We start from the raw sequence: 112014 nt of genomic DNA, 5'->3' as shown, positions 1-112014 counted from the left end.
GATACGCATCAGCGGGGCCGAACGGTTCCTTGGTCGCACGATCCTTGACCAGTTCGACCGCCAGCATCAACCCTTTGCCTCGCACATCGCCGATGGCCCGGTGTTTCTCTTTCAGCGTCAGCAGCTTCTGCAGGAAATAGTCGCCAACCACTCGCGCGTTTTCTGCGAGATTTTCATCCAGCACAATATCGATCGCAGCGAGCGCTGCAGCGCATGAAACGGGGTGTCCGGAGTAGGTGTAGCCATGCATGTAAACCGAGGTAAAACCGGCATCTCGCTCCCAGGCACGGGCGACACGTGAATTGACCAGAGTTGCGCTCAGCGGCACGTAACCGCTGCTGATGCCTTTGGCCAGGCACATGATGTCCGGCTTGACGCCCCAACCACGGGAGCCGAACAACGAACCGCTGCGACCAAGGCCGGTAATCACCTCGTCAGCGATCAGCAGAATGTCGTACTTGTCGCAAATCTGGCGCAAGCGCGGCCAATAGGACGCAGGGGGCACGATGACGCCGCCGGCACCCTGGACCGGTTCGGCGATCAACGCGGCAATGGTGCCGGGGGCCTGCATTTCGATTTGCCGTTCGAGTATCTGCGCGCAGATCTCAGCAAGCTCTTCTGGATCGTTGGTGAAGGGGTTGCGGTACAGGTGCGGTGATTCAACCTGAAAAAAACCCGGCATCAAGGGTTCGTAGCTGCTTTTCCAGGCATTGCCGCCACACGCAGACATGCCGCCAAAATTAAGGCCGTGATAGCCGTTGTACAGCGAGATGAATTTGACCTTGTCGGGTTGTCCTTCGAGTTTCCAGTACTGTCGCGCGATCTTCAGTGCGCTTTCCACTGCATCGGAGCCACCCAGGCCAAACGATGCCTTGACCATGCCTTCCTCGGCGGCCACTTCCGTCAACTTCTGCGACAGTGCAATGGCCGGTGCGTTGGTGCTGCCCGGGAACAACGAATAGTAGGCCAGCTCCTCCATCTGCCTGGTCACTGCGTCAATGATTTCGCGACGACCATACCCGGCATTGACGCACCACAACCCACCCTGACAGTCGATGAAACGGCGCCCGTCGATGTCGGTAATGTGTACGCCCTTACCGGACTGGATAATCAACGGCCGGTTTTTATGCAGTGCTTTCGGATCTTGCATCGGGTGCATCAAGTGCACGGTGTTGTGTTCTTTGAGCCAGGCATTGTTGTTACTGTTCATGCTGCCACTCCAGGTCATTCATTTGGGAGAGGACACACAGCCGTGTGTGTTCCTTGAGCCTGAATCTAGGGTCTGATGCCTTCTGTGTATCTACCCTCAAGGGGTGAGCCATCAGCCAAAAAAGCTCTGTTTCAGACGCCAAGCGCATGGCAATCCTGCAGGTGCCAGCCGATCCTCACGCGGTGACCCGGCAAGGTGGGAACCAGCCCTTGAACATTGGGAATCTTGATGATGAAGTCATCGTGCCCACAGAACCTGACGCGGGTACGCAGATGGTCACCGTGGTAGATCACTTCGCAAACGTCTGCCTCAAAGTTGTTGCTCAGTTCAATCCCCGGCTCGAGAAAGCTGACCCGCTCTGGACGCAGCGCCAGGCAACAACGCTGCCCGGTCTTCAGTCCGGGTGAGCTCATGGCGTTGATCTGTTGACCGGTATCCATGGCAATGACGCAGCGCTCGCCCTGCATGCTCTGAACGATGCCCTTGAGTTGATTGTTCTCGCCGATGAACTGCGCAACGAAGGCGTTCGCGGGGCGTTCGTAAAGATCGCCCGGACTGGCCAGTTGCTGGATCACACCATCGTTAAAGACCGCTACTCGATCAGACATGGTCAATGCCTCGCCCTGATCGTGTGTGACATAGACCATGGTGATACCCAGTTGGCTGTGCAAACGCTTGATCTCATACTGCATCTGTTCGCGCAGTTGTTTGTCCAACGCCCCCAGCGGCTCGTCCATCAGCACCAGCTTGGGCTCGAAGATCAATGCACGTGCCACTGCCACTCGCTGTTGCTGACCACCGGAGAGTTGAGCCGGCTTACGTGTCGCCAGGTGCTGCAGGTGCACCATCTCCAGGGCACGCCCTACCCGGCTGCGAATTTCGGCCTTATCCAGACGCTGGACCTGCAAGGGAAACGCCAGGTTGTCGGCGATGCTCATGTGCGGGAACAAGGCATAGTTCTGGAACACCATGCCGATGTTGCGTTTATGCGTCGCTATACGGCTGATCGGTTGACCGTCCAGATAGATCTCCCCTTCGCTGGCGGTTTCAAAACCGGCGAGCATCATCAGGCAGGTGGTTTTACCTGAACCTGAGGGGCCGAGCAGCGTCATGAACTCGCCTTCGCGGATATTCAGATTGAGATTCTTGACCACCAGGTTTTGGCCGTCATAGCTTTTTTTCACGCCAGCGAACCTGACGTAGGCATCATTATTCTTCGACATGAGATCACACGCTCTCGGGTGAATTGCAGGGTGGCCGCGAACCTGTCGCAACCAGAATCAAGCCTTGGAAACCGCACTGTCCCCCGCCATGCGCACGGCATAGCGTTGCAACCAGCCAAGGGTCAGCAGAAAGAGGGTCGACAACAGCGTGAGCAGGAACGCCACGGCGGTGATAGATGGGCTGAGGTTTTCGCGCACGCCGGAAAACATCTCTCGGGGCAAAGTGCGCTGCTCCGGTCCCGACAGCAGCAATGACACCACCACCTCATCGAACGAAGTGGCAAAGGCGAACACCGCACCGCTGGCCACGCCTGGAAGAATCAGCGGCAAGGTGATTCGGTAAAACGTACGGATCGGACCGGCGCCGAGGCTCGCTGCCGCCCGCAGCAAACCTCGATCAAGCCCTTGCAGCGTGGCGTTGACCGCGATCAGTACGAAAGGCGTCGCCAAGGCGGTATGCGCCAGCACCATACCGAGGTAAGTGCTGGCCAATCCGAGCGTGGAGAACAGAAAGTAGATGCCGACGGCCGTGATCACCGTGGGCACGATCATTGGCGACAACAGCACCGCCATCAACAGGGCCTTCATGCGAAAGTCCGCAAGATTGAGTCCCAGCGCAGCCAGCGTACCGAGCACCGTTGCCAGGCCCATACTGGCGACCCCGATCATCAAACTGTTCTTGAGTGCAAACAGCCATTGAGGCGAGTCAAACACCTGCTGATACCAGCGCAATGACAAGCCATCCAATGGATAGCTGAGAAAGCTGCCACCGTTGAAAGACAACGGAATGATCACCAGGATGGGCGCCATCAGAAACACCAGCACCACCCACGCTGCGCAGCGGTTGAAATAGCGCCAAAACAGAGTGCTTTGCATACGTTCTCCTAACGACCGATTCGCTGTACGCCAACCAGGCCGACATAAACCCGATAAAGCACCAGCGTTGCGATGAGCAGGACCATGCCCAACCCCGCCGCCAAGCCCCAATTGATGGTGCCGCTGGTGTAAAAGGCGATGTAGTAACTGATCAATTGATCATTCGGACCGCCAATCAACACAGGTGTGATGTAGTAGCCAAGGGCAAGAATGAACACCAGCAACGAACCCGCTGCGATACCCGGCAGCAATTGCGGCAAGTACACCCTGCGATAAGCCATGACCGGGCCGGCGCCGAGCGACACTGCCGCGCGCATTTGTGCAGCTGGGACCGCGCGCATGGCGCCATACAGTGGCAGGATCATGTAGGGCAACAAGACATGACTGAGCGCCACCAGCACGCCGGTGCGGTTGTAAAGCATGTGCAGCGGATTCTCGATCACACCCAGGGTTTGCAGAAGATTGTTGATCAGGCCATTGCCCTGCAGCACAACCACCCACGCCATGGTTCGGACCAGTACCGAGGTCCAGAAAGGCAGGAGCACCAGCAACATGATGATCGCGCCCATGCGCGGTGGTGCAGAGGCCATGTATTGCGCCACCGGGAACGCCAGCAACAACGTGATCAAGGTCACGGATAACGAAATACCGAACGTGCGCGCGAGAATGTCCAGATAGTTCGATTGCTCCGCGTCAACCCGGGCAATCTGGCCTTGCGTGTCGCGCTTAAGGTCCAGTGCCGTCAGTAAATAAAGGCTGGTGACCGGCCCACGGGCACGCTCGATGGCAGTCCAGGGCTCCAATTGGCTCCATTGCGGATCGGCCGCCAGCAAACGCTGCTGGCCGTTGCCGCTGCCCGCCTGGACAGTCGACAACTTGCGCGCGCTATTGCTGATCAGGTTTCGCAACCCCGGCGTGTCATAGTTGAGACGCCGCGCGATAGTGCCGACCGTTTTGTCCTCCTGGGCCTGACGCAAATCGGCCACCAGCGCTTCATACGCTGCGTCAGAGGGCAAAGACCGCTGGTCCCACGCCTGCAAGGCTGACAATGTGCGCGGCAGCAACGTGGCGGTTTCCCGGTCATCCACCGCCAGTTTGAGCATGCCGCTCAACGGCAGGATGAAAGTGCCCAACAGGAACAGGAACAACGGGGCGATCAGCAGCAATGCCATGCACTGGCGTCGGCGCAATTGAGGGCAGCTTTTGCGCAACGCCCAGGCGCCCGATTCGGCAGCGCCAGCCATCACCCCGGAGGTGGCATTGCGCGAGTTCACGACCGTCATTTCGCCGACCATGCAGAGAATCGCTCGGTCAGTGAGTCAATGTTTTCCAGCCAATACTCGGCATTGAAGGGAACAGACTTGGCCAGGGTCTCGGGCGAGCTCGGCAACTGGGCCTGAATATCGGCTGGAATCAACTGATTGGCGTCTTTATTCGCCACCCCATAGCGTATTTTCAGCGGGAATCGCGCCTGATTCTGGGCATCACCGAAATATTTGAGGAAGCGGTAAGCATCGTCCTGGTTCTTGCTGCCTTTGAGCAGTACCCAGGAATCGACCATAAATATCCCGCCATTCCAGACCACTTTGAAGTTGCGCTTGTCTGACTCATTGGCGGCAAATACACGGCCGTTGTAAGTCGTGGTCATGACCACTTCGCCGGAGCCGAGCAGTTGCATCGGCTGGTTGCCAGCCGACCACCAGATCACGTTCGGCTTGAGCTGCTCAAGCTTGGTAAAGGCACGATCGACACCTTGTGGAGTACTTAGCACGGAGTAGACCTGATCAGGTGCTACGCCATCGGCCAACAGTGCGAATTCCAGGTTCATTTTTGGCCCCTGACGCAGTGCCCGCTTGCCAGGAAATTTCTTCACGTCCCAAAAGTCAGCCCAGGATTGAGGACCGTCCTTCAGCACGTTGCCATCGTAGGCAATCACGATGCTGTATACGTTGGCGCCCAAGCCGCATTCGCTCGCGGCCCCAGGGATAAATTGCGAAGGTTTGGCTATACGGGAAAAATCCAGCGGCTGATACAGCCCCTCTTCACAGCCCAGCACCATCTCTTCGGGCTCGACCTGGACCAAATCCCATCCGGAGTCGCCGGCCATGATCTTTGAACGCAAGATACCGATGCCCCCATCCCAACTGTCTTCATGAATTTTCAACCCTTCGGCCCGCAGGGGATCGAAGAACACTTCACGCTGCGCATCCTGAAAGATGCCCCCCCAGGACACCAGGGTGACCTGAGCCGAAGCATTGCTGGCCAGTACAACCCCGGCCAATAAACCGCAGACACTCAAAGAAAACTTGTGGTTCATGGACGTAACCTCAGTGCAGGCAGTCGGAAATATCGGAATGTTGTTTTCACCGACTCGCTAGAACTGAAAACTACGCTCACGCGGCTCATCTAACGTCACCTTGAAGGGTGACGCTCAGCGCTTCAAATTCGCCTGCTGTGCAAAAAGGTTCTTCACGCAATCCTGGGAAACATGGAAACAAGAACACCGATCCTGTTGGAGCGAGCATGCTCGCGATGGTCTTCAACGATAACGCTGGGGACCTGACACCCCGCGGCGCTCTCGGGTTCTTCGCGAGCCTGCTCGCTCCTACAGAGGAAAAAGCCCCCCCAAAAAAAAGGGCGCCTATTGAGGCGCCCGTCGGGTTGGCTATCAAAAAATCAGCGTTGCCAACTGATGCTCAGAAGCTCCTCACCGGCCATCCGTTGCAGGTGATCAGCCACCACCGGCTCCAGTTCATCCAGTTGCGTAACGTCAGGGGCATGAAGGGTGATAAGCAGGCCATCGTCATTGATCTCCAGCAGGCAACGAGACGGGTCAAAAAAAATATCGCCCCGTGTCTCATCGAAACTGACGATGAACTTATGACTCCAGTGGCGGCAAAGACGGGTCAGGCAGCGGGTTGCCAAGGGCGTGCTGACTTGGGCGCGGGACATCAACATGGAAAAACTCCTCAATGAGCAAAGCCCCTTGCGCACAATGGCTGAAGGGGCCTGCCAATCTTACAAAAGTGCCATGGGTTTGAGACTAGCGGCTGTAACCGTGAGTCGCGCCGAAAATGAGCTCTCGTTCGGACCAGTTATGACGCCCGTCCCAATGCATCAATATCGCCTGGGCCTCACGTTCGTATGCCTCATCCATTTCCGGGGTCGAGGTGTGTACTCCCAGCTCTAGGCGATGCCCCGAAGGGTCAAAAAAGTAGATCGAAAGCAGAAAGTCATCATGACTGACCGGACCCAACACATTGACGCCCTTGGACTCCAGATCAATCTTGGCCTGCAGCAAGGTTTCGACATCCTTGACCCGAAAAGCGAAATGCTGGACCCAGCCCGGCGTTTCGGGATCACGCCCGGAAAGCGCCCCAGGGTCGTTGGGAAGTTCAAAAAAGGCGATGCAGCTGCCGTCTTCCATCTGGAAAAAAATATGGATGTGCGGGCTGTAGGCGCCCGTTGACGGGACATGGTCTTCGCCCATCGCGTGAATGAATTTCAGTCCGAGAACGTTTGTGTAGAACTCGACAGTTTCCCGGGCATCTTTACAACGGAAGGCGGCGTGATGAAGACTTTTACAGAGCATGCGGAGCTCCCTATTCAGTATTTAGATGTCTGGATCAGTTGATTTTGCGCTGTGCAACAACCTGATCGATGGGCCCGAAAACCGATTGCCCGTGGCGGTCAAAGTGCTCGATCCTGACCCGCTCGCCGAACTTCAACAGCGAGGTCGAGGCTTGCCCTGTCTTGATGGTTTCCAGCGCTCGCCACTCACCGATACAACCGCAGCCGACACTGTCATCTTCATTGGAAACCGTGCCCAGCCCGACCAGAGTGCCGGGCTCGAAGTCCCGGGTTTGAGCCACATGAGCAATCATGTGGCCGTAGTGGAAAGGCGTGTCGATACCGGTTTCGATATCACCGAAAAGCGCTCCGCGAACCCAGCACTTCATTTTCCCGGACACCAGTTTGCCGTCCCACAACTCCCCTAATTCATCGGGAGTCACAGCGATTGGCCCCAGGGTGGACGCCGATTTGCTGGTAACAAAACCGAAGGTGCGTTTGAGTTCGGCGGGAATCAGGGCACGCAACGAAACGTCATTGAGCAGCACAAACAAGCGAATGTAGCTCGTCGCATTCTCTGGCGAGACGCCCATGGGTACATCGCCGGTGACAGCGGCAATCTCCGCTTCAAAGTCAATGCCCATACCATCGTCTGGCAAGCGGATAGGATCATTCCAGGCCATGAAGCCGTGGGAAATACCCTGATAGACGAGCGGTTTTTCCAGCAGGTCTGCGGGCAAGGTCTCGCCACGCGCGGCGCGATTGCGCTGAATATGGCTGAGGTAACAGGCTCCATCCAGATACTGATAACTGCGTGGCAGTGGCGCGCCCAACACCGTCATATCAAGGGCAAAAGCCCCTTCGACCTGACCGTTATTCAACCCGTCATACAACTCGCGCAACGGCGCTTCCAGTGAGTCCCAGTGGTCCAGTGCGAACTGTAGAGTGGGCGCTCTCGCACCCACGATGACTGCCAGCTTCAGGTCGCGACTAACCACTAACAGTTGGCCATCGCGCCCGGATTTCAGTGACGCAAGCTTCATGATTCTAACTCCAGACATTGAAAAGGCAGCCCTTCCCGATTCACTCGGGGCAGGCAGAGTTCAACCGCGCACTCTCACCTCAGGGATGCTCGAACAGCGCGTGCAAATTGTTTGAGTTGAAGAACGAACCTGGATGAAACAGCCCCACTTCCATCGACAACGCCAGAAAGCGACGCGCCTGCAGATCAGCAAAATGCGCCTCAAGCGTGGCGAAAATGCGTTGCCCGATCTCCTCACGCACAGCCTGCGGGCGGGTGGCACTGAGCTTGAGTTCGACATGAACTCCGGCGTAATCGCCCAAGCCATCGGCAAAGCAATAATGCTCGATGCGCCTTGCCCGACTGCGGATACCGCCGGTGGGAAACTGTTGCATGGCGATCAGTTGGCGATGAACGTTGGCGAACAACCTATCGAGGTCCAGTTCGTGCTCCAGATTGGCGCTGTACTCGACAATGAAATGCGGCATAGGCAAACCTCCGACAGAGCCCGGACTGATCAGGAAACCCGAACCAGTACGGTTTTGCTCTCCAGATAGCCATCAAGGCCTTCTCGGCCAAGATCACGGCCAAATCCGGATTGCTTGGTCCCGCCTTCCGGCAGCGCCGGATAAGGGAAGCCTTCGGTATTGACCGATACCTTGCCGCACTTGAGCAAAGGAATAAGCCGATGAACGCGACTCAAGTCGCGACTCCAGACACTGGCTGCCAAACCGTACGCCGTGTCATTGGCAAGCACCGCCGCTTCTTCGAGATCATCGAATGGCAATACAGCGAGGACCGGGCCGAAAATTTCTTGCTGCACCAGGTCATCCCCTTGCTTGATACCCGCGAGAACCGCAGGCGCCGCAAAGAAGCCCGCGCCTTGTGGGTCGCGCCCTTGTGTCACCAGGCTAGCGCCGCCCTGCACTGCCCGTTGTACGTAGCCTTGCACTCTTTCGAGTTGACGAGCGTTGATCAATGGCCCCATCTGGCTGCCCGCATTGAGACCAGCGCCGAGCTGCAGGCTGTCGGCCTGTCGAGCGACACCCTCCAAGACCTGTTCATACACTCGTCGTTGCACGTACAAACGCGCACCAGCCACACAGATCTGCCCGGAGTTGGTGAAAATCGCATTGGCAGCGCCACTGATGGCCTGCGCAAGATCCGCGTCATCGAACACAATCGTTGGCGATTTTCCACCCAGCTCGAGGGTGACTTTCTTCAAGCTGTCAGTGGCCAGACGATTGATGTACTTGCCAGTCTCGGTGGATCCGGTGAAGGAGATCTTCGCCACCAAGGGATGCCGTACCAGCGCTTCACCGGCCTCGACGCCATAGCCTGTCACGATATTGACCACGCCGTTGGGAAAGCCGGCTTGCTGAATCAGATCGGCCAGAATCAATGCCGTCAGTGAGGCATCTTCAGCCGGTTTCAGTACCACCGTACAACCCGCCGCCAGCGCTGGCGCAAGCTTCCAGATCGCCATCATCAACGGTACGTTCCACGGCACGATGGCACCGACCACCCCCACCGCTTCACGGGCGGTGAAGGCGAAAAACTGACTACCGGGAAACGGCATCTTCACATCGACCGTATCGCCGACAATCTTTGAAGGCCAGCCGGCCATATAGCGCAGAACACCCGCGGCGCCGCCCACGTTGATTTCGGCAAACCCCAACGGCATGCCGTTATCGACGCTTTCGACCTGAGCCAGAAGTGCCATGTTGGCTTCGATCAAATCGGCAAGGCGCAAGATCAGGCGTTCACGATCCAGTGCTGCAAGTCCGCGCCAGGAAGGATGATTGAAGGCGCGATGAGCAGCCTGCACGGCGCCGTCTATATCTGCGGCACTTCCTGCGCCAATGGCGCTGATCTGTTGACCACTGGAAGGATCGAGCACTGCAATGCTGGCGGCGGGCGACTGCCATTGCCCATCGATGAAGTGACCATGTGTACGCTCGAGAAATACGCGAGCTTCGGGGCTCAGGCGTGAAAAATCGTTGCTGTCGATCGCCATGACTCAGGCTTCCTGTTACCCCAGGGGGCATTGAACATGACCCCATAGTAGGAAGCAGTGGAAGATCGGCCTATACCCGTCCAAGGTGACCCCGGCGCCAGCTCGCCAGTGAGTTCGTGTACATGACGCACGTCGACGAATCGACAGCTAAAGGCTTCGTCCTTCAAAACTCGCCTTTGAACCCCAGATTCCATGACGCACGCAACGCGGCTTTTTTCAACGCCCGAACCTGCTCAGGATCCAGTTCACGGGAAATATTCTGCACGGTCGCCACCAGCGCCACCGTGCCGATAAATTCCTCGTTGATGCCTAATATCGGTGCAGCGATAGCGGAAATGCCCAGGGTTTCTTCCTCGGTGGCAGATGCCCACCCTTGAGACCTGGCTTCGGCGACCTGACGCGCCAGGACGGCGCGGTCGGTCACCGTATTGACCGTGATGGCGGGCAACTCGCCCGGCAGTTGATCCATGCTCAATTGCTTGGCGAAAGCCAAAGCCACCTTGCCCTGAGCATTGCAATGCAGTTGCAGTTCAGTGCCGATACGCACACCGATTTCAAGCGTGGATTTGCCCAACAGCGTTTCCACCACCATTAAACGGCGCGCTTGCAGCACCGACAGGACCACCGTCAATCCCAACTCGTCGCGCAGATCTCGAATGGCGTCAGCGGAGGCACTCAACAGGTCGATCCCGCTGGCCGCCACCTGCCCGAGTACATAGGCCTGGATGCCCAGTCGATACTTTGAGGTCTGCGGGTTTTGACTCAAGTAACCGCGTTCTACCAGGGTCTTCAGGTGCCTGAATACCGAGCCTTTAGTCGTTCCCAGCTGTACGGCCAGCTCGCTGACCCCGACCTCCTCCCCCGCGCTTGCCACCCGCTCAAGCACGTCAAGGGCGAGCTGCACCGATCTGACCCCACCTTTCCCTGCATCGTCGCTCATGTTTGATTCCGTCCACCCAATTCATCGAAGCCAGAGTCGAGCTGGCAGGCTTTGTGCTGTAAATCAAAAAAGCACCGTGTTCGCGTAGGCGAAACGATACAACTCTATATGTCCCAGCAACAACCCTGAGCCCATGAATATTCGTCGCACTGGGTATACCCGCGCTCCGTTCAACACAATCGCAACATAAGCCACTGATTTACATATAAATGCCATTTCCCTTAACAAAAACAGTTCAATTGTTTTTCTCTCAGCGAAATAGTATTGCTAACAGCGACACACAAAACATTTGACGACTAACGCCAATAGTCGTAAAAATGAAACCACGTACCGCATACGCATACGCTTGAACACTGATTGAAGAGGATGACGTCATGACCGCTCGTGATTCGGCCCTGGCCAAGCGAGATATCGCCCACCACCTTCACCCGCAGACCAATCTGCGGTTGCACGAACAGCTGGGCCCACTGCTGATCGAGCGTGGCGAAGGCATTTATGTTTTCGATGAGCAAGGCCGACGCTATATCGAAGGTATGTCTGGCCTGTGGTGCGCAACGCTGGGCTTCAGCCAGCCGCGCTTGGCTGAAGCGGCGTATGCGCAGATGTTGAAGCTGCCCTACCAACAGACATTCGCCCACCGTAGCCATGGACCGGCAGCCGACCTGGCAGCCGAACTGATTGCTCACGCGCCAGCGGGCTTAGGCAAAGTGGTGTTCCAGAGTTCAGGATCGGAAGCGATCGATACCGCAATCAAGTTCGTGCGCTACTACCACATTGCGTTGGGAAAGCCGGGCAAGACACGCCTGATTGCCCGCCAACGCAGTTACCACGGCACCACCTTGGCCGCCGCCAGCCTCACCGGTTTACCCAACATGCATAAAGGTTGGGGCGAGCCTCTGGCCGATGTCATCCATGTGCGTTGCCCACACCTCTATCGCCAAGGCCTGCCAGAGGAAACCGAAGAAGCGTTCTCCACCCGCCTCGCCGAAGAACTGGAGCAAGCCATTCTCGACGCGGGCCCTGAAACCATTGGCGCATTCTTTGCAGAACCGGTAATGGGCACCGGCGGCGTGATCGTGCCGCCAGCCGGCTACTTCGCCAAGGTCCAGGCGGTACTGCGCAAGTACGACATTCTGATGGTGGCCGACGAAGTGATTTGTGGCTTCGGCCGTACCGGTTATTACTGGGGTTGTCAGGCTATGGGCATCCAGCCGGACATGCTGACCTGTGCCAAAGGTTTGTCCGCCGCGTTCCAGCCGATCTCGGCGTTATTGCTCAGCGACCAGATCTATCAGGTCATCGCCGATCAGAGCAACACGCTCGGCGGCCTCGGTCACGGTTACACCTATGGCGGGCATCCGGTGGCCGCCGCTGTGGCGCTGGAAACACTGCGCATGTATGACGAACTGGATATCGTCGAGCACGTTTGCGAGGTTGCCCCGGCGTTTCAGGCGGGCATCAAAGCCTTTGCCGATCACCCGCTGGTAGGTGAGGCACGCGGCATCGGGCTGATGGCGGCATTGGAGTTCGTCGCCGATAAGCAGACCCGTGCGCCCTTCCCCGCCGAGCTCAAAGTGGCCAGTAAAGTCAGCGACGTGCTGCAACGCAACGGCATCTTGTTGCGTGCCCTGGGCGACACCTTGGTGTTGGCGCCGCCGCTGATCGTCGATGGCGATCAGATCCAGACTATTCTCAAGGCAGTGGCCCAGGCACTCGATGAAGTCCTCGCGGGTATCCGGCCATGACCGCACACTCCAGCCGCGCATTAACCAGGGTGCCTATGCCATTGCCCGACGACATCGCAGCAGCCGAAGCGCAACGTCCGGTACTGGTTCGGTTCGAAGGTGTACACAAGACCTATGACGAACGCAGTTGGGTCGTCGACAACCTCGACTTGAACATCCGCCAGGGCGAATTTCTGTCCTTGCTCGGCCCCAGCGGTTCGGGCAAGACCACCACTCTGATGATGCTTGCCGGTTTTGACGCGCCAGACCGTGGCCGGATCCTCATGGACGGCAACGACATCAGCAAACTGCCGGCCTACAAGCGCGACATGGGCGTGGTTTTCCAGAGCTATGCCCTGTTCCCGCACATGAGCGTGGCCGAGAACGTCGCCTTCCCCCTCAACCTGCGCAAAATACCGGCCGCCGAAGCCAGGGTTCGGGTCAAGGAGGCGTTGGCACTGGCGCGCCTGGAAGGCTTCGAGGACCGCAACCCGGCGCAGTTGTCCGGCGGCCAGCAACAACGTGTCGCACTCGCCCGGGCGCTGGTGTATCGCCCACGCATCCTGCTGATGGACGAGCCGTTGGGCGCCCTCGACAAAGGCTTGCGTGAGCACATGCAGCTGGAACTCAAAGGCATCCACAAACAGCTGGGCATTACGTTTGTCTACGTCACCCACGATCAAGACGAAGCCATGACCATGTCTGATCGCGTGGCCGTGTTCAACGAAGGCAAGATCGCCCAGATCGACCGGCCGGAAACCATTTACAACCGACCCGCCACTCGCTTCGTGGCCAATTTTCTGGGTGAGACCAATGTGCTGGAGGGTGTTCTGGTCAGTGTCTCGGACAATCTCGCCCGGATCCGGCTGACCGAAACGGGCACGGTCCACGAGGCCTTTTGCGCCGATCCCGAGCTGACCGCAGGCAGCCCGGCAGCGCTGGCGATTCGCCCCGAGAACTTGCGACTGGCCGCACCCGGCGAAGCCGCGATTCAGGCCTGTGTCGTCGACAGCATCTTCCATGGCGCCCATTGCAAGCTGCGCCTGGTGATGATCAATGGCTGCGAACTGTCGATGACTTACAACCCGGGAAGCCTGGGCCAGGCGCCGCCTCTGCCCGGTGAAAGCGTAAGGCTGGCGTTGCCCGCTGCACAGGCAATGGTTTTGCGCTGAGCGCTCCCCCAAAAAAACAACACCGCGTCGATCTGTTACGTCACCACTGCCGACCACAACTAAATCAAAAGTCTGGGAGTCACATCATGTTCAATCCATGCTCCGTTCGCAGTCTCACCTTCGTTTTGTGCGGGCTCGCCCTGCTCCAGGGAACCGCTCAGGCCAGAGACCTGACCGTGGCCTCCTGGGGTGGCGCGTATCAGGATGTGCAGCGCAAGATCTTCTTCGAACCGTACAGCCAGGCCAGCGGCAACAAAGTCATCGATGACAGTTGGGAAGGCGGTATCGGCTTGTTGAGAACTCACGCCGAAGGCGCTGACAGTGGTTGGGACGTGGTTCAAGTCGAGGCCGAAGACCTTCAGCTGGGTTGCGGTGAAGGGCTTTTCGTCGCGATGGACTTCAAACATATTGGCGGCAAAGACAACTACATCCCCAGCGCGGTCAGCGAATGCGGTGTGGGCAGCGCGGTCTACAACTTCGTGCTGAGCTACGACACCAGCAAGGCCAGCCGTGCGCCCAAAGGTTGGAGCGACTTTTTCGATACCAAGACTTTCCCTGGCAAACGCGCATTGCGCCAGGGTCCCAAGGGCAATCTGGAAATCGCCCTCATGGCCGACGGTGTTGCACCGGCCGACGTTTACAAAATCCTCAACTCGGCGGGCGGCGTAGAACGCGCTTTCAAAAAACTCGACACGATCAAAAGCCAGCTGCTGTTCTGGAAAGCGGGCGGCCAACCGATGCAATTGCTCGCGTCTGGTGAAGTGAGCATGACCACGTCCTATAACGGGCGGGTGACCAACGCTATCCACCAGGATCACAAACCGTTCGGGTTGGTGTGGAATCAGTCGCTGCAAACCATGGACAGCTGGGTGATCCTCGCCAACTCGCCGAACGTCGACAAAGCCTACGGCCTGCTGGATGTGATGGGAAAAGCTGAAAACCAGAAGAAATGGCCAAGCCTGCAGCCGACCGGGATCACTTCCGTCAAAGGCATCGCTGAAACTGACCCGGCGGCGCTCGCTGACTCCCCAAGCGCACCGCAGAACAGCGCCAACGTGCTGGTGCTCAACGACAAGTTCTGGGTTGACCGTATCGACGAACTAAATGCCAAGTGGACCGCCTGGTCGGCCCAGTGATCCGGATCGAGTAAATAGACATGAGTGCAATCGTAATCAATGCCTCATCACCGGTGGTCGCCCGCAAGGATCGCGGCGCCCTCTGGCGCGCCTACGGCCTGCTGGCACCCTTGGTGGTGTTTCTCGTCCTGACCTTCGTCGGTCCGATCGGCACACTATTGTGGCGCGCTGTCGCTGACAGCGAGCTGCCTCAAGCCATGCCTGCGACGGCCACTGCCGTTGCAAACTGGGATGGCATCTCTGCCCCGGACGAGCGCTTATTCAAGCCTTTGGTACAGGACCTAAAGGCCGTGTCGCCCCGTGACCTGGCAGCGGCGGCCCGGCGCCTGGCCTACGAGGCACCGGAACTGCGTGGTTTGCTGATGACCGCCAAACGCGAGGCCGCCGATCTGGACGGCAGCAGTGCAGGCATGCAAAAGCTCGATCCGCGCTGGCTGGAAAATGCCACCTGGCAAACCTTCAAGCGTGCCTCAGGACCCGTCGGCACTTACCACCTGCTGTCCGCCGTGGACATAAAACACGACTACCAGCAGGGCCTGGTCGCCAAGGATGAAGCCGGTCTGTATCGCTCGATCCTCGGACGCACCTTTGGCATCGCCGCCATCACGACGCTGGTCTGTGTGCTGTTGGCATTCCCGCTGTGCGTGTTTCTCGATCGTCGAACGCCAAAGACCCGCAACGCGCTGTTGCTACTGATCCTGCTGCCGTTCTGGACGTCGATCCTGGTTCGCACGACCGCCTGGATGGTGCTGTTGCAGGATCAGGGGATCGTCAACGCCATGCTATTGAAGCTGGGATGGATCAACAGTCCGTTGCACCTGTTGTACAACCGCTTCGGGGTGATTCTGGCTCTGGTTCACGTGATGCTGCCGTTCATGGTGTTCCCGCTTCTTGCGGCCATGTCCAGTTGCAATCGCCTGCTGGTACAGGCGGCCTATTCGATGGGGGCTCGCCCGTTGCGGGTGTTTTTCCAGGTGTACCTACCACAGGTTCTACCTGGGCTGGCAGCCGGGGCATTGATGGTCTTCATCGTCACGCTGGGCTTCTACATCACGCCCGCATTGCTCGGTGGACCGGCCGATCAAATGATCAGTTTCTACATTGCCCAATTCACCACCGGCACACTGAACTGGGGGCTGGCGTCGGCGTTGGGGTTGGTGCTGTTGGTAGCAACCACCCTGCTCTACCTTATTCAGGCGCATCTTGCCCGTCGCAGCACAGGAGCGAAGTGATGATCCGCAATCCCAATAGTGGGCCGATGGCCTGGTTCGGCAACCTCGGCGTGTCACTCAGTGGCTGTCTGGTACTGGCCTTTCTGCTGCTGCCTATTCTCATCGTATTGCCGCTGTCGTTCAGCGATAGCCGCTACATGTCACTGCCACTGGGGCACTTTACGCTGCGCTGGTATGAGGACTTCTTCTCCTCGTCACAATGGCTGAGTGCATTGTTCAACAGCTTTGCGGTGGCTCTGGCGAGTACCGCCCTTGCTGTAGTCCTGGGTGGACTGGCGGCGCTGGGTCTGCGACACCCGGCCATGCCTGGCAAACGCTTCATCGAAGTGCTGTTGATCGCCCCCATGATCGTGCCGGCGGTCATCGTCGGCGTGGGTATGTACTTTGTATTCTCCAATGCGGGGCTGACGCGAACTTACCTGGGGTTGATTCTGGCGCATACCACCCTGGCCGTGCCTTTTGTGGTGGTCAACGTCGGCTCCGCGCTGGGCGGTCTGAATCAACGCCTGTTGTGGGCAGCAGCAAGCATGGGTGCGACACCCTGGGTGACGCTGCGCAAAGTGACATTGCCACTGATTTCACCTGGCTTGGTGTCCGGGGGTTTGTTCGCCTTTGCCACCTCTCTGGATGAAGTGGTGGTGACGCTGTTTCTCGCTGGCCCTGATCAGCGGACCCTGCCTCGCGAGATGTTCACTACCGCTCGAGAAGCCTTGAGCCCGGTGTTGCTTTCAGCGGCAACCGTCATGGTGCTGTTTGCCACTCTGCTGTTGCTGCTGTCACGCGCAGCAACCCGGCGTTCATAACCTCAGACCCGCAAGACAGCAATAAAAAAACAGGCCTGCATTACAGGCCTGTTTTTTATTGGGCTTTTCCTGACCCGCGCTTGATCACAAACGCTGGTAGGTCCCTGCATGCAAACGCTCGCTGATCTCGGCCGCTGCCGATTGCAACTCGCGCAGCATCGCGGCCGGTGGTGGCGAAGGAATCGCCGCGCTCGGACCCACGATCCCAATCGTGCCGACAATCACATCGTTCTCGCGAAAGATCGGACAGCACAGCGCATTGATACCCATGGTCACTTCACCGTCGGCATCGTCATAAAGCCGTTGGCGAATCAGTTCCAGACGCTGGGTGAGCGACTCGGGATCGTGCAGGGTGCGTTCGGTGAGAGCCGGCATCTTGCGGCGCATGACCCGTTGCTGGCTGGCGGCATCGGCGAAAGCGAGCACGGTGCGCCCCTGTGCCGAGCAATAGGGCAGCACGCGGTTACCAGGCTTGACCGAAATGCACACATTGGCTTTGGACTCGACACACGACACCACCAGCGCAGTGTCATGAGTGGCGACCGCCAGCAGTGCCGTTTGCCCCGTGGCGTCGCGAATACGTGTCAGGTAAGGATCAGCAATGGCCCGCAGGTCAAACTGCTCACCTGCCGCCTCACCGTAGGCGACCAGGCGAGCCCCAAGCAGGTATTTCTCGCTGACGGGATCTTGTTCGAGGATGCCCAGCTGACGCATCGAGGCCAGATGCCGGTAGGTTCTCGGTTTGGCGGTTTGCAGCAGATGAGCCAGTTCAGTCACCCCCAAAGGGCGGCGTGCAGCGGTCAGCTCATCGAGCAGACGGAACACCATTTCCACCGATTCCAGCAGTACGGGGCCGGTGGTGGGCTTTTCGTCATCCTGTTCCAAGAGGTCACCTCGAGTCGATAACTGGAAAAGCCCGATTGTATCTCCTGCCGAAACACTTGTGTTGTTCTGCGATATCAGATGTTCGAGAGTTCAGGCAATTCTTTAACGGCCACAGCGCCTGGAGGCTTGATTGAAAACATCACCAGCGCCCCGATCAACGTCATGCCGGCCAGCGCATACAGGCCATATTCGAGATGCCCGCTGCTCTGCTTGACCCAACCCATCATGAACGGACTGGCATAGCCGCCCAGGTTACCGACGGTGGCAATCAGAGCAATACCTGCCGCCGCCGCGGTCCCGGTGAGCAGTACACCGGGCAGCGCCCACAACACACAGAAACCCGCCAGGCCGCCAGACATGGCCAGACTCAGCCCTGCCAGCGACAACACCGGCTGATCATGGAAGTACGCCGCAATTGCAAGCCCGAAGGCAGAAGCCAGATTGCACAGCGTACCGTGCCAACGTCGCTCACGTTGTTTATCCGAGTGGCGGCTGACCAATACCATGACGACCGACGCCACCGCGAAAGGAATAGCTGCGATCAACCCGGTATGAAACAGGCTTTTCACCCCAAGACCCTGAACGATCTGCGGCAGCCAGAATGACACCCCATAGGTGCCGCACAGCAATGCGAAGTTCACGTAGATCAGGCACCACAAATCTTTGCTGACGAATGCCGCCCGGAAGTTGTGGCCAGCCCCCGCCGCTTCATGCTGCTGGCGCTGAGCCGCCAGTTGCTGCACCACACGAGTGTTCTGTTCAGGGCTGAGCCAGTGCACCTTGCCAGGTCGATCGTCCAGGTAAAAGAACACCGTGATACCCAGCAGTACCGCTGGAATTCCCTCCAGCAAGAACAACCATTGCCAGCCCGCCATGCCCGCTACGCCGGCAAATGTCTGCATGATCCAGCCGGACAGCGGACTGCCCAGAACACCGGCCATCGCAATGCCCAGATTGAACCAGGCCATGCCCTGGGAGCGCGCATAGGAAGGAAACCAGTAGGTCATGTACAGCACGACCCCTGGATAGAACCCGGCCTCTGCCATGCCCAACAGAAAGCGCAGGATATAAAAGGCCGTTGGCGTTTTGACGAACATCATGCAGATCGACAGCACCCCCCAGGTGATCATGATCCGGGTGATCCAGAACCTCGCCCCGACACGCTGCAGGATCATATTGCTGGGTATCTCGCACAGACAGTAGCCGACGAAGAAAACCCCGGCGCCGAAACCGAACGCAAGATCGCTCAAACCGATGTCGGCCGACATCTGCAGCTTGGCAAATCCAACGTTCACGCGATCCAGAAAGGCGACCACATACAAGACGAAAAGGAACGGCAACAGGCGCCACGCGATACGGTTGTAGAGCAGGCTGTCCTGGTCATTGTCGAAGGTGCTGCGGGATATGAGGTTCATCGCTGTACTCTTGTAATTGTTGTGCATGCGAAGAGGTGTTGGGGTTGGACTGACTACGCGGCATTCCCCAAAATGAAATCGGCACACCGCTCACCGATCATGATGCAGGGAGCATTAGTATTGCCGCTGACGATAGTCGGCATGATCGACGCATCGGCGACGCGCAGCCCCTGCACGCCATGCACCCGAAGATCGGGCCCGACGACTGCGTTGGCATCCATCCCCATGCGACAGGTTCCCGCAGGATGGAAAACGGTTTTTGCAACACTGCGCACGTAGTCCTCCAGCACATGATCTGCAATGTCGTCGTGATCAGGTAGCAACAGCATTTTTTCCACGACGCTGGCCAGCGCTGGTGCACGCAGGATTCGGCGGGCAAATTTGACGCCTGCGACCATGGTCCGAAGGTCGTGCTCATCACTCAGGTAATTGGCCTTCAGCGAAACCTCTTGCATTGGGTCGGCACTTTTCAGGCGCAGTTGGCCACGCGAGCGAGGCCGCAAGGCGCAGGGGTTGATCGAGATACCGTGGCCACTGGGTGGCAACCGGTCGATATCGCCGACCAGCGCCGGCACCACATGAAATTGCACGTCCGGCCGACCGCAACCGGTGGCATCGACGAAAGCACCGCTCTCCACCACGTTGGAGCTAAGCAGACCCGAACGGTTGGCCAGGTACTTGAGACCGTGCCCCAACGCACGCAAGCCCCGGTCATGCCCGAGCAAGCTGACAGGTTCACGTGTTTGCGCATACACCGAAGCGCTGAGGTGATCCTGAAAGTTCTCACCCACGCCCGGCGAGTGCACGCGCATTGCAATGCCCATTTCATTCAGATGAGCCTGCGGCCCAATCCCCGACAGCATCAGAAGTTTGGGTGAAGCAATCGCTCCGGCACTGACAATGACTTCTGCACGAGCGGTAAACCTGATCGCAACGCCTTCACGATCCATGGCCCGAACTCCCGTGACCCGAGCGCCATCGAACAGCAGTTCGGTGACATGGGTCTCGGTGAGCACTTTCAGGTTTATGTTGTTGCGCAAAGGCTTTATGTAAGCCACCGCCGAACTGGCGCGCCGACCGTGAGACGTGGTGGTTTGATAGAAGCCGGCGCCCTCTTGTCTTGCGCCGTTAAAGTCATCCGTCGCCGGCACCCCCGCTTCAACCGCGGCCCTCACAAAAGCGCGGCTCAAGGCATGCCGGTGACCAGCGTCACTGACGTTCAGCGGGCCATTCTGGCCGTGCAAGGCGCCACCTAACCGGACGTTGGTTTCGCAGCGCCGAAACACCGGCAGAACGTCCTGCCACCCCCACCCCGGACAACCACTAGCTTGCCAATCGTCATAGTCTTGTGCCTGGCCGCGTATATAAATCATAGCGTTAACCGAACTACCACCTCCCAGCGTGCGGCCTTGTGGAATGTAGACCTGGCGCTGATTGACGAAAGGCTCGGGTTCGGTGCGATACATCCAGGTACGCCGGGAGCCGTGAACCCGAATGAAGGTGCCGGGAATGTGAATGTACGGATGGTTGTCGGCCGGTCCGGCTTCAAGCAACAGCACCTGCTTGCCAGCACTCGCCAGCCGTGCGCTCAAGGCACAGCCAGCGGAACCGGCCCCGACCACGATGTAATCGAAGGTTTGCATGGGCATTGTTCTCGGTGGTGGGCGTTCTTGTTCAGCCGATCTGGCTGACGAATTTAGTGGTGAAGTACGCGTCCAGCCCTTCACTGCCGCCCTCGCTGCCGTAACCGCTGTCCTTGACGCCACCGAACGGCGTTTCCGGTGCAGCCAGGCCGAAGTGGTTGATGGAAACCATGCCCGACTCCAGCTCATCAGCCAGCAACGTTGCGCGCTGGATCGACCGGGTGAACGCGAAAGCTGCCAGCCCAAAAGACAAGCCGTTGGCCTTCTCGATTACTTCCTCGACAGTGTCGAAGCGAACAATGGAGGCAATCGGGCCGAACGGTTCTTCGTTCATCACCCGTGCGTTTTCAGGCACATCAGTCAGCACCGTCGCGGGATAGAAAAAGCCTGCGCCTTCGGCGGTTTTGCCACCCAACACCAGTTGTGCGCCGACGGCCAATGCGTCATCGACATATTCCTGTACGGCGGCCACCCGGCGTGGATTGGCTAACGGGCCCAGTTGCGTCGAGGCATCGTGGCCATCACCGATCTTGATTGCGGCACCCGCCGCGCAGAACGCATCGACAAACTGCTCATACACCGCCGATTGCACATAGAAGCGCGTTGGCGAGGCGCAGATCTGGCCGCCATTGCGGAACTTCAGCCCTGCACCCAGCGCCGCCACGGCCTTGACGTCGACGTCATCGCAGACAATGAACGGTGCATGCCCACCCAGTTCCAGTGTGCAGCGCTTGAGGTACTGCCCCGCCAGCGCACCCAGTGCCCGTCCAACAGGGACCGAGCCGGTGAACGACACCTTGCGGATGACCTCGGAACGAATCAGGTAATCGGACACTTCGGCCGGCACGCCAAACACCAGGTTCAGGACACCGTCAGGCACGCCGGCATCCTGAAACGCACGGCACAACTCGATGCAGGATGAAGGGGTTTCCTCCGGGCCTTTGGCAATGATCGAACAACCGGCCGCCAGTGCACCGGCAATCTTGCGCACCAGTTGGCTGACCGGGAAGTTCCAGGGACTGAAAGCCGCTACCGGCCCCACAGGCTCGCGCAATACGGTCTGCCGGACTCCTCGGGCGCGCGGTGGAATCACTCGACCGTAAGCGCGGCGCCCCTCTTCGGCGTACCAATCGATGTGATCGCCAGCGCCGAAGGCTTCAAGTTTGGCTTCCGCCAGCGGCTTGCCTTGTTCCAGGGTAATCAGCGCCGCAATTTCATCCGAACGTTGACGCACCAGATCCGCTGCCCGACGCAGGATTTTCGAACGCTCGTAGGCCGAAGTCTTGCGCCACAGCTGAAAGCCACGTTGTGCCGCCGCCAGCGCGCGATCCAGATCGCCGGTCGTGGCCAGGCTCAGTTTGGCGATCAATTCGCCGGAGGCCGGGTTGAACACGTCGGCCTGGCGCTCGTGGGCGCCGGCAGACCATTGACCGTCAATCAGCAGGGATTCGATAACTCGCATGTAGAAAGCACCTTTGGCAAATTGAAAAATGTGGTTTCACTGAAAGAAATTATGTTTCTCTGTGTAGCGCAATCCTAGAAGTCTAAAAGCGTGGGTGTCAAGGCGAAAAAGTCGCTTGACCGTTTAATATTGGACGCGCTAGCGTTATCTCACAGCGAAATACTATTCCTACAAAAGAAACAAAGGTGCGATCTGATGAGTATTGCCAATGCACTGCTTCATAACTGGGATGACCTGCCTCGCGAAACCGTCCGCAAGGGCGTCGAGCGCGTAGCGTTCCGTGGTGATGACACGCTATGCGTGATGAACTGGCTAACCCCGGGCATGGATGTTTTTCCTCACAGCCACACCTTCGAACAACTAGTGATCATCGTGCAGGGACGCGTGCGCTTTCACTTGGGTGACGACGTCGTCGAAGGTGGCCCGGGCAGCATGATCCGCATACCGCCCCATGTGGTGCACTACGCCGAACCGATCGGTGACGAAGTGGTGATGAACCTCGACGTGTTCTCGCCGATCCGTGACGACTACCGGCACCTGATCGAATACCAGGCCAGCGAATTCGCCAACGCCGGGCAAAAACAGCCATGAACTTCTCGTCCCGACTGCGTGCCGGCCAGTCACTGATCAGCACCTTCATCAAGACGCCGAGTCATGCGGTGGTAGAGATCGCCGGTGACTGCGTGCTCGATGCGGTGGTGCTGGATGCCGAACACGCGCCCTTCGATCAAGCCAGCCTTGATCGTGGCCTGTTGGCCTGTCGCGCCGCGAAAGTGGCCGGCCTGGTGCGCGTCGCTGACGACCGCCCCGCCACGCTGTTGCAGGCGCTGGACCTGGGCGCCGACGGCCTGGTGTTGCCGCATATCGTCGATGCGGCCCAGGCACGCCTGGTATTGCAGGCAACCCGCTATCGCAACGGTAGCCGGGGCTTCTCCAACTCGCCCAGGGCCGGCCGCTATGGCCGCGCGAGCCTTGCCGAACACATGGCCGACGAAGATGGACGCCACGCGATCATTGCCCAGATCGAGGACCGCGCGGCACTGGACAACCTGGCGGCAATCGCCAGCGTCGAACAGATCGACTGCCTGCTGGTCGGGCGGGCTGACCTTGCCGTCTCGCTCGGCGTCAGCTCGCTGGATGATCCACGCGTCGAGTCCGCCGTCAGCCGCGTGATCGAGGCCGCACGGCAAGCCGGCAAGTCCGCCGGGATTTTTGTCTCCAACAGCGAAGACCTGGAGCGCTTCAGCAACCAGGGGATACGCTTTTTCATTCTGGGCTCGGATCAGGCAGTGCTGCGAACTGGCTGGACTCAACAGGTGCGTCATTTTCACAGCTTGATTCGCTGAGCCGCCTGCATAACTACAAGAGGTAATTCCATGAACGCTATCGTCAATACACCCGTCAACGAAGAGCGCCAGGCGCACATCGACAGCCTCATGCGCGGCGCCATCGACCTGCACTGCCACAGCGGCCCCTCGGTCATGCCGCGCTACTGCGACCATGTTGAAGCCATGCGCGAAGCAAGCGAAGCCGGTTTAAAGGCAGTGCTGCTCAAGGACCACTATTACAGCTGTACACCCGTGACGACCCTGCTGAACAAACACTTCAGCGAGCTTGATGTTCATATGCTGTCAGGCGTGCCGCTGAACAACTCGGTCGGCGGACTCAACGTGCATGCGGTCGAGCACGGCTTGAAGCTGGGTGCGAAGCTGGTCTGGATGCCAACATTTTCTTCCGCCAACCACATCGCCCATCACCATCAGGACGAGAAGTTCACCGAAAAATTTCCACAAACCACCCAACGCATGCTGCAACCGATCCCTTTGACCGTCCTCGATGACGATGGCCGCCTGAAGGAAGAAGTCAAAGCGATCCTCGACTTGATTGCCGCAGAAGATGTGGTGCTGTCGGCCGGCCACCTCAACATCAAGGAGATCTGGCCGCTGTTTGAAGAAGCCCGCAAACGCGGCGTCAAACGACTGCTGGTCAATCATCCGACCTACGTGGTCGATGCCACGCTTGATGACATGCGCCAACTGGCCGGCGAAGGCGTCTATATGGAGCATTCCATGTGCATGTGGGTACCCGGGTCGAAATTCAAATTCTACGACGATCAATTCCTCAGAGAAGTGATCGAAGCGGGCACCGTGGACCTGACCATTCTCGGTTCCGACCTGGGTCAGCAAGGCAATCCAAGCATCGCCGAGGGTTTTCGCAATGTGATTGGCCAACTGCTGGATCTGAATTACAGCGACGAGGATATTCGCAAGATGACCTCCGGCAACGCTTCCCGCTTGATGAACCTGTGAGTGCCCGGTCATGACGCGACTAATCACCCAGATCGGGCCACTGTCCTTTAAGAATCCGGTGTTCTGCGGAGCGGGCGAGCAGACCATGACTCGCGATGCCATCCGCGCGGCCCTGGCCACTGGCGCAGGCGCGGTGGTCGCCAAATCAACCAACGAATCGCAAGCAGCCAAACACCAACTGGACAAGACGGACTATGCGCTGCTGGATTCGAGCTGGAATCGTTTGCCGTGGGACTTTTCCCCGCCATCCGACGCAAGCCTGTTCGGTCGCTCAGGCCTGGTGCAACGCGGGTTCGCCGAATGGCTCGAAGAATTGGTCAAGCTGGACTTGGAGGCTCGACAGCAAGATGCATACGTTATTCCCAGCCTGATCCTCAGCGACCTTGAACAATGTGCGGAGTACGCCCGGCAGATTGAACAGGCTGGCCTAAGAGTGCTGGAGCTGAACATTGGCGCACCTCACGGTGAAGAAGCAGCCAAGGGTGCCATCGTCCTTGAGCGGGGTGCGGCACGCATAGAAGCCATTGTCTCGCGTATCCGCCGGGCGACGACATTACCGCTGTGGATCAAGCTCACCGGGCAGAGCGAGGACGTCGTCGGTCTGGCTCAGGCCGCACGCAGAGGTGGAGCCGACAGTGTCGTGATGATGGGACGCTTCATGGGCTTTCTGCCGGACCTGGAAACCGGCCTGCCCCTGCTCGGAACCAGTGCCGCAATAGGTGGCGGGTGGGCGCTGCCACTGACCGCGCGCTGGCTGATGATGACCCGCAAAGCCATGGGCGATGATTACCCACTGATCGCCACCAATGGCGCTCGCACCGGGCTCGACGTCGCGCGCTTTTTGCTTTCCGGGGCCTGTGCCACAGAGATGACCTCGGCGGTGTTCACTGGCGGCTATGACGTATTGTCTCGCGCTGTACGCGAACTGGATGAATATGTCGTCAAACGAGGTCTCAGCGTCGAGCAACTACTGGGCAGCGCGGCTGATCAGGTGCAGACCTATCAGCAACAACCTGACAGACCTGAGTGGTGGAAAGGCTTTGCCCCGGAGTGCCCAGGGTCTCCAGACTGAAGCGGCTTGGTCGGGAGATCACTGACAGTTGGCGGTTGATGTTGCCGTGAAGAAATTGCCCAAACAGAATATGTGAGAACACACTGATGAAAGCCTTAGCAAACACCCAGACTTGTTCGGGGGGTTGCTTTGAGTTGGCAGCAGACAAAAAAGCTCTTTTGGCCCCTCAGTGGGGCAAAAAGTGGGGCAAAAACCAGTTCCGCGAAAAAACGATGAGCCATAAAAAAATCCAGTCACCGCTAAGTGACTGGATTTATTAAAGAATAAATGGTCGGGACGGAGTGATTCGAACACTCGACCCCTAGCACCCCATGCTAATCAAAATCATAACTAATTGATTTGTAAAGGATTTTTTAGATAAACGCATCCACTCAATTAAAGTGGAATGAAGCCCATCCATGTCACCGCTCAAGCGAAATACTCCAATCTACTGCCGCCGTGATAACCCGATATTCATCGTCCAATTACGGGGGACGCAACAGCGACTTGGGTCAGTGCAAGATCGGCCCACGGATCAACTTGCGATCATCGGTGGCAGTCCAAGACGATGAATCCGCGGACTCGACAGCCTGCCCGGCTGCCCACATGCACAGCCTCTGCTGGATGCCGTACAAAACCTGGAAAACCTCAGCCTCTGGCTGCAAGACCGGGCCGCCGAAGACCCCAACTCAGTCGGCAGTGCCTGCTTCTTGTATTTACAGCTGTTCGGTTACGTGGCGTACGCCTACATGTGGCCGCGCATGGCCCGGGTTGCGCAGGCCAGGCTTGAAGCAGATGAAGATTTCCACAGCGCCAAACTGGCCAGCGCGGCATTTTATTTCAATCGGCTGTTGCCACGGATTGCCGGGCCTCAAGCCAGCATCCGGGCGAGCAGTGAGTCGCTGTATCGCCTGCGTGCGGAGCAATCCTGAAGCGGCGAGCAGATTGGCAGCCTGGTGACTACACCAGGCTCAAGCAAGCAATGCGTGCTTACACCGAATCAGTAGTTGTCTGGTAATGCTCCGACAGCTCGCACTGCATCGATGTCCTTGACCAGTGCTGCGTTCATCAACTGCCGGTGTTCATGGGGCACCTCACGTTCGAAGCTCGCGGCGTAGTGCATCGACAGGAAGCGATAGCGCGCTGTTTGATCCCACAGTGACGCACACCGGCGCAGCAGAGTCGGCCAATTATCCCCTACATTTTCACAGTCGATGCAGCTTCACCATTTTCACTGACATTACAACCGAAGCAGATTCATCTGTTCAAATTTCGATCAGCTTTCTTTCGTCATTCACCTAAAGATTTTCAGAGTTTTACCCACAGAGATGTCCACAGTTTCTGTGGGTAACAGTCTTTTTTTCAAAACTGTATAGACGAGCGATTCGATTCCATTCCCAGTCAATACGGATTCGAAGCTAAAGCCCGCGGATACGAAGCGCGGCTGTCCGGCCTGTTGGCCGAACCCGGTGCCTGGCGGAAGACGCCGTCACCCGCCAGCGCCTCAACGTGCAATTCCAAGAAGCCCGCGCCTCACGCTCGGAGATCGCCAGATGTTGGTGCCCGTACCGAATTGACCCAGTTGTCAAGATACCACTGACCCCGTCTGCTTCTCGCGAACCGTTGCCTTTGCTGGATTTATGCTGATTTGGAGATGGGTCAGTCTTGCATCAGCACGCGGGTCAATTCGGAATAGGCGCCAATAGGCCAAGGGCGCATTGGGTAAGGTAGTAATCAAATTCTCGTAGGATCAAGAAAGGACTGGCTCATCCGGCAGTTGAATACCGACTCCAATAACTGAAGTCGATGGCGGTGATCGAAGGGTTCCAGCGCAGAAGCCCTAGATAGTCGAGCAAAAAGCCGCCGGACAGGTCAAGTACTTAAGGCGCAATATGCGTTTGGAAAATCTTGCTAACCACGGTCCACTTACCTTCGACTTTCAGCAGATGGAAGAAGTCAGTGAAAGAGATGCCTGACATGTCGTTAGCGTCGATGCGAGCGCTAGCCGCGGTACCGACGATTTCGATGCGGACTATAGCGGCCTGTGCGTCAGGAGATGGACGGAAACCCTTGTCGATCCCATCGAACAGGATTGGAATCGCACCACCTGCCAGCTTGCCATCGGTGCCGACGCTGTACATCGTCGCATGTTCGTTGAAGGCGGGCTTCATGATACTGCTCTTGGCCTGCTTGCAACCCTCAATATACTTGTTAAGCACCTCAGTGATAGCTTGGTACTCTTCTACGTAGGTAGGTTTGCTCACTGTTTTACTACTGTCTTGTTGGTCACTCGGTAGGTTATCTGCTTGAGCAATCGCGCCCAAGCTCGAAATTAGGGCGACAAAAAACAAACTCTTGATAGAAGTACTTTTCATTTATTCACTCTTAATTTAATAAATATTGCGATTATTGATTTATGCTCAACTCTGCAAAAAGCACAGCAGGTGTTCCGAAAACTTTGGTGCTGCTGTAGCTTCGTAATGAAATTAACGATGTATTTTCAATAAAGGACTCTTTCAGTTTCACCGTGACCTGCGGATTCTTTGTTTTTGAAACTACTTGCTCAGGCTGGTCTTGAGTTCTTGAGATGCCTGCTCGATCGCGGTGCGAGGCGCCGGCAGATGGCTGAATGCGTTCGACAGCCCAAAATCGTGAATCATGCCGTTGTAGCGTACCGACTTCACAGGTACACCCGCAGCGTCGAGCTTGCGGCCGTAAGCTTCAGCTTCATCGCGCAGGACATCGAATTCGGCAGTTTGGATCAGCGTCGGCGGCAAGCCCTTCAACTGCTCGGTTGTCGCCTGCAGCGGCGAAGCGTAAATCTGCTTGCGTGCTTCGGCGTCGAGTGTGTAATTGTCCCAGAACCACACCATCAAGTCCTTCGTCAGGAAGTAGCCGTTGGCAAACTCCTTGTAGGACGGCGTGTCAAAGTTTGCATCCGTCACCGGGCACAGCAACACTTGCGAACGCAGTGCTGGTGCGCCCTTCTCGTTCGCCATCAAGGCAACCACGGCTGCAATGTTCCCACCAGCGCTATTGCCAGCTACGGCCAGGCGTTTGCCGTCTACGTTGATCTCCTTGCCATGTTCGGCCACCCACTTTGTCGCAGCATAGGCTTGCTCGATGGCGACGCCGTATCCCGCCTCGGGCGAGAGGGTGTAGTTGACGAAGACCGCCACCGCGCCCGAGCCCATCACTAGGTCACGCACCAGCCGCTCGTGGGTCGGGAAGTCGCCCAATACCCAGCCGCCGCCGTGGAAGTACATGAACGCGGGTAGGACTTTCTGATCGCTGCCGACCGGGCGCACGATAGTTAGCTTAAGGTCGCGGCCATTGACGCGGATCGTCATCTCGCTGACATCAGCTGCCGGCAAGGCCACCTGAGGGGCAGCCTGGGCGGACATCAGCGCGGCGCGGGCCTCGACTGGCGTCATGGAGTCCAGCGTCTTTATGCCTTCAAGGGATTTCAAAAATTCTGCTACATGGTGTTCAACGCCGGGCTGGTCGGCTGCAAGTGCATTACCAAGCGACAGCGTCACGACGGAAAGGGCGAAAGCGGAAGTGAGGGTCTTCATGATTTTCCTATGTCTAGCCTGAATGTCTGCATCATCAAATAGTGAGCAACGTTGTGATCTATTGCGGCTTCAATCCGGCGGTCGAAGGCAACCTCCTCAAGGCTGCGTGCCGGACGTACAATTCCGCCGACGCCCGGCAGCAAAAGAAAACACAGTAGGCATGCAGTGCAGCCTCGTCGCCGCGCGGTCGAGGAAGATAGAGCCTCAAGGGGAGACGTGGGTGTGGAAGATCTTGCTGATTACCGTCCACTGGCCATCGACTTTTAGCAGATGGAAGAAGTCGGTGAAGGAAATGCCAGACATGTCGTTAGCGTCAATTCGAGCGCTAGCCGCTGTACCGACGATCTCAATGCGGACGATGGCCGCCGGTGCGTCAGGAGATGGGCGGAAACCCTTGTCGATCCCATCGAACAGGATTGGAATCGCGCCGCCGGCCAGCTTACCGTCGCCATCGACGCTAAACATCGTTGCTTGCTCACTGAAAGCTGGCTTCATGATGCTGCTTTTGGCCTGCTTGCAGCCCTGAATGTACTTGTTCAGTACCTCGGTGATGGCTTGATATTCTTGAACGTAAGTCGGTTTGCTCATGTGATTACCCTGCTTCATTGGATTGCTATTGATTACTGATTTGATTTACGCAGAAAAGCTTCAGGCTTTGGTATCAAGCCAGACAGATCCATAGCGTGTGTAGGCCTCAGGAATCTCTATGATTTCCCTCAGATCATCTGCTGCGGTGCGCACCCAGAATGGATCGCGAAGCATTTGCCGCCCTATAAACACCAGATCAGCTCGGCCGTTTTGCAAAATTTCTTCGGCTTGGCGCCCGCTCTGGATCACACCCACAGCCCCCGTGGCAATGTGCAGCTCCTTACGCAGTAATTCCGCCGCAGGTACTTGGTAACCTGGGTAGGTCTGCACCTTTACCATCTTGATTCCACCGGAACTGCAGTCGATTAGGTCGACACCCTGCTCTTTCATCCAACGACCATATTCAAGGAACGATTCAGGCGTGTTTCCACCTTCGGCGTAATCAGAGCTAGATATCCGAACGAATAGAGGACGATCTCCCCAATGCTTTTTGACTTCCTCCAAGACTTCGCGCAGGAAGCGATAGCGACGTTTGGCATCACCGCCATACTCGTCGTCGCGCGTATTGGCCAATGGTGAAAGAAACTCACTCAGCAAGTAACCGTGCGCGGCATGGATCTCGAGTACATCGAATCCGGCATTTTTGGCGCGGCGGGCAGCATCGCCATAGAGCTTCACCAAACCCGGAATTTCATCAGCCGCGAGTTCGCGGGGAACAGAACTGGTTTCCGTGAACGGAATCGCCGATGGCGCGATGTGAATGAGATTGGGCAGGTCAGCATTGCGTCCCGCATGGCCAATCTGAGCACCGGCTTTTGCACCGAAGCTGTGAAGCAGTTCAGTCAGCGCCTTCAAGCCAGTAACGTGCTCATCACTCCAGATGCCGAGGTCACCGGGCCCGATGCGACCATCAGCGTGGACAGCCATCGTTTCGGGAAAAATCAGCCCCGCCTGACCTAAAGCGCGAGCACCATAATGAACTCGGTGCCAATCAGTGATAAAGCCGTCATCGGCAGCCATGTGCATGCACATGGGCGACATGACAACCCGGTTTTTCAGTTTGAGGCCTTTAATTTCGTAGGGGGATAACAGCAAGCTCATCTAGAACATTCCATAGTGATCGATACGGAATGATGCTAACGTACACAGCACATATGCGTAAGTACGCACAATTTTGTGCTGTAGGCACACTTTGTATACCATGGAGATTAAAGTGAAAAAATGTATCCCTCAGGGTGAAATTGAGGCGTTCGCTTGTCCCGTCGCATTTACCGTCGATGTCATTGGTGGAAAATGGAAATCGCTTATATTGTTCCACCTGATGTCCGGAACGAAGCGCTTCAACGAGCTGCGACGCCTAATACCAGATATCACTCAGAGGATGCTGACACTCCAGCTGAGAGAGTTGGAGACTGATGGGGTTATTCATCGCGAAATCTATCGCGAGGTGCCGCCCAAGGTGGAGTATTCGCTCACAGAATTAGGTAACTCTCTCGCGCCTTTGGTGAGTGCTATGCGAGAGTGGGGAGCTGTGCACGAGCACACGATCTTGGAACTCAGGCGCTCTGCGATCGATGACGACCAGTTTGAATCTCTGGCTTGATTCTGTGTCGCAGTGCGACGCTGGCAATCGAAGCGCCGGGCTGGACACACTATTGAACGACCTGGGCCGTGAAGGATTTCGAGCAGGAACAGCGTTATGGCTGCATCAAACACCCGCTTAAAAGACTAGAACGGGTCCCCACTTAAATTTATGTGCCCACCATGTCTTGACTTCGCAGAGCTGGGTAGATAACTAGGCCGGACGAATATGCCTCTCCAAGAGTTTTACAAACTTCAGAAGTAAAGCCAGACAAAGCCTTCCACCGGCACCCGCTTGCTTGTGAGCGTGTTCTCTACCTTGGTGTTATCTGCATATCCCAAGCTCATGAAGCACACCATCTTCTGATCGCTCGGCAAATTCAGATGCTTGAATATCAGTCGATGGTATTTGTTGAATGCGGCTTGCGGGCAGGTATCTAGATCGAACGTTCGGGCCATCAGCATCACATTTTGTAGAAACATGCCGAAGGCGAGCCAAGAGCCCTGCTCCATGGATCGATCGGTGGTAAATACAATGCCCACTGGCGCGTCAAAAAACTTAAAGTTATCGTCATGTTTTTCTCCTCGTACACGCAGTGCACGGTCCAGCAGCCCGGAGTCTGATAGTGTCCGACGATTTTTTCTGCACGGTAAATCGCCTACAGACTACACCTAAAAAAAGACCGCACATGGGCTCAACCGCCGGGATCAATGTGTTTTTCGTAAACAACGCCCTACTCCACCTCGGAGTACTACCAATCAACCCAAGCGCGTTAAAAAATGCCTTGAGATTTGAGAGTCTTACTTTTTCACACTTGATAACGTCATTCGCCACAGGCAGTTTCTGCTAATGCTTGGTAGGCACCATGCTTGTTTGCCTTTAAACCCAATATTGCGATTCAACAATCTATAGCGACGATCCCTCGCTCACCATCCTGGCAATGCTCCAATCGAACACTCAGCTCCTGACTGCCAACTAGGAGTACCAAATTGCTTCACTGTCCCGACGAAGACGCGCTACGTGCGATGCTGGAATCGCAAGTCCAAGAGAAACTGCAGCACGACCTAGACGCAGTGATCACCTATGCCGCCAAACCTGTACCTGAACGAAAGCCATACATCAGCAAACTCACAATTCAGGACAAAGCATTTCACAGAGAACTCGAGCAAATGCGTGCAGGTGCATAAACGAGGGGTTTAATTTATTTATGAAGTCGAAATCTGTAAACGGGCTTTACTGAGTTTTATCAAGTCCGAAAACGTCGTACCAAGCTGTCCAACTCACTGGAGAGTCCAGCCAAACCATCGGAGTTAAGTCGCGCAGATTCCGCTAATTCGGCCACCCGCTGTGCATCTTCATGAATCTGACTAATGTGCATGTTGATACCTTCGGCTACCTGATGCTGCTCTTCGGCAGCAGTGGCGATTTGAGTGTTCATGTCCCTAATCACGTCCACAGAATCCCGGATCTGTCCGAAGCTGGTCCGCGCCACGCCGATACGATTAACCGACTGTTGCGAAACCTCCAGGCTGGCGCGCATTTGGTGGGTGACAACACCAGTGCGTTTGGCCAGGTTGCCTAGCAAACCGTCGATCTCTGCAGTAGAGTCGGCAGTGCGCTTGGCCAGCGCACGGACTTCATCAGCGACCACGGCAAATCCACGCCCCTGCTCGCCAGCACGGGCCGCCTCGATGGCGGCGTTGAGCGCCAGCAGGTTGGTCTGCTCGGCGATCGAACGAATCGTCCCGAGGATCGACTGGATGTCATTGCTGTCAAGCTCCAGTTGCTGCATCGACTGAGCGGACTTTCCGATTTCCAGGCTCAGTTGATCGACGCTGCTGACCGCTGCATCAATCTGTTGCTGCCCCTCGCGGGCCTTTAGCCAACCGCTGTCGGCTGAGTCGGCGGCTTGGCTACAGGAACGCGCAATTTCATTCGCGGTGGCGACCATTTCATGGAACGCAGTCGAGACCATGTCCACTGCCTCACGTTGACGCCCGGCGGCTTCAGCCATGTCGCTGGAGACCTGGGTCGAACTACGTGAAGTAGCGAGGATATTTTTCGCAGCCTGGCCGATGCTGTGGATCAGGCCGCGGATGGCGGCCAGGAACTGGTTAAACCAGCTAGCCAACTGCGCGGTTTCGTCGTTCCCGCGCACTTGCAGGTTCTGCGTTAGATCCCCCTCACCTTGGGCGATGCCCTGCAAACCGCTGGCGACGCTGCGAATCGGTCGAACAATCAAGCCAGCAAAGCTGGCCCCGACCAGGGCAAACACAAGCGCCAGCACCCCAGCAATCAAGGCGATCAACCAGGCAAGTTGGGTCGCGGAGCTCATGACCTCCTCGTGCTTGATCAGGCCGACGAAGCTCCAGCCCAATCGCTCGGAAGGCCAAACATTGGCCATGTAATGCTCGCCATTCAGTTCGACTTCAACCACGCCTTTGCCGGCCTTAGCCAACTGTTCGTACCCCTCGCCGATTTCCGCTAGATTCTTGAAGTTGTTCCCTGGCTGTTGGGGGTCTACCAATACCTTGCCATCGCGCTCGACGAGCATCAGATAGCCGCTTTCACCGAGTTTGATTTGTTTGATTATTTCAGTGAGCTGCTGGAGCGACACGTCGATACTGATCACGCCGCTGTTGCTACCCAGTTGGGTATCAATACTACGAACGACACTGACATAGACGGCATCTTTAGGGGCGAAGTAGTACGCGTCGGTGCGCACGGTCTTGCCAGGATTACTCTGCGCGGACTTGTACCAAGGGCGCTCACGAGGATCGTAACTGGCACGCTTCGGATTGTCCGGCCAGGAAACGAAGCCTCCGGCACTGTTGCCGAAAATAATATTGGAGTACGCCGGGTGGCTACTGGCCAAGTGCGCATAGAACGCAAAGACGTGCTTATCTAGCGCGCCTTGCGGGATATCAGCGGCGTTCGCGCCGGTATAGTTTTTAAGGCTGCCGTCAGTGTCTTTCAGTAGCGGTTGGGAGGCGAGATACTCGACGTTCTGGCCGATACCTTCAAAGTACAACTGCATGGCATTGTCGACCTGACGGATTTCACGGTTACTGCCATCTATAAAACTGTCGATTGCTTCAGTGCGCAGATTCATGACAACGAGCGTCGCGACCACGCAGATGGGAAGGCAGGCGATGACAACAAACGCCCAGGTCAATTTCTGTTTGACGCTCATCTACACTCCAGAATTTTATTAAGTCTTTTTTGCAAGAGCATTGCGTAGAGGGATGCGGCGCTGGCGGTGGTAGCAGCTTATTTACGCGAAGGTGGAACCTTACCGAGCACTAACAAATAAAAAAAACAATAATTATTTATAATCTACACAAATATAAGTTATCAATTCTTGCCTGCTGAAATCGATCACTACCGACAGTCTTTTGTCAGGCAACCCGATATTTGTCGCGTTTTCATTTTATCTAATTTAACAGCAAGGTCGCGGATCGCGGCATCTACTCGCGAGTTGATCGGCAAGGATTGTTTCAACGGTGTCGAGAGCTTGACCGCCGCGACGCAATCAGAATTCTTGACACTATATGTAGTGATCGCTATAGAATATTAGCGTTATAGGTAGCTATCGCTTCACATAGGGTTCGGCCTTGCGCATCCGTTTAACGGTTGGTAGAGCCCCCTGCATCATCGTGAGAGACCAAGTCGGCGTGCAAACGCAGACCTAGGGGCCGATTTGGGGATTCGGCTCTGGCTAGGCCGTGCTCGCCGACGCGAGCCAATCCGACTCACCTCAGGGACAGGGTACGCTGCAATGGGGTGGTATCTATGGACACACTTGGCACCTCAACCCCGTGACCAAGTTAACCGTAGTTGCCCTGACCAACACATCTTTCGTAGTCATGTCTGGAGCGTTTCCACTGGCGGTTCGTTATACCGTCTATGGGCATACCGAACCCCAAAAAGTTATGACACGCAGCCCATCAGGATGAGGGTTATGAGAAACGTATTTGTTTCAGGTTGCGCAGAATCGACCTCCGCATGAACTCACCCTGCCCCGGTCCAGCGATGGGATCGGGGCATTGATTTAGGAATTGAAATGGACGAACACATTGCCGCCGTGCCTCTGGAAAAGGCATACAGGCTCATCAATCACGGCCCGACCATACTTGTATCCGCTCAAAATGAGGGTATGAAGAACGTCATGACCGCCGCGTGGGCCTGCGCACTCGACTTTTCACCGCCAAAAGTGACCGTGGTTTTGGACAAGATGACCAAAACCCGTGAGCTGGTAGAGCGCAGTGGCGTATTCGTTGTCCAGGTCCCGACCGTGGCACAGCTCAAACTGACGAGCGACGTCGGCAGCTCAAGCCTGTTCAATGATCCCGACAAGCTTGCTCATTGCGGTGCAGAGATGTTCGACATCAATAGTTTTAACGTGCCATTCGTTGCAGGCTGCTCCGCTTGGCTTGCATGCAAGCTGTTACCCGAGCCACACAACCAGACGACTTATGATTTGTTTATCGGCGAGGTCGTTGGTGCCTGGGCAGACACACGTGTCTTCAAGGACGGGCACTGGCACTATGAAACCGCCAACCCGGATTTTCGTAGCCTGCACTACATTGCAGGAGGGCACTTTTACGCAATCGGTGAAGCGGTGAATATCGACGGGAAGTAAATTCCCGAGCAAGCGCCCGCCCCTGTCGGATCACCGCACTAATAGGGTGAATGAGCGCAACGCCCGAGTGGCGCTGCGCTTAAACATCGTTACAGCCTAGTGCAGCTTCAACCGCGGCTCAGTCCCTCGACCAATCCGATTGCCCAACATCAGCAACAGGGTCGGGAACAGGCCATACAAAGCGGCCTGGTGCATGCGGTACAACGACGCATAAAACACCCGCGCCAACCATCCTTCGAGCATTACGCTGCCGGTCAAATTACCCATCAGGTTACCCACCGCCGAGAAGCGAGATAGAGAAACCAATGAGCCGTAGTCCTTGTACTCGTAGGTCGGCATTGGCTTACCTTGTAGCCGGGCTTTCAGGCTCTTGGAGAGCATCGACGCCTGTTGGTGAGCGGCTTGAGCCCGGGGCGGTACGTTTTGCTCACTGCCAGGCTGTGGGCACGCCGCACAGTCACCGAAAGCGAAGATATTGTCGTCAAGTGTGGTCTGCAAGGTCGGGCGTACCAGCAGTTGGTTGATGCGATTGGTCTCCAGGCCGTCGATATTCTTGAGGAAGGACGGCGCCCGAATGCCAGCAGCCCAAACCTTCAGGCCGGCCTCAATCACATCGCCGTTACGGGTCTTGAGATGCTCGGCGGTGACTTCACTGACTGTAGCGTTCGTCATCACCCTCACGCCGAGTTTTTCAAGGGTTTGGTGCACTGGCGTACTGATGCGATTCGGCAGCGCCGGGAGCACTCGCGATCCGGCCTCGATCAAGGTGATGCGCATGTCCTGCGGCTTAATGCGATCTAAACCATAAGCAGCCAACTCATGAGCAGCGTTGTGCAGTTCGGCAGCCAATTCCACACCGGTTGCACCCGCACCGACAATAGCCACGCTGATGTTCTCGTTTTCACTCCCCGCGTGGGCGCGCAGATAATGGTTGAGCAACTGCTGATGGAAGCGCTCGGCCTGTTCACGCGAGTCAAGGAACAGGCAGTGCTGCGCAGCACCCACGGTGCCGAAGTCGTTGGTGTTGCTGCCCACGGCGATGACCAGAGTGTCGTAGTTCAGGGAACGTTCCGGCACCAGCTCATGCCCGGCTTCGTCGAGGGTAGCCGATAGCTGGATTTGCTTGGCGGTACGGTCGAGCCCGCTCATGCGGCCAAGTTGGAACTGGAAGTGATTCCACTTGGCCTGGGCCACGTAGTTCAGCTCGTCGTCGTGAGCGTTCAGTGAACCGGCGGCCACTTCATGCAACAGAGGCTTCCAAATATGGGTCAGGTTGGCGTCGACAAGGGTGATGTGAACAGCGCCACGCTTGCCCAGGGTCTTGCCCAGGCGCGTCGCAAGCTCCAGACCGCCAGCGCCACCGCCGACAATCAAAATACGGTGTGTCATTGAAAGGTCTCATTGTTTTTACGGGGGGAGACAGGAAAGATCCTGTAGCACCCGGACACCGTGCATCGCGTGTCCGGGCTTGGTAGGTGTTGCTGGGTTCTGCTTACCAATCCTGGCGGCTAGGCGAAATGATCACCTCGTTGACGGTGACGTTTGCAGGCTGGTCCAGGGCATAAACCACCGCTTTACCAATATCGTCAGGTGCGATGGCAATCTTGTTCAGCTCTTGGGCAGCCTTGCGCCCTGCTGGATCGGTAACTTTGTCTGCCCAACCGGTATTGGTCACACCCGGGCTAACGGTGTTAACCCGAATTCCGTGGTGGACACCCAGTTCCTTGCGCATCGACTCAGTCATTGCCTGAACGAAGAATTTGGTCGCGCTGTATACGCCAGCCGAAGGACCCACTTGGTGGCCCGCTACGGAATCCATGTTCAGGATCTGACCAGACTTCTGTTTCAGCATGAACGGCAGCACAGCCGCGACGCCATTCAGGTAACCCTTGATGTTCACGTTGATCATCTTTTCCCAATCATCGACGGCCAGGTCCACCCAAGTGGAAAACAGCATCAGGCCGGCATTGTTGATCAGGATGTCTACCGAACCGAAGGAGTCTTGAGCGAACTGAGCCAACGCCTTCATATCTTCCAGACTGGTGACGTCGCTGACACGACCCACCGCCTCACCACCGTTCGCTTTCAGCTCGCTCACAATGGCATCCAGACCTTCTTGATCCAACGCAGCTGCGACAACTCGAACGCCTTTCGCGGACAGGGCGCGAGCCGAAGCAGCACCCAGACCTGAAGATGCGCCAGTGATGATGGCTGTCTTGTTTTGCAAATAGTTCATGGGAGTTCCTCTCGATAGTGACTGCCCGCACGTGTCGGGCAGTGGGTTGGGGTATCGCGGGTGTCGGTTATTAATCAGTAGTTGCCGACAGGCCAGTCGGTGTAGCCCTTGGCTCCACCGCCGTAGAACGACTCACGCGGTGCAATGGTGAGCTCGGCACCACGACGCAGGCGTTCGACCAGGTCAGGGTTGGAAATGAACAGACGGCCGAAGGCAACCGCGTCGATCGTGCCCTGCGCTCGACGCTCGATCGCCATTTCCAGGTCGTAGTTGTTGTTGCCAATGAATGGACCCGTGAACTGTGCGCTCAGAGCGTCCATATCCACGCCCGCTGGCACCTCACGGGAAGTCGCGGTAGCACCCTCGACGAAGTGCAGGTAAGCGAGGTCGAATTTGTTCAATTGCTGAATGAGGTAGCCATACATCGCCATCACGTTGCTGTCTGGCGGCGTGTTGCCGGCATCGGGCGTGACGGGCGACAAGCGAATGCCCACGCGTTCATTGCCCCAGATTTTGACGATCTCTTCGGTCACTTCCAGGGTGAGGCGCGCGCGGTTCTCGATCGACCCGCCATATTGATCGGTGCGGTGATTAGTCGAATCACGCAGGAATTGATCCAGCAAATAACTGTTGGCTGAGTGAACCTCTACGCCATCAAAACCAGCGCGTTTGGCATTTTCGGCGGCACGCTTGTACTGCCCAATGATTCCCGGGATTTCATCGGCTTCGAGAGCCCGAGGCGTCGACACAGGAACAAAACCATTCACGGTATAGGTATCGCCTTCGGCCTTGATCGCGGAAGGAGCGACCGGCGCGGCGCCATATGGCTGCAACTCCACGCTGGAAAACCGGCCCACATGCCAAAGCTGGCTGACGATCTTGCCGCCCGCGGCGTGCACTGCGTCAGTCACTTTTTTCCAACCAGCGACCTGCTCATCGCTCCAGATACCTGGTGTCGCAGCGTAGCCGCGTCCCTGAGCGGAAATATTGGTTGCTTCAGCCACGATCAAGCCTGCACTGGCCCGTTGGGCGTAGTACTCGGCGTGCAATTCATTGGGAATGCCATCTTCGGCATAGCGGCTGCGTGTGACGGGCGCCATTACGATGCGGTTGGCAAGTTCCATCGCCCCAATGGTGACGGGAGAGAACAAGTCAGTGCGGTTACTGTTATCTGTCATGGTGAACCTCAAATAAATAGACCAGTCGACTAGTAAACTGATAAATAAAGTGACTACGACAAGAGTCGCTTTGCCATGGCTAGAGAGTTTTCAAAAGCACTGCTGCGTTTGCCAATCTTCATCATCAAAGAGGCACCGAGCCAAATCTGATAGAGCGACTGCGCAAGCGTCGAGTTAGGAATGGCGGACGTGATCGAGCCATCTGCGTGACCCTGCTCGATGCAGCGCTCCAGCCGCATGTGAACCGCTTGCGTCCCTTTGTCGAGCACCAGGCGCATACCTTCGGAAAGGTCACACACCTCAGCGCCTAATTTGACCACCAGGCATTTGTCAGTCGGTAAATCTGAACATTGGGTTTGCGCCCAGTAATGGAAATAACCAAGCAACCGATCAGCTGCCGGGGTGGTGCCGGCCAGCAGCGAATCGACTACCGCGAGGTAGTCGGCAAAATACTGTTCAAGCAGCGCTTGGCCGAATTCATCCTTGGATTTGAAGTAGTGGTAGAACGAGCCTTTCGGTACTTGTGCTGTAGCCACCACTTCGGCCAAGCCGACACCGGTATAGCCTTTATGGGTCATCAACGTCCTGGCGATATCCAGGATGTGTTGGCGTGTTTCGGAATGACGTTTTTTCATAATGGCGCCACTCTAATAACAAACAGACCAGTCGTCTAGTAGCTATTTCAACGATCACATCCACGCCCGACCAACGGAGCCGATATGCCGGGAAGCGTCAGCTCGAGTGAACTGGTATGCAACTACTCCTGCATTTTTTGCATTATATAAATGCTAATTCCATAAATTATCTCTCTTTGTGCACCTGTTAGCCTTGATTACACGCGTCACCCCGTTATCAAGGACTCACATGAAAACTTTTCTAAGCATCGGTACTGGCCCAGGAATCGGATTTTCGACAGCCGAACGTTTCGCCCGTGAAGGCTATCGTGTGGTGCTCAGTGCTCGAAATATGGATAGGACGCTCGCACTCGCCGAACGTTTGATATCCCAGGGCTATGAAGCCCACACCCGCCAAGTTGATGCCGGTAATGCACAGGATGTAACGGCGCTGGTGACCCAGGTCGAAGCGCAATTTGGCGCATTGGATGTGCTGCACTACAACGCCGCGATCATTCGGCAGGCAACTGTCGCTGAACAACCGGTCGATACCTTCAACAGCGATCTGGCTGTGAACATTGGTGGAGCACTAGTCGCCACTCAGACGGCCCTGCGCTCGATGTACAGTCGCAACGCCGGGACCCTGCTGCTGACCGGTGGTTTTTTCGGGACCACTCCAAATCCTGACTTTCTTTCTCTGAGCCTGGGTAAAGCCGTATCCGATCGCTGGCGCTCGGCCTGTTTGAACCGGCCAAAACCCAAGGCATCCATGTCGCAACCGTGACGGTCGCCGCATTCGTCAAACCGGAGTCCGAGGAAGCCCTTGGCGTCGCTGAAGCATTCTGGACATTGCACAGCCAGCCAAAAGAAAACTGGACCGCGGAAGTCACCTTCTCTCGCTGATTGCCCCCAAGGATAGCGTACCAACGCATCCCATGAATTCACGTTTGGTGCCGCCCAACGCGGCGCCGTACCGTTTTTGACGCATCAGGAATTCGCTATGCAATACAAAGCTTATGCAGCGCAATCGCCCACGACGCCCTTGGCCCCGACCAACATCCCTCGACGCCAAACCGGTGAAAGGGATGTGGCGATCGAGATTCTCTACTGCGGCGTTTGCCATTCCGATCTGCACGCCGCGCGTGGTGAGTGGCCTGGAATGCGCTACCCACTAGTTCCGGGACACGAGATCATCGGTCGAGTGTCTGCCATCGGCGCATCAGTCTCGAACCACCAAGTGGGAGACATCGTGGGCGTTGGATGCATGGTGGGCAGCTGCCGCCATTGCCAATCTTGCGACGACGGTCTGGAACAGTATTGCGAAGGTCCCCATGGTTGGCAGCAGACATACAACGGCTGGCTTGACGGCAGTGGCGAAAATACTTACGGCGGTTACGCCGATGGCATCACCGTTGACGAACACTTCGTGCTGAAGATTACGCACCCTGAATCGAAATTGGCGGAGGTAGCGCCGCTTCTTTGCGCAGGCATCACAACCTGGTCTCCACTTCGCCACTGGAAGGCGGGGCCCGGCAAGAAAATCGGCATCGTCGGTATCGGTGGTCTCGGCCACATGGGCATAAAACTGGCTCATGCGATGGGCGCCCATGTCGTAGCGTTTACAACCTCCCCCTCCAAAATCCAGGACGCGCGCGACCTTGGCGCCGATGAGGTCGTTGTCTCACGCAATCCTGAAGAAATGGCAGCCCATACCAAAAGCTTCGACTTCATCCTAAACACCGTCGCCGCACCTCACGACCTCGACGCATTCATGAGTCTGCTCAAACGCGACGCAACCATGACCATGGTCGGGGTGCCCGACAGCCCTCACCCATCGCCTGGTGTAGCCAATCTGATTTTCCAGCGCCGTCAGCTGGCCGGGTCGCTGATTGGGGGCATTCCTGAAACTCAGGAAATGCTCGATTTCTGCGCAGAGCACGGCATCACTTCACATGTCGAAATGATCGAAGTGAAGGACATCGAATTGGCGTTCCAACGCATGCAAAAGAGCGATGTGAAGTACCGCTTTGTCATCGACATGGCAACCATTTGATTCGCCCGGGGCGGATCGGAATCCCTGGATCTGGTGCCAACCGCCCCGGGACAGCCAGGACTCACGCCATGTACAAAGGAAACAGGATGGTCGACAAAGTCTCCAGCGAGACAGCAACCTCTTCGTTCAACGCCGGATATCTCTCACAATTCAACCTCAATTGTCTGGTGATATTTGCCACTCTTTACCGAGAAAAAAGCGTTACCCGAACGTCGGAGCTTTTGAAAATAGGGCAACCCGCTGTCAGCAATAGCTTGTCCAAGCTAAGGCTGGCGTTTCAAGATCAACTGTTCCATCGAAAAGAGGGGGCAATGGCTCCCACTCAGGTCGCCGACAATATGGCGAAGCTTCTGATACCGCTTTTGAGCGGTATTCAGTGCGTGCTGGAACAACATACGGATAACGATCGGGGGCGCGGGCCTGCTGTGTTGAAACGGTGAGATTAAAAGCGTGCTGCAAAAGCTGAGTACGAAACGATCACAAGCCCCAATACCCAGTCAACTCTGATCAGGTAAAGCCCTCGCCGGAAATGCTTGCCCATTCAGCTTTTCCATAACCATTGCAATGAACGCGGATACCGCCAACGGCAAATGTTGCCGACTGGGGTAACGCACACGTAAGCCGTCACCCGCGCTGTGGTCATTCGGTAGCACAGAGTGATAAACCCAATCGACTGTCTGCTATGAAGTGGCTAGCAAGGCCGGTATCCATGCCTTTTGTGTATCATTCGATTCTACAGACCATAACTGAGCAGTTTCTTCAGCTGATTGGCCCTGCATCATCGAGGCAACGCACGAATGACCGACCCCATACCCACGCTGGCCGTGCGCCCTAAAAAAGGACGTCCACGCGCCTTTGATCGCGAGCAAGCCCTGTTTAATGCGCTCGAAGTGTTCTGGAAACGCGGATACGAACCGGCCTCCGTGGCGGAATTATGCACGGCCATGGGCATCAACCCGCCAAGCCTCTATGCCGCCTTTGGCAATAAATCAAAGCTCTTCCTCGAAGCGGTCAATTATTACGAGGCCAGATTCTGGGATGCTACCTGGGAACGCATGGATAGCGAGCCGGACCTGTACCGTGCCATCACCGATTTTTTCCATTCCGCTGCTGCGATCGTCACTGAGCCCGAGGCACCATGCGGCTGTATGGTCGTATTGGCGGGTGTCAATGTGTCAGAGAGCGCTCAAGAGATCACCAACGCCCTCAAGGCACTTCGCCAGGAAGGTCGGGACTATCTGCAGCAGCGCCTCGACCGCGCCGTGGAAGATGGGCAACTGGCGGCTGATGTTGACACCCTAATCCTTGCCGCCGCGCTGAATACACTGTTGGAAGGCATGTCGTTGCAGGCGCACGATGGACTTTCACGACAAACCCTGGAAGGTATCGCGGCAACGGCCATCGGCATGCTGCCATTACCTGCAATTCGCTAACCCAAGGAATACTCGTAGCGCTTGCTCTTTCGACAACGGCAACCTCTCGGCCTCAGCGCTAGCCTCGGTATCATCCGGAAAGCAGATCAGACGAGCTTGTCACAAGCCTGGCGTATCCGCGAACAAGCGTGTTCAAGCACTGCTGTGGAGGTAGCAAAGGAAATTCGGAAGTACCCCTCCAAACCAAATGCACTCCCCGGCACGACCGCCACCCTGGCCGCCTCCAGCAAATAGCGACTGACCTCAACATCATTGGTGAGCTCGACACCCGCAGGCGTCTTGCGCCCGATAAGGCCGGCACAAGAAGGAAACAGATAGAACGCCCCTTCGGGACGGCGACACATCAAGCCGGGAGTATCGTTGAAGGCATCCAGGCACAGATCTCTGCGCTGGCGGAACACTTCGTTGCGTTCGGCCAGGAAGTCAATCGGGCCATCCAGAGCGGCAACCGCGGCGGCTTGGGATATCGCGCAGGGATTGCTGGTGGTTTGGGATTGGATAGTTGCCATGGCCGCTATCAAATCCTTTGGCCCGCCGGCGTAACCGATGCGCCAGCCGGTCATCGAGTAGGCTTTGGACACCCCATTTACTGTCAGAACACGATCGCGTAACGCCGGCACCTGCGAAGCCATGGTGGAAAACATCCAGCCGTCGTAACTGAGGTGCTCATACATGTCATCCGTCAGCACATAGACCTGCGGATGGCCGAGAAGCACGGCGCCCAATTCCTTCAGTTCAGTCGAGCTGTAGCCGGCCCCGGTTGGATTGCTCGGGGAGTTCAGGATCACCCACTTGGTTCGCGCAGTAATGGCCTTCTGGAGCTGAACTGCCGTGATTTTGAAATGTTGATCCGCCGGGCAACTCACCTCCACCGGGGTCCCCCCCGCCAAGCGGACCATGTCCGGGTATGACACCCAATAAGGTGCGGGAATGATGACCTCATCTCCCGGATTGAGAGTGGCCAGCAAAGCGTTGATCAGGACTTGCTTGCCACCGGTCCCTACGCTGATTTCACTGGTGTCATAGGTCACGCCGTTTTCGCGCTGAAACTTGCGCACGATCGCCGCCTTGAGCTCCGGGGTGCCATCGACATCGGTGTAACGGGTTTGTCCTGCATCAATCGCAGCCTTTGCCGCTGCATTGATGTGGTCGGGTGTCGGAAAGTCGGGCTCTCCGGCCGACAGACTAATCACATCAACACCTCGGCGGCGCAATTCAGCCGCCTGCCGTGTGATCGCCAGCGTTGGTGATGGTTTGACCGCGTGCAGCAGATGTCCCAGCAATTGCATGAAGCCACCCTTCAGTTGTTGTTGATTGCTGAAGGGATCCTAACGGGCTTAAAACAGCAATAAAAACAATATATTTCTGTGTATTACATCATATTTATTTGCTTATTGTCCCCTGCGTACTGCCCCGCTCTCCCGTCCATCCAGGCGTTTTGTCAAAGAACGATGCAGCGAAGCGATCAAACGCCTTGACACTATCTGTAGTGATCACTATAGAATAAAACCTAATATATAGCGCTCACTACAAATAAATTTTATATCAACGCCGTTCGGATGCGGTCGGAGCACCCAATGCTGCAATGTGCCATGTCATTCACCGTAGACCTATGGGTGTGCGCGGAGTCGATGGTGTGATCGAAGTGATCATGCAGTCAGCCACCCAATGGGTTGAGGCTTTGCGCTCAATGGGCGGAACAGGCAGCGCCTTATATGCACTGGTCTTCCTGCTGGCAACAGTGGCCTTCGTGCCCGCCTCGCCCCTTACGGCCATTGCCGGATTTTTATACGGACCGGTAGGGGGGACTCTGCTTGTGTCGCCTGTCGGTATGGCGTCGGCACTGATCGCATTCGTCATGGGGCGCACTTTTTTGCGCCCATTTGTACTGAGACGACTGGCAACTCGTCCTCGGCAAGCCGCGATTGACAGAGCGCTCGCCCGAGATGGCTTTCGAATTGTCTTGCTTCTGCGCCTGGCTTCCATCGTGCCCTTCGCCCCTCTGAGTTACGCCCTCGGCGCAAGCCGTATCAGTGCTCGGGACTTTCTACTGGCGTCCTGGCTCGGGCTGCTGCCAGGCACTTTTTTGTACGTTTATCTGGGGTCACTGGTTTCCAGCATCAGCGACATCCTCAGTGGCGAAGCCACTGCCGGCAATGCAACCCACGTGCTGACTGGAATGGGTTTGGCGGCAGCGGTACTGGCATTGCTAAGCATCGCTCATTGCGCACGCAAGGCCGCCAACCAATCCATCGAGAAAGCGTTGAAGCATGAATGAACGGTTGAAACCGGCCCCCTCAATTCAGGTTTCGGCGTGGACCGAGCCTTGTCACTCCCCCCTCAAATCAGGAGAAACACCATGACCAAGCCGACCTACGTGCAGGAATACAACGCCATCGTTGATGTGCTGAACCAGTACAACGAAGGTGGTAAACAGGCCAAGAGCAACATCATGAAACCGGCCTTCAGCGAGCAGGCGACCATCTTTGGAGTCGATGCCGATCACAAATTGGCGGGCGGCCCCATCCAGGGCTTGTTCGACATCATCGACAGCGCGTTTCGTCCATCGCCTGAAGCCCAGGGCGTCATTGTCAATATCGATATCGTCGGCACTGCCGCCAGTGCTCGCATCGACACCAACGATATCTCCGGCTTCTGCTTCACCGATTTTTTCAACCTGCTGAAAGTTGAAGGCAAGTGGACCGTGGTGAGCAAGATCTACCACACCCACGTTGCCCCTTAACCTTAGCGCCCTTAGCGCAAGCCAAGCGGGCGCCGCGGGCGCCCGGCCCAAGAAGGATATTGACGATGAGCAAGAACATCAAAGCGGTACCTACCCAGGAATACAACGCCGTTATCGCCGTCGCCCAGCAGTATGCCGACAGCCTCAAAGTAGGCAGTGCAGACGGTTTGGCTGAAGCCTTTCACAACGATGCGGTCATGTACGGCTTCACCAACGGCAAGCTTTTGGGCGGCTCGATCACCAACCTGTTCGACTTCGTCCGTAGCAACGGCAAGGCACCGGACATCACCACTCGCCTCGACATCCTGGCCATCACGCCTACGACCGCGGTGGTGCGTGTGGACATGGAAAATGATGCAATTGGCGCCGACTACAACGACTACCTGACGTTGATCAAAATCGACGATAGCTGGAAAGTCATCGCCAAGGTCTACCACCAGTTCGAAGGCTGATCAGTCTGTATCGGCCCGCCGTAGCGGGCCGGTCTGTGCCGCGTCGCTCGATCAGGAGGAACCATGAACACAGTTTTTATCGTCGGTGGTGCGGGCAAAGTCGCCCGACGCCTTGCCCAGCAACTGGTGGCACGCGGTCACGAACCTCGCTCGCTCTACCGTCATTCGGAACAAGCCGAGGAGCTCAAAGCACTGGGCGCCACACCGATCGCCGGCAGTTTGCTTGAACTCGATGCGAAGGGTCTGGCTGGACTCATGACCGGCAGCGACATCGTGGTATTCGCGGCCGGTGCTGGCGGCAAGGGCGGATCGCAAATGACCAACGCCATTGATGGCCGCGGACTTGAAGTGGCCGTGGCGGCCGCCCGGCGTGCGAACATCAAGCGCTTCATTCTGGTATCTGCCTTTCCGGAAGCCTCACGTGGCGAAACTGTCTCCGAGACCTTCGAAAACTACATGAAGGTCAAGAAACTCGCGGATATCCATCTGGCCGAGACTGATCTTGACTGGGTCATCGTGCGTCCTGGCACGCTACGGGATGCACCCGGCACCGGCAGAATCCGTGCAGGCCTCGCAATCCCCTACGGCGATGTGCCCCGCGACGATGTAGCGGCGACCTTGCTACAGATTATCGAAAGGCCCGCCGTGAACCGAATCATCATCGAACTGACCCAGGGCGATACACCGGTCGGTGAGGCGATTGAGCGACTCACTCACGATTGGAGCCAACAGTGAAATTGCTGCTCATCGGTGCGAGCGGATTCGTCGGACGCCATGTTCTGGAACTGGCACTGTCGGATCCACGCGTCAGCGTCGTATACGCTCCGACACGCCGTGCATTACCTCAAGACCCGAAGCTCATCGCTCCTGACATAGATTTCGACCGCCTCGACCAGCAAGCCCCTTGGTTGCATGTCGATGCGGTGATCTGCACGCTGGGCACGACCCTCAAAACGGCTGGGTCCAAAGCGGCATTCAAGCAAGTCGACCATGATTATCCGCTGGCCATTGCCCAACTGGCACGAGCGCATGGCACTCCCACTTATGTGCTCAATTCCGCCATCGGCGCAAATGCCCAATCCCCTTTCTTTTACAACCAGGTCAAAGGTCATCTGGAAAAGGATCTGGCGGACTTGGGCTTTGAATCGCTGACGTATGTGCGGCCAGGGGTCATTGGTGGAAAGCGTGAGGAAGTTCGTAATGGAGAACGCGCGCTGGTGTTCTTCCTCAAGGCGGCATCTGCACTCTTACCTGCACGTTGGCGGCTCAATCCGCCTTCTGCCATCGCTCATGCATTGCTGGAGGCGGCCATTGATCCTGCCTCTGGCGTTCATGTGGTGCCGTCTGACCGTCTGGTCCAGATCGGCAAGCAATAACGAATTCACATTTGCAACATAACGACAGACAGAGGTTTTAAACCATGGCAAAAGTTGAGTATTGCGCCCTCATTGACGGCGAAGCCAGTCGTGTCTGGGATGTGCTGAAGCAATTCGGCCAGATCAGCAAGTGGCACCCTGCGATTCCTGAAAGCATTATCGAGGATGGCCAACCTGACGGACTGGTTGGCTGTATTCGCCGACTGACCTTGCAAGACGGAGCGGTTCTGCGCGAGAAGTTGCTGGCGGTTGACGAAACCAACCTGCTGTTCTCCTACCGCTTCGAAGAGGCGCCGCTGCCGGTGGACAACTATGTGGCCATCGTGAAGCTGCTGCCACTGACAGGACAAAACAAGACTGTTGCCCTGTGGTCGGCAAGTTTTGATACCCGCGATCCCGATCCAAAGGGCGAGCAGACTGCTGTTATTCAGTCACTGATTGTCGGTGGGCACGAAAGCCTTCAGCGCTATCTGAACGAGACGGCGTAAGCAAAATGCCCCGGACAAACCTGCGGTTGCCGGGGCATTTGACTCAGGTCTACGACAGAAGACGTCGACTCATCTCAAGCGCACCATCAAACGGTTGCGGGGTTCTGCCAACCTTGACGAGCAACGAGGCGCCTAACCACATCTGGTAAAGTCCTTCTGCCAGCGTCGGTGCGTCAGCGGTTGCCACGATGGACCCGTCCGCCTTCCCCTGCTCAACGCAACGTGTAATCCGCTGAATGATCAGCGCGGTGCCTTTTTCGAGAACTGCGCGCATGTTTTCGGACAGATCACAAACCTCTGCACCTAATTTGACCACCAGGCATTTCTGGTCGGTGTGATCGAATGCCTGCGTCTCAGCCCAATATCGCAGATAGCTTAGCAGCCGCTCAGCCCCTGTACCCTCCCCGGCCAGCAGCAAATCGACCCGCGCGATGTACTCCTGAAAGTACTCATCAAGCAGGGCCTGGCCAAACTCGTCCTTGGAGCGGAAGTAGTGATAGAAGGAGCCTTTGGGCACCCCAGCCGCAGCGAGGATTTCGGTCAGGCCGACGGCCGTGTAGCCCTTATGGGTCATGAGCGCTCTGGCAACATCAATGATGTGCTGACGCATGTCGTGGAGGGGTTTTTTCATAATGCGCCGCATGCTATCAAAAAATCGATCAATCGTCTGGTGCCTGGGGACGCAGTTGTTTGTTCGAACTTTCACATGGGTGCATGTTAATGCGCAAAAAACTGCCCGCTTGAAAAGCGGGCAGCGTGCAAGCTGGCGGTCAATCAGTCCTGAAACTGGTGATACACCTTGGCGATCACCTTCCAGGCGCCATCAATGCGGATCAACGTCAGGTAATCGTTATAGTCAGCGCCGATGGCGTCCTGCTCCATGTCCACGCGCACTACGGCAGTGCTTGGCGTGATGGCCAGAACGTCCAGTCGGGTTGCGATGTTCGGCGCTTTACCATTGTCGCGAACGAACTGGTACAAGTTGCTGATCGAACCGCCCAGCAACTCTCCATTGGTGAAGCCATACATCACCGCTTCCTGATGAAACGCCTCCTCCAGGCGCTCAGGACTGCCAAGACGCAAGCCATCGACATATTTCTCGGCAACAGCAATGACCGCGTTATATTCACTTGTTGCGACCGCTTTAATATTTTTGCTCATGGATGCTCTCCGTCTTTAACGATAGGTATAAAAACTTTCAGCCTACTTGTTTTAATAAAGCGAACCGTGCAGGACTCATGACTTTCATCAGCAACGCTGCGATACACCCGACGACAAAGGAAACCATGACAATCATTTCCATGATGGATGCTGCAACTGCTGCATTGTCGCCCCCGATCAAAGCAGGCAAATTCTGAACCGCAACGATTAAACAAGCGACCAATCCGATAAGGCCGCCTATGGGTGCTACGACAGTATTCAAGACAGGGTGGAATTCAGCGCGCCTTCTAAAAAATACCAGTACAGACACGCAAGTCAGGGAGAGAATCACCATATAGCCGAGGGTTCCTGCTGTAGCACCCCAAGCGTAAATCTGTGTGACTGGATCCATTCCAATAATTGCGCATAGGGCGACCGCGAGTAAGGACAACGTCGTTTGCAATACAGAGGAGACAAAAGGCGAACCATGTTTCTCATGAACACTACCAAGCTTCGAATGCAACACCCCAAAGCGTCCCAACACGTACTGGTAACGAACTACGATATTATGCAGAGACAGCACGCACGCAAACAGACTGGTCACCAACAGCACCTGCATAACATCAACAAAAGCTTTGTTGGTATACCTTTCCACCATGGTCAAGTACATATCACCAGGATGTTCAGTCGCCTGCTGCACGACCTGTGACAGGCCAATACCGTTTACCTGGCACCACATGGATACAGCGTAAAACACGCCAATCAGGAACACCGCAATATAGGTTGCCTTGGGGATCGTCACATTGGGGTTTTTCGCTTCCTCCCTGTAGACCACCGTCGATTCAAAACCGGTAAAACAATAAATCGCAAACATGATCCCCAGACCCGGCGAACCTGAAAGAATGGTCGCCGATGAAAAAGGTTGCAGGGCATCCGAACCAATGGCCCCACTGCCTATAATCGCCGCATCGACCACCAGCACAATCACGATCTCGAGCACCAGCGCCACGCCCAAAAATTTGCTGCTCAATTCAATTTTCTGGTAGCCCAGAACACCGACAACGGCCGTAATCACTAGCGCAAGCAGCCACCACGAGATATTAATTCCCAAGGTAGTCAATAGAAGCTGAGACAGTGCGTAGCCGATATAAGCCTCCAGCGCGACCAGTATCATAAAATATGAAATCACTGCCATCGTCGCCGAGCCCAGCCCTATGGATCGACCCAGCCCTTTCTGGATATATGAGTAGAACGCTCCTGCATTGGTGATATACCTCGACATGTAGATAAATCCTACACTGAAGAGAAACATGATCACCGTTGCAACCATTGCATCAAACGGTGCCGCCGCCCCGTTACCCATCGAGATAATCAACGGGGTATTGGCCACCATGACCGTCAGAGGTGCGGCCGTTGCGACGACCATCAGCACTATCGAAGTGACACCCAAGGATCCGGACAGCCCCGGTTTATTATTAATAGTTTCAGGTTCTGAAGTGTGCATATTCGCCCCTATGGATATCTTTTCCATACAAATAGATCACTGAATATTCCAGACTTCCCTGCCCTGGCGGCGAGTTGGATTTTGTGGAGCGAGCAAACGGATTCAGCGCTCTTTAAACGTATCAAATCGCCGCTTCAGTAAGTCTGCATATGTCTCTATAGCGATGAGGCATCTGAGCCAGGCGCTGTGGGCTACCTGAAACTTTAGTTGTTTGCCTATCATCCACTTAGACTAAGTGCATTGCGTTCATTCTTACGCCTGGGGCGAAGGGTCCGCTATCAAATATCGGCGCGTCTTGATGCTCCGTGCCGCCCTTTTTCAAAGTGCACTAAAATGACACTTCAGCCGCGCCATTGCGGGGCATCCATGGAGCAGTGTCTATGTTTTAAATGCATGGAATGACTCCAGGTTGGAACGAAGATTGCTGCATGACAAGCAGTCCTCGGAGATTGCAAAATGCAGCAAAGTCCAAATACGACCTATTCGTCCTCGATCCCTGCGAGAGTGGCGTGCGTAAGGTCAAATGATCCGTTTCTACAATCGAGAATTCTTCCTGACTGGGAGCAGGATTACACCCAACTCTCATGTGGCAACTTCGAGGGAGGTGTCGCACGTGCCTCTCTCGGACGAGTCCAGGTATTCCGCGAATGGATCAATCAGGCCATTGACCAACGATCGGTTGCCGACACCGATATTCTGATGATTGGAGTCACCCTGCATCAAGGCACGTGTTCCTGGCAGAATCGAGAGATGGAAGCTGATTCGTTATTCATCATGCGCCTGGGGGAGGAAGCGCGCTTTCGTGCGACCGCTGAATCGGACATCCTCGCTGCGACCATCGACGCCTCGTTTCTCGAAACGCTTTCTCAAGGCCTCTACGGGGTTGGCACAAGCCGCCTGATCAACGGCGCGTGCATGCTCAAGGGGGATGCTCAAGGGATATCTCGATATAAATCCCTTCTGCTGTCGGCACTCGGCTCAGCAGTGCAGCACCCGGAATCGATGGACAGTGAGTCCGCACGACTACAGCTGTCCGAGGATGTGGCCGTAGCAGCGCTTCAAGCAATGGGGAGTCTGTCGGTAAACACAACACACTCACCCAGGGACCATCGAGTTCATCGAGCGATGGTGGACCGGGCGCGGTTGTTTATTTTGAGTCATCAGACAGGCAGCCCGTCGGTAGAGGATCTGTGTGAACACTTGCACATGAGCAGGCGCGGACTGCACAGCGCATTTATGCAAGTGGTTGGGGTAAATCCTTGCACCTACATTCGCCAGATCCGCCTTCACGAAGCCAGAAAAGACATCATTAATGGCGCGCCCTCGGTATCCGAAGCAGCCATGCGATGGGGGTTTTGGCACTTCGGAATGTTCTCTCAGTATTACAAAACCCAATTTGGGGAGTTACCTTCCGAAACGCATCGCAACCCTCCAGGCGTTGCAATGGGAACTTGGCCCCCATTGTCCTGACGCCTCACCAAACCCCAAAAAAAATAAATGTATTTCAGCCAAAAACACAATTAATATTTGCCAATGATTAAAGAACTGAAAACATTCATCGCCGTGGCGAGAGAAGGCACTTTTGCTGCTGCCGGTAGCAAAATAGGGCTTACACAAGCGGCAGTCAGCGCACAAATGCAACGCCTCGAGGCCGAGCTAGGGATCGAGCTGTTCGATCGCAAAGGACGCTCGGCTCATCTGAACCGAATGGGGCATCAGGTTTTACTGCAGGGGCAGGAACTGGTTCGTCAGTTCAGTAATCTGGGCACTACGACGGTAGGTCTCCCCGCCAGCGTTTTGGTCACTGTCGGTGCCATTGCCTCCGTGCAGCGCTCTTTTTTGCCAGACGCCCTCGCTCATTTTCATCAGCAATGTCCCGAATGCCGAACTCGCGTCATTCCTGGCTTGTCCATGGAATTGGTCAACCAGGTCGATTCTGGCGAGATCGATATGGCTGCAATCATCCGCCCTCCGTTCTCACTTCACAGCGATTTGCGCTGGACCACATTGGCACGTGAACCCTACCGCCTGATTGTCCCGGTCGACATGCCGGGCGATGACTGGTCCGAACTGGTTTCCAGCCAGCCTTTCATTCGCTATGACCGATCTTCTTTTGGTGGTCGGCAGGTCGATCGATTCTTGCGACAAACACATGTGTCTTTACGAGAGGTGTGCGAGCTCGATGAGCTGGACGCGATAATCAAACTGGTTGCCAATGGGGTCGGTGTAGCATTGGTCCCAGAAACAGCGACACATCAAGGATGGCCAGCAGATGTACGCGCTGTAGACTTGAAACAACGCACTTTCCACCGAGATATAGGCCTCGTACACCGCGCACGCAGAAGCCTGACGGAACCGGTGAAGGTGCTTGTTCAATTGATTACCGAACAGGTCCAGAAAAATCAATAAACACCGCCACGGCTAACTTGCGGTTTTTGGACTGGCAGGCATGACCGTCAAAAGTAATTCACTACTCATCAACGTTCATGAACTCTTTGGCCCACACCTGGAAACGCTCAGGTCGCGTATAGGTGTGGGTCAATTCTGTAGCGCTCAGGTCAGATGTGCTGCGAGTGACATTACGCTGTTCACGCAAACAGTCATATGTCGCTTTGATCGAAGCAAAATAGGCGGAATGGCCGGCAACAACAATCCGTACACCCAGCGAACCTAGACGTTCGCTGTCGCAAAGTTCAGGATTTCCATAAGTCACCAGCATCAGAGGGAGCGTCATGCCTTCGGCAATCTGCTCCAAATGCTCAAAATCCTTCACACCTACGAGGCAAATGGCATCTGCACCGGCATCTGTGTAGGCCTGAATACGGCTCGTCACTTGTGCGACGGATAACGAGCTTGCATTGGTACGGGCAATGATAGCGAGCTGCGAATCAACTCGAGATTCAACGGCCGCTTTGATTTTTCCGCTGCCCTCCTCAATGGATATGAGATCCGTTGATTTACGGCCAAACTGTGCCGGCAAGAGCGTATCTTCGATAGTCAGTGCGGCGACTCCAGAACGCTCCAGCTCAGCGACTGTACGCATGACATTCAGTGCATTGCCATAACCATGATCGGCATCGGCAATGATCGGCAGTTGTGCGACTCGTCCAATCCGCGTCGCCTGCTCTGCAAATTCACTCAGCGTAATGAGGGCGAAGTCGGGCGCAGCCAATACCTGCAGTGAAGCGACTGATCCGCCGAGAATGCCGACTTCAAATCCCAGGTCAGCAGCAATTCTTGCGGACATAGGGTCGAACACAGATGCAGTGTGATAACAGGCACATGATACGAGCAGCTTACGAAATTCGCACCGCAGCTCGTGATGGGAAACTCTGGACATAATCGCTCCTACTGATGACACACTACAGTTCTGAAACGATGTAAAGACTTCAGCGCTGACTGAAAAATCACTGTGACCGTACTTAAGGCATAAACCGGAGTATCGACGCGGTATATAGAAAAGTTACGTAATTACTCATTTTACGTAATGAAAAATCTATTAAAAAGCTGATATTTTTTTCTCTGATCATCAATTTTATCGATGAGTCAGTTCTGTGATTTGCGACCCGACTAGGCCTGTCGTGGCGAGATGGCGAGACACTGAGCCGGGGGCTGATCGTATACCGAGCAGGCCCACCATTTGCGGGGGGGGTCAAGTGGAACGCGAAGCGAGAGGGGCAAGGCGCCAACTGATCTTGACACCGCCCCTCACGGCTCCTTATCAGATTTGATTACGGATATGAGGAAGGCGTGCATATACCGCAACCATGGGTACGATTAGCAATCCAATCACTGCCTGCTGGCCTGCATAAGTCATCCCCATGCCAACCAGCAATGAACTCAGAACAGTGAGTACCAGTACACCCAAAACTGTGGCACCGTATCCCCCCGCGCCGCCCAGAAGTGACGTACCGCCGATGACCACTGCGGCAACGGTGCTGAATAGGTATGGATCTCCTACACCGACATAACCGCCCCCGGAAAATCCCAGCAGCAGCACCCCCGTCAGCGCTGACATCACACCGGCGATACCGTGCACCGCTGTCCACGTGCGTATTTCCGATATCTGCAGGCGTGATGCTGCAGTACGACTTCCACCGAGGGCATAGATACCCCGGCCAAACCAGGTGTTTTTCATAACCCAGATTATGGTAAGGCTAATAACTAACCAAATAATCACTACAGGTGGAATTGGCAGGCCAAAAAACTTTCCATTAAAAGCCGAGAAGTTAGTGAGCCACGCCGGAACCGGCGCGAAACTATTCCCTCCGAATGCAGAGCCAAGCGCTGTATAGATCTCGGTTGCTCCAACTACCGCGAAGCCCACACCCAATGACATGATCAGTGCCTGGCCTTGCAATCGATAGCTAAGCAAGCCATTGATACAACCAACCACCATCCCTAGCGCCAGAATGATGATGATCGCTGCGGCAGGCGGTATTCCGTTATTAAGCAGTCTAGGCAAAAGAATATTGGCGGCGCCGATCACAAATGGAATGGAAAGATCCAATCCACCCAACAGCGAAACCATTGTCTGCCCGATCGACGCCAAGCCCAAGAACGCAGCGAGCAACAGAATCGATCTAGCATTTTGCAAAGAAAGAAATCCACTTACCGTCAATGCACCGCACACTACAAGCATAATCAACAGCGCAGTACCGATGGCGATGACTCGATTCTCGCGCAGGCTATCGTGCAGTCGGCTCGCGGGGGCTAGCTTCAACTGCGAAAAAAGTCGGAACACAGTCATATGAGACTCCTATCGGGCTGGCACCCGGCTGACCGCCAGTACATTTACCAAGAGGGAAATAATCAGAATCAGCCCGAATGCGAGCTTGGTCGCTGACCCCGAAATAGTCCCAAAGTTGAATGTCGCCAGTAGGTTGGCAATCAGGAACATATTCAAAGCGCCAAGGATCGACCCTATTGCCCCACCACGTCCTCCCGCCAAACTTGCGCCCCCGAGAACCAAAGCCGTCACCGCCTGAAGCGTGTAGGTGCTGCCCTGGGTCGGATCTCCAGAAGAAATTAATGCGGTGTAACTCACTGCCGCCAACCCTACAAAAACTCCACTCAAGATATGAGCACCAATACGTACGGTCTCAATCTTGACTCCCGCGGTATAGGCCATTCTTTCATCGGCCCCAGTCAAGCGCAGATGGGTGTGAAAGGCCGATCTCCAAAAAAGGAACCATAGGGCAATAGCCCCTAACAGCACAAAACTGACCGGGGACAGAAGACTGATACCGGCTCCCCAGCTCATCATCCAATCAGGCGCCAAACCGCCAGCCCGTTGCATGATCAGTAGATTGACGCCTGTTAATATGAGGTAGCTGGACAACGTAACGATGATCGGTGCGACGCGGACATGGATAATGATTAAGGCTTGTCCTATTTGCCACAAGACCCCTACCAACATGGCCCAGCCAAAAATTGCAATTGGATGAGTGACTCCGTTCTTTGTGAGCCAGGCTATCAACGTAACGTTGATGAATCCCATTAACGGGCCCACTGACAGGTCTACGGTTCCTCGCCCTGCCATCACTGTTGGAGTAAGCGCCAGGGTGCAAAGGATCAGAGGGGTCGCCACCAGTACCGCACCCGCCAGACCACTGAACGAAAATAAGTTGGGCGTGCGCAACAACGCCAGCACCGCCAAGGCAAAAAACAGTGCGCAAGGCACCGCAAGGTAGCGATACTGCGCCAGCAATCGTTGTGAATGACTCATGCGCTTACGCCCTCCCGACGGTCAGATAGCTGATGCTCGCAGGATTCCTGCCCAAACATCGCTGCCAACATTTCATCCTCATTAATAGAGTTGCCACTCAGGGATCGGAAGACCGTGTTTTTTACAAACACTTCAACCCGGTCTACGAACCCCAGGAACTCCTCCATTTCAGAAGACATGTAAATGACCGCGCCACCTGCATCGGCGAAGCGTCGTAACTCTGCGTAGAGGTCACGTTTCGTACCCAAATCGACGCCGCGGGCGGGATCGTTCAAAACGATCACCCTCGGGTTGCGCGCAAACGCACGACCAATCAACACTTTCTGTTGATTGCCCCCTGACAGCGACGTGATTTTATTCGACGCCAGGCCGATCTTGATGTGCAGACGACTCACCTCGGCCTGGTAGATCTCGTTGATACCAGACCGTCGAATGACTCCAAGCGGGCCAAGGCAACTGCGGTATATTCCGATAGACAAGTTTTCGAAGATGCTTTGATCGGGAAAAATTCCTTCGCGTTTTCGATCGCCCGATACATAGGCGACACCCAACCGCTCGGCGTCCGCGAGGCTAGACAGTCGGGAGGTACCGTCCTCAGCGTGAACCTCAAGCACACCGCTGTTAGCCACCTCGATTCCGGCGACTACACGCAAGAATGCATCTTGCCCCTGCCCATCCAAACCGGTCACACCGATAATCTGTCCTTGCAGGAGTGAAAAGTTGAACGGTTCGGCACCCGCTGATAACTGCAGATCATTGACCGCCATGATTTGCGGACCCTCGATCCTCCGCGCGGTACCCGCCACGTGGCACGCCGAAATCACCTTGCGCTCGTGCGGCGTCATCATCGCCAGCAGATTCTCTTCAGTGATTTGTGACTTTTCAAGAACGCCGATGCTTTCGCCGTCACGCAAAATAGTTGCACGATCAGCAATGCGTACAAGTTCAGCTATTCGATGCGTCACGATCAAAATTGTGGCGCCGTCAGACCGCAAACGGTCTATTTCCGTGTGCAATCGCGAAGTTGCATCAAGATCCAGCGCTGCGGAAGATTCATCAAGAATCAGAACCTTGGGACAACGCAAAATCGCGCGGGCAATAACAATCCACTGCTTCACACTGAGAGGCAACGTGCCAACCAGTGCATTTATGTCCACGGGTTGACCGACTAGACGCGCCATCAATTCAGCCGCTGCGCTCTCACGTTCTGCGCGAGTAGAGACTGTTCGAAACAGCTTGTCGTGACCGACATAAAGATTGTCAAGAACGCTTGCCTCTTGAGCGACGAGAACCTCCTGAAAAATCGTCGCCAGGCCCGCGTCACGTGCCTCAATCGGTGAACGAGGGCTTCGACCCAGGATGGTGACCTGCCCCAGGTCCGGCAAAAGTACGCCGGACATGATTTTTGCCAGCGTGCTTTTTCCTGATCCATTCTCACCCACTATTGCATGTACCTCACCGGCACGAGCCTCCAGATCCACTCCTTTGAGTGCTCGTGTTTCTCCGAAGGACTTGGCAACGCCTTTTAGGCGCACAGTGGTAATACCGACAATCTGTTCAGAACTCATAGCAGGTCCCTTCTTCCAGGCTGGCTAGTTGAGCGTTAAGCGAATTGGCTTTTGAATTAAGGCTTGGGACGCCAAGTGAGCGGATCTTCAGGGCGCAGGAAGTAACCTGCTGCCACTTCCTTTGGCCACCAACCATCATTCGCCGGCTCTAACCATGCCGTAGAGTTGGGATCACAGTTTTGCCCAAGGGCGGCGTTCACTTCATCAATGCTGTAAGTGATAACCGGGCGCGGAATAGATTGAACCTTGGGACCCTGCCCCTCCAAGGTGCGCATCATTACGTCCCAGACCATGCGAGCTTCGGCGCGAGGGGGCCAGAAATGAAAGCTTTGATCAATGAATCCCGGATTGTTGCGCCAGAAACAGGCCGCTGATGCCTCGCCACCCAGCACGACAGGCATCAGGTCGCGACCCGACTGCCGCACAGCATTCAACACACCATTTTCCGAGGCTGACTGCACGATAATGCCATCCACCTTGCCCGGGTTTGTGGCCAGGAATTTTTGCACCTCGACCTGAGCCACCTGATCGGTCCAATTACCCGGGACATTGCCTACAAGTTTAATCTCGGGGAATTCAGCCAATACGCCCTTCGCGCCTGCATCAAAGCTGTCTGAGGATGCAAAACCCGGAATGCCCGACACCAACAGTACATTACCTTTACCACCGATCTTCTCGGCCAACCATTTACCCGCAGCGTAACCGCCTTGGGTGTTATTTTCGGTAACGTTGATGGCATACGGCGATGTGACGTAACCCGAAAAAGAAAACACCGGGACGCCTTTCGAATGGGCATATTCGATCGTCTGATTGATGGCCGTAACATTTGAGCAGCAGATGATGATTGCATCAACACCGCTATCAACCATTTGCCGCATTTGTTGGATTTGGACTGCGTCTTTCAAGTCGGACTGAGTGACGACCAATTCCGATATAAGCCCTGCTTTTTGATAGGCAGGCAGAATAACATCGGTCATCTCATCCTGAATGGAGGCTCGCCAAGTGTTACCCGCATAGGTAGAGGCATAGCCGATCTTCCAAGGTGGCTGTTTTTTCGCAACAAAATCGCGAAATGCGCTGGGCCCCAAAGGCAGCTGGGGATCAACTCGTTGATAAAGGGCCTGTTGATCTGCGGGTAGTTCATCGACCCCCTTCGCACTAACAGCACTCGCCAGCAAAAAAATTACGGGAATTGCCGCATAAGCAAATCGCTTCATTTCATTGTCCGCCTAATATTATTGTATTTATTATTGACGCCTGACTTTAATATAATCAGCAAACTACTGCATCATTCCCTTTTATTGAAAAGGACTCGAATGCGCGCGAGCAAATGTGAGCCACAATTACCACACCTACAACGCTAATATTTTTGACGTGTTATTCATAAAGGGTGTTTGCGATCTGCAAACACCCTTCGATAACTTTACTGTCGCAGACCCGCCTGCTTAAGCAAAGGCATGACCCGCTCATTAAAGAAAGGAAGCTCTTCATTATAATCGACCATCGTCAACAGCGTTCCGTCGACACCCGTCTTCTTCAGATCGATCAACCCTTGAGCGACTTGCTCAGGCGAACCTACAATTGGGAAGCCCCCCCAACCCGCGATAAAACGTTCCTTGAACTTCTGATACATTTCCGGAGAGTGATTTTGCGACTGTACTTGCAAGACCTCAGCGAGGTTATCGCACGCCACTGTGTCGCCCTTCTCTTTCACGTAATAATCATAATATTCACGTGCTTCCTTTTCTGTTTCGCGAACGATGACCGGGCACGAGGTAAACGTTCCCAACTCTCGGCCAAACTTTGAGCGAGCCAGTTCTTTAACATGCTTGACCCAGGCAGCGCCCTTTTCCATGTCTTGCATGAAACCAAAGTTAAAGTCACAGTGTTTCGCTGTAAAATCCAGTCCCTTGCCAGACGAGCCCGCGCAAATCATTACCGGGCGACCGGCCTTGTTATAAGGCTTCGGTTCCATCACGGCGTCTTTGGTCTTATGGAAGTCGCCATTGTAGTCGACACCATTGCGTTCCCAGAGAGCCGCCACGATATCCATCCACTCGTCAGCGTATTCATAACGCTGATCGTGCTCCATCATTTCACGGCCAAACATTTCCATTTCCGGCGTAAACCACCCGGTGACCAGGTTGAGGCCGAAACGCCCCTTGGAAATATGGTCAATCGTGGTCGCCATTTTTGCGGCAACGATCGGGTGAATGGTCGGTACGTGAGTGGTGGAGAAAAATTGTAGTTTGGTGGTCACTGCGGCCATGGCGGCTGCCCACGTGAATGTTTCCATGTTGCTGCCGTTGAAGTTTGTCTCGCCGCCAAATCCACGCCAGCGAGCGATGGGCACCATACACTCCCAGCCTGCCGCCTCAAGCTGCTTGGCGATTTTGACGTTGTGTTCAAATGTGGGCTCAAACGTTGACTCGGCAGTCGTAATAGCACAGGCATTTGAACAGTTGGTTCCGAAAACGCCCAATTTAAGCGCGTTATCGTTGAACATCGGGTTACCCGTTTCGTGAAAACGTTCCTGCATGTCCATTTTGCATTCCTCTTTTTATTTTTTTAAACGTTGAAGTGCCGTTGGATTAAACGCCCATATCGTCGAAAACTTCCTGTGCCAATCGGAAGCCATCAATAGAAGCTGGCACACCACAGTAAATAGCCACTTGAAGGAGCACCTCGCGGATTTCTTCTTTGCTCAAACCGTTATTAATAGCGCCGCGCACATGCAACTTCAATTCATGCGGACGATTCAGTGCGGAAATCATCCCCAGGTTCAAGAATGAACGCGTGCGACGATCCAGCCCCGGACGATTCCAGATAGCATCCCAGCAGTATTCAGTTACCAGTTCCTGAACCGGCCAGTTAAAATCGGTCGCCTTTGCGATAGAGCTATCGACATAGGCCTCACCCAAAACTTCACGACGGGTTCTAAGGCCTTCGTGGAATCGCTCGGAAAGTTGGCTTCCGTCGGGTGAAGTGATCTTGGCTTGACTGTTCATTCTATCTTCCTCGAGGTGAGTTATAACCTTCGTAACCCTACGGCCACGTAAGTAGCCATCGTGCTAGAGGTTTTACGGTTTAAAAATCATGTAGGTTTATGCAACCAGACTAGGTCTTACATATTGAAACTGAAGAGATTTCCTGCCTTTCCATGCAATCAGGTCGGCAATCGAAATAATGATGAGTCCGTTATCACGCGCGAAGATTTCCAGGTCCGCACGACGCGCCATGCTGCCGTCGTCCTTCAGGATCTCGCAGATGATGCCCACCGGCGAAAGACCTGCCAGTTCAGCCAGATCTACAGCAGCCTCGGTGTGGCCGGCCCGCTCCTCAACGCCGCCTTCGCGAGCAATGAGCGGGAAAATATGCCCAGGCCGGGCAAGCGACTCAGCCTTGGTTTCTGGTGCGGCGAGTGCTCGGAGTGTCAACGCGCGTTCGGCAGCCGAAACGCCGGTGGTAATCCCCGCGATGAGATCAACCGACACGGTAAATGCCGTTTTCATGGAGTCGGTATTTCGTTCCACCATCAAAGGCAATTCGAGGCGGCGTGCGACAGGCTCTGGCATAGGCGCACACACAATGCCTCGGCACCGAATCACCATGAATGTCAGCGCTTCTGTCGTCGCGAACTCTGCAGCCATGACGACATCACCTTCATTCTCACGCCCCTCATCATCGACTACGATGACCATCCCGCCCGAGGCAATCACTTTTAACGCGTTTTCAATCGTTGCAAAGACCATAACAACCTCTACTGAACGCTAACGGCATGCCGCTCAAGAGATGACACCAAAGCGCCAGACAACAGCATCATTTGATGGCCGCGGATCTTGCGAAGCCGCCGTTTTCGTAAAGCAGCGGGGAGATATCCAGGCGCGTATCGACCCACAGCACTCTGCCAAAAATCACGTCGTGCGAGCCGATGGTTGTGACCGAACTGACCTCGCACACCAGCGATGCTTGGGCACCCACCAGCACAGGTACACCGTGCTCTTCGATCCATTGACCGTGCTCGAAACGCTCCTCGCCCTTGAGCTGGCCGCTGAAAATCGGAACGAGATCGACGTGGGAGTGATGGAGCATATTGACCGCGAACCGTCCGCTCTCCTCCAACGCGGCGCTGATGGACGCCGAGCGGTTAACACAGACCAGAATGGTTGCAGGATCAGTCGTCACTGATTGCACAGCGGTGGCAGCCATTCCGAAAGGCTGCCCGAGATGGCGGGTGGTGATCAGCGAAATCGTCGAGGTCAATCGACGCATCGCTTGCTTGAAGTCGTTAACCAGTTCTATTTCTTGTTCTTGTTTTTTCATGTCTGCCTCGTCCAAGGAGTCGCATGGGTCAGGTGAAACCAAACGTACAGATCGTCAGACAATCTGTCAAAACTATTTTGGCTGATTGACAGATTGTCTGACGATACCTATAAAGAATCTCGAATTTCATTCCACAAAGGACACAGACATGCCACGCACGCTGTTTGGCCACATGAAATCCAGCAATGTCATGAAAGTCGTCTGGCTTATGGACGAGCTGGGCCTTGACTACGAGCGGGTCGATATCGGGAACGTCTTCGGCGGGCTCGAAGAAGACGACTATCGGAGCAAAAACCCGACCAGCCTCGTTCCTACACTGGTCGATGGTGATTTCACGCTCTGGGAAAGCAATGCTGTGCTGCGCTATTTGTGCAATGCCTATGCCCCAGACAGCTCGCTCTACCCCGCCGACCCGAAAAGACGCGGAGTGGTCGACCAATGGCTGGACTGCCAGCAAACTCAGTTAACCCGACCGCAAACAGTGGTGTTTTTTCAGTTGATTCGCACACCACTGGAGAAGCGCGACACACAAGCGCTGGAAACAGCCATTCGCGAAGCCGGTAGAGTGTGGAACTGGATAGAAGCCCGACTCGGCGCGCACGATTACATCTGTGGCAGCGAGATGACCATCGCTGATATTGCCTGGGCCGTGCATGGGCACCGCTGGCTGAACATGGACTTTGCGCGGGCTGACCTGCCCAACGTGAAGGCATGGTATGCGCGAATGCTGACGCACAATTCCTTCCGCCAGAAATGGGCCGGACCGGTGACTTGATCAGGGGATGACGACAATGGAATTAGAAAACAAGGTATGCATCGTGACTGGCGCAGCCAGTGGCATTGGCAAAGCCATCGCGACAATATTTGCGAAGAATGGCGCTTCGGTCATCGTGGCCGATGTGAACGTCGAGGCCGCACAGGCGACCGCGGATGAGATTGGAGCCACCGCTATTGGCTGCAATGTGGCGATCAATGCAGAGGTACAAGCGTTAGTCGAAACGACGGTTGCCCGCTTCGGCCGTATCGATGTGCTGGTCAACAACGCCGGCTTCGGTCTAACCGGGAACGTTGTAACCATTGAAGAGCAGGATTGGGACCGACTGATGTCGGTCAACCTCAAGGGCATGTTCCTGTGCGCCAAGCATGTCATACCGGTCATGGCCCGGCAGAAGTCCGGCTCGATCATCAATACCACGTCATACACGGCCACCAGCGCCATTGCTAACCGCACGGCCTATGTTGCCTCCAAAGGCGGCGTTTCAGCGCTGACGCGAGCGATGGCGCTGGATCATGCAGCGGATGGCATACGCGTGAACGCCGTAGCGCCCGGCACCATCGACAGCCCTTATTTCGACCGGATCTTCGCTCAATCTGAAACACCGCAAGCGTTGCGGGCCGCTTTGGAGGCTCGGGCGGTGATGAATCGAATGGGCAAACCCGAGGAGATTGCAGAAGCCTTCCTGTTCCTCGCTTCTGACCGCTCTCGCTTTGCCACCGGAAGTATCCTGACCGTGGACGGCGGTTCTTCAATTGGCAACCACTTGGTCGACTGACCCTGTACCTGTGACCTTTGGCCCGGTGAGTAACCGGGCTTTTTTTCGTCTGCCGAGCCCTCAATAGAAAGCTGACCCGCCCGAGGGCTTAAGGTCAGCTTTCCTGCCGATATTCAGGCCCCCTTCAACTCCGTCTTGCTTACGACATGCTCGAGCCCCTGCATCAGGTACGGTCGGAAGTTATCCGGGTGCTCCGTCATGGGAAAGTGCCCCAACCCCTCCATAACCAGGTGCAAGGCCCCGGGAATCAGATGGGCCAGTCTGGCGCCATCCGCAGGGGTTGCGGAATAATCGTAATTACCTGAGAGCAGCGCGACTGGTGTGCGCGCGGCATCGATCCGCGGCGCGGTTTCGGCACCATCGAACTCATCACTGTAAAATGCCAGATCGCCTGGGTAGATACCCGGTCCTCCCTGCGAATAAATCCAACTGGCGCGACGGCGATCCTCAATGGGACTGGTCGGACTCATCAGGCCTCGAACATAAGCGCCGTTGTGCAGCCCCCCATGTACTTGCACATGGTTCTGATAGGGATTTCGGCGGCCGCGGGACTGAAAAGGAGGCTCCAGCGCTACAACACCGATCAGGTGTTCAGGGTGCTCCGCTGCCAGCACCAAGGACATTGCGGCACCCATCGATCCACCGACGACGATGGCAGGGGCGCCTATCACCTGCTCAATAAACGCCGTACACCATTGCTGGTAGCATTCGCTTGTCAGCAAATAAGGGGCACCGTCCCAGTCGCGGGGAGGCATCGATTTACCATGAAATGGAAGGTCGATCGCATACATGCGAAATTGCCGAGCCATTTCGATATCGGCCATTTGTCCAAAATACTGGCGGCCGTCTGCACCGGCAGTGTGGAGGAACAAGATGGGCACGCCCTCCCCGGCTACTTCGTAGTAAATTTCATATTTCTGCCCCAGTACGCTGACAGCAGCATACTGCCCTTGAATTTGCGAAATTGATCGCTGCACGGACAATGCCGGAGCCGCAGGAGTCAGGGTAATCAGTTCGAATAAGCGTTCAAGAAACGGCCGCGCCTGGGCGATCAGTTGTGCATCGCCGCTCACTTCAAATGCAGGATTGGCAATCTGTAAAGCGGTGAAACTATGGTAGGTCGCGACAGGCGGTACGCACAGCACATGCTCCCATTGCTCTTCGGCGGCCTCGATACGGATGGCTGGCTGGCCGGAAAAGCCTTTGAACAGATAACCATCGACAACACTGAGCCCAGTGCTTTGCGATCCGACGCTGAACTCAACGGTTATTGAGAGGCCCGGGGCGAGCCGGCGCAGTTCGAGGTCGGGGTAGGCGTTAACCAGCCTCTCTTTCAAACTGATGAATGCAGTCATTATTTTTCTCCTGCGTCACTCTTGCAGTGACGAGTCATCACGTCAGTGTCTTACAGCCCAAATGGGGCCGTACCGATTTCTACCGGTCACGCGTTCTTCCGTTACCTGTCCCGAAAGCGGCACACGGAGCACCGGATTACGGGCAATCGGGCAGCAGAAAAACGACGCAACCACGCCGTGATGAATATCCAGATTTGCAGACAATCTGTCAATCAGACATAGCAGTGTCTTCCTGCTCGACGCTTTCCAAGTAATTGATGGCCACCCTGGCTGACAACTCGATGTGTGCTCGGCAAGCTTCTGCCGCCTTGGCACCATCCCTCGACTTGATCGCTGTCACGATCTCTTTGATTTCCTTGACTGAGTGCTGGAGACGACCGGGCTGGGTCATGGAGGTGGCGCGCAACAATGTGATCCGGTTGTGTAACGTGGTCAGCATCTGGACGATGAAAATATTATTGCTGCCTTCCATCAAGCAGACGTAAAACTGGGTCTTGGCTTCAATCAACGCATCACGCGCAGCCCTCAAACTATCGAGGTCCCGGTCAGGGTATTGCCAATATTGCTGAGCCCGAAACTCGAATACCGCAGCAGCTTCCTCAAGGCGACGGATCTGCGCATCCGTACCCACCAAGGCGAATTCCTGTCCGGAGAAGCTTTCCAGAAGTCCGCGTACCGCATACAGCTGGCGCGTTTCCTCCAAGGAGATTTTATTCACAGAAGGCCCCTTGTGGGGGTTGCAGGTAATCAGACCTTCCGCCTCAAGCTGTCGTAGCGCTTCTCGAATGGATGTGCGGCCGACTCCAGTCATCTCGCAAAGCTCACGCTCGACCAGTCGCTGGCCGGGCCGAAGCACACCTGAGGAGATTGCTTCTCGTATCTTGTCTTCTACTAACAAGCGCAGCGTCGCGCCGCGCTTGGGGATTTGGAGGCTTGATTCACTCATCTACGCACTCTCCCTCATATGGTCTTAATTAGGCTATTCACAAAAATGACAATTCAAACTCGGTTTGACGCAACTATCGGGGGACGTTGGTGCGCTGCTCAGAATCATACATTTCGCCGAACAGATTGTCTGATTGTATGTGAAGAATCCAGTGCGCTGCCACAAAGTCGAATTTCGAGCACTGCTGCAGGCATCGCGCGTGACAGAAAGAAGGGAGTATCAGGGGGCGGACGACTTGAGTGACGGGGGATATGGCGGAACACATAAATGAGGGAGCCAGGTGAGAAAAAGCACCCAAGCGTTATAGCGGTGAAATGAGGAAGCCTGCACAGCAAAGGTGCAGGCTAGGAGCCGGCGATGCGACAGCGGGCTGCCGCATGCTTCAAACGATTACTTCGCCAGCAACGTCACGCCCCTCCCCCTCGGGTCTGCAACGGGCGCAGGGACTCGACCCTCGACCTTGATCGCCTGGACATCACCGTTAAAACCCTGATCAGCCAGGTTATAGCCCTTAGCTTCAAGGTCGGTTGCTAACTGCCCAGAGATAGGAGCATAAGGCTCCCAGAAAATGGTGTTCGCCGGCAGCAACTGGTGATGGAAGCGCATCGTTGCAACTGCATCCTTCAATGGAAGCTGGAAGTCATAGGTGTTGCTGACCACCTGAAAGATCGAGGTGAAAATCCGCGAGCCGCCTGGTGTGCCAATGACCAGAGCAACTTTTCCGTCCTTCAGGAAAATTGTCGGTGTCATCGAAGACAACGGACGCTTTCCAGGTTCAATCGCGTTGGTGTCATTGCCCACAACTCCCATCTGATTCGGCACACCCGCAAGGGCGGAGAAGTCATCCATTTCGTCGTTGAGCAAAATGCCGGTCTTGCTGGCGACCACACCAGAGCCGAAGAATCCGTTGAGCGTATAAGTGTTAGAGACCGCATTCCCCCATTTGTCTACGATTGAAAAGTGAGTGGTTTGCGGCTTTTCCGGGGAGGCGATGTTCAGACCTGCGACTACTTTACCAGTGTCCGAGGGCACTGAAACATTGACCTGCTCTGCACGGCTGGCCAAATACTTTTCATCCAGCAACTGCTCCACCGGCACTTTGTAGAAATCAGGATCACCCAAGTATTGAGCGCGATCCGCAAACACACGCTTCTCGATTTCAGCGACCAGGTGCATGTAGCTGACGGAATTAAGCGGGACGCCCTGGAAATCCTTTTGGCGCGCTTCCTTCATCTTCAAAAGCTGCACCAGAGCAATACCACCAGAGCTGGGAGGCGGCGCCGTGACGATATGAAAGCCATTCCAGTTCGCCTGTATCGGCTCTCGCCAGACCGCCTTATAGCCCTTGAGATCCGCTGCACTGATCAAACCACCATGAGCGCCCATATCACTGACGATCAGTTCGGCGGTCTCGCCGCTGTAAAAGCCATCCGGCCCTTGTGCGGCGATTCGCTTCAGCACCGCCTCCAACTCAGGTTGCTTGAATGTTGACCCCGCGTGCAATTTACCGAAGTACTCGGCGAAATTGGTTTTCCCGGAGAATCGCTTTTCATTTTCGGTCGCTGCCAGATTGGCTAACGTGTCATCGACGGCAAAACCCTCATGCGCATAGTGAATCGCTGGCGCGATCAGATCCGCCCACTTGAGTTTGCCAAAACGCTGATGAGCTTCCCACATGCCGGATACCGTGCCAGGCACGCCCACTGCGCGGTGGCCAATGACACTTCCGTCAAGATTATCAGCCGCAATCACTTGGCCTTTGCTGTCGACAAACATGTCTCGCGTCGCCTTGAGCGGCGCACGCTCGCGGTAATCCAGGAAGTACGGTTTGCCCTCGTGATAAACCGTCATGAACCCGCCACCACCGATATTTCCAGCCTCGGGGTAGGTCACCGCCAGCGAAAACGCAATGGCGACTGCCGCATCGATGGCGTTACCGCCTTTGGCGAAGATGGCATTGGCCGTGTCCGCGGCCAAGCGGTCTGGTACAGCCACTGCAGAAGCGTCCAACTGGGAAAGAGGGCTTGCTGACGCCAGCTGAGGAACGCTAGCGGTAAGGAACGACGCACACACCACGCTCAATAAAGCACACCGACGTGCCAAGTCGAGCAAAGAGTTTTTGCACATAAACCACCTGTTTTATATTAATAATTGGCAGCAACGTTTGGCGAATTCGAGTGTGCGATTGAGCTATTACAACCGCACAACTCGGCGCCTGAAGAGCAGCAAAAGCAGACTACTTATTATCTGTACTGCGCGAACAAAAAGAGCCCTCGGCATGGATCACGCCGAAGACTCTCTTAAAGGGAAGTTACGCTTGCTCCCCTACTCGCTCGACACGTGAAGGTTCGAGATTGGCCTTCTCCCACTTGGCGATAACCAAGGGGGCGATTGCATTGCCCAGCACGTTCAACGTTGTCGTCCCGCTGTCGATAATTCTGAAGATACCAGCGATCAATGCGACCCCTTCCAAAGGAAGCCCGGCAGATGCCAAGGTGGCAGACAGAATAATGATGGCAAAGCCAGGCACTCCAGCGGCTCCCTTCGACGTCAATACCATCGTGACCACCAGCAGAATCTGCTGAGTCAGCGACAGGTCGATGCCGTACAACTGAGCGATAAAGATCGTCGCAACGCCGAGAAAGATGGACGCGCCATCCAGGTTGAACGCATATCCCACAGGGACCACAAAGCTGACGATTCGTTGAGGTACGCCATAGTTCTCCAACTTTTTCATCAGTTGCGGCATGACCGCCGCGGACGCCGCACTGGAGAACGCCAGAATCAGCTCGTCCCTAAAGTATTTGATCAACTTGAAGACGTTTTCGCCAATCAGGTAGCAAATGCCGCCAAGGAAAATCAAGGCAAAAGCAATTAGCGCGAGGTAAACCACACCAATCAACTTGAGCAATGGTAACAACGAGGCAAAGCCAAAGGTCGCGACGGTCGCACCGATCATGCCGAATACGCCGATCGGCGCATAAGCCATGACAAACGAGACCACCTTGAACATTGCATCTGACAAACCTTGAACAACAGCAATGACCGGTGCGCTTTTCGCTTTTGGCAGAGTATTCAATGCCATTCCCAGGAGAACGGCAAAAAACAGTACTGACAGCAACTTCCCTTCCGACATCGCCACAATCACGTTATCGGGAACGATGTTCTGCAAAATAATCAGCGCGCCTTTCGAGGGCTCCATGTTAACCGTAGATGTACTGTGCGAGATGCCAGCAATTTCGGTGCCTTGACCAGGCTCGAAGAAATTGGCGAAGCACAGGCCGAGGACAATGGCCAGGCTGGTAATCGCGAAGAAGTAAATCAGCGATTTGGCGCCCATGCGTCCGAACGACTTGTTATCGCCGCCACCGGCAATACCGAGGATCATGCAGCAGAAAACAATGGGAACAACAACCATCTTCATCATTTTGATGAAAATGTCGCCAAGGGGTTTAAGAATTTCGGTACTGACCCAGACCTGATTTTGTGGATGGGTATTGAAGTACCAACCGACAAGCACGCCGAGCGAAAGCCCAGCAACAATTCGCCAAACCAATGGGATACGTTTCATGTCTAGCCTTCTTGTTGGAATGAAAGGACTGCTTGAGGGCAGTAGCTAGATTCATGAGCTTCCAGCTCATTAAGGTTTCCTGGCGCCATATTCGTGCGCCAGGTTATTTATTACTTAGCGAAGAGCTGGCTCATATCTTTGAATGCTTTGAACTCAAGCGCGTTACCACATGGGTCGAACAAGAACATCGTGGCTTGCTCGCCAACTTGCCCTTTGAATCGAATGTAGGGTTCGATAACAAATTTAGTACCGAAGGACTTCAGGCGCTCGGCCAGTGCTTCCCATTGCGCCCATTCCAGAATAATGCCGAAGTGGGGAACCGGTACGTCGTGGCCGTCAACCGGGTTGCTGTGAACGCTTTCTTGAGAAGCGGTCTTAGGATGCTCGTGGATGACCAGTTGGTGACCATAAAAATCAAAATCGACCCATTGAGTGCTGGAACGCCCCTCGGAAAGCCCAAACACTTCGCCGTAAAAAGTACGGGTAGCGGCCAGGTCGTAAACAGGAATTGCCAGGTGGAAAGGAGAAAGACTCATCAGGACTCCGAATGCAGTTTTTATAGGTTTATGAAGTCGGACAGCACGCTTTCTGTCCGACAGCTTCTTTGAAGATGGATTTATGCTAAAGCGGCTCCACCGTAAATAAAATCAATATATATTTTTCATAAACACAAATTATTTTTATCAATTATTCAACGCAAAATACACCGCTCGTTATGGCGTATCGGAGTACTTATGCCCGGTTTAGAAGGCTCCCGATTTTCCTACTGGTCCCAACCTGCCTGAATAGCGCGGGTGATTTCGTCGACGAATACGCGTGTTTTGGTTGGAACGAGTCGCCCCGGCGGCATCAACGCGTAAATCCCGCCACTCTCCGAGCCCTGCCATTGCGGCAGGACAGGCACAAGTTCACCAGTGCGAACCGAGGGCCCCGCTAGCCAATCCGGAGTAAGGATGATGCCGACGCCTTTAGCAGCCGCTTGAAGCAGTGACTCTGAATTGTCCGAAATCAACGGGCCAGTTGGCCGTACCGTCCGGTGCTGACTGCCGTTTTTCAGTACCCAGTCTGGCCAGCTTGAGTGACTACTGAATCCCAGGCAGGCATGTTCAGCCAACGCTTCAGGCGTCTGAGGTTGACCGTGCAAAGAGATATAGCTTGGGGATGCATAAAGCAGGTTGCGAAATGGCGCGATCTGCTTGGCGACGAGCGTGCTATCGCGCAACACCCCTACGCGGATAGCCACGTCAAACCCCTCCGCCACTACGTCGACGTAGCGATCGGCAAAACGTGCATCCACTCGGATTTTTGGATGCTGTGCGAGGAACGCGGGCAGTAATGGCGCCACCCATCTGCGTCCGAAAGTGACGGGGATCGACACCCTGAGCAATCCCTGAGGACTGGTCGCGAAGTTACTCGCCTCTTGGCCAGCGCTGTCCAGTTCATCCAACAGTGCCCGTACACGTTGATAGTAAAGCGTTCCAACTTCAGTCAGAGAGACGCGCCGCGTGGTGCGGGACAACAGTCGAATTCCGAGTCGCTCTTCCAGTTGCCCAATTCTTCGCGAGATGATCGTGGCGTCCCGTCCTATGACCTTGGCCGCATCTGTGAAGCTGAGGGCTTCCACTACCGCCACGAAGGCCGATAGCTCGTCCAGTGTCACGCGACCTAACAACTCCTGCATATTATTCATGACGGTTATTCATTCAGACCTGACTTCCCAACATTGTGCGTCTATTAAAAGTTTCCGGAAATCAGCCGATCGAAGAGGACACTCTCATGAAACGTTGAAAGAGCATTGGCGGCGCCCCATGTTTCGTATTCGTTACCACCCGGCGATTTGCTCGAGACCGTATTCGCTTCTCGCCAAGTCAAAAATCACCAGAGGGGAACTAGGTAGCTCAAGATGATTCGATTCTCATCCAAGTCGTTGCCAAACGTTAACCGAACAGTCGCATTGCTCCATTTCATGCCGACATTCTTGAGCGGACCACGTTGGTGATCAGCATGGAAATGTTGGAGAAAATTTAGCGATGTCTTACTAGTACGGGCGACTCGCCACGATTCTGAGCTAAGCCCTTCAGGTCGCCAACGCCGCACAGGGCGACGCAAAAACTATCTTCGCCTCCCTAGCTGAGGCGGGATGGCCTGAAAATCCTTCCCCCCTGAGCAAGCAAGATGGCATGGTCAGCCTTGGTGCGGCGTGCCGCAGACGGATGCCGGCTTCAGCGCTTTCTTTGCGGGGTTGAAGTCCTGCGAAGCTGTCAGGGCGCGAAGCGCAACCGTGACGCGAATGTGCTGTGGTGCAATTCCAGTCTCTCTATTTGCATGGATTAGAGTTGCCAGGCAGCACGGCGCTCTGATCGCCTATGATCGTCATGAGAAAGACTAGTGACTATTGGGCAGAATGTTCCAGGGACGCTCACTGAACCCAGCCTCCAAAATATGGGCTAGGGGCATGGACTAGCTCACAAAAAAACCTTATAAATCAAGGTATTAATGAGAGTTATTGGCGGAAGCGTAGAGCTTTATACCAATTAGGAAAACACTTCCCCCTCCAACAATAGCGATAACGTGAATCGCAACCTGACGCGCCGCTAATACGTCCACCACCCGGCTAAAACCTCAGTGGGGCAAAAAGTGGGGCAAAAATTATCTTCGCGAAAAAACGATAAGCCATAAAAAATCCAGTCACCGCTAAGTGACTGGATTTCTTAATAAATAAATGGTCGGGACGGAGTGATTCGAACACTCGACCCCTAGCACCCCATGCACGCAGGACCCATGCAAGCCCCTTTGTAATGGCCGTTTTTACTGGCGCTCGCTGCAACCGACTGCCTACAAGAGTTTATAAGTGCGTGAGAAAGTCACGCAAAAGTCACGTACGCCTTTTTGGCGCCCTCCCCGGCGTCCTGCCGACCGAACACCCAACCCCCTCATGCCCAATTTCCCGATGCTACGCTGACCTCATAACCGAGGAATCGCGATGCCAAATTCAGACCTGCTCCCTTCCCTGCTGTTCAAGTTCAATGAAAACCAGCTCGCCCTGGAAGCCGCCATCATGGAGCTTTCAAATTGGGTGGAGCAGCGCGGCGCGGCCGACGTTGCTGATAACGTCCGAGGCGCCCTGGCCACGATTGATCGCAATGAAGAATTCATCAAGTTGACGCTCGCCGTATTAATGACGGTGGACTAACCCAACCCGCTTGGGTGTTTGAGTTACCGCCTAAAAATCGTTGGCACTCTAAAGTGACGGCTATCAGCCGTTCACTCAAGAAGTCCGACAGCACCTTGAAATCGCAACTAAGCTTATCATTCAATGCCAAAATAGAATTGAAAACGATGTGGTGGGGATATGGGTGGAAAAGATAAAGACATGAACATGAGAATCATTAGCCCCTCTCAGACCGCAACTTCAAACGAGCGATAAGCATCATAAACGCCCAAGACTACTCCTGCTCTGAAGACAGCTTATTTGCTTGCAACAATTCTCTCAAACCAGTATCGACTCGAGCGTATGAATGCCCCCTAGTTTTAATGAACGAAGCCTTGTGCGTTCCGGTTGCATTTATAATCTGAGGTTTAGGTACTGCTTTTGAGCAGTGCCCGAAAATAGCCTGCCCTTGAATTTCATCATCAACCTCTAGCATTGACTGTTCGCAAACCAGCTCGATACCTTCCTCAATGGTTTTGACGATTGTAACCTTTCCAAAAATACTAATCTTGAATGGATACACCGTTTTTTTAAGTTTCTCATGCCTAAATGGAATAAGCTGAAAATACTTCCGGCATTGCACAGCGATAGACTCACCTTCAACGGATGCGCCGATAGAGGCCGACTTCATTCAAAACCTCCCTCACTCCAAATCCGTAGCGAATTACTTTCCAAACTCAAACACTCCATCGCAATATCGATACTTTCTTGCGCACAGTTAAACATATTAGAATAATCCGACGACGAATACTCTATTCCTGTCAAACTGTGCACCCTATCAATATTGTAAATCAAATCTTCCCTTGGCACATCAACCTGGAAACTTACAAAACTTTCTGCAACTCGCTCAAACTCCTCCTCATCAATCTGCTCTAAAAGCAGGGCCGCATAGCTTGCATTGAAATCAATTAGCTTATGCTGCCACCGCACAACACCCTTCAGCAGGCTAAGGTCTTTTTCTTTTTCTAAAAAATACTGCGACCATTTACCTACAAAAGCATCAGTGGGCACTAAAAAAACTTGAGCAGTTCTAGACTCAGTACTCCCCGATATACGAGCCATATAGTCGAAATGGTTATCAGGGATAAGAGACTGAACATTTGAGCTTGTCACTTCGCTCGCTTCAATAAGTTCCAGGCTTTTCATTTAGGAGTATTCCCTGAAGCATCAAATTTAATCCACTCTTGAAATTTACCACCTATAAACTGCTTAATTTCAGAAGTGACCGCCACTAACTCACTGCGAGCATCCATCCCATTCGTCAATCTTGGCTTGTTATTTACATCAATCTTGAAAGAGTAACCCATCTCATGTACAGGAATCGCTGAAACATCAAGCGCCTTAGGTTGAAGCCCCGGCTCAAAAATCGCTTTTCGGAGTTCATAAACGTCAATTTCAAAATTCAGATATAAATCTTCTTTAGTTTTAAATCCAACTTTTAACGCAACACTAGCAGTATCATAAAGCCGCTCCAACTTTACAAACCGACTAAATACATTTTCACTTAAGGCATCACGCCCTAATTCCGATGGAACATTTACAACAAAAATTACACCAACCTCTCCAGTCAAGCCGCCAGGCTGAAACTTCTGAGCCCTCACATGGATATCTGCAATATTTTTAAAAATTATATCCATTTGTTGGTCAAGTGCTTTTTCGGAGTTTTCAAAACCCAAAACCAGCTGAACCAGTGACTGACTGAGCATTAATTGTCTTTGCCCATTCTGAAAGATAAGCCGTGGAGCGGACGGTTCAAAGTCATCGGGAACATTGGTTTGCTGGGACTGCGTATGAAAGGCCGCCCCAAAAACAGATTCCGCCTCTTCCTGGCGATATCTAACACGCTTATCTAAAGCGTGGTTGAGAATACAAATTGCCTGAGCAATATAGGCCTTTTGAAGGTCGACCATAACTATTCCAGTTCCTGTATAATCTTTGAAACAAGTAGGGACGGTAGAACGATTCCCTCAACATTTGAAGGTATAAGCTTAATCATTTTCCGCTCCAAAGCTAAAAATCCCAGCATTCTACATCTCTAATGCAACCCATTGCACTGCAAAACACATGTTTTTTGAGCCATCCATGGCGCCTCCATTTCCCGTATTGGCGACCGAATTTCTAAGAAAATCTCCAACAAATTCAATTCGCTAAAGCAGGAAAAACTCAACGATCCCACTGATTTTGAGTAAAGAGTAGCTGGAAAACTCTCCCCTATCCATGCTGCACACTCGTGCCATTGCTGGCGATGTAGTGTGGGCCATCTGCTCCCATGCTATATAGGGAAGAATCCGCAACCAGTCGGCTTCATGGCACATCCTTGAAGAAGACGTGGCCGCCGAGCTTGAGGGTCTGCTTCGCCTTCACAGCCCAGGCCGGAGGCGTCCTCATGCTGGTCGCGTAATAGTGCGTAGCACCGCCGGTGGGATCCGGCACCTTTCCATCGATCACTTGGTCAGCGGCAATCCGCGCCTGTGCGAGCTCGCGGAAAGGAATCTGCTTCGCGCCAGTCAGGTAGGCGAAGTTCGGGTCGTTCCTGTTCCAGCAGCTGAACTGGTAGGGCTTCTGGCAAACACCGGCATAGCCCTCCCCCCACCATGACTTGGCCTTGCCATCGTTCACCCGGTTGCGGATCGTCCAGGCCACCGCGATCTGGCCAGCCAGGCTTTCGCCACGGGCCTCACCCCACAGCGTACGTGCAAGGATGTCGCGGTCTCTTTCTGTTGCAGTCATCACTTTTCTCCAGCCGAAAAAAAGCCCGCATTCGGCGGGCATGGTTCATCCATTAATCGGCACTGCCGGACGAACTTCCGTCCGTCTCTCGCGCCAGATCAGAGATTGGTAGTCATCTTGATGACGCTGTCCACGTTCCAGGTTTCTCCGGGATGAGTGGTGTGCGTTATGCCGCCCATGGTGCTGACCGCGCTGCCAGCAACGCTGTAATAAATCTTGTTGTAGAACGGCGCATTGGCCACGAAGAAGCCGCAGTCGTCAAAGCCTGGGTGCTTCAGTACCTCGACACTCGCGGAGATTCCGGTAGGCCCCCAGAGCTGGGACGCCGGCAGCGACCCTAAAGTGGCCACCTGAGCAAAGCCTGTCGTGGACACATCCTCGGTCGAGGCATAAGGCGCACGCATGGCAGTATTGGTGATGACGTCCCCGCTCGTGTCTGCCAGCAGCCGTTTGATCGGCAGCATGGTCATCATCGCTGCCTTGAGTACCAAGGCCTGCGACCACACCACTTGCTGCGACAGCTCGATCCGCATGCCGCCTTCGGCATGGCTAATGGTTACGCGCTTAGAGTGGGTGGCCACTTCCGTCTGGGTATTGCACCTGAACAGCTTCGAGTACTGTACAAGCTGCAGCTTCTTGCCGACGTACGTGGCGACCGTATTGAACGGGATCTGCACACCATCCAGAAATAGAGCGGCATGGGTTTTGATCTCGTCGCCATGGTAACCCCCGATGTAATCCGGGGCGCCTTCCTCCAACCACGCGCCCGCGATCTCACCACCATTGAGCAACGCCAGGCCCGCCCGGGCCCGGGTAAAGCTCATGGCCTCCGCGAGCAGATCGCACTCATAGCCATGTTTAAGCCGCCAGAGGTCGGAGTTGCCGAAAGCATCCACACCCGTTGGGTCGAACGGCTTGTTTTCATAGCCGATGGTTTGCTCCAGGTACTTGCTCGATCCGGACTTGGCGCCCTTCACGAAAGTGCTGAGAGTGTTTACCCCCACCTTCACCACCACATCATCATTCGCCAGCGTGGAAACCACCGTCGCGCCCGGCGCGGAGGCACGCGGAAAACCACAGAGCGACCCGAAGTCGTTAATGCCGTTCCAGTAGAACATCGGCAGTTGATTGGGCAGGCCTCGAAAGCGGTCAGGGCTAGGAGATTCGTAATAGACCCCGCCCTTCACTGCCGTAGCCGGAGTGTCGCCGGTCGTTACCGTGGCCGATAGGTCAAGGTAGGCAACATTGAAGCCGGTGCTGGTGAAAGAAAACGAGCCTGGGGCGATCTTGATGCGCCCCTGCCCACTATTAGTGGGCAGGATCAAAAAGTTGTCCCAGGCCAGCGTTCGGGTAGTCGGGTCAAAGGTGATATTGATCGGCGCCTGTTTCAGCCAGACTTCGCCCAAATACGTGTTTAGCGGCCTTCGATTGGCCAGCGCACCGCCATACCCGAAAGCGCGCCGAGGTAGTAATTCATGCGCCGCATAGCTCGCGTCCAACAACGCAAACGACAAACCTGGCTCGCATTGCCGGCCAGCGGTATAGATGAGGTAAGCCATGGCAGTCGCGCAGAAAGAACGATCGGCAAAGACTGCGGCGAGGCGAAAGACTCGCGGCGAGGAAGAATTGCGAATGCATGCCATGGCCGGCACCCGGCAAGCGCTGGCTGACTTGATGGCCTGGCACGGCATCGAGGAACAGGGCGAGGCGATGACGTTGATGGTTCATCACTTGCACAGTCTCGGTCCGGAAGGATCTGCGCAGTTTCTTGCAGCGCCGCGACACGAATACGTGATCCCCGAAAACGTGTCGCACAAACTTGAGCTCGCTTACCACCGCGAAGCCCTGCGCATTTGTCACGAGGAATGATTGCTCTCTTTGGTTTTTACCCAAAGAAGAGCTCCACCACGGTTGTACTTCCTGCTCCACTCGTCGCTGCAAACCTTGCACTTGAGAAGTAGCTCCTGATCCACGGCGTCACGGCCTCCGAGTATTTCGAAGCTGCCGAGGTCGTCATCTTGCTCGTACGAGTGCATTGATTTTTCACAGCAGTCGTTTGGAAACATCGCTCACTCCTTGACCCGGCCCCATGCCGGTTACCCGTAATACCTTATCGCAACCCAAAACTCCATCGCACCGCGTACTCTCTGCCTCCGGCTGATTCGGTGGGAGTCTTCTCAGACAATATGCACGGGAAACAAATCTGTACGCATTTTTTGAATGGACTGCCTGCAAGCCTCAACGCTGGAGTCTAAGTTTATTTGATTAAGGCCTGCATTGTATTCACCGGCAGCAACGATCTGCTCCCACAACCCTTTAACTATCGACGCATTGAATCTGATGTCTACGAATGCGGATGTGTGTTCCTGTGACTCAAATCGAAGCACATCAACCGATGCAAGCATAAGCTGACAGTCGGACAAAGTGGCTATTGCTCTTGGGAGCAGCTCACGCGGGTCATACATGCCACCGCCAGAATGTGCCAATCGACTTATACGCTCGATTAAGCCAACACAAACCTCGGCAACCCCATAGGCTTTGATCACGTACTCATTTTTTTCTTTTTTTTCGTCTTCAATTTTCTGACGTCGTTGCTCCCCAGCAATGTATGTGGCCCCGATAATGGCTGCAATAGATCCGATTGCCTGAACCCAACTCGCCCATTCACTACTACTCAGCCCGACTTGAGTTATCACAAGAGCCGCAATAAAAAGCGCCGACAAGCCAAGAACAACATTTTGAACTGATACCAACGGTTTAAAAAGACTCTTCCCGTAATCGTTCAACATTCCTACACCACTCCCCGATTTTAACCGCCAAATATACCCGACGAGGACCCCCTATGTCCGCACAACAACCGCGAATCGTTTGCCAATTCAGCTGCGGTGCCGCCTCGGCGGTGGCTACTAAGTTGGCCTTGGCACAGTACGGCACGACACACGATGTTCAGATCATCAATTCGTTCCTGGCCAACGAGCACGAGGACAACCGCCGATTCCTGATGGACTGCCAGGAGTGGTTCGGGCAGGAAGTTGTACAGTTGCGGGATGAAAAGTACGGCGCCGACATCATCCAGGTGTTCCGACGTGAGCGATTCATGAAGGGACGCAACGGAGCGCCATGTACAAAATTACTGAAGCGCCGTTTACTCGATACCTGGAAAGAGCCTGGAGACGTAATGGTTTTCGGGTACACCGCTGAGGAAACTGACAGATTGGAGGACTTCCGCGAGCGAAACCCCAATCGCCCAGTGATTGCTCCATTGATCGAGCGCGGCCTGGGCAAAGAGGATTGCAAGGCGATGATCCAGCGCGCGGGCATTGAACTGCCGTTGATGTACCGCATGGGCTACGAAAATGCAAACTGCATCGGTTGCGTGAAAGGCGGCGAAGGTTACTTCCGGGCGATCCGCGAAGACTTCCCGAAGCAGTTCGAAGCCCTATGCCTAATCCAGGATGAATTGGGCGAAGGCTCCTATCTGTTTCGGAACCGAACCACAAATATCCGCTTCTCACTGCGAGAGCTGAGCGAGGGACCAGTGCGCCGTAACGAGAAGATCCCGGCCTGCTCATTCTTCTGCGAGATGGCGGAGGCTGACTATCACGCCACTGCCTCCGATACAGGCACGCCTTGATTCTGGCTATCTACTGCCGAATGAATTAGTCGCAACTTCAGCCTGTGATGCACTATGCGGTGACAGTTTGCACATAGACAACGCAGTTGGTCGAGGGTGGTCTTGTGCTCATCGCCCATATCGGCGACCTGGACGGCTTCATGATGGACTTCGATACAGGCCGTACCAAAATCACCGTAGGCCTCGATAGGATCTGTTCCGCACTCTTCGCAGAATAGCCGGCCATGTTTTTTGATGAATGAAGCCTTCTTGGCTTTAGATAAGCCTGGTGAGCGTTCGCGCTTGAGGTGAGACACCAATTTGACCTGGCCCTCTGCCCACACTCGCTCCTCAGTGTCAGTGGGTATTTCGACCGACTCAACATGCTCATCTTTTTGAACAATCTTGTAGCCTGCCGCCTCCAGCAGTTCAAAGCAGACGGTACCCACACCACCGGTGAAGTGGACTGGCTTAATGTCCTTTCCCAGCGCAGCTGTTGCTGCAAGGCCAAACACTTGCTTTGGCGCTAACCTCACACCGTCATCGGCCAACAAGTCATAGTCCGTCGATGGTCTATATCCATCAGCATGAGTACCTTGAAGTAGGATTTGCACCGCTTCCCAAATGTACTCGGGCGTGACTTTTCGCAATTGTTCCGCCGGTAATCGGCTTATGTCTTTCTCTAGCTCTATCCCACCTGCGGAAGCTGTGACCTGCGTTGCGGGCAACGCTTTTAAATCGCGTGCAGCTACTAGTTCGAGAATTACATTACCTAAAGCCGGCGAAATACTTGCGAGGAAACAACCTTCATTTCCATTGCCATTTTTCTTTATAGGAGAGTATTTCTCCGGCAGCAGCTCGGCTATAACTCCAATGTGTGATTTTGGCGAAATAGGATGATCCAACTTTCTCCATTCAATAGGCACCATCCAGCCAAGCTCCTGCCAATACTCGGCAGCCTGCCAATGACTTTCGGGAATAGGCTCTTCATGATGCAAACCCGACGCTACTCCTATGGCCTTTATGGAGCCATCTGCGTACGAAACGACAATATCACCTGGGCTCACAAGTGTAAGGTTCAAATACGTCTGGTTGGCAGCACCATTACGCTTTTTTTTGGGGGACCAGATATACCCGCCAGCATATTCATCTAGATGGGTTTTTTTGTGGTTTACCCACCAAAAATTCTTCATCTGAATTTTGGTCGGCACGATCAAATCAACTACGTCTGATGAGTTAAGCGAACGATTGTTGGCCTGGCCGTCCGGTAGGAGGCATCGAATGGAGTGACCTAGCTGAGCATGCGTTATCAATTCCTGCTCGGAGGTTACATCGATATCCGTGGTTTTCTCATTCCCACCATCGATGTGAACCCTATAGGAGCGCTGCCCGGTAGTTTTATCGGCCTGAAAGATGGGGTGAATTCGATCTCCATCCTGATTCAAGAAATAAACGCTCCCTGAAACCATCCGTGATCGCCCTACCAGCACTGCACCCGACTCATCCATAATCAAATCTCGACGAATATTTTTTGCATCTTAACACTAGGGTTGAGGCCGGCTATGCGCCCGAAGTTGTCTGCGAGCGTTCACCAAGACCCAGCAGGTGCACATGTGCGGTTCCAGTGTCAGCCCACCGCCAATAGCTGCTCTGGCCCTGGCCAATGACCCATGGCGGGTGGGTAAGCTTCAGCTTGAAGCCGCATAGCAGGCAATAACCAGTGATCCTCCTAGATTTTGCAGGGGCTATGGCCAGAGGCTTTCGTCCCTGTTCCTCACTATTTTGTATGACTTAAATGCAGTACGCACTTTAAAGCATTCGACAGTTTCGTACCGCTCACCCAACGTTTTCTTTAGTTTCTCTCGACTCACTTCTGAGTTGCAACCCACTATGACTTGGCGCAACTCACCGACTTGAGAAAATGATTTGAAGTAATACATGCCTTCCTTGGCCGCGGCGTTTAACAAAAAAACCTGACGTACTTCCTTCTCATATTTCCACTGAGAGTGCTTTACACGAAGTTGTTTTTTCATTAATTCAAACCGATCTACTTTAGGCAAAGCTAAATACTGATCAACGTCAAACTCAATTCGGCCGGCGCGATATTCAACAACGTGCAATCGGTCAGTAGGCACATCAAACGCCAAGCACACCCCTTTGTGCTTATCACCATAATGCCCCCACTGCACAGGACTTAGAAGCGATCGACTAAAGCAGAGCATTCCAAACGTACCGGCAATATCTTTCTTAAGTTTTACAAGATGCCTTCTAACTTCTTTATCAGGAGATGAATAACACATCATCTCAAATGGATCATTAAGATCCATTATCGTCGCAACCTTCAGCCTCGAATTTTGAAGGTTTTTCAGCCCAAACTCTTCGTTGCAGAAGTGGTAAACACGCGTCACGCCGGCATCAGTCATGTCTTCCTTCACCTGACAAAAGATCGAAAACCCCAATATACCGATAGAGGTATCCCCATGCCCACAGAAAACAAACCGGCGCGCACGTTCATCGTGCTGAGCCTGAAGCACACCTACCGCCGCCATAAAGCAATCACGCTTTGGCGGTCAGATGACAGTGGCTACTGCTGGATGCTGAGCAGCGCCGGCCACTACGAAGAAGCTCGAGTGCTCGAGCACCTTGGCTACTACAACAGCGGCTGCTCAAACATCGCGGTTCCTGCTGACCTGGTGGAACGGCTTTCCTGTGAGGTTGAGTACGACACCAAGGAGTTTGGGATTTGCCTGCCAAACAACGCCGACACCTGGGCCCAACTGCTGGCCTGCGTGATCCGCCCCACCGATTACGAGCCAAAACCGGAGTATCGGGGCTGCCGCTATTCGGAAAACAGCATGTGGATGAAGCGCAAACGCGTCGAGCACGTCAACCAGGCAATCCGAATCATTGGCGCCCACGGCCGGCGATTCTTCTTCAATCAAGTCGCGGATCGTTACGCCAGCATGGAGGTGGATCAACGGGGCAAAGTCTGGTTCATCGACGATTACAGCGCTCGGCGTATCTTCACGCACAAAACGAACTGGGGTGGCCGGTGGCGAGGGTTCAGTCACGGCGGCACCCTGCGCAGCCTGGTCGAAGGCTTTCGCGAATACATCCGCACCGGTGAGCCGCTGCACCGGGGCTATCTCGGCCCTGAACGATTCAACGACAGCAACATCTGGGGTTACGACGAGGAAGGCATGCGCGCAGTGCGAGAGCAGGCCGGCGCCCTTCCCGTCTTCCGGCAGCATGGGCAGACGACTGCGAATGCCCATGATCTGGTGTCGATGGAGATTGCAGGGTGAGCAAATTACTCTGCGTCTAAGTCCGCCCGTACGCGAGCAGCGATAGACGGCGCCCAATCCTGGCCGGTAATTTGATACGTCGAACGCTTCTTGCTGACGATTCGAATCGAGTAACTATCTGCGGATGGCGAGACAGGAGTGACAAACAAACCGATTACCTCCCCCCAAGTGGCCATTCCGGCGGGTGCTTCGGATTTAATGACGCCAGCGCTTTTGTTTACTTCAACAATGGCCAAACCTGAGCTCATAGCACTCACCGAAGACTTCCACACCTCGTTGTAAGTTTTATTTCGCACTTCAACGGTCACCCCACTATCAGTGGGTTGAAGCCCATCAATAGTAGAACAAGCAGCAGCACCAAGGCACAACGCACCAACAGCTAAAACCTTCGATACGGTTTTGATCATAAAGACACCCCTCATCCATTAGATTGGAAACTCAAGAAGCTTCGTAATATTCAATTCTTGTAAACGGTTTGACCTGATGCTGGCAACGAGCCAGAGCTTCGCATAATCCCCACAAAAGAACACCCCTCCCCCTTCAAAGTCAGCCGCCATAGCGGCAAGGACGAAGTCATGCCCGAAGAAAAAGTTCTAATTCAGCCGCTGCCGGTCGAACGCGACACCGACGGCTGGTGGTCACACCCGGATTACCTCTCAGAGTACGACGACGAAATCACCGAAGCACAGTTCCAGGAGTGGTGCCTGCGCCACCAGGTGGAAACGAAGATCACCTACATGGAAAGCGACGTTTCCTTCGACGTGTTCGATGCCTACATGGATGACGGCCAGTGCGATTGCTCGGCTTGGGAAATCCAGCATCCAGTCGAACCGGGCTGGTTCATCCTGTCGATCCATGGCGCCGAAGATGGTCCGATCTGCGTCTGGGGTCGCCGAGCAGTGCCGGTGCCGAAGCTGCCGGGCGCAAAGGTGACGCCATGATCTTCGCCCCGCTCTACATGCTCTGGCTCATCTACAAGGGGCCGCGTCGGTAAGGGTTCACCCCGCCAGTCACCTCAGGGGAGAAAGCATGTACGCAACTGGCGAGATGAACGAATAAACCGTAGCTCACCTTCAAAGCGTGCCTCACGCCCTTCATCAGAATTCCAAAATACCCACCCTCTGCCGCCGCGCGCGGCATGGAGCATTTATGTCAGCAGAACTGGCGCACGCGCCATCCCGGCCCAGGCGCGAAAGCATCCTCCCCCGTTTCATCCGTGCCGGCGCCGCCCCCCTCTACCTGGGCATGTGCCGCGCCGAGTTCGACAAAACCGTGCGCCCTTATGTCAGCGAGTTTCCGATCGGCGAGCGCGGTGTCGGCTTCGACCGGCAGGAGCTTGATGACTGGGCAACGGCGTACGTCGAGGCCAAAGCAATTGATAAAAAACGCGCCCCGGAGCAACAATTGCCCCGCAGCGAGCGCCTGAAAGGAGATAAATCATGGCGCGAAAATCGATCACAGGCCTCTCCGAGAGGAAAGGCATCTGGCATATCGACAAGAAAATCAACGGAGAACGACTTTACGAAAGCACTGGAACTGGTGACCGGGAAGAAGCGGAACGCTACCTGATCTACCGGCTTGAGCAGATTCGCCAGCAGAAGGTGTACGGCGTAAAGAAGGTGAGGATCTGGCGGGAAGCGGCGACTCGCTTCCTACTGGAGTTCAAAGACCAGCCTTCAATCAAGCTTTCAGCACACCACCTTTCCCAGCTGGACCCGTTCATTGGCGACATGCCGCTGACCCACATTGATGACAAGGCTCTGGTGCCGTTCATCAAGGACAGGTTGGCGACCAAGAAGCTCGAGGACGGCAAGGTAAAGAAGGGTGTGAGCAACAGAACGGTGAATATCTCGATCGAGCGTGTGGTTCGGGTTTTATCGTTGTGTGCCAGGAAGTGGCGAGACGATGAGCGCAGGCCGTGGCTAGATAGCGTGCCGATGCTCACGAAGCTGGAAGAGAAGAAGTCGAGCCGCAAGCCGTACCCGATGTCCTGGCAGGAGCAGTCGATTCTATTTTCGGAATTGCCGGCCCACCTGCAAACGATGGCGCTGTTCAAGGTGAACACCGGCACGCGGGAGCAGGAAGTCTGCAAGCTGAGATGGGATTGGGAGATTTCGGTACCGGAACTCGGCACCAGCGTTTTTCTGATTCCAGCTGATTTCGGGGGTAGGCACGAACGGTCTGGAGTGAAAAACGGTGATGAGCGACTGGTCGTGCTCAACAACGTGGCGAAGTCGATCATCGAACAGCAGCGCGGACTGAGCAAGGACTGGGTTTTCCCTTACAACGGCAGCGCGATGCACCGGATGAACGACTCGGCCTGGAAGAAGGCGCGGGTGAGAGCGGCGAAACTCTGGCAGGAGGAAAACCTTCGCCCCGCTCACCCAGGTTATGCATCCATCAGGATTCATGACCTCAAACACACATTTGGCCGTCGGCTACGCGCAGCAGGCGTCACCGAGGAAGACCGCAAGGCACTCCTGGGCCACAAGAACGGCAGTATCACCAGTCACTACTCGGGCGCTGAGCTCGGGCATCTGATTGAAGCTGCGAACATGGTATCAGCAACCGATTCGCGTGGACCGGTGCTGACGATATTGAAGAGGAAGCAAGCGTGAAAAATCGAGAAGTCACGCAAAAGTCACGCACATGAAAAAGGCCAATGCTGCGAACATTGGCCTAAGTCATTGAAAAATATGGTCGGGACGGAGTGATTCGAACACTCGACCCCTAGCACCCCATGCTAGTGCGCTACCGGACTGCGCTACGCCCCGACTAGGCGTGAAACCTGTTCCTCTTCTCGAGGAACGCTCAAGAATATATCGCAAGCTTTTGAAAACTGGAAGTATTTAAAAGCAGGAATTTATTTCTTGAGTACCACCAGAACATCTTCGAGCTCGGCGATCATCTGGCGGATCATTTGCTTGTATTGGGTGGTGTCGTCTTTGGCTTCATCACCGGACAAACGCAGGCGCGCTCCGCCGATGGTGAACCCCTGATCATAAAGGAGCGCGCGGATCTGCCGGATCATCAGCACGTCCTGGCGCTGATAATACCGGCGGTTTCCGCGGCGTTTGACAGGGTTGAGTTGAGGAAACTCCTGCTCCCAATAGCGCAGCACGTGTGGTTTAACCGCACACAGCTCGCTGACTTCACCAATGGTGAAGTAGCGTTTGCCCGGGATGACGGGGAGCTCGTCGTTATGACTTGGTTCCAGCATAAGCCTCAACTCGGGCCTTCAACTTCTGCCCTGGACGAAAGGTGACCACACGGCGAGCCGTGATCGGGATTTCTTCCCCCGTTTTCGGATTGCGGCCAGGCCGCTGGCGTTTGTCCCGAAGGTCGAAATTGCCGAAACCGGACAATTTGACTTGTTCGTTGTCTTCGAGCGCATGCCTGATTTCTTCAAAAAACAGTTCGACCAATTCCTTGGCCTCCCGTTTGTTCAGGCCCAGCTCTTCATACAGACGTTCCGCCATCTCAGCTTTCGTCAGAGCCCCCATACGTCACTTCCTTAACGTGGCGTTCAACCTTTGTTCGAGCGAGGTGAGGATGTTTTGCGTTGCGGTATTCACCTCATCGTCATTAAGAGTGCGCGATGGATGCTGCCAGGTCAAGCCGACTGCGAGGCTTTTTCTATCAGGATCAATGCCTTTACCCTGATACACGTCAAATAGCCTGAGGTCTGTCAGCCATTCGCCTGCATTTTCACGGATTACGTCCAGTACAGCCGTGGCTGCAACGTCTTTGTGCGCAATCAGTGCAAGGTCACGACGCACTTCAGGAAAGCGCGATAACTCGTGGAATTTCGGCATTTTGCCCGACGCCACTTCCGCCAGAACCAGTTCGAAGACGAAGACCGGACGGTCGAGACCGAGGGTTTTCGACAATTCGGGGTGGATCGCGCCAATGAAGCCGACCAGACGACCATCACGTTCGATGCGCGCGGTTTGACCCGGGTGCAGCGCCGGGTGCTTGCCCGGTACGAAAGTGAATGCATCCAGGGCACCGGCGAAGCCGAGCACCGCTTCCACGTCAGCCTTGACGTCGAAGAAGTCGACGGTGTCGCGGCCTTGCGCCCAGCCTTCCGGCAGACGGCTGCCACAAACCACGCCGGCCAGCATCGGTTCTTGCTTCAGGCCTTCGAGTTGACCCACGAAACGCAGGCCACTTTCGAACAGGCGCACGCGATCCTGCTGGCGGTTCAGGTTGTGCTGAAGCGACTTGACCAGACCTGGCCACAAGGACGAACGCATGGCGGCCATGTCGTTGGAAATCGGATTGGCCAGCAATAACGGCTCCACACCCGGATTAAACAGTTCGAACTGTTTCGGATCGATGAAGCTGTAGGTAATGGCTTCCTGGTAACCACGGGCAACCAGCAGGCGGCGCAGTTCTGGCAGGTCGCTACGCGCCTCTGCCTTGGCTTGCGGCGCCAGGCGCGCTTGCGGATAACGAACCGGCAAACGGTTGTAGCCGTACAGGCGTGCCAGCTCTTCGATCAGGTCGACTTCCAGGCTGATATCGAAGCGATGGCTTGGCACTTCTACACGCCACTGCCCTGCTCCGTCGGCAGTAATGGTCAGGCCCAAAGCGTTGAGCAGACGCTCCACTTCAGCCGAATCCATTTCCATGCCCAGCATCTGGGTAATGCGCTGGGCACGCAGGGTGACCGGAGCAATTTTCGGCAGGTGCTGTTCGCTGACGGTCTCGATGATCGGACCTGCTTCACCACCGGTGATGTCCAGCAGCAAGCCAGTCGCGCGCTCCATGGCCTCGCGGGCCAGTTGCCAGTCCACGCCACGCTCATAGCGATGCGATGCATCGGTGTGCAGGCCATAGGAACGGGCCTTGCCGGCTACGGCGATCTGGTCGAAGAAGGCGCTTTCCAGGAACACATCGCGTGTGGTCGCGGAGACACCGCTGTGCTCGCCACCCATGACGCCGGCAATTGCCAGTGCGCGGGAATGATCGGCAATCACCAGCGTATCGCTACGCAGGGTGACTTCCTGGCCGTCGAGCAGCACCAGCTTCTCGCCCTCTTCGGCCATGCGCACACGGATGCCTCCGTTGATTTCGGCGAGGTCGAAGGCGTGCAGTGGCTGACCCAGCTCAAGCATCACGTAGTTGGTGATGTCGACGGCAGCGTCGATGCTGCGCACATCCGCGCGACGCAGACGCTCTACCATCCACAGCGGCGTAGGCTTGGACAGGTCAACGTTACGAATCACACGACCGAGGTAGCGCGGGCACGCGGCCGGCGCCAGCACTTCTACCGAACGTACTTCGTCGTGCGCGGCAGGCACCGCAGCCACCACCGGACGGACCACCGGAGCGGCGTACAGCGCGCCGACCTCACGAGCCAGACCGGCGAGGGACAGGCAGTCACCACGGTTCGGGGTCAGGTCGACCTCGATGCTGGCGTCTTCCAGGTCCAGGTAAACGCGGAAGTCTTCGCCCACCGGCGCATCGGCCGGCAGCTCCATCAGGCCGTCATTGCCTTCACCGACCTGCAGCTCGGATTGCGAGCACAGCATGCCGTTGGACTCAACGCCACGCAGCTTGGCTTTCTTGATCTTGAAGTCGCCTGGCAGCTCGGCACCGATCATGGCGAAAGGAATCTTCAGGCCCGGGCGCACGTTGGGCGCACCGCAAACCACCTGGAAGGTTTCCGAACCGTTGCTGACCTGGCACACGCGCAGCTTGTCGGCGTCCGGGTGCTGCTCGGTGCTCAGCACCTCGCCAACGACCACGCCACTGAAAACACCGGCGGCCGGCGTAACGCTATCGACCTCAAGACCGGCCATCGACAGACGAGCAACCAGCTCGTCGCGACTTACCTGCGGGCTAACCCAGCCACGCAGCCATTGTTCACTGAATTTCATCCTGCTCTCCTAAGAATTCGTTACGACTAGCGAAATTGCGCGAGGAACCGCAAGTCGTTGTCGAAGAACAGACGCAAGTCGTTCACGCCGTAACGCAGCATGGCCAGACGCTCAACGCCCATGCCGAAGGCAAAGCCCGAGAACTCTTCCGGGTCGATCCCGGACATGCGCAGCACGTTCGGGTGAACCATGCCGCAGCCCATCACTTCCAGCCAACCGGTCTGCTTGCAGACGCGGCAGCCTTTACCGCTGCACATCACGCATTCCATGTCGACTTCAGCGGATGGCTCGGTGAACGGGAAGTACGAAGGACGGAAACGCACGGCCAGTTCTTTTTCGAAGAACACCCGCAGGAACTCTTCGATGGTGCCCTTGAGGTCGGCGAAATTGATGTCGCGATCGACCAGCAGGCCTTCGACCTGGTGGAACATCGGCGAGTGGGTGATATCGGAGTCGCTGCGGTATACGCGGCCTGGGCAGACGATGCGGATCGGCGGCTGCTTGGACTCCATGGTGCGGACCTGTACCGGCGAGGTATGGGTGCGCAACAGCATGTTCGCATTGAAATAGAAGGTGTCATGCATCGACCGGGCCGGGTGATGGCCTGGGATGTTGAGTGCTTCGAAGTTGTGATAGTCGTCTTCGACCTCGGGGCCTTCGGCGATGCCGTAGCCGATACGGGTGAAGAACTGTTCGACGCGTTCCAGAGTGCGGGTAACCGGATGCAGACCACCGGAGGTCTGACCACGGCCAGGCAGGGTCACGTCAATGGACTCGGCGGAGAGTTTGGCAGCCAGATCGGCTTCTTCAAACAACGCCTTGCGCGCATTGAGAACCTCTGTGACACGCTCCTTGGCAACGTTGATCAGCGCACCGACTTGCGGACGCTCTTCTGCCGGCAAATTCCCCAGGGTCTTCATCACCTGAGTCAATTCACCCTTCTTGCCAAGGTAGTGAACCCGGATTTGCTCCAGGGCATTGATATCTTCAGCGCTTTGCACAGCCTCTAGAGCTTGCGAGACGAGCGCATCCAGGTTTTCCATGTACAGACTCCAGATACAAAATAGGGGAAGAGCTTGAAGGCTCTTCCCCTATTTATGACGTTTAACACCTGGCCCCACAGATGCGAGGCCGGGTGACTGTCGGGGGTACTTAAGCCAAGGTGGCTTTAGCTTTCTCGACAATCGCAGCAAACGCCGCTTTTTCGTTCACTGCCAGATCAGCCAGAACCTTACGGTCGATCTCGATGGACGCTTTTTTCAGGCCGGCGATGAAACGGCTGTAGGACAGACCGTTGATACGAGCACCAGCGTTGATACGAGCGATCCACAGAGCGCGGAACTGACGTTTTTTCTGACGACGGTCACGGTAGGCGTATTGGCCTGCCTTGATTACCGCTTGCTTGGCAACACGGAATACGCGGGAGCGTGCGCCGTAGTAACCTTTAGCAAGTTTCAGAATTTTTTTGTGACGCTTACGGGCAATGACGCCACGCTTTACACGAGCCATGAGTTACTTCCTCTATTCTTGACTAAAATTAACGAAGGCGCAGCATGCGCTCGACTTTTGCCACGTCAGACGGATGCAGCAAGCTGCTACCGCGCAGTTGACGCTTACGCTTGGTCGACATTTTGGTCAGGATGTGGCTCTTGAAAGCGTGCTTGTGCTTGATACCGTTAGCAGTTTTCAGAAACCGCTTAGCAGCACCACTTTTGGTCTTCATTTTTGGCATGTTCGGATACTCCGCATTCAGTTGATAAACATAATCAGAAGGCCTGCCGTGCCCTGTTGATTACTTCTTCTTTTTCGGGGCGATGACCATGATCAGCTGGCGTCCTTCCATCTTAGGATGCTGTTCGACCGAACCGTACTCGAGCAAGTCACCTTCAACTCGCTTGAGGAGTTCCATCCCCAGCTCCTGGTGGGCCATCTCACGGCCGCGGAATCGCAAGGATACCTTGGCCCTGTCCCCGTCACTCAGGAAACGTACCAGGTTGCGCAGTTTTACCTGGTAATCCCCTTCCTCCGTCCCTGGACGAAACTTGATTTCTTTAACCTGAATCTGCTTCTGGTTTTTCTTGGCCGCAGCAATCTGCTTCTTCTTTTCGAAGATCGATTTGCCGTAGTCCATCAGTTTGCAAACAGGTGGTACTGCATCGGCGGAAATCTCCACCAGATCCAGCTTGGCCTCTTCAGCCTTAAGAAGCGCGTCTTCAATTGACACAATCCCAAGCTGTTCACCTTCAGCACCAATTAACCGAACCTCGCGGGCCGAGATATTCTCGTTGATCGGGGCTTTCGGTGCAGCTCGTTTATCTTGTCTCATTTCACGCTTAATAATAATTACTCCGAATCTGGGCGACCACGCCGGGAAACCGCTTGCGCGAGAAACTCAGCGAACTGGGCGACGGGCATCGAGCCCAGGTCAGCACCTTCACGAGTACGCACAGCGACAGTCTGCATCTCGACTTCCCGATCTCCGATAACCAAGAGATAAGGAACCTTGAGCAAAGTATGCTCGCGGATTTTAAAGCCGATTTTTTCATTTCTCAAGTCAGACTTGGCACGGAATCCGCTTTCGTTGAGGGTTTTTTCAACCTCGGCGGCGAAATCCGCTTGTTTGTCGGTGATATTCATCACCACTGCCTGGGTCGGAGCAAGCCACGCCGGGAATGCACCCTCGTAGTGCTCGATCAGGATTCCGACGAAACGTTCGAAGGACCCGAGGATCGCCCGGTGCAACATCACCGGGTGCTTGCGACTGTTGTCTTCGGAGACGTATTCGGCTCCCAGACGCACTGGCAGGTTAAAATCGAGCTGCAGGGTACCACACTGCCAGACCCGACCAAGACAATCTTTCAGCGAGAATTCGATCTTCGGACCGTAGAAGGCCCCCTCACCCGGCTGCAGATCGTACGGCAAGCCAGCACTATCAAGGGCTGCAGCCAATGCCGCTTCGGCGCGATCCCACAGTTCGTCGGAACCGACGCGTTTTTCCGGACGAGTGGACAGCTTCATCTCGACGTCTTTAAAGCCGAAATCGGCGTAGACGTCCATGGTCAGCTTGATAAACGCAGCGGACTCGGCCTGCATCTGCTCTTCGGTGCAGAAGATGTGGGCGTCGTCTTGAGTAAACGCACGCACGCGCATGATGCCGTGCAAGGCACCCGATGGCTCGTTACGGTGGCAGGCACCGAACTCGGCCAGGCGCATCGGCAACTCGCGGTAGCTTTTCAGGCCCTGGTTGAACACCTGCACGTGGCAAGGGCAGTTCATTGGCTTGATCGCGTAGTCGCGGTTTTCCGACTGGGTGGTGAACATGTTGTCGGCGTAGTTGGCCCAGTGCCCGGATTTCTCCCACAGGCTGCGGTCAACGACTTGCGGCGTCTTGATTTCGAGATAGCCGTTGTCGCGCTGAACCTTGCGCATGTACTGCTCGAGCACCTGGTACAAAGTCCAGCCGTTCGGGTGCCAGAACACCATGCCCGGCGACTCTTCCTGGGTGTGGAACAGGCCCAGGCGCTTGCCGATCTTGCGGTGGTCGCGTTTTTCGGCTTCTTCAATGCGCTGGATGTAAGCAGCCAGTTGCTTCTTGTCCGCCCATGCGGTGCCGTAGACGCGCTGCAATTGCTCGTTCTTGGCATCGCCACGCCAGTAGGCGCCGGACAGCTTGGTCAGCTTGAAGGATTTCAGGAAGCGCGTGTTCGGCACGTGCGGACCGCGGCACATGTCGACGTATTCTTCGTGATAGTAAAGGCCCATGGCCTGTTCGTTCGGCATGTCCTCGACCAGGCGCAACTTGTAGTCTTCGCCACGGGCCTTGAACACTTCGATCACTTCGGCGCGCGGAGTGACTTTCTTGATCACGTCGTAATCTTTTTCGATCAGCTGCTGCATGCGCTGTTCGATGGCGGCCAGGTCGTCCGGAGTGAAAGGACGTTCGAAGGCGATGTCGTAATAGAAACCTTCGTCGATGACCGGGCCGATGACCATCTTGGCGGTCGGGTACAGCTGCTTGACCGCGTGGCCAACCAGGTGGGCGCAAGAGTGGCGAATGATCTCCAGCCCCTCTTCATCCTTTGGCGTGATGATTTGCAGCGACGCGTCGCTGTCGATGATGTCGCTGGCGTCGACCAGCTTGCCATTGACCTTGCCAGCAACGGTGGCCTTGGCCAGGCCTGCACCGATGGATGCGGCGACCTCGGCTACGGAAACCGGGTGATCGAATGAACGTTGACTGCCGTCGGGAAGAGTAATAGTTGGCATGGCGCCTCCTCTCCTAGTGGTGACCCCTACCAAAGGTCACGTGGGTTGGGATGAGCCAGTACAAGATCCGGTCCAGGCCATTCAATGACGAACGCCTGCCTTACAGCGGCAGGAGCCTTGCGGCCAACCGGAAAACCGAACCAGAGTGACTGGGATTCAAATCAGGGTTAATCGCGCATCTGCCGCTACCGGGACTGAAGGTCCGTCGGAGCCTGCAAACGCCCGAGCGGGGCATGCTAGCACAGATGAACGGTGGTAGCTGCGCAGAGGCTTTCCAACGCGGCAAATCAGGCGTTTTTATGCCAGAGTGATGAACTTGAGCCGCGCGTTAGCGCTCAGATAACAAGACATTGACCTCAAAGGAGCATCTTGGCATGCATCTGAATCGTTTATTCGCTGTTGTCGCACCAATCGTTCTGCTGCTGCCGCTGGCCGCCCACGCCGAATGGCCAAAAGGTGAACGCGAGAAGTACATGTCTCAGTGTGTTCCTGCGGCTGCGGAACAAATCGGTCCAGCTGCGGCCAAGGCCCACTGCGCTTGTGGTGCCGATGCGATCAAGTCGTTCCCGGCCAGCGACATCCAGGCATTGATGGATAACAAAGCCAGTGACGCCCTGAAACAGAAAGCGTTTAGCCAAATTGCAGCCTGCAAGGCTGAGAACAAAGCCAAAAATTAAGCACAGACCTGCGTTCTCAAACCCTGTTTTACTGGCAAAAAGTCCCCAAAACAGCCCATTCCGTACATTTTATGCAGGTTTTACAGCTTTTTTTATCACCTTTACTTTCGGCCAGAGGCCTTATAAAACGGGGCCTCCAGCCATTTAAAGATATAAAAAAACCACGACTGATCGGCAAACAGCTCGCCCGGGGGGGTCCCAAACCGAACATTTCGACTATGATACCCGGGTGTGCCCAGTTGGCCTGAGCAGCACAGTACTACTGAAAATATATGTTTCTTGGAGATACACCATGTCTAATCGCCAAACCGGCACCGTTAAATGGTTCAACGATGAAAAAGGCTTCGGCTTCATCACTCCTCAAGGTGGCGGTGACGACCTGTTCGTACACTTCAAAGCTATCGAAAGCGACGGTTTCAAAAGCCTGAAAGAAGGCCAGACTGTTTCCTTCGTGGCTGAGAAAGGCCAAAAGGGTATGCAAGCTGCTCAAGTTCGCCCAGAGTAATTTCCAGGCGCACTAAAAAAACCCCGTCCATGTGACGGGGTTTTTTATGGCCGGAACAAAAACGAACGATCAGCCGCAGTTGACGCGGGTCACTATCCGGCTGGCATCGGTGTTCAGGTTCAGGCGATCGGAACGGTACTCCAGCGTCACCATATCGGTTGGCAGCAGGAACCGTGCGCTTTGCGCTCCTGCGCGGGTACGCGCCTGCTCAAGCAGTTGCGGCGATGCCTGTTTGCCGATAGTGAACTCGGCAGCCTTTGCCTCACAGCGACTGTGACCCGTGTCAGTCGTCGCAACATCAGCGGTTGCCGACTCCGTAGAGGTAGTGCTGCAACCGGCCAGCGTGGCAACGGCCAGCAAAGTACCCAATGACGCGAGCTTCCAAGGCATGAAGCCTCCTTATTCAATGATTAAGCTGAGATCGTGCGACAACCAGACTGGCGTTTGGTTTCACCGGCAGCGCTAGCACCCTGCCCGCAATCCGGACGAACCGCGATTTTGCCTGAGCAGCACCCTCCCCTTAATCACTGAATCGTGACTGAATATGAACGACGCTCAATAGACGTCGATATAGTCGTAAGGCGGATTGGGCCAGTTCTCTTTCAAGGCATTGAAGATCTGCATGACCCAGACCTCATCGCTGGCCGCGACCCGCCCGACATAACCGGAGCCCTTGGCCCAGGTTTCCAGGCGAAACAACAAGCCGTCGATATCGGTACCACCCACGACACCCGAGGAAATATAGGCAATGCCTCCTCGGGTGACCCGCAATTGGGTGTGCTCATCATCACTGGCGCCGGCCAGCAACTGACGCACGGCCTCAAGGGTCAGGTCATCTGGAGAGTTCAAATCGATCTGCACGGCGCATTCCCTGAATATTCGTCAAAGACCAAGTGTCGCATAGCCCACCTTTGCCGCCTAAGTCGGCGTGTCAAAAGCCCCGCAAAATGGTTAACTCGGCACTCAGACTTCCCCGACCTCACGAGTGCCACCATGACCACCGTAAGCATCGACGCTGACATCAAGGCCAAGTGGCAGGACGGCCACAGCTCCTACAGTCCAGGCAGCACGGAGGAGCTTGCCATCATCGGTATCGACCTGTTGGTCAGGGATATTGGAACCGAAGCCGCGCAATCGTTCATCGAGCAGATTTTCGAGAAGCATTTGTCAGACCAAAAGGCCGAAGCGCTCAGCGGCCGGGAGTGAACCCCGCAGGCAGGCACCTGCGGGGCTTGACGCTTATTTCAGGCGGGCCAGGCGCTCGGTCAGCAGATCGAAAAAGCCCTGGGCATCACCGTTTTCAACCCAGAAGGCATTCTTTGGTGCTTTCAAGCCGTCATGCCAGTCGACGATGGTTTGTCCAAAGGTTGGTCCTTCGCGGCTATCGACAACCACGTTGACCGAGCGACCGCTGAACAATTGCGGCTTGAGCAGATAAGCGATCACCGTGGCGTCATGCACCGGCCCACCCGGGATGCCGTAGTGTTCCATGTCGCCCTTGATGTATTCATTGAGAATGTCGCCCACCAGCCGGCTGGCGTTGTTGTTCAGCGCGGCAATTTGATTCAGGCGCGCTTCGCTGGTAAGGATCTTGTGGGTCACATCCAGCGGCAGGTAAGTCAGCTTCACGCCACTCTTGAGTACCACTTCGGCGGCCTGCGGATCGGCAAACAGATTGAACTCGGCTACCGGCGTGATGTTACCGCCATTGAAGTGCGCGCCGCCCATGACCACCACTTCCTTGATGCCCCGGACGATATCCGGTTCCTGGATCAGCGCCAGGGCCAGGTTGGTCTGCGGGCCGAGCATGGCGATAGTCATGCTGTGAGGCTTGGCCGATTTCAGGGTATCGATCAGATAAGTCACGGCACTGCCCGTGGCCAGGCCTTTCCTGGGCTCATGCACGGCAATGCCCGAGAGCCCTTCCATGCCATGAATGTCCTCGGCGTAGATGGGTGTGCGCATCAGGGGCCTTGGCGCGCCCGCATAGACCGGCACTTCTTCGCGCCCCGCCCACTCCCGGGCCAGTCGCGCATTGCGCGAGGTCTTGTCCAGGCGAACGTTGCCGGCAACGGTGGTCAATGCCCGGACATTCAGCTCATCCGGCGACGCCAGCGCGAATAACAGGGCGACGACATCGTCAGCCCCTGGATCGGTGTCGATGATCAGGTCGATTTTTTCTGACGCCTGGGCGTTCGATGCAGTAAGCAGGGACAAAAGCAGCAGGCTCCGGAGCAGTGGGTACAGTTTTTGAGCATAGCGATACACGGCGAACTCCTTGTGCATGGGACATCAAAACGCGGACAACCAGTTAAAACGTTACGCCGGCGACCAGCACAATGTTGCAGTACGGCTGGCACTCGCCTGTACGAATAATCGCTCTCGCTTGTCGGCTCAAGACCTTGAATTGTTCATGGGTGAGCACTTCACGTCGCCCCAATGCGCCTTCGCCGTTCAGCTCTTCCAGCGCGACCAGGGCCGACGGTTTTTTATCGAAGAGCTCCTGAGCCAGCACATGGCTTTCGACCTGCATCTCACTGAGCGCCACCTTCAAGGTGCTGACAAAATCCGGAATGCCATGGGTCAAGGCCAGGTCGATCAATTCAACGCCTGGAGGAACCGGCAAACCGGCGTCCCCGATGACGACCATGTCGCCATGCCCCAATGAGGCAATCAGCCGCGACAAAGCAATGTTGAGCAGTGGTGTCTTTTTCATTGGTTTTTAAACGCCTGCACATCGCTCAAGGCGGGAATCGACGGTTGCGCGCCGGCACGGGTGACAGACAGCGCCGCAGCCACTTGCCCGAAGCGGATTGCCTGCACTTCATCCTTGCCCGCTGCCAGCGCCGCAGCGAAACCGCCCACGAATGTATCGCCGGCCGCCGTTGTGTCGACAGCCTGCACGACGGGCGCGGGGAAATGTTCGAAACGCTGGCCATCGGCAAACAGCGAACCTTGCGCACCAAGGGTGATGATCACCTTACCGGCGCCCAGGGCAATCAGCTTGGTTGCCGCGGTTTGCGCGGATTCCAGGGAGTCCACGGACACTCCGCTCAGCGCCGACGCTTCGCTCTCGTTGGGAATCAGGTAATCGATCGACGCGTACCAGTCCACTGGCAAGGGACGGCTGGCCGGCGCGGGGTTGAGGATGACCGTCTTGCCCAATTCGCGACCGCGCTTGAGCGCATGGCCAACGGAGGCATCAGGTACTTCCAGCTGACAGATGAGCACGTCCGCCGCCTGTATGACCGAATCAAAACGGTCAATGGCTTCAGCCGTCAGCTCACCGTTGGCACCGGGGACGATGACGATCGTGTTCTGGCTGTTGTCGTCGACCACAATCAACGCCACGCCGCTGGAACCTTCAACGGTGCTGACCGCCTGACAATCGATCTGTTCGGCCAACAGCGCCCCGCGCAGCGCCTCACCATAAGCATCGTCACCCACGCAGCCGATCATCGACACCTGCGCTCCCAGCCGCGCCGCAGCCACGGCCTGATTGGCGCCCTTGCCGCCGGAGACGGTGGCAAACGAAAGACCAATCAGCGTTTCACCGCCCTTGGGCAAGCGCGGCGCACGGGTCACCAGGTCCATGTTCAAACTGCCAATCACCACTACTTTTGCTGACATACATTGCTACTCATCGATTCTGTTTCGGCGACGCTGTTGATTTAGCGGCGTCCTGTTTTCAACGGAACTGGGTAAACACGCCGGCCAGCGGCGCCGTCGATTCACGGATGACGATACTCGGCGTCACGATCCGCTGATCGGTCGCCAGACCCGGCGTGGCGATCCGTCGTAAAAGCACTTCGGCAGCCATTTCGCCGAGCTGCAGGATTGATTGCCCGACCGTGGTCAACGACGGATAGACATACCGACTCATCTGGATATCGTCGAAGCCGATCACCGACAACTCGCTCGGTACGCGAATATTGCGCTCGGCGGCAGCTCGCAGCACGCCGATGCCGATCATGTCGTTGGCGGCAAAAATGGCAGTAGGCGGATGGCTTTCCAGCAAAATCGCGGCAGCGCTGTAACCGCCAGTGCTGGTGAAATCACTTGCCAGCATGCGCCCGGAAGAGACTTCGACGCCCGCCTCTTTCAGGGCCCGGCAATAACCCGCCAGACGCATCTGCGCCACACTGGTGTTTTCCGGCCCGCTGATCGTGGCGATGTCCCGGTGGCCCAGTTCCAGCAGGTGCCGGGTCGCCAGGTACGCGCCGTATTCATGGTCGATGCGCACAAGGTCCGCATCGACACCGTCCAGTCCACGGTCGACAATCACCATGGGCGTGCGCACGCCTTTGAGGCCTTGAGCCAGACCGCTATCGCCACCAGCCGAGGCGACAATCAGGCCGTCGATGCGTTTTTCCAGCAGCACACGCAGGTAACTGCGCTGCTTGTCCGGATTATCGTCGGAGTTGCACAGGATGACGCAGTAACCGTTGCGCTCGCAGTAATCCTCGATACCCCGGGCCAGTTCGGCAAAATACGGGTTGAGGCTGTTGGGGACCAAAAGGCCGATGGTCGCCGTGGTCTTGGCCTTAAGCGAACGGGCCACCGCGCTGGGGACGTAATCGAGGGTCTTGATCGCCTCTTCGACCTTGATCCGGACTTCTTCACTGACCGGACGGGTCTTGTTCACCACATGGGACACCGTGGTGTAGGAAATGCCGGCAAGGGCTGCCACATCTTTGATAGTCGCCATGACTCAGGTCCGCCGGCTTGCGCGTTGACTGCGATAAGTGTCCAGCACCACCGCCACCACGATCACGGCGCCGGTTATGATGCGTTTGGTCGGCTCGGTTGCCCCGATCTGCGCCAGCCCCGCGGCCAGTACAGAAATGATCAGGACGCCGAAAAACGTGCTGATCACCGAACCGCGCCCGCCCATCAGGCTGGTCCCGCCGATCACGACGGCTGCGATTACCTGCAACTCAAGACCGGAACCGGCATTCGGGTCGGCAGCTTCCAGGCGAGAAATCTGGAACAACGCCGCAACACCGGCGAGCAATCCCATCAGGCTGAAAACCAGGATCTTGTAAGGCTTCGGATTGATCCCCGCCAGCCGTACGGCCTCCTCATTGGTGCCGATACCGATCAGGTAACGACCGAACACCGTGCGGGTCAACACGGCCTGGGCGATGAAAATGATCAGCAACGCAATGATGAACGAGGGTGAGATGCCGAAGGCGATCAGATTGGACAACCAGGCGAACGCATCGCCGATGTAGGCCGTACGCGAACCGGTCATCTGGTACGCCACCCCGCGAGCCATTTCCAGCACGCCCAGGGACACGATGAACGAAGGTATCCGCCACGCCACCGTGATCGAACCGGTGATGGTGCCCGCGAGCGCCGCGACGGCCATGCCGAGCAACGCTGCGGGCAGAACGCTCCAGCCCCAGCCAAGTATCGCCACGCTGACGGTCGAGGCCGCCAGTGCCAGCACCGAGCCGACCGACAGGTCGATGCCCCCGATGATCAACACAAAGGTCATGCCGACCGCCAGCACCATCAGGTCCGGAATCTGGTTGGCCAGGGTGCTGAACGTGTCGTACGACAGGAAGTGACTGCTCAACACCGAGAACAGCACGATCATCGCCAACAAGGCCCCCGCCAGCCCCAGGTAGGTGCCCAGGCCGTAGAAGTTGCCACTGTGTTTGCCGGCGGAAGAAGCGGTTTTCATGGAAGATCCCTAGGCGCGGCTTCGTTCAGCAGCGCATCACGTTTTTGGTAGCCGGCAAAAGCAGCGGCGAGCAACTCATCCTGGGTCCAACTGTCGCGATCGAATGTATCGATCAGGCTTCCTGCCGAGAGCACGCCGATCCGGTCGCAGATCAGCATCAGCTCGCGCAAGTCGCTGGAGACCACCACCAGCGCCTTGCCCTGGCGGGTCAACTCACCGAGCAGGTTGTAGATATCGAACTTGGCGCCGACGTCGATGCCGCGGGTCGGCTCGTCGAACAGCAGCACCGAGCAGTCGCGCTCCAGCCAACGGCCGATGACGACCTTCTGCTGATTGCCGCCGGACAACTCAGACACCAACTGTGCCGGGCCGGAACTGCGAATGCGCATGGCGTCGATTTGACGCTGGGCCAGGGCGTTCTCGCCAGCGTTGTCGACAAAGCCGGCGCTGGAGATGCCGGGCATGTTGCCCAAGGCGATATTGGCGCCGATCGACTGCGTCAACAAAAGGCCTTCGCCCTTGCGATCTTCAGTGATCAACGCAATGCCGTGCCCCACCGCATCGACCGGCGAACGAATGCTGACGACTTGCGCCGGCGCGCCCAAGGCAATCGTGCCGCTGTCGGCGATATCGGCACCGAAGATCAGGCGCAACAACTCGGTGCGCCCCGCGCCGATCAAACCGGAAATCCCGAAAATCTCTCCGGCACGGACTTCGAACGACACATCACGGACCTTATCGGCACGGGTCAGGCCCTTGATCGTCAGCATCGGAGCGCCAATCTTGCGCGCCCCCATATCGATGTGTTCGCCGAGCTCGCGGCCGACCATCAGCGTGACCAATTGCTCGCTGTTGTAGTTGGCCATCGGCTCGACACAGACCAGGTTGCCGTCGCGCAGCACGGCAATGCGCTGAGCCACCCGCGCCAGCTCTTCGAGACGGTGGGAGATGTAGATGATCGATACGCCACGCGCCTGCAGGCGAGTGATTTGCTCGAACAGCATTTCGACTTCGCGCGCAGTGAGCATCGCCGTCGGCTCATCGAGAATCAGCACATGGCAATCGCCAATCAGGTTGCGGGCGATCTCCACCATTTGCTGGTGACCGATGCCCAGTTCGCCGACCAGGGTGTCCGGGTCAATGGCGTCGAGCCCGACCTGGGTCATGGCCTCGATGGCAGCCTTGCGCAATTGTTTGCGACTGATCCAGCCGCCGCTGTTGGGCAGGTTGTCGAGAAACAGGTTTTCCGCCACTGACAGGGTCGGCAGCAGATTGAGCTCCTGCATGACCATGCGGATACCGAGGCCTTCAGCCTGAGTCCGGCTCCCCGGGCGATAGTCCTGCCCCTGGAACTGCATCTGGCCGGTGGTCGGCGTGACCAGCCCGCCAATAATCTTCGAAAGCGTGCTTTTGCCCGCCCCGTTCTCGCCGGTCAGAGCCAGCACTTCACCGCGCATGAGCGTCAGGTCTATGCCGCTCAATACCGGTTGGGCGTAGGTCTTGCCGATACCGCTGACCGAAAGGACAGCGTTCGGAGTGGAAGCTGACATAAAAACTCTCCACGCGCCCGTCCAGCTGGACGAGCGCCGTTGCGTCGCCAGAAGGTTATTTGGTGACCAGCTCTACCGGCGTTTCGATCACGCCATTGGCGCCGCCGTCGACCTTCTCGCCCTTGAGAATTTTCAAGGCCGTCTCGATGCCGAACACTGCCTGTTTGGCCGCAAACTGGTCTGCGGTGGCCAGCACCCGACCATCCTTGAGCATCGGCTGAATGGCGTTGATGTTGTCGTAGCCGACCACTTGCACCTTGCCGGCCTTGCCCGCGGCGCGTACCGCAGACACTGCACCAACCGCCATGCTGTCATTGCCAGCCAACAGGGCCTTGGTTTGCGGGTATTCGCTGAGAATCGACGCGGCCACCTTGTTGCCCTTGTCGATCTCCCAGTCACCGGATTGCAGGGACACGACCTTGATCTGCGCCGCCTCCATCGCATCCTTGAAACCTGCAGTGCGCTGCTGGGCATTGGTGGTGGTGGACACACCCTCGATGATGCCGACTTCGTCACCGGCCTTCAGTTGTTTGGCCAGGTAATCACCCACCAGCCGCGCGCCCTTGCGGTTGTCCGGGCCTACGAACGGAACATTGATGTTCTTGCTTTTGACGACGGCGGGGTCCAGCTGGTTGTCGATGTTGATCACGGTGATACCGGCATCGATGGCTTTCTTGATCACCGGCACCATGGCTTTGGAGTCTGCCGGCGCAATCACCAGCGCATTGACCTTGGCCAGGATCATCTGCTCGACGATCCGCGTCTGGCCGGCGGTGTCGGTTTCATCCTTGATGCCGTTGGAGATCAGGTCGAATTCGCCGGAGTGATCTTTCTGGTAGGCCTTGGCGCCGTCTTCCATGGTCAGGAAGAACTCGTTGGCCAGGGATTTCATGACCAGGGCGACTTTCGGTTTTTCAGTGGTTTCAGCGAAGGCTGAAGAGACAGGCAATGCAGCGGATGCGGCAGCCAGCATAGCGACAGCGAGAAGACGTCCAGCGAATGGCAGCTTCATGGGTTCACTCCGATCTTATGATTATTGTGAGCAACGCTTGCGCTGGCGTAAGCTTCACGACCCACAGTGATGGAATGCCATCAGCGTGGGTCGCGCAAACGTTTGCGTGAACCAAACTATGCGAACCCTGCCGGTATTTGTCAACGACCTGAAAAGTGCTTTCAGAGATGTTCAGCGAAAAAACGGCATGCATCTCATGCCGTAGTGTTGACCACCGATCCCGTGCCAGAACCCTTGGTCAGCTCCTTGATCAGACTCGCGCTCACTTGCAGGATGGCACCGGTGGTTTCGGCAACCTGCCCCTGAATGGCCGCTACCGCGGTGGTCTTGGCTTCCGGAGTCGGATAGGACGCTGCCTGGGCCTGCGCCAGTTGCTGCTGTTGCTCACGCAATTGCTGTTGCAGTTCCTTCAGGCGCTTGAGCAAGACCTTCACCGCCACGCTGGTGTTATCGCTCGTTTCCGATTCGGCCGATGCACCGGCACTTTCTCTCAGGCCTACCGGAGCGGTTTTAACCTGGGTGCCGTCGCCTTCCTTTACACCCCGCGCGTTGGCAGCCGTATCCCCTGTCACATCGCCCACAGCACGAATGGTCGCCGCAGACGTCCCCCCGATGGTGATGCCCGCGGTATTCGGGAAGCCAATAGATAACGACATGTGAGCTCCTGCAGAAATAGATCCCTTGAAGGAGCATCGACCGACTAGCGCTTTTCTTGAGTCGGTCACGACGATTTGACGCGTTTAAATCTTAAACAGGACTGCCATCCTTTTCGGAGAGCCGAACGCAAAAGACACACATGTTCGGCAATCCGGACGTCAGGAGCGGAAACCGCCTCCGGACACAAACTGCAATACCATTACAAATCATTAAGTTAGGCGTGTTTTTCGATTCAGGGTGTTACTGGTACAGATCCTGCTCTTCTCCTCATACCTCCGGCGTTCAGATTCGCCCGGGGCGCATCTAGATGAACCTGCATCTGCACCGTCTCACAACTAGAAGAGAAAAATAATGACATCTGCATTCAAGACCTTTGTTCCGGGCGCCTTGGCCCTGCTACTGCTTCTGCCTACCGCCCTACAGGCCAAAGAAGCCGAAACCCAACAGAAACTGGCCAACGTGGTGATTCTCGCCACCGGTGGCACCATTGCCGGCGCAGGGGCCAGCGCCGCCAACAGCGCAACCTATCAAGCAGCGAAAGTCGGCATTGAACAGCTGATCGCCGGCGTTCCAGAACTGAGCCAACTGGCGAACGTTCGCGGCGAACAAGTCATGCAAATCGCTTCCGAAAGCATCACCAACGAAAACCTCCTGCAACTGGGCCGCCGCGTAGCCGAACTGGCCGACAGCAACGACGTCGATGGCATCGTGATCACCCACGGCACCGATACCCTGGAAGAAACGGCGTACTTCCTGAACCTGGTGGAAAAAACCGATAAGCCGATCATCGTCGTGGGCTCCATGCGCCCGGGCACTGCGATGTCCGCCGATGGCATGCTCAACCTGTACAACGCGGTGGCCGTGGCCAGCAGCAAAGATGCGCGGGGCAAGGGCGTACTGGTGACCATGAACGATGAAATCCAGTCGGGTCGCGACGTCAGCAAAATGATCAACATCAAGACCGAAGCGTTTAAAAGCGCCTGGGGTCCGTTGGGCATGGTGGTAGAAGGCAAGTCCTACTGGTTCCGCTTGCCAGCCAAGCGCCACACCATGGATTCCGAATTCGACATCAAGACCATCAAGAGCCTGCCTGACGTCGAGATCGCCTACTCCTACGGCAACGTCAGCGATACCGCCTACAAAGCCCTCGCTCAATCGGGCGCCAAAGCCATCATCCACGCCGGCACCGGCAATGGCTCGGTATCGTCGCGAGTGGTCCCTGCCCTGCAAGCCCTGCGCAAGGACGGCGTGCAGATCATTCGCTCCTCCCATGTCAACGCCGGCGGCTTTGTATTGCGCAACGCCGAACAGCCTGACGACAAATACGACTGGGTCGTGGCCCACGATCTGAACCCGCAAAAGGCGCGGATCCTGGCGATGGTCGCGTTGACCAAGACCAATGACAGCAAAGAGCTGCAGCGGATGTTCTGGGAATACTGATTCACCCTCGCCCGACCGATCCGGTCGGGCACCCCGTGCACCATTCGCCAGCCCTGGCGAGTGGCGCCGCTCGATCTGACAAAAAAACTTCCTTCGCCTTACGCCAAATGCAGTAAACCGCTGTCAGAGGATTCTCTTGATTTTTAAGCAGTTGCGAAATGGCGTACAGTTAAATACTGTATGCACGTACAGCTTAATAAGGATAATCCTGTGGACACCACCTCTACCTCTCCCGACACCTATGTACGCATGGGCCTGCGCGTTCAGAAAATCATCAACTCCCCCACCGCACAAAAGGCCCGGGCAGCACTGATCTTCCGCCTGCCTGACGAGCCGGTGGATGAATGGGAACGCTTGCTGGAAGAAATCGACGAGAACGACAACGTCACCCTCGCCTACCGCGACGATGGCGGCGTGCAGATTTTCTGGGTTGTGCCGAAGGAAGATTGAGTCGATGAGTGCCCGCTGGTTTGCTTTGTTGTTTGTGTTTTTTGTCATGGGCGCGCAAGCCGATGCTCCGCGCACCTTCTCTGAAGCGAAAAAGGTCGCCTGGAAGCTCTACGCCCCCCAATCCACCGAGTTTTATTGTGGCTGCAAGTACACCGGCAACCAGGTGAATCTGGCCGCCTGCGGCTATGTGCCGCGTAAAAATGCCAAGCGTGCATCCCGCATCGAGTGGGAGCATATCGTTCCGGCCTGGCAGATCGGCCATCAACGCCAGTGCTGGCAAGAGGGCGGTCGCAAGAACTGCACCCGCTACGATCCGGTTTACCAGAAGGCCGAAGCTGATTTGCACAACCTGGTGCCCAGCATTGGCGAGGTCAATGGCGATCGCAGCAACTTCAGTTTCGGTTGGCTGCCCGAACAGTCTGGGCAGTATGGTTCGTGCCTGACCCAGATCGACTTCAAGGCCAAGAAAGTCATGCCCCGCCCTTCCATTCGCGGCATGATCGCCCGGACCTACTTCTACATGAGCAAACAGTATGGTTTGCGCCTGTCGAAACAGGATCGGCAACTGTACGAAGCCTGGGACAAAACCTATCCGGTCCAGGCCTGGGAACGCCAACGCAACCAGAGCGTGGGGTGCGTCATGGGGCGCGGCAACGAGTTTGTCGGCCCGGTAGACATGAAGGCCTGCGGCTGAATCCAGGCGCAATACCCGAAACAAAAAAGGCCTCGGGGCTGAACCCCGAGGCCTTTTTAGTTGCTCTGACGTCTGCGCTACTGAATGTTATTGAGCGGCCGGTCGCTCAAGCACCAGCAATTCGATGTTCTGTTTCTTGGCGCGAGTGAGCGCCGCACGGACTTCATCCTGTTTGGCTTCGGCCTCGGCTTTCGAATTGAACGGCCCCATCAGGATTCGCGTATTGCCATTTTCCTTGAGGATGCTCGACATGAAACTATGCTCGATCAGCCAGCCACTCAAATCGCTGACCGCCTGAGGGGTTTCACCTCGCACTTCAAGATCCCATTGTGGGCCGGACACCGGCGCCGGCACGGTGGCCATGGCCGGTTTGGGCTTCGGTGCATCCACACTGTTGCCCTCACCACATCCCGCCAGTGCCAATATCGCGAATACCAAGACCATTTTGTGCACGGCGCTTCCCTCTAAATGCTTAAAGCGGGGATTTTAACATCCATGAATACTTCACGAGAGCCGTAAAATGGGCTCAAAACAACGAGAATCATGGATGCGGCCTCTGTATAGTTACGCCTTGGGAATTAATGCCACATCTGCGCGTCAGAAAGAGGCACCCAAACTCTGAGACTTCGCACTAATCTATACATACCACCGACTTCTGCACTGTCCGAATCAGGTGCCCCACAAAGCAATCAAGGAGAAGACCATGCTGATACTCACCCGCAAAGTCGGTGAAAGCATTAATATCGGTGATGACATTACGATCACCATCCTGGGCGTAAGCGGCCAGCAAGTCAGGATCGGCATCAACGCTCCGAAGGACGTTGCAGTGCATCGTGAAGAAATTTACCAGCGTATTCAGGCCGGCCTGACCGCTCCGGAAAAGCCGCAATCCTGAATCCTGCTGCAGTCACTAGCCAGCCCGTTCAGTCTGGAACCACGGCTGGCTAAAGATTCAGCATCGCCTCTGCCCTGCAATCCACAAGGGGTTCGATACTAGCGGCAAGCTCAATGCCCTGGCTGTCAGACTTTTCCGGTTTATCCCAAGGAAGGATGCGTTCGCTGCGTGATCAACCAAACATCACGCCTCGCGCCATGCCAGTCGCCGCCACCACCATCAACAGCAGCAACAGCGCCTCGACATGACTGATCCGTGCAAACAGCTTCGCACGGCCGGTATCGACAGACACTTTACGGGCAAGCGCTATCCGCCATTTGATCAGCGTCACCATTGGCGCAATCTCCAGCAGCAGGATCAGCACGAACAGCGTCATCTTCAGATGAAACAGCGGCTGGTGCAGGTAATAGTCGGCGCCTTTCTCGTACCCGCCAAAGGCGCGCATCCCCCCGCTGATCAGCAAAACGACCGCTGAAATACCCCAGATATTATCCGCCATCAAAACACTACGCACTTCTGCGGCCCCATCGGCCAGGCGCCGCAAAGCCGTGCCTCGAACCAGCACCGCCCAAAATCCCAAGGCCATTGCCAGAAGATGAACCGCCGCCAGAAACCAGTGAGTGAGCATCGAGAAACTCCTGCCAGGTCGAATGTGTGTGAGCCAGTCAGTAGTAGCCCATGAAGTGACAGCTTGCACGGCACCTGCGGACAAAGTCCGGTACACAATATGACAGACCAACTAAACTCCACTGCGCTGGTTTCGAGCGTCCGTGGCAACACCAGCCCCAACCGCAACTCACTCTCACCGCATTGAACTGAGTAAACAAAATCATGTGTGAATCATGTGATTCAAGCTCTGCTTCAAACACAACAGGCCGTCGTCGTTTTCTTCAATTTGCCGGATTGAGCGCAGGCGCCCTGCTGCTGACCGGCACACTGCCCGGCAAGCTCATCCAGGCAGCCGAAAAAGCGACAGCCCCACCAAAACCTCAAAATGCAATCAGTCCCGATATGGCATTGAAAAGACTGATGGAGGGCAATGAGCGATATGTAAACGGCACTTCCAAGACGCATGACTTCAAGGCTGAGCGAGAGGCCCTGGTGTCCGGTCAAAATCCGTTCGTGGCAGTACTGAGCTGCTCTGACTCGCGGATCGCCCCGGAATATGCGTTTGATACCGCGCGAGGCGATCTTTTCTCCATCCGCGTCGCGGGCAACTTCGTGACCCCGGAAGGCCTGGCCAGTCTTGAATACGGGGTTGCCGTGCTTGGCGCGCCGCTGATTCTCGTACTCGGTCATGAAAGCTGCGGCGCTATCGAGGCCGGTATCAAGGCCGTCAAGGACAAGACGGTTTTCCCCGGCCATATTCCGAAGCTGACCGATGCACTCAAGTCGGCTATCGAGGCAGTGCTCAAGCAACCCGGGAGCCTGATGGAAAACGCCACCGCGCAGAACGTCAAAAATTCGGTCAACAGCCTGAAACAGGCCTCACCCTTGCTGACCGATGCGCAGAGCAAGGGCCTGCTGAAGATCGTGGGAGGTGTCTATCGCCTGGCGAGCGGCAAGGTAGAGCTGATCGCTTGAACCGCAACACGCACATCACCGGCATCGGAACACCCCCGCATGCAAAGAGCCCAGCGCGATGGCTGGGCTCTGGTTACTTCCGGTTTTCCATCATTTTGTCGGCCAGCGCCCTGGCCCTCTCGATCAACAGGTTCTGCCTGTCTTCGTGCGTAGCACCACCCACAACCGGGGCTGTCAGATTGCTTTCGGCAATCAATGCAGCGCAGAAATATTGGTCCCAGACGGCCTTGTCCACAGATGCCTGCTTGCTGATTTGATCGACGTTCATAGGCGGCTCCTTTCAATGAGGCAGCCCCACCAGTTTACGCCTGAATGGCAAAGAATCCGGACCACCATCGACAGTGACCCGCCATTCGTCGCCTGTGAAAACACTACGAGGAGTTCCCCTGGGTCCGTGGCTTGAGGATTGCAGAGATCGCGCGTAGCAGCGCGGGAACGACATAATTCTGACGCTGCAGCCATTCAATCAATGCTTAAGGACTCCAGCGATACGCTTGGTCAGTCACCGGGAGATGTAACGTGTCAACGCTCAACGAAATCGCAATGAACCACGCGCGAATGGCTAAGGAAAAGGCAGCAGAGTCGACTGAACTGAGCGAGCGACACCTCCAGATTGTAGGAAGCTTCGAGGTACCGTCCATTGAAGTACAGCAGAACATCCCACTGCATTTGATTGCGGGAATGCAGGAGGGGCATCACGGCCTTGCAGCGGCCTTTGCCCACTGACTTCCATCGAGGCAGGCGACGATCTGAACGATTACTCGGCAAACCCTGGTTGTCAGGTATCCGCTCAGTAATCGTCGCACGCAGGATCAGCCGATGTCGCCGACAACGCGCGCGTAGCTCTCGAAGCCATCGACAAGCATGAGAAGTTCATCAAGATGACGCTTGCGGTGCTCATGGCGCCAGAGTGACTGGCTGCCTGAAGCAGAAGGGACGGTGGTTAACACAACTCGCACCAAATCAGGATCATGCTGGTCGCCAGGCCGCTAGTAACGATCCCGATTCCAAACACCACGCCGAGAAGCAGAGTTTTTGCCCACATGGCTCGATTCTCCGGATACCGCATTCAAAGAATGCTTGAGTAAGAGCACCTGAGCAAAATCCAAGCCATTTGGCATAGGTAAGTCCAGGCCCGGTGATTGCGCTAAAACGCTCTGTTCGAGTCGTGAAAAATCCCCCAACAAGGGGTTCGCTGACCCTAAGTTTTGGGTTGCATCCCCCCAAACGCCGGGGCTCCAGGACACCCTTCAAGGACACGGCACGGTGATGACGCGGTGGTTTACATGAAGGTGAAAGCCGACCTGAAGATCTAGCGCAGTAGTCGTTTGCCCAAACACCAGACAACAAAAAAGGGCCCACCTTTCGGTGAGCCCTTCCAGACCGCCCAGCAGAGCGGATTTTGTTTGGTAGGCGCGATTGGACTCGAACCAACGACCCCCACCATGTCAAGGTGGTGCTCTAACCAACTGAGCTACGTGCCTGCTGTGAGGCGGCATTCTACGGAATTCCGGAGGGGTGTCAACACCTTTTTTCGCGCTAACCCTATGAATATGCAAAATATTTAATTTTGCCGCTGCAAAGAAGATTTTCCGGGTGGCTGGCGGGCGATTTTCAACTCGGGTAGGATCAATGCACTCGTAAAATATATTAAACAGAGGCTGCCGGATGGCTAACACTCCCTACCCCGAGTCCTACTACGCCGCATCGGCCAATGCGGTTCCGCCGCGCCCAGCGTTGCAGGATGACGTCGAGACCGATGTCTGTGTGATTGGCGCCGGTTATACGGGGCTGTCCTCTGCCCTGTTTCTGCTGGAGAACGGCTTCAAGGTCACGGTGCTCGAGGCCGCCAGGGTGGGTTTCGGGGCGTCCGGGCGTAATGGCGGGCAGATCGTTAACAGCTATAGCCGCGACATTGATGTCATCGAGCGCACGGTCGGCCCCAAGCAGGCTCAATTGCTGGGGCAGATGGCCTTTGAAGGTGGCCGGATCATTCGTGAGCGGGTCGCCAAATACAACATTCAGTGCGACTTGAAAGACGGTGGTGTATTCGCCGCCATGACCGCCAAACAGATGGGTCATCTGGAGTCGCAGAAGCGCCTCTGGGAGCGATTCGGTCATACCCAGCTCGAGCTGATGGATCAACGCCGCATTCGTGAGGTGGTCGCCTGCGATCAGTACGTCGGCGGCATGCTCGACATGAGTGGCGGGCACATTCATCCGCTCAACTTGGCGCTGGGCGAAGCTGCTGCGGTCGAATCCCTGGGCGGGACGATTTATGAGCAGTCGCCAGCCGTACGTATCGAGCGCGGCGCCAACCCGGTCGTGCACACGCCGCAAGGCAAGGTCAGGGCCAAATTCATCATCGTTGCCGGCAACGCTTATCTGGGCAATCTGGTGCCGGAGCTGGCCGCCAAGTCGATGCCTTGCGGCACTCAAGTGATTACCACCGAGCCACTGGGCGAAGAACTGGCCAAGACCCTGCTGCCTCAGGATTACTGCGTCGAAGACTGCAATTACCTGCTCGACTACTACCGCCTCAGCGGCGACAAGCGCCTGATCTTCGGTGGTGGCGTGGTGTACGGTGCGCGGGATCCGGCGAACATCGAAGCGATCATTCGACCGAAGCTGCTCAAGGCATTTCCGCAGCTCAAGGACGTGAAGATCGATTACGCGTGGACCGGCAACTTCCTGCTGACCCTGTCACGCCTGCCTCAGGTCGGGCGCCTGGGCGACAACATCTACTATTCCCAGGGCTGCAGCGGCCATGGCGTGACCTATACGCACCTGGCGGGCAAGGTGCTGGCCGAAGCCCTGCGCGGCCAGGCCGAGCGTTTTGACGCCTTTGCCGACCTGCCCCACTACCCGTTCCCCGGCGGACAAATGCTGCGTACGCCGTTCGCGGCGCTGGGTGCCTGGTATTACGGATTGCGCGACAGGTTCGGCATGTAACCCACAGATGCAAAAAGGGCCGCTGGATGCGTAATGCCTGTAGGAGCGAGCTTGCTCGCGATGCACTCAAGAGCGCCGCGTTTAGCCAGTAAATACGCGTTATCGTTAACGACCATCGCGAGCAAGCTCGCTCCTACAGTGAACAGCATTACACTGGATGCGGCCCTTTCAGTTGCAGAAAACAAAAGATGTTGTGGGGTTAGAGACGATCTCGTGGGATACCGCTGCGAATCCGCAGGATATCGGCCAATACCGCCAGGGCAATCTCCGCAGGCGTCTTGCTGCCCAGATTCAGCCCGATGGGTGCGTGAATCCGCCCCAACTCGAGATCCCCCAGACCACCAATGCGCCGCAAGCGCTCGAAGCGCTTTTGCGAGGTCTGCATGGAGCCCATCACGCCGATGTAGAACGCCTCGGTGCGCACCGCCTCCATCATCGCCAGGTCATCGATACGTGGATCGTGGGTCAACGCCACCACCGCCGTGTCGCTGTGACAACCACCATCGGCGATGAACACCGACGGCAGTTGGCGACGAATCTCTACGTTTTCCAGCACGACGCC

The 112014-nt window shown here is 55.7% G+C and carries 118 protein-coding genes, 2 tRNA genes and 4 pseudogenes (2 of these 124 cut by a window edge); 44 read left to right on the top strand and 80 right to left on the bottom strand.

The features are described from left to right. The 11 genes from QMK54_RS10890 to QMK54_RS10835 form a co-directional block, all read right to left on the bottom strand. Window positions 1–1210, bottom strand: partial view of an aminotransferase class III-fold pyridoxal phosphate-dependent enzyme gene (locus QMK54_RS10890; RefSeq protein WP_154910124.1) — the 5' portion only. The gene continues 155 nt to the left of window position 1, outside the view; 1210 of the gene's 1365 nt are visible here — the first part of the coding sequence; it begins with the start codon at window positions 1208–1210; its stop codon lies beyond the left edge, outside the window. 131 nt (window positions 1211–1341) lie between these two features. Beyond that, complete coding sequence (locus QMK54_RS10885; protein WP_154910123.1) at window positions 1342–2433, bottom strand: ABC transporter ATP-binding protein; 1092 nt, start codon at window positions 2431–2433, stop codon at window positions 1342–1344. Between the two features lie 57 nt (window positions 2434–2490). Then, window positions 2491–3309 carry an ABC transporter permease gene (locus QMK54_RS10880; RefSeq protein ID WP_154910122.1) on the bottom strand — a complete coding sequence of 273 codons (819 nt, stop codon included), beginning with the start codon at window positions 3307–3309 and terminating at the stop codon, window positions 2491–2493. 8 nt (window positions 3310–3317) lie between these two features. Next, window positions 3318–4592: an ABC transporter permease gene (locus tag QMK54_RS10875; RefSeq protein WP_223593017.1), complete on the bottom strand. Its 1275-nt coding sequence runs from the start codon at window positions 4590–4592 to the stop codon at window positions 3318–3320. Further along, window positions 4589–5626 (bottom strand): ABC transporter substrate-binding protein, encoded by a 1038-nt coding sequence (locus tag QMK54_RS10870; RefSeq protein WP_154910121.1) that lies wholly within the window; start codon window positions 5624–5626, stop codon window positions 4589–4591. Before QMK54_RS10870 ends, QMK54_RS10875 begins: the two co-directional genes overlap by 4 nt. A gap of 359 nt (window positions 5627–5985) precedes the next feature. Beyond that, window positions 5986–6267, bottom strand: a complete 282-nt coding sequence (locus tag QMK54_RS10860; RefSeq protein ID WP_154910120.1) for a DUF2218 domain-containing protein — start codon at window positions 6265–6267, stop codon at window positions 5986–5988. Between the two features lie 85 nt (window positions 6268–6352). After that, the gene (locus tag QMK54_RS10855; protein WP_320402478.1) at window positions 6353–6901 is read right to left on the bottom strand and encodes a VOC family protein; all 549 of its coding nucleotides are present in this window, start codon (window positions 6899–6901) and stop codon (window positions 6353–6355) included. Window positions 6902–6935: 34 nt separating this feature from the next. Then, window positions 6936–7922, bottom strand: a complete 987-nt coding sequence (locus tag QMK54_RS10850; RefSeq protein ID WP_154910118.1) for a fumarylacetoacetate hydrolase family protein — start codon at window positions 7920–7922, stop codon at window positions 6936–6938. A gap of 79 nt (window positions 7923–8001) precedes the next feature. Then, a complete protein-coding gene (locus QMK54_RS10845; protein WP_154910117.1) occupies window positions 8002–8388 on the bottom strand; it encodes a 5-carboxymethyl-2-hydroxymuconate isomerase in 387 nt (128 codons plus the stop codon). Window positions 8389–8417: 29 nt separating this feature from the next. Continuing rightward, window positions 8418–9917, bottom strand: a complete 1500-nt coding sequence (locus QMK54_RS10840) for an aldehyde dehydrogenase family protein (RefSeq protein WP_154910116.1) — start codon at window positions 9915–9917, stop codon at window positions 8418–8420. 163 nt (window positions 9918–10080) lie between these two features. After that, complete coding sequence (locus QMK54_RS10835; RefSeq protein ID WP_154910115.1) at window positions 10081–10857, bottom strand: IclR family transcriptional regulator; 777 nt, start codon at window positions 10855–10857, stop codon at window positions 10081–10083. A gap of 374 nt (window positions 10858–11231) precedes the next feature. On the opposite strand from QMK54_RS10835, the gene QMK54_RS10830 reads away from it, so the two are divergent. From QMK54_RS10830 to QMK54_RS10810, 5 genes are all read left to right on the top strand, one after another. Next, on the top strand, window positions 11232–12602 hold the full coding sequence (locus tag QMK54_RS10830) for an aminotransferase (RefSeq protein ID WP_154910114.1): 1371 nt from the start codon (window positions 11232–11234) through the stop codon (window positions 12600–12602). A gap of 35 nt (window positions 12603–12637) precedes the next feature. Continuing rightward, on the top strand, window positions 12638–13753 hold the full coding sequence (locus QMK54_RS10825; RefSeq protein ID WP_154910299.1) for an ABC transporter ATP-binding protein: 1116 nt from the start codon (window positions 12638–12640) through the stop codon (window positions 13751–13753). Between the two features lie 86 nt (window positions 13754–13839). After that, window positions 13840–14889, top strand: a complete 1050-nt coding sequence (locus tag QMK54_RS10820) for an ABC transporter substrate-binding protein (RefSeq protein ID WP_154910113.1) — start codon at window positions 13840–13842, stop codon at window positions 14887–14889. Between the two features lie 20 nt (window positions 14890–14909). Continuing rightward, window positions 14910–16121, top strand: coding sequence for an ABC transporter permease (locus QMK54_RS10815; protein WP_154910112.1), 1212 nt, complete (start codon window positions 14910–14912; stop codon window positions 16119–16121). 2 nt (window positions 16122–16123) lie between these two features. After that, window positions 16124–16924 carry an ABC transporter permease gene (locus tag QMK54_RS10810; protein ID WP_412072642.1) on the top strand — a complete coding sequence of 267 codons (801 nt, stop codon included), beginning with the start codon at window positions 16124–16126 and terminating at the stop codon, window positions 16922–16924. A gap of 84 nt (window positions 16925–17008) precedes the next feature. Here QMK54_RS10810 and QMK54_RS10805 read toward each other — a convergent pair whose 3' ends face one another. The 4 genes from QMK54_RS10805 to QMK54_RS10790 all read right to left on the bottom strand — a co-directional run bounded on the left by QMK54_RS10805 (window position 17009) and on the right by QMK54_RS10790 (window position 22329). Beyond that, the gene (locus QMK54_RS10805; protein ID WP_154910110.1) at window positions 17009–17809 is read right to left on the bottom strand and encodes an IclR family transcriptional regulator; all 801 of its coding nucleotides are present in this window, start codon (window positions 17807–17809) and stop codon (window positions 17009–17011) included. A 74-nt stretch (window positions 17810–17883) separates the two neighbouring features. Next, window positions 17884–19224, bottom strand: coding sequence for an MFS transporter (locus QMK54_RS10800; protein ID WP_154910109.1), 1341 nt, complete (start codon window positions 19222–19224; stop codon window positions 17884–17886). 53 nt (window positions 19225–19277) lie between these two features. Beyond that, window positions 19278–20867, bottom strand: a complete 1590-nt coding sequence (locus QMK54_RS10795; RefSeq protein ID WP_154910108.1) for a GMC family oxidoreductase — start codon at window positions 20865–20867, stop codon at window positions 19278–19280. 31 nt (window positions 20868–20898) lie between these two features. Continuing rightward, the gene (locus QMK54_RS10790) at window positions 20899–22329 is read right to left on the bottom strand and encodes an NAD-dependent succinate-semialdehyde dehydrogenase (RefSeq protein WP_154910107.1); all 1431 of its coding nucleotides are present in this window, start codon (window positions 22327–22329) and stop codon (window positions 20899–20901) included. Window positions 22330–22524: 195 nt separating this feature from the next. On the opposite strand from QMK54_RS10790, the gene QMK54_RS10785 reads away from it, so the two are divergent. From QMK54_RS10785 to QMK54_RS10760, 6 genes are all read left to right on the top strand, one after another. Further along, entirely contained in the window at window positions 22525–22920 is a 396-nt protein-coding gene (locus QMK54_RS10785; RefSeq protein ID WP_154910106.1) for a cupin domain-containing protein, read from the top strand. Next, entirely contained in the window at window positions 22917–23675 is a 759-nt protein-coding gene (locus QMK54_RS10780; RefSeq protein ID WP_154910105.1) for an HpcH/HpaI aldolase family protein, read from the top strand. Before QMK54_RS10785 ends, QMK54_RS10780 begins: the two co-directional genes overlap by 4 nt. A gap of 30 nt (window positions 23676–23705) precedes the next feature. After that, a complete protein-coding gene (locus QMK54_RS10775) occupies window positions 23706–24638 on the top strand; it encodes a DUF6282 family protein (protein ID WP_154910104.1) in 933 nt (310 codons plus the stop codon). Between the two features lie 10 nt (window positions 24639–24648). Further along, window positions 24649–25710, top strand: a complete 1062-nt coding sequence (locus QMK54_RS10770; RefSeq protein ID WP_154910103.1) for a dihydroorotate dehydrogenase — start codon at window positions 24649–24651, stop codon at window positions 25708–25710. An 86-nt stretch (window positions 25711–25796) separates the two neighbouring features. Then, a complete protein-coding gene (locus QMK54_RS10765) occupies window positions 25797–25970 on the top strand; it encodes a hypothetical protein (RefSeq protein WP_191628317.1) in 174 nt (57 codons plus the stop codon). Between the two features lie 291 nt (window positions 25971–26261). Continuing rightward, window positions 26262–26621: an acyl-CoA dehydrogenase C-terminal domain-containing protein gene (locus QMK54_RS10760; protein ID WP_317851221.1), complete on the top strand. Its 360-nt coding sequence runs from the start codon at window positions 26262–26264 to the stop codon at window positions 26619–26621. A 948-nt stretch (window positions 26622–27569) separates the two neighbouring features. Here the strand turns inward: QMK54_RS10760 and QMK54_RS10750 are convergent. The 4 genes from QMK54_RS10750 to namA all read right to left on the bottom strand — a co-directional run bounded on the left by QMK54_RS10750 (window position 27570) and on the right by namA (window position 30953). Further along, the gene (locus QMK54_RS10750) at window positions 27570–27953 is read right to left on the bottom strand and encodes a nuclear transport factor 2 family protein (protein ID WP_223508425.1); all 384 of its coding nucleotides are present in this window, start codon (window positions 27951–27953) and stop codon (window positions 27570–27572) included. Between the two features lie 291 nt (window positions 27954–28244). Beyond that, a complete protein-coding gene (locus QMK54_RS10745; RefSeq protein ID WP_223508417.1) occupies window positions 28245–29264 on the bottom strand; it encodes an alpha/beta hydrolase in 1020 nt (339 codons plus the stop codon). A gap of 204 nt (window positions 29265–29468) precedes the next feature. Then, on the bottom strand, window positions 29469–29852 hold the full coding sequence (locus tag QMK54_RS10740; protein ID WP_223508416.1) for a nuclear transport factor 2 family protein: 384 nt from the start codon (window positions 29850–29852) through the stop codon (window positions 29469–29471). A 60-nt stretch (window positions 29853–29912) separates the two neighbouring features. Then, window positions 29913–30953, bottom strand: a complete 1041-nt coding sequence (namA, locus tag QMK54_RS10735; RefSeq protein WP_223508415.1) for an NADPH dehydrogenase NamA — start codon at window positions 30951–30953, stop codon at window positions 29913–29915. A 112-nt stretch (window positions 30954–31065) separates the two neighbouring features. Here namA and QMK54_RS10730 point away from each other — a divergent pair, with 112 nt between their 5' ends. Continuing rightward, window positions 31066–31455: a winged helix-turn-helix transcriptional regulator gene (locus QMK54_RS10730; protein WP_223508414.1), complete on the top strand. Its 390-nt coding sequence runs from the start codon at window positions 31066–31068 to the stop codon at window positions 31453–31455. Window positions 31456–31688: 233 nt separating this feature from the next. Here QMK54_RS10730 and QMK54_RS10725 read toward each other — a convergent pair whose 3' ends face one another. The 3 genes and pseudogenes from QMK54_RS10725 to QMK54_RS31185 form a co-directional block, all read right to left on the bottom strand. Further along, the gene (locus QMK54_RS10725) at window positions 31689–32030 is read right to left on the bottom strand and encodes a nitroreductase (RefSeq protein WP_223508424.1); all 342 of its coding nucleotides are present in this window, start codon (window positions 32028–32030) and stop codon (window positions 31689–31691) included. 650 nt (window positions 32031–32680) lie between these two features. Next, window positions 32681–33277, bottom strand: a pseudogene (locus QMK54_RS31190) (methyl-accepting chemotaxis protein); the annotation flags it as partial. Between the two features lie 261 nt (window positions 33278–33538). Next, window positions 33539–34471: pseudogene (locus QMK54_RS31185) on the bottom strand (cache domain-containing protein); the annotation flags it as partial. Between the two features lie 1026 nt (window positions 34472–35497). Between QMK54_RS31185 and QMK54_RS10715 the strand changes: the two are divergent. Then, window positions 35498–36076, top strand: a complete 579-nt coding sequence (locus QMK54_RS10715) for a flavin reductase family protein (RefSeq protein WP_223508412.1) — start codon at window positions 35498–35500, stop codon at window positions 36074–36076. A 96-nt stretch (window positions 36077–36172) separates the two neighbouring features. Here QMK54_RS10715 and QMK54_RS10710 read toward each other — a convergent pair whose 3' ends face one another. The 4 genes from QMK54_RS10710 to QMK54_RS10695 form a co-directional block, all read right to left on the bottom strand. Next, window positions 36173–37465: an NAD(P)/FAD-dependent oxidoreductase gene (locus tag QMK54_RS10710; RefSeq protein ID WP_223508411.1), complete on the bottom strand. Its 1293-nt coding sequence runs from the start codon at window positions 37463–37465 to the stop codon at window positions 36173–36175. A 103-nt stretch (window positions 37466–37568) separates the two neighbouring features. Beyond that, the gene (locus QMK54_RS10705) at window positions 37569–38312 is read right to left on the bottom strand and encodes an SDR family oxidoreductase (protein ID WP_320402476.1); all 744 of its coding nucleotides are present in this window, start codon (window positions 38310–38312) and stop codon (window positions 37569–37571) included. 74 nt (window positions 38313–38386) lie between these two features. Beyond that, window positions 38387–39490 (bottom strand): alkene reductase, encoded by a 1104-nt coding sequence (locus tag QMK54_RS10700; protein ID WP_223508409.1) that lies wholly within the window; start codon window positions 39488–39490, stop codon window positions 38387–38389. A 53-nt stretch (window positions 39491–39543) separates the two neighbouring features. Then, on the bottom strand, window positions 39544–40125 hold the full coding sequence (locus QMK54_RS10695; RefSeq protein ID WP_223508408.1) for a TetR/AcrR family transcriptional regulator: 582 nt from the start codon (window positions 40123–40125) through the stop codon (window positions 39544–39546). Between the two features lie 229 nt (window positions 40126–40354). Here QMK54_RS10695 and QMK54_RS10690 point away from each other — a divergent pair, with 229 nt between their 5' ends. From QMK54_RS10690 to QMK54_RS10680, 3 genes are all read left to right on the top strand, one after another. Further along, window positions 40355–40888, top strand: coding sequence for an SDR family oxidoreductase (locus QMK54_RS10690; RefSeq protein WP_223508407.1), 534 nt, complete (start codon window positions 40355–40357; stop codon window positions 40886–40888). A gap of 216 nt (window positions 40889–41104) precedes the next feature. Next, a complete protein-coding gene (locus tag QMK54_RS10685; RefSeq protein WP_320402475.1) occupies window positions 41105–42157 on the top strand; it encodes an NAD(P)-dependent alcohol dehydrogenase in 1053 nt (350 codons plus the stop codon). A gap of 86 nt (window positions 42158–42243) precedes the next feature. Further along, entirely contained in the window at window positions 42244–42597 is a 354-nt protein-coding gene (locus QMK54_RS10680) for a LysR family transcriptional regulator (protein ID WP_320402474.1), read from the top strand. 57 nt (window positions 42598–42654) lie between these two features. Here QMK54_RS10680 and QMK54_RS10675 read toward each other — a convergent pair. Next, window positions 42655–42780, bottom strand: a pseudogene (locus QMK54_RS10675) (LysR family transcriptional regulator); the annotation flags it as partial. A 174-nt stretch (window positions 42781–42954) separates the two neighbouring features. On the opposite strand from QMK54_RS10675, the gene QMK54_RS10670 reads away from it, so the two are divergent. Further along, window positions 42955–43590, top strand: coding sequence for a TetR/AcrR family transcriptional regulator (locus QMK54_RS10670; RefSeq protein ID WP_223508404.1), 636 nt, complete (start codon window positions 42955–42957; stop codon window positions 43588–43590). Between the two features lie 86 nt (window positions 43591–43676). Here QMK54_RS10670 and QMK54_RS10665 read toward each other — a convergent pair whose 3' ends face one another. Next, entirely contained in the window at window positions 43677–44879 is a 1203-nt protein-coding gene (locus QMK54_RS10665) for a pyridoxal phosphate-dependent aminotransferase (RefSeq protein ID WP_223508403.1), read from the bottom strand. A gap of 347 nt (window positions 44880–45226) precedes the next feature. Between QMK54_RS10665 and QMK54_RS10660 the strand changes: the two genes are divergently transcribed. The 6 genes from QMK54_RS10660 to QMK54_RS10635 all read left to right on the top strand — a co-directional run bounded on the left by QMK54_RS10660 (window position 45227) and on the right by QMK54_RS10635 (window position 48649). Beyond that, entirely contained in the window at window positions 45227–45868 is a 642-nt protein-coding gene (locus tag QMK54_RS10660) for a TVP38/TMEM64 family protein (protein WP_223508402.1), read from the top strand. 81 nt (window positions 45869–45949) lie between these two features. Next, a complete protein-coding gene (locus tag QMK54_RS10655; protein ID WP_223508401.1) occupies window positions 45950–46333 on the top strand; it encodes a nuclear transport factor 2 family protein in 384 nt (127 codons plus the stop codon). A gap of 65 nt (window positions 46334–46398) precedes the next feature. Continuing rightward, on the top strand, window positions 46399–46785 hold the full coding sequence (locus QMK54_RS10650) for a nuclear transport factor 2 family protein (protein ID WP_223508400.1): 387 nt from the start codon (window positions 46399–46401) through the stop codon (window positions 46783–46785). Window positions 46786–46848: 63 nt separating this feature from the next. Beyond that, a complete protein-coding gene (locus QMK54_RS10645) occupies window positions 46849–47520 on the top strand; it encodes an NAD(P)-binding oxidoreductase (protein WP_223508399.1) in 672 nt (223 codons plus the stop codon). Beyond that, the gene (locus QMK54_RS10640; RefSeq protein ID WP_223508398.1) at window positions 47517–48161 is read left to right on the top strand and encodes an NAD(P)H-binding protein; all 645 of its coding nucleotides are present in this window, start codon (window positions 47517–47519) and stop codon (window positions 48159–48161) included. Before QMK54_RS10645 ends, QMK54_RS10640 begins: the two co-directional genes overlap by 4 nt. Before the next feature lie 44 nt (window positions 48162–48205). Then, window positions 48206–48649, top strand: coding sequence for an SRPBCC family protein (locus QMK54_RS10635; protein WP_223508397.1), 444 nt, complete (start codon window positions 48206–48208; stop codon window positions 48647–48649). Window positions 48650–48698: 49 nt separating this feature from the next. Here the strand turns inward: QMK54_RS10635 and QMK54_RS10630 are convergent, their stop codons facing one another. The 3 genes from QMK54_RS10630 to QMK54_RS10620 form a co-directional block, all read right to left on the bottom strand. Further along, on the bottom strand, window positions 48699–49280 hold the full coding sequence (locus QMK54_RS10630; protein ID WP_223508396.1) for a TetR/AcrR family transcriptional regulator: 582 nt from the start codon (window positions 49278–49280) through the stop codon (window positions 48699–48701). A 143-nt stretch (window positions 49281–49423) separates the two neighbouring features. Then, window positions 49424–49810, bottom strand: a complete 387-nt coding sequence (locus QMK54_RS10625) for a nuclear transport factor 2 family protein (RefSeq protein WP_223508395.1) — start codon at window positions 49808–49810, stop codon at window positions 49424–49426. Window positions 49811–49847: 37 nt separating this feature from the next. Further along, window positions 49848–51293 carry an APC family permease gene (locus tag QMK54_RS10620; RefSeq protein WP_320402473.1) on the bottom strand — a complete coding sequence of 482 codons (1446 nt, stop codon included), beginning with the start codon at window positions 51291–51293 and terminating at the stop codon, window positions 49848–49850. A gap of 456 nt (window positions 51294–51749) precedes the next feature. Between QMK54_RS10620 and QMK54_RS10615 the strand changes: the two genes are divergently transcribed. Together QMK54_RS10615 and QMK54_RS10610 are read left to right on the top strand one after the other, a co-directional pair. Further along, window positions 51750–52763: a helix-turn-helix domain-containing protein gene (locus QMK54_RS10615; protein WP_223508393.1), complete on the top strand. Its 1014-nt coding sequence runs from the start codon at window positions 51750–51752 to the stop codon at window positions 52761–52763. 63 nt (window positions 52764–52826) lie between these two features. Continuing rightward, on the top strand, window positions 52827–53702 hold the full coding sequence (locus QMK54_RS10610) for a LysR family transcriptional regulator (RefSeq protein ID WP_223508392.1): 876 nt from the start codon (window positions 52827–52829) through the stop codon (window positions 53700–53702). Window positions 53703–53763: 61 nt separating this feature from the next. On the opposite strand, the gene QMK54_RS10605 is transcribed toward QMK54_RS10610, so the two are convergent. From QMK54_RS10605 to QMK54_RS10565, 9 genes are all read right to left on the bottom strand, one after another. After that, window positions 53764–54633 carry an isocitrate lyase/PEP mutase family protein gene (locus tag QMK54_RS10605; protein ID WP_223508391.1) on the bottom strand — a complete coding sequence of 290 codons (870 nt, stop codon included), beginning with the start codon at window positions 54631–54633 and terminating at the stop codon, window positions 53764–53766. A 381-nt stretch (window positions 54634–55014) separates the two neighbouring features. Then, window positions 55015–56043 (bottom strand): ABC transporter permease, encoded by a 1029-nt coding sequence (locus QMK54_RS10600; RefSeq protein WP_320402472.1) that lies wholly within the window; start codon window positions 56041–56043, stop codon window positions 55015–55017. Between the two features lie 9 nt (window positions 56044–56052). Continuing rightward, window positions 56053–57021 (bottom strand): ABC transporter permease, encoded by a 969-nt coding sequence (locus QMK54_RS10595; protein WP_223508389.1) that lies wholly within the window; start codon window positions 57019–57021, stop codon window positions 56053–56055. Further along, window positions 57018–58589 (bottom strand): sugar ABC transporter ATP-binding protein, encoded by a 1572-nt coding sequence (locus tag QMK54_RS10590; RefSeq protein WP_223508388.1) that lies wholly within the window; start codon window positions 58587–58589, stop codon window positions 57018–57020. Before QMK54_RS10590 ends, QMK54_RS10595 begins: the two co-directional genes overlap by 4 nt. Before the next feature lie 56 nt (window positions 58590–58645). Continuing rightward, window positions 58646–59806 (bottom strand): ABC transporter substrate-binding protein, encoded by a 1161-nt coding sequence (locus QMK54_RS10585; protein ID WP_223508387.1) that lies wholly within the window; start codon window positions 59804–59806, stop codon window positions 58646–58648. Window positions 59807–60012: 206 nt separating this feature from the next. Continuing rightward, on the bottom strand, window positions 60013–61134 hold the full coding sequence (locus QMK54_RS10580) for an LLM class flavin-dependent oxidoreductase (RefSeq protein ID WP_007988518.1): 1122 nt from the start codon (window positions 61132–61134) through the stop codon (window positions 60013–60015). A 46-nt stretch (window positions 61135–61180) separates the two neighbouring features. Further along, on the bottom strand, window positions 61181–61597 hold the full coding sequence (locus QMK54_RS10575) for a carboxymuconolactone decarboxylase family protein (RefSeq protein WP_223508386.1): 417 nt from the start codon (window positions 61595–61597) through the stop codon (window positions 61181–61183). Between the two features lie 96 nt (window positions 61598–61693). Then, a complete protein-coding gene (ribB, locus tag QMK54_RS10570) occupies window positions 61694–62341 on the bottom strand; it encodes a 3,4-dihydroxy-2-butanone-4-phosphate synthase (protein WP_223508385.1) in 648 nt (215 codons plus the stop codon). A 67-nt stretch (window positions 62342–62408) separates the two neighbouring features. After that, window positions 62409–62912: a flavin reductase family protein gene (locus tag QMK54_RS10565; protein WP_223508384.1), complete on the bottom strand. Its 504-nt coding sequence runs from the start codon at window positions 62910–62912 to the stop codon at window positions 62409–62411. Window positions 62913–63060: 148 nt separating this feature from the next. Between QMK54_RS10565 and QMK54_RS10560 the strand changes: the two genes are divergently transcribed. Both QMK54_RS10560 and QMK54_RS10555 read left to right on the top strand, forming a co-directional pair. Then, the gene (locus QMK54_RS10560; RefSeq protein WP_223508383.1) at window positions 63061–63687 is read left to right on the top strand and encodes a glutathione S-transferase family protein; all 627 of its coding nucleotides are present in this window, start codon (window positions 63061–63063) and stop codon (window positions 63685–63687) included. 16 nt (window positions 63688–63703) lie between these two features. Then, complete coding sequence (locus tag QMK54_RS10555; RefSeq protein WP_154863215.1) at window positions 63704–64465, top strand: SDR family oxidoreductase; 762 nt, start codon at window positions 63704–63706, stop codon at window positions 64463–64465. A gap of 113 nt (window positions 64466–64578) precedes the next feature. On the opposite strand, the gene QMK54_RS10550 is transcribed toward QMK54_RS10555, so the two are convergent. From QMK54_RS10550 to QMK54_RS10520, 7 genes and pseudogenes are all read right to left on the bottom strand, one after another. After that, a complete protein-coding gene (locus QMK54_RS10550; RefSeq protein WP_223508382.1) occupies window positions 64579–65820 on the bottom strand; it encodes an alpha/beta fold hydrolase in 1242 nt (413 codons plus the stop codon). A 208-nt stretch (window positions 65821–66028) separates the two neighbouring features. Beyond that, window positions 66029–66766, bottom strand: a complete 738-nt coding sequence (locus QMK54_RS10545) for a GntR family transcriptional regulator (RefSeq protein ID WP_223508381.1) — start codon at window positions 66764–66766, stop codon at window positions 66029–66031. A 390-nt stretch (window positions 66767–67156) separates the two neighbouring features. Beyond that, entirely contained in the window at window positions 67157–68893 is a 1737-nt protein-coding gene (ggt, locus tag QMK54_RS10540; protein WP_223508380.1) for a gamma-glutamyltransferase, read from the bottom strand. Window positions 68894–69077: 184 nt separating this feature from the next. After that, complete coding sequence (locus tag QMK54_RS10535; protein WP_223508379.1) at window positions 69078–70337, bottom strand: cation:dicarboxylate symporter family transporter; 1260 nt, start codon at window positions 70335–70337, stop codon at window positions 69078–69080. Window positions 70338–70447: 110 nt separating this feature from the next. Then, complete coding sequence (locus QMK54_RS10530; RefSeq protein ID WP_223508378.1) at window positions 70448–70873, bottom strand: VOC family protein; 426 nt, start codon at window positions 70871–70873, stop codon at window positions 70448–70450. A 227-nt stretch (window positions 70874–71100) separates the two neighbouring features. After that, a complete protein-coding gene (locus tag QMK54_RS10525; protein ID WP_320402471.1) occupies window positions 71101–72027 on the bottom strand; it encodes a LysR family transcriptional regulator in 927 nt (308 codons plus the stop codon). Between the two features lie 185 nt (window positions 72028–72212). After that, window positions 72213–72332: pseudogene (locus QMK54_RS10520) on the bottom strand (OprD family outer membrane porin); the annotation flags it as partial. 988 nt (window positions 72333–73320) lie between these two features. On the opposite strand from QMK54_RS10520, the gene QMK54_RS10515 reads away from it, so the two are divergent. Beyond that, window positions 73321–73530, top strand: a complete 210-nt coding sequence (locus QMK54_RS10515; RefSeq protein ID WP_320402470.1) for a hypothetical protein — start codon at window positions 73321–73323, stop codon at window positions 73528–73530. A gap of 253 nt (window positions 73531–73783) precedes the next feature. Here QMK54_RS10515 and QMK54_RS10510 read toward each other — a convergent pair whose 3' ends face one another. The 5 genes from QMK54_RS10510 to QMK54_RS10490 all read right to left on the bottom strand — a co-directional run bounded on the left by QMK54_RS10510 (window position 73784) and on the right by QMK54_RS10490 (window position 77921). Then, entirely contained in the window at window positions 73784–74179 is a 396-nt protein-coding gene (locus QMK54_RS10510; protein ID WP_320402469.1) for a hypothetical protein, read from the bottom strand. Further along, a complete protein-coding gene (locus QMK54_RS10505) occupies window positions 74176–74694 on the bottom strand; it encodes a hypothetical protein (RefSeq protein WP_320402468.1) in 519 nt (172 codons plus the stop codon). The genes QMK54_RS10510 and QMK54_RS10505 overlap by 4 nt, the downstream gene beginning before the upstream one ends. Further along, on the bottom strand, window positions 74691–75458 hold the full coding sequence (locus QMK54_RS10500; protein ID WP_320402467.1) for a hypothetical protein: 768 nt from the start codon (window positions 75456–75458) through the stop codon (window positions 74691–74693). Before QMK54_RS10500 ends, QMK54_RS10505 begins: the two co-directional genes overlap by 4 nt. A gap of 394 nt (window positions 75459–75852) precedes the next feature. Continuing rightward, the gene (locus tag QMK54_RS10495) at window positions 75853–76278 is read right to left on the bottom strand and encodes a cell wall hydrolase (protein WP_320402906.1); all 426 of its coding nucleotides are present in this window, start codon (window positions 76276–76278) and stop codon (window positions 75853–75855) included. Window positions 76279–76376: 98 nt separating this feature from the next. Next, entirely contained in the window at window positions 76377–77921 is a 1545-nt protein-coding gene (locus QMK54_RS10490) for a hypothetical protein (RefSeq protein ID WP_320402960.1), read from the bottom strand. Between QMK54_RS10490 and QMK54_RS10485 the strand changes: the two genes are divergently transcribed. Beyond that, a complete protein-coding gene (locus QMK54_RS10485; RefSeq protein ID WP_320402466.1) occupies window positions 77836–78147 on the top strand; it encodes a hypothetical protein in 312 nt (103 codons plus the stop codon). The two genes, QMK54_RS10490 and QMK54_RS10485, sit on opposite strands and share 86 nt — an antisense overlap. 308 nt (window positions 78148–78455) lie before the next feature. On the opposite strand, the gene QMK54_RS10480 is transcribed toward QMK54_RS10485, so the two are convergent. Next, a complete protein-coding gene (locus QMK54_RS10480; RefSeq protein WP_320402465.1) occupies window positions 78456–79067 on the bottom strand; it encodes a hypothetical protein in 612 nt (203 codons plus the stop codon). Window positions 79068–79120: 53 nt separating this feature from the next. Between QMK54_RS10480 and QMK54_RS10475 the strand changes: the two genes are divergently transcribed. Beyond that, window positions 79121–79912 (top strand): hypothetical protein, encoded by a 792-nt coding sequence (locus QMK54_RS10475; RefSeq protein ID WP_320402464.1) that lies wholly within the window; start codon window positions 79121–79123, stop codon window positions 79910–79912. Here the strand turns inward: QMK54_RS10475 and QMK54_RS10470 are convergent. Together QMK54_RS10470 and QMK54_RS10465 are read right to left on the bottom strand one after the other, a co-directional pair. Continuing rightward, complete coding sequence (locus QMK54_RS10470; RefSeq protein WP_320402463.1) at window positions 79879–81399, bottom strand: hypothetical protein; 1521 nt, start codon at window positions 81397–81399, stop codon at window positions 79879–79881. The two genes, QMK54_RS10475 and QMK54_RS10470, sit on opposite strands and share 34 nt — an antisense overlap. Before the next feature lie 237 nt (window positions 81400–81636). Further along, on the bottom strand, window positions 81637–82314 hold the full coding sequence (locus QMK54_RS10465) for a DUF2971 domain-containing protein (protein ID WP_320402462.1): 678 nt from the start codon (window positions 82312–82314) through the stop codon (window positions 81637–81639). Between the two features lie 57 nt (window positions 82315–82371). On the opposite strand from QMK54_RS10465, the gene QMK54_RS10460 reads away from it, so the two are divergent. Further along, window positions 82372–83196, top strand: a complete 825-nt coding sequence (locus tag QMK54_RS10460) for a hypothetical protein (protein WP_320402461.1) — start codon at window positions 82372–82374, stop codon at window positions 83194–83196. A 5-nt stretch (window positions 83197–83201) separates the two neighbouring features. On the opposite strand, the gene QMK54_RS10455 is transcribed toward QMK54_RS10460, so the two are convergent. Further along, window positions 83202–83603 carry a hypothetical protein gene (locus tag QMK54_RS10455; RefSeq protein WP_320402460.1) on the bottom strand — a complete coding sequence of 134 codons (402 nt, stop codon included), beginning with the start codon at window positions 83601–83603 and terminating at the stop codon, window positions 83202–83204. Window positions 83604–83771: 168 nt separating this feature from the next. Between QMK54_RS10455 and QMK54_RS10450 the strand changes: the two genes are divergently transcribed. From QMK54_RS10450 to QMK54_RS10440, 3 genes are all read left to right on the top strand, one after another. After that, window positions 83772–84137: a hypothetical protein gene (locus QMK54_RS10450; RefSeq protein WP_320402459.1), complete on the top strand. Its 366-nt coding sequence runs from the start codon at window positions 83772–83774 to the stop codon at window positions 84135–84137. Between the two features lie 208 nt (window positions 84138–84345). Continuing rightward, on the top strand, window positions 84346–84765 hold the full coding sequence (locus QMK54_RS10445) for a hypothetical protein (RefSeq protein ID WP_320402458.1): 420 nt from the start codon (window positions 84346–84348) through the stop codon (window positions 84763–84765). After that, window positions 84651–85814 carry a tyrosine-type recombinase/integrase gene (locus QMK54_RS10440; RefSeq protein WP_320402905.1) on the top strand — a complete coding sequence of 388 codons (1164 nt, stop codon included), beginning with the start codon at window positions 84651–84653 and terminating at the stop codon, window positions 85812–85814. The genes QMK54_RS10445 and QMK54_RS10440 overlap by 115 nt, the downstream gene beginning before the upstream one ends. A gap of 79 nt (window positions 85815–85893) precedes the next feature. Here the strand turns inward: QMK54_RS10440 and QMK54_RS10435 are convergent. The 9 genes from QMK54_RS10435 to thrS all read right to left on the bottom strand — a co-directional run bounded on the left by QMK54_RS10435 (window position 85894) and on the right by thrS (window position 93347). Beyond that, window positions 85894–85970, bottom strand: a tRNA-Pro gene (locus QMK54_RS10435). Between the two features lie 89 nt (window positions 85971–86059). Then, entirely contained in the window at window positions 86060–86416 is a 357-nt protein-coding gene (locus QMK54_RS10430; protein WP_003179985.1) for a MerR family transcriptional regulator, read from the bottom strand. Then, window positions 86397–86699, bottom strand: a complete 303-nt coding sequence (gene ihfA, locus QMK54_RS10425) for an integration host factor subunit alpha (RefSeq protein WP_002553164.1) — start codon at window positions 86697–86699, stop codon at window positions 86397–86399. Before ihfA ends, QMK54_RS10430 begins: the two co-directional genes overlap by 20 nt. Before the next feature lie 3 nt (window positions 86700–86702). Beyond that, entirely contained in the window at window positions 86703–89081 is a 2379-nt protein-coding gene (gene pheT, locus QMK54_RS10420; RefSeq protein ID WP_223592953.1) for a phenylalanine--tRNA ligase subunit beta, read from the bottom strand. 26 nt (window positions 89082–89107) lie between these two features. Beyond that, window positions 89108–90124, bottom strand: a complete 1017-nt coding sequence (gene pheS, locus QMK54_RS10415; RefSeq protein WP_007992477.1) for a phenylalanine--tRNA ligase subunit alpha — start codon at window positions 90122–90124, stop codon at window positions 89108–89110. A gap of 109 nt (window positions 90125–90233) precedes the next feature. Beyond that, window positions 90234–90590 (bottom strand): 50S ribosomal protein L20, encoded by a 357-nt coding sequence (rplT, locus tag QMK54_RS10410; RefSeq protein ID WP_007905879.1) that lies wholly within the window; start codon window positions 90588–90590, stop codon window positions 90234–90236. A 28-nt stretch (window positions 90591–90618) separates the two neighbouring features. Next, window positions 90619–90813 carry a 50S ribosomal protein L35 gene (gene rpmI / locus QMK54_RS10405; RefSeq protein WP_002553160.1) on the bottom strand — a complete coding sequence of 65 codons (195 nt, stop codon included), beginning with the start codon at window positions 90811–90813 and terminating at the stop codon, window positions 90619–90621. Between the two features lie 60 nt (window positions 90814–90873). Continuing rightward, a complete protein-coding gene (gene infC, locus QMK54_RS10400) occupies window positions 90874–91425 on the bottom strand; it encodes a translation initiation factor IF-3 (protein WP_172435341.1) in 552 nt (183 codons plus the stop codon). Then, on the bottom strand, window positions 91425–93347 hold the full coding sequence (gene thrS / locus QMK54_RS10395) for a threonine--tRNA ligase (protein WP_110656646.1): 1923 nt from the start codon (window positions 93345–93347) through the stop codon (window positions 91425–91427). Before thrS ends, infC begins: the two co-directional genes overlap by 1 nt. 374 nt (window positions 93348–93721) lie before the next feature. On the opposite strand from thrS, the gene QMK54_RS10390 reads away from it, so the two are divergent. Continuing rightward, complete coding sequence (locus QMK54_RS10390; protein WP_110656648.1) at window positions 93722–94024, top strand: hypothetical protein; 303 nt, start codon at window positions 93722–93724, stop codon at window positions 94022–94024. A gap of 292 nt (window positions 94025–94316) precedes the next feature. After that, complete coding sequence (locus QMK54_RS10385) at window positions 94317–94529, top strand: cold-shock protein (protein ID WP_003179963.1); 213 nt, start codon at window positions 94317–94319, stop codon at window positions 94527–94529. Between the two features lie 69 nt (window positions 94530–94598). Here the strand turns inward: QMK54_RS10385 and QMK54_RS10380 are convergent, their stop codons facing one another. Both QMK54_RS10380 and QMK54_RS10375 read right to left on the bottom strand, forming a co-directional pair. Then, a complete protein-coding gene (locus QMK54_RS10380; RefSeq protein ID WP_320402457.1) occupies window positions 94599–94919 on the bottom strand; it encodes an I78 family peptidase inhibitor in 321 nt (106 codons plus the stop codon). Window positions 94920–95084: 165 nt separating this feature from the next. Next, on the bottom strand, window positions 95085–95390 hold the full coding sequence (locus tag QMK54_RS10375; protein ID WP_320402456.1) for a hypothetical protein: 306 nt from the start codon (window positions 95388–95390) through the stop codon (window positions 95085–95087). A 132-nt stretch (window positions 95391–95522) separates the two neighbouring features. On the opposite strand from QMK54_RS10375, the gene QMK54_RS10370 reads away from it, so the two are divergent. After that, on the top strand, window positions 95523–95735 hold the full coding sequence (locus tag QMK54_RS10370) for a hypothetical protein (RefSeq protein ID WP_110656653.1): 213 nt from the start codon (window positions 95523–95525) through the stop codon (window positions 95733–95735). Window positions 95736–95768: 33 nt separating this feature from the next. Here QMK54_RS10370 and QMK54_RS10365 read toward each other — a convergent pair whose 3' ends face one another. The 8 genes from QMK54_RS10365 to QMK54_RS10330 all read right to left on the bottom strand — a co-directional run bounded on the left by QMK54_RS10365 (window position 95769) and on the right by QMK54_RS10330 (window position 103436). Beyond that, complete coding sequence (locus QMK54_RS10365; RefSeq protein ID WP_320402455.1) at window positions 95769–96797, bottom strand: nucleoside hydrolase; 1029 nt, start codon at window positions 96795–96797, stop codon at window positions 95769–95771. A 43-nt stretch (window positions 96798–96840) separates the two neighbouring features. Then, window positions 96841–97245: a D-ribose pyranase gene (gene rbsD, locus QMK54_RS10360; RefSeq protein WP_320402454.1), complete on the bottom strand. Its 405-nt coding sequence runs from the start codon at window positions 97243–97245 to the stop codon at window positions 96841–96843. Further along, window positions 97242–98159 carry a ribokinase gene (rbsK, locus tag QMK54_RS10355; protein ID WP_320402453.1) on the bottom strand — a complete coding sequence of 306 codons (918 nt, stop codon included), beginning with the start codon at window positions 98157–98159 and terminating at the stop codon, window positions 97242–97244. Before rbsK ends, rbsD begins: the two co-directional genes overlap by 4 nt. Window positions 98160–98217: 58 nt before the next feature. Continuing rightward, window positions 98218–99237, bottom strand: coding sequence for a LacI family DNA-binding transcriptional regulator (locus QMK54_RS10350; RefSeq protein ID WP_110656661.1), 1020 nt, complete (start codon window positions 99235–99237; stop codon window positions 98218–98220). Between the two features lie 3 nt (window positions 99238–99240). Next, window positions 99241–100218 (bottom strand): ABC transporter permease, encoded by a 978-nt coding sequence (locus QMK54_RS10345; RefSeq protein ID WP_320402452.1) that lies wholly within the window; start codon window positions 100216–100218, stop codon window positions 99241–99243. Then, on the bottom strand, window positions 100215–101768 hold the full coding sequence (locus QMK54_RS10340) for a sugar ABC transporter ATP-binding protein (RefSeq protein WP_320402451.1): 1554 nt from the start codon (window positions 101766–101768) through the stop codon (window positions 100215–100217). The genes QMK54_RS10345 and QMK54_RS10340 overlap by 4 nt, the downstream gene beginning before the upstream one ends. A 55-nt stretch (window positions 101769–101823) precedes the next feature. Further along, a complete protein-coding gene (locus tag QMK54_RS10335; RefSeq protein ID WP_057715547.1) occupies window positions 101824–102780 on the bottom strand; it encodes a sugar ABC transporter substrate-binding protein in 957 nt (318 codons plus the stop codon). A gap of 194 nt (window positions 102781–102974) precedes the next feature. After that, on the bottom strand, window positions 102975–103436 hold the full coding sequence (locus QMK54_RS10330) for a hypothetical protein (RefSeq protein WP_320402450.1): 462 nt from the start codon (window positions 103434–103436) through the stop codon (window positions 102975–102977). A 352-nt stretch (window positions 103437–103788) separates the two neighbouring features. Between QMK54_RS10330 and QMK54_RS10325 the strand changes: the two genes are divergently transcribed. The 3 genes from QMK54_RS10325 (at window position 103789) to QMK54_RS10315 (ending at window position 106021) form a co-directional block, all read left to right on the top strand. Beyond that, a complete protein-coding gene (locus tag QMK54_RS10325; RefSeq protein WP_110656668.1) occupies window positions 103789–104877 on the top strand; it encodes an asparaginase in 1089 nt (362 codons plus the stop codon). Between the two features lie 180 nt (window positions 104878–105057). After that, complete coding sequence (locus QMK54_RS10320; RefSeq protein ID WP_110656670.1) at window positions 105058–105327, top strand: DUF1654 domain-containing protein; 270 nt, start codon at window positions 105058–105060, stop codon at window positions 105325–105327. Window positions 105328–105331: 4 nt separating this feature from the next. Further along, window positions 105332–106021: an endonuclease I family protein gene (locus tag QMK54_RS10315; RefSeq protein WP_320402449.1), complete on the top strand. Its 690-nt coding sequence runs from the start codon at window positions 105332–105334 to the stop codon at window positions 106019–106021. Window positions 106022–106108: 87 nt separating this feature from the next. On the opposite strand, the gene QMK54_RS10310 is transcribed toward QMK54_RS10315, so the two are convergent. Then, window positions 106109–106474, bottom strand: a complete 366-nt coding sequence (locus tag QMK54_RS10310) for an SPOR domain-containing protein (RefSeq protein ID WP_223592929.1) — start codon at window positions 106472–106474, stop codon at window positions 106109–106111. 250 nt (window positions 106475–106724) lie between these two features. Here QMK54_RS10310 and csrA point away from each other — a divergent pair, with 250 nt between their 5' ends. Further along, complete coding sequence (gene csrA, locus QMK54_RS10305) at window positions 106725–106916, top strand: carbon storage regulator CsrA (RefSeq protein WP_007975691.1); 192 nt, start codon at window positions 106725–106727, stop codon at window positions 106914–106916. Between the two features lie 172 nt (window positions 106917–107088). Here the strand turns inward: csrA and QMK54_RS10300 are convergent, their stop codons facing one another. Further along, window positions 107089–107544, bottom strand: coding sequence for a DUF2214 family protein (locus tag QMK54_RS10300; RefSeq protein ID WP_110656676.1), 456 nt, complete (start codon window positions 107542–107544; stop codon window positions 107089–107091). Between the two features lie 203 nt (window positions 107545–107747). Between QMK54_RS10300 and QMK54_RS10295 the strand changes: the two genes are divergently transcribed. After that, complete coding sequence (locus QMK54_RS10295) at window positions 107748–108500, top strand: carbonic anhydrase (protein ID WP_110656678.1); 753 nt, start codon at window positions 107748–107750, stop codon at window positions 108498–108500. Window positions 108501–108573: 73 nt separating this feature from the next. Here the strand turns inward: QMK54_RS10295 and QMK54_RS10290 are convergent, their stop codons facing one another. After that, a complete protein-coding gene (locus tag QMK54_RS10290) occupies window positions 108574–108768 on the bottom strand; it encodes a hypothetical protein (protein WP_110656680.1) in 195 nt (64 codons plus the stop codon). Between the two features lie 251 nt (window positions 108769–109019). Between QMK54_RS10290 and QMK54_RS10285 the strand changes: the two genes are divergently transcribed. Beyond that, complete coding sequence (locus tag QMK54_RS10285) at window positions 109020–109226, top strand: hypothetical protein (RefSeq protein ID WP_320402448.1); 207 nt, start codon at window positions 109020–109022, stop codon at window positions 109224–109226. Between the two features lie 681 nt (window positions 109227–109907). On the opposite strand, the gene QMK54_RS10280 is transcribed toward QMK54_RS10285, so the two are convergent. After that, window positions 109908–109984 (bottom strand) — tRNA-Val (locus QMK54_RS10280). A 184-nt stretch (window positions 109985–110168) separates the two neighbouring features. On the opposite strand from QMK54_RS10280, the gene QMK54_RS10275 reads away from it, so the two are divergent. Then, window positions 110169–111452 (top strand): NAD(P)/FAD-dependent oxidoreductase, encoded by a 1284-nt coding sequence (locus QMK54_RS10275; RefSeq protein WP_110656683.1) that lies wholly within the window; start codon window positions 110169–110171, stop codon window positions 111450–111452. A 199-nt stretch (window positions 111453–111651) separates the two neighbouring features. Here the strand turns inward: QMK54_RS10275 and QMK54_RS10270 are convergent, their stop codons facing one another. Beyond that, window positions 111652–112014, bottom strand: partial view of an XdhC family protein gene (locus tag QMK54_RS10270; RefSeq protein WP_320402447.1) — the final stretch only. 609 nt of this gene lie beyond the right edge of the window; only the last 363 of its 972 coding nucleotides appear in the window; its start codon lies off the right edge, out of view; it ends in the stop codon at window positions 111652–111654.

Origin of the sequence: Pseudomonas sp. P5_109 (genome assembly GCF_034009455.1) — a bacterium.
Classification (GTDB): Bacteria; Pseudomonadota; Gammaproteobacteria; order Pseudomonadales; family Pseudomonadaceae; genus Aquipseudomonas.
The sequence above is the reverse complement of the archived record's forward strand: the minus strand, read 5'-3'. Positions and strand labels throughout refer to the sequence as shown.

Coding starts and splice junctions, on each gene's coding strand:
- QMK54_RS10885 (WP_154910123.1), bottom strand. CDS start 2,433: ATGTCGAAGAATAATGATGCCTACGTCAGGTTCGCTGGCGTGAAAAAA.
- QMK54_RS10880 (WP_154910122.1), bottom strand. CDS start 3,309: ATGCAAAGCACTCTGTTTTGGCGCTATTTCAACCGCTGCGCAGCGTGG.
- QMK54_RS10875 (WP_223593017.1), bottom strand. CDS start 4,592: ATGACGGTCGTGAACTCGCGCAATGCCACCTCCGGGGTGATGGCTGGC.
- QMK54_RS10870 (WP_154910121.1), bottom strand. CDS start 5,626: ATGAACCACAAGTTTTCTTTGAGTGTCTGCGGTTTATTGGCCGGGGTT.
- QMK54_RS10860 (WP_154910120.1), bottom strand. CDS start 6,267: ATGTTGATGTCCCGCGCCCAAGTCAGCACGCCCTTGGCAACCCGCTGC.
- QMK54_RS10855 (WP_320402478.1), bottom strand. CDS start 6,901: ATGCTCTGTAAAAGTCTTCATCACGCCGCCTTCCGTTGTAAAGATGCC.
- QMK54_RS10850 (WP_154910118.1), bottom strand. CDS start 7,922: ATGAAGCTTGCGTCACTGAAATCCGGGCGCGATGGCCAACTGTTAGTG.
- QMK54_RS10845 (WP_154910117.1), bottom strand. CDS start 8,388: ATGCCGCATTTCATTGTCGAGTACAGCGCCAATCTGGAGCACGAACTG.
- QMK54_RS10840 (WP_154910116.1), bottom strand. CDS start 9,917: ATGGCGATCGACAGCAACGATTTTTCACGCCTGAGCCCCGAAGCTCGC.
- QMK54_RS10835 (WP_154910115.1), bottom strand. CDS start 10,857: ATGAGCGACGATGCAGGGAAAGGTGGGGTCAGATCGGTGCAGCTCGCC.
- QMK54_RS10830 (WP_154910114.1), top strand. CDS start 11,232: ATGACCGCTCGTGATTCGGCCCTGGCCAAGCGAGATATCGCCCACCAC.
- QMK54_RS10825 (WP_154910299.1), top strand. CDS start 12,638: ATGCCATTGCCCGACGACATCGCAGCAGCCGAAGCGCAACGTCCGGTA.
- QMK54_RS10820 (WP_154910113.1), top strand. CDS start 13,840: ATGTTCAATCCATGCTCCGTTCGCAGTCTCACCTTCGTTTTGTGCGGG.
- QMK54_RS10815 (WP_154910112.1), top strand. CDS start 14,910: ATGAGTGCAATCGTAATCAATGCCTCATCACCGGTGGTCGCCCGCAAG.
- QMK54_RS10800 (WP_154910109.1), bottom strand. CDS start 19,224: ATGAACCTCATATCCCGCAGCACCTTCGACAATGACCAGGACAGCCTG.
- QMK54_RS10795 (WP_154910108.1), bottom strand. CDS start 20,867: ATGCAAACCTTCGATTACATCGTGGTCGGGGCCGGTTCCGCTGGCTGT.
- QMK54_RS10790 (WP_154910107.1), bottom strand. CDS start 22,329: ATGCGAGTTATCGAATCCCTGCTGATTGACGGTCAATGGTCTGCCGGC.
- QMK54_RS10785 (WP_154910106.1), top strand. CDS start 22,525: ATGAGTATTGCCAATGCACTGCTTCATAACTGGGATGACCTGCCTCGC.
- QMK54_RS10780 (WP_154910105.1), top strand. CDS start 22,917: ATGAACTTCTCGTCCCGACTGCGTGCCGGCCAGTCACTGATCAGCACC.
- QMK54_RS10775 (WP_154910104.1), top strand. CDS start 23,706: ATGAACGCTATCGTCAATACACCCGTCAACGAAGAGCGCCAGGCGCAC.
- QMK54_RS10770 (WP_154910103.1), top strand. CDS start 24,649: ATGACGCGACTAATCACCCAGATCGGGCCACTGTCCTTTAAGAATCCG.
- QMK54_RS10765 (WP_191628317.1), top strand. CDS start 25,797: ATGAAAGCCTTAGCAAACACCCAGACTTGTTCGGGGGGTTGCTTTGAG.
- QMK54_RS10745 (WP_223508417.1), bottom strand. CDS start 29,264: ATGAAGACCCTCACTTCCGCTTTCGCCCTTTCCGTCGTGACGCTGTCG.
- QMK54_RS10740 (WP_223508416.1), bottom strand. CDS start 29,852: ATGAGCAAACCGACTTACGTTCAAGAATATCAAGCCATCACCGAGGTA.
- namA (WP_223508415.1), bottom strand. CDS start 30,953: ATGAGCTTGCTGTTATCCCCCTACGAAATTAAAGGCCTCAAACTGAAA.
- QMK54_RS10715 (WP_223508412.1), top strand. CDS start 35,498: ATGGACGAACACATTGCCGCCGTGCCTCTGGAAAAGGCATACAGGCTC.
- QMK54_RS10710 (WP_223508411.1), bottom strand. CDS start 37,465: ATGACACACCGTATTTTGATTGTCGGCGGTGGCGCTGGCGGTCTGGAG.
- QMK54_RS10705 (WP_320402476.1), bottom strand. CDS start 38,312: ATGAACTATTTGCAAAACAAGACAGCCATCATCACTGGCGCATCTTCA.
- QMK54_RS10700 (WP_223508409.1), bottom strand. CDS start 39,490: ATGACAGATAACAGTAACCGCACTGACTTGTTCTCTCCCGTCACCATT.
- QMK54_RS10695 (WP_223508408.1), bottom strand. CDS start 40,125: ATGAAAAAACGTCATTCCGAAACACGCCAACACATCCTGGATATCGCC.
- QMK54_RS10690 (WP_223508407.1), top strand. CDS start 40,355: ATGAAAACTTTTCTAAGCATCGGTACTGGCCCAGGAATCGGATTTTCG.
- QMK54_RS10685 (WP_320402475.1), top strand. CDS start 41,105: ATGCAATACAAAGCTTATGCAGCGCAATCGCCCACGACGCCCTTGGCC.
- QMK54_RS10680 (WP_320402474.1), top strand. CDS start 42,244: ATGGTCGACAAAGTCTCCAGCGAGACAGCAACCTCTTCGTTCAACGCC.
- QMK54_RS10670 (WP_223508404.1), top strand. CDS start 42,955: ATGACCGACCCCATACCCACGCTGGCCGTGCGCCCTAAAAAAGGACGT.
- QMK54_RS10665 (WP_223508403.1), bottom strand. CDS start 44,879: ATGCAATTGCTGGGACATCTGCTGCACGCGGTCAAACCATCACCAACG.
- QMK54_RS10655 (WP_223508401.1), top strand. CDS start 45,950: ATGACCAAGCCGACCTACGTGCAGGAATACAACGCCATCGTTGATGTG.
- QMK54_RS10650 (WP_223508400.1), top strand. CDS start 46,399: ATGAGCAAGAACATCAAAGCGGTACCTACCCAGGAATACAACGCCGTT.
- QMK54_RS10645 (WP_223508399.1), top strand. CDS start 46,849: ATGAACACAGTTTTTATCGTCGGTGGTGCGGGCAAAGTCGCCCGACGC.
- QMK54_RS10635 (WP_223508397.1), top strand. CDS start 48,206: ATGGCAAAAGTTGAGTATTGCGCCCTCATTGACGGCGAAGCCAGTCGT.
- QMK54_RS10630 (WP_223508396.1), bottom strand. CDS start 49,280: ATGAAAAAACCCCTCCACGACATGCGTCAGCACATCATTGATGTTGCC.
- QMK54_RS10625 (WP_223508395.1), bottom strand. CDS start 49,810: ATGAGCAAAAATATTAAAGCGGTCGCAACAAGTGAATATAACGCGGTC.
- QMK54_RS10620 (WP_320402473.1), bottom strand. CDS start 51,293: ATGCACACTTCAGAACCTGAAACTATTAATAATAAACCGGGGCTGTCC.
- QMK54_RS10615 (WP_223508393.1), top strand. CDS start 51,750: ATGCAGCAAAGTCCAAATACGACCTATTCGTCCTCGATCCCTGCGAGA.
- QMK54_RS10610 (WP_223508392.1), top strand. CDS start 52,827: ATGATTAAAGAACTGAAAACATTCATCGCCGTGGCGAGAGAAGGCACT.
- QMK54_RS10605 (WP_223508391.1), bottom strand. CDS start 54,633: ATGTCCAGAGTTTCCCATCACGAGCTGCGGTGCGAATTTCGTAAGCTG.
- QMK54_RS10600 (WP_320402472.1), bottom strand. CDS start 56,043: ATGACTGTGTTCCGACTTTTTTCGCAGTTGAAGCTAGCCCCCGCGAGC.
- QMK54_RS10595 (WP_223508389.1), bottom strand. CDS start 57,021: ATGAGTCATTCACAACGATTGCTGGCGCAGTATCGCTACCTTGCGGTG.
- QMK54_RS10590 (WP_223508388.1), bottom strand. CDS start 58,589: ATGAGTTCTGAACAGATTGTCGGTATTACCACTGTGCGCCTAAAAGGC.
- QMK54_RS10585 (WP_223508387.1), bottom strand. CDS start 59,806: ATGAAGCGATTTGCTTATGCGGCAATTCCCGTAATTTTTTTGCTGGCG.
- QMK54_RS10580 (WP_007988518.1), bottom strand. CDS start 61,134: ATGGACATGCAGGAACGTTTTCACGAAACGGGTAACCCGATGTTCAAC.
- QMK54_RS10575 (WP_223508386.1), bottom strand. CDS start 61,597: ATGAACAGTCAAGCCAAGATCACTTCACCCGACGGAAGCCAACTTTCC.
- ribB (WP_223508385.1), bottom strand. CDS start 62,341: ATGGTCTTTGCAACGATTGAAAACGCGTTAAAAGTGATTGCCTCGGGC.
- QMK54_RS10565 (WP_223508384.1), bottom strand. CDS start 62,912: ATGAAAAAACAAGAACAAGAAATAGAACTGGTTAACGACTTCAAGCAA.
- QMK54_RS10560 (WP_223508383.1), top strand. CDS start 63,061: ATGCCACGCACGCTGTTTGGCCACATGAAATCCAGCAATGTCATGAAA.
- QMK54_RS10555 (WP_154863215.1), top strand. CDS start 63,704: ATGGAATTAGAAAACAAGGTATGCATCGTGACTGGCGCAGCCAGTGGC.
- QMK54_RS10550 (WP_223508382.1), bottom strand. CDS start 65,820: ATGACTGCATTCATCAGTTTGAAAGAGAGGCTGGTTAACGCCTACCCC.
- QMK54_RS10545 (WP_223508381.1), bottom strand. CDS start 66,766: ATGAGTGAATCAAGCCTCCAAATCCCCAAGCGCGGCGCGACGCTGCGC.
- ggt (WP_223508380.1), bottom strand. CDS start 68,893: ATGTGCAAAAACTCTTTGCTCGACTTGGCACGTCGGTGTGCTTTATTG.
- QMK54_RS10535 (WP_223508379.1), bottom strand. CDS start 70,337: ATGAAACGTATCCCATTGGTTTGGCGAATTGTTGCTGGGCTTTCGCTC.
- QMK54_RS10530 (WP_223508378.1), bottom strand. CDS start 70,873: ATGAGTCTTTCTCCTTTCCACCTGGCAATTCCTGTTTACGACCTGGCC.
- QMK54_RS10525 (WP_320402471.1), bottom strand. CDS start 72,027: ATGAATAATATGCAGGAGTTGTTAGGTCGCGTGACACTGGACGAGCTA.
- QMK54_RS10515 (WP_320402470.1), top strand. CDS start 73,321: ATGCCAAATTCAGACCTGCTCCCTTCCCTGCTGTTCAAGTTCAATGAA.
- QMK54_RS10510 (WP_320402469.1), bottom strand. CDS start 74,179: ATGAAGTCGGCCTCTATCGGCGCATCCGTTGAAGGTGAGTCTATCGCT.
- QMK54_RS10505 (WP_320402468.1), bottom strand. CDS start 74,694: ATGAAAAGCCTGGAACTTATTGAAGCGAGCGAAGTGACAAGCTCAAAT.
- QMK54_RS10500 (WP_320402467.1), bottom strand. CDS start 75,458: ATGGTCGACCTTCAAAAGGCCTATATTGCTCAGGCAATTTGTATTCTC.
- QMK54_RS10495 (WP_320402906.1), bottom strand. CDS start 76,278: ATGACTGCAACAGAAAGAGACCGCGACATCCTTGCACGTACGCTGTGG.
- QMK54_RS10485 (WP_320402466.1), top strand. CDS start 77,836: ATGGCAGTCGCGCAGAAAGAACGATCGGCAAAGACTGCGGCGAGGCGA.
- QMK54_RS10490 (WP_320402960.1), bottom strand. CDS start 77,921: ATGGCATGCATTCGCAATTCTTCCTCGCCGCGAGTCTTTCGCCTCGCC.
- QMK54_RS10480 (WP_320402465.1), bottom strand. CDS start 79,067: ATGTTGAACGATTACGGGAAGAGTCTTTTTAAACCGTTGGTATCAGTT.
- QMK54_RS10475 (WP_320402464.1), top strand. CDS start 79,121: ATGTCCGCACAACAACCGCGAATCGTTTGCCAATTCAGCTGCGGTGCC.
- QMK54_RS10470 (WP_320402463.1), bottom strand. CDS start 81,399: ATGGATGAGTCGGGTGCAGTGCTGGTAGGGCGATCACGGATGGTTTCA.
- QMK54_RS10465 (WP_320402462.1), bottom strand. CDS start 82,314: ATGACTGATGCCGGCGTGACGCGTGTTTACCACTTCTGCAACGAAGAG.
- QMK54_RS10460 (WP_320402461.1), top strand. CDS start 82,372: ATGCCCACAGAAAACAAACCGGCGCGCACGTTCATCGTGCTGAGCCTG.
- QMK54_RS10455 (WP_320402460.1), bottom strand. CDS start 83,603: ATGATCAAAACCGTATCGAAGGTTTTAGCTGTTGGTGCGTTGTGCCTT.
- QMK54_RS10450 (WP_320402459.1), top strand. CDS start 83,772: ATGCCCGAAGAAAAAGTTCTAATTCAGCCGCTGCCGGTCGAACGCGAC.
- QMK54_RS10445 (WP_320402458.1), top strand. CDS start 84,346: ATGTCAGCAGAACTGGCGCACGCGCCATCCCGGCCCAGGCGCGAAAGC.
- QMK54_RS10430 (WP_003179985.1), bottom strand. CDS start 86,416: ATGCTGGAACCAAGTCATAACGACGAGCTCCCCGTCATCCCGGGCAAA.
- ihfA (WP_002553164.1), bottom strand. CDS start 86,699: ATGGGGGCTCTGACGAAAGCTGAGATGGCGGAACGTCTGTATGAAGAG.
- pheT (WP_223592953.1), bottom strand. CDS start 89,081: ATGAAATTCAGTGAACAATGGCTGCGTGGCTGGGTTAGCCCGCAGGTA.
- pheS (WP_007992477.1), bottom strand. CDS start 90,124: ATGGAAAACCTGGATGCGCTCGTCTCGCAAGCTCTAGAGGCTGTGCAA.
- rplT (WP_007905879.1), bottom strand. CDS start 90,590: ATGGCTCGTGTAAAGCGTGGCGTCATTGCCCGTAAGCGTCACAAAAAA.
- rpmI (WP_002553160.1), bottom strand. CDS start 90,813: ATGCCAAAAATGAAGACCAAAAGTGGTGCTGCTAAGCGGTTTCTGAAA.
- thrS (WP_110656646.1), bottom strand. CDS start 93,347: ATGCCAACTATTACTCTTCCCGACGGCAGTCAACGTTCATTCGATCAC.
- QMK54_RS10390 (WP_110656648.1), top strand. CDS start 93,722: ATGCATCTGAATCGTTTATTCGCTGTTGTCGCACCAATCGTTCTGCTG.
- QMK54_RS10385 (WP_003179963.1), top strand. CDS start 94,317: ATGTCTAATCGCCAAACCGGCACCGTTAAATGGTTCAACGATGAAAAA.
- QMK54_RS10380 (WP_320402457.1), bottom strand. CDS start 94,919: ATGCCTTGGAAGCTCGCGTCATTGGGTACTTTGCTGGCCGTTGCCACG.
- QMK54_RS10370 (WP_110656653.1), top strand. CDS start 95,523: ATGACCACCGTAAGCATCGACGCTGACATCAAGGCCAAGTGGCAGGAC.
- rbsD (WP_320402454.1), bottom strand. CDS start 97,245: ATGAAAAAGACACCACTGCTCAACATTGCTTTGTCGCGGCTGATTGCC.
- rbsK (WP_320402453.1), bottom strand. CDS start 98,159: ATGTCAGCAAAAGTAGTGGTGATTGGCAGTTTGAACATGGACCTGGTG.
- QMK54_RS10350 (WP_110656661.1), bottom strand. CDS start 99,237: ATGGCGACTATCAAAGATGTGGCAGCCCTTGCCGGCATTTCCTACACC.
- QMK54_RS10345 (WP_320402452.1), bottom strand. CDS start 100,218: ATGAAAACCGCTTCTTCCGCCGGCAAACACAGTGGCAACTTCTACGGC.
- QMK54_RS10340 (WP_320402451.1), bottom strand. CDS start 101,768: ATGTCAGCTTCCACTCCGAACGCTGTCCTTTCGGTCAGCGGTATCGGC.
- QMK54_RS10335 (WP_057715547.1), bottom strand. CDS start 102,780: ATGAAGCTGCCATTCGCTGGACGTCTTCTCGCTGTCGCTATGCTGGCT.
- QMK54_RS10330 (WP_320402450.1), bottom strand. CDS start 103,436: ATGTCGTTATCTATTGGCTTCCCGAATACCGCGGGCATCACCATCGGG.
- QMK54_RS10325 (WP_110656668.1), top strand. CDS start 103,789: ATGACATCTGCATTCAAGACCTTTGTTCCGGGCGCCTTGGCCCTGCTA.
- QMK54_RS10320 (WP_110656670.1), top strand. CDS start 105,058: ATGCACGTACAGCTTAATAAGGATAATCCTGTGGACACCACCTCTACC.
- QMK54_RS10315 (WP_320402449.1), top strand. CDS start 105,332: ATGAGTGCCCGCTGGTTTGCTTTGTTGTTTGTGTTTTTTGTCATGGGC.
- csrA (WP_007975691.1), top strand. CDS start 106,725: ATGCTGATACTCACCCGCAAAGTCGGTGAAAGCATTAATATCGGTGAT.
- QMK54_RS10300 (WP_110656676.1), bottom strand. CDS start 107,544: ATGCTCACTCACTGGTTTCTGGCGGCGGTTCATCTTCTGGCAATGGCC.
- QMK54_RS10295 (WP_110656678.1), top strand. CDS start 107,748: ATGTGTGAATCATGTGATTCAAGCTCTGCTTCAAACACAACAGGCCGT.
- QMK54_RS10290 (WP_110656680.1), bottom strand. CDS start 108,768: ATGAACGTCGATCAAATCAGCAAGCAGGCATCTGTGGACAAGGCCGTC.
- QMK54_RS10275 (WP_110656683.1), top strand. CDS start 110,169: ATGGCTAACACTCCCTACCCCGAGTCCTACTACGCCGCATCGGCCAAT.